The 112838-nt window shown below is 64.9% G+C and carries 109 protein-coding genes and 5 tRNA genes (2 of these 114 running past the window's edge); 88 read left to right on the plus strand and 26 right to left on the minus strand.

Annotated features, from left to right (window positions below; all coding sequences use genetic code 11):
* Nucleotides 1-184 carry the final stretch of an SLC13 family permease gene (locus IM816_RS03445; protein WP_250339810.1) on the plus strand. Its footprint begins 920 nt before the window's first position, so the window shows 184 of its 1104 coding nt (coding positions 921-1104); its start codon lies off the left edge, out of view; its stop codon occupies nucleotides 182-184.
* Nucleotides 185-187: 3 nt separating this feature from the next.
* Here the strand turns inward: IM816_RS03445 and IM816_RS03450 are convergent, their stop codons facing one another.
* The 5 genes from IM816_RS03450 to IM816_RS03470 form a co-directional block, all read right to left on the minus strand.
* Nucleotides 188-1471, minus strand: coding sequence for a polyhydroxyalkanoate depolymerase (locus IM816_RS03450; RefSeq protein WP_072322715.1), 1284 nt, complete (start codon nucleotides 1469-1471; stop codon nucleotides 188-190).
* Nucleotides 1472-1554: 83 nt separating this feature from the next.
* Nucleotides 1555-2316 (minus strand): class I SAM-dependent methyltransferase, encoded by a 762-nt coding sequence (locus IM816_RS03455; protein WP_250339811.1) that lies wholly within the window; start codon nucleotides 2314-2316, stop codon nucleotides 1555-1557.
* Between the two features lie 28 nt (nucleotides 2317-2344).
* Nucleotides 2345-4621, minus strand: a complete 2277-nt coding sequence (locus IM816_RS03460) for a xanthine dehydrogenase family protein molybdopterin-binding subunit (protein WP_250339812.1) — start codon at nucleotides 4619-4621, stop codon at nucleotides 2345-2347.
* Entirely contained in the window at nucleotides 4618-5169 is a 552-nt protein-coding gene (locus IM816_RS03465) for a (2Fe-2S)-binding protein (protein ID WP_072322718.1), read from the minus strand. Before IM816_RS03465 ends, IM816_RS03460 begins: the two co-directional genes overlap by 4 nt.
* A gap of 53 nt (nucleotides 5170-5222) precedes the next feature.
* A complete protein-coding gene (locus IM816_RS03470) occupies nucleotides 5223-6536 on the minus strand; it encodes an APC family permease (RefSeq protein WP_250339813.1) in 1314 nt (437 codons plus the stop codon).
* 325 nt (nucleotides 6537-6861) lie between these two features.
* Here IM816_RS03470 and IM816_RS03475 point away from each other — a divergent pair, with 325 nt between their 5' ends.
* From IM816_RS03475 to murD, 3 genes are read left to right on the plus strand one after another with little or no spacing between them, the layout of a single operon-like run.
* Nucleotides 6862-9423, plus strand: coding sequence for a bifunctional aspartate kinase/diaminopimelate decarboxylase (locus tag IM816_RS03475; RefSeq protein WP_250340691.1), 2562 nt, complete (start codon nucleotides 6862-6864; stop codon nucleotides 9421-9423).
* On the plus strand, nucleotides 9420-10769 hold the full coding sequence (gene murL, locus IM816_RS03480) for a UDP-N-acetyl-alpha-D-muramoyl-L-alanyl-L-glutamate epimerase (RefSeq protein ID WP_250339814.1): 1350 nt from the start codon (nucleotides 9420-9422) through the stop codon (nucleotides 10767-10769). Before IM816_RS03475 ends, murL begins: the two co-directional genes overlap by 4 nt.
* Nucleotides 10756-12108 (plus strand): UDP-N-acetylmuramoyl-L-alanine--D-glutamate ligase, encoded by a 1353-nt coding sequence (murD, locus tag IM816_RS03485; protein WP_250339815.1) that lies wholly within the window; start codon nucleotides 10756-10758, stop codon nucleotides 12106-12108. The genes murL and murD overlap by 14 nt, the downstream gene beginning before the upstream one ends.
* A 165-nt stretch (nucleotides 12109-12273) precedes the next feature.
* Here murD and IM816_RS03490 read toward each other — a convergent pair whose 3' ends face one another.
* Together IM816_RS03490 and fliK are read right to left on the minus strand one after the other, a co-directional pair.
* The gene (locus IM816_RS03490; RefSeq protein WP_250339816.1) at nucleotides 12274-12537 is read right to left on the minus strand and encodes a flagellar biosynthesis protein; all 264 of its coding nucleotides are present in this window, start codon (nucleotides 12535-12537) and stop codon (nucleotides 12274-12276) included.
* On the minus strand, nucleotides 12534-13691 hold the full coding sequence (fliK, locus tag IM816_RS03495) for a flagellar hook-length control protein FliK (RefSeq protein ID WP_250339817.1): 1158 nt from the start codon (nucleotides 13689-13691) through the stop codon (nucleotides 12534-12536). The genes IM816_RS03490 and fliK overlap by 4 nt, the downstream gene beginning before the upstream one ends.
* A gap of 238 nt (nucleotides 13692-13929) precedes the next feature.
* Between fliK and tgt the strand changes: the two genes are divergently transcribed.
* The 4 genes from tgt to secF all read left to right on the plus strand — a co-directional run bounded on the left by tgt (nucleotide 13930) and on the right by secF (nucleotide 18497).
* Complete coding sequence (gene tgt / locus IM816_RS03500; RefSeq protein WP_072322725.1) at nucleotides 13930-15060, plus strand: tRNA guanosine(34) transglycosylase Tgt; 1131 nt, start codon at nucleotides 13930-13932, stop codon at nucleotides 15058-15060.
* Between the two features lie 172 nt (nucleotides 15061-15232).
* Nucleotides 15233-15580 (plus strand): preprotein translocase subunit YajC, encoded by a 348-nt coding sequence (yajC, locus tag IM816_RS03505; protein ID WP_072322726.1) that lies wholly within the window; start codon nucleotides 15233-15235, stop codon nucleotides 15578-15580.
* Nucleotides 15581-15644: 64 nt separating this feature from the next.
* Nucleotides 15645-17519 carry a protein translocase subunit SecD gene (gene secD, locus IM816_RS03510; protein WP_250339818.1) on the plus strand — a complete coding sequence of 625 codons (1875 nt, stop codon included), beginning with the start codon at nucleotides 15645-15647 and terminating at the stop codon, nucleotides 17517-17519.
* Between the two features lie 12 nt (nucleotides 17520-17531).
* Nucleotides 17532-18497 carry a protein translocase subunit SecF gene (gene secF / locus IM816_RS03515; RefSeq protein ID WP_250339819.1) on the plus strand — a complete coding sequence of 322 codons (966 nt, stop codon included), beginning with the start codon at nucleotides 17532-17534 and terminating at the stop codon, nucleotides 18495-18497.
* A gap of 109 nt (nucleotides 18498-18606) precedes the next feature.
* Here secF and IM816_RS03520 read toward each other — a convergent pair whose 3' ends face one another.
* Complete coding sequence (locus IM816_RS03520) at nucleotides 18607-18846, minus strand: hypothetical protein (RefSeq protein WP_072322729.1); 240 nt, start codon at nucleotides 18844-18846, stop codon at nucleotides 18607-18609.
* Nucleotides 18847-19049: 203 nt separating this feature from the next.
* Here IM816_RS03520 and IM816_RS03525 point away from each other — a divergent pair, with 203 nt between their 5' ends.
* The 7 genes from IM816_RS03525 (at nucleotide 19050) to zwf (ending at nucleotide 28199) form a co-directional block, all read left to right on the plus strand.
* Nucleotides 19050-19307: a hypothetical protein gene (locus IM816_RS03525; protein WP_250339820.1), complete on the plus strand. Its 258-nt coding sequence runs from the start codon at nucleotides 19050-19052 to the stop codon at nucleotides 19305-19307.
* 102 nt (nucleotides 19308-19409) lie between these two features.
* Entirely contained in the window at nucleotides 19410-20723 is a 1314-nt protein-coding gene (locus tag IM816_RS03530; RefSeq protein WP_250339821.1) for a two-component system sensor histidine kinase NtrB, read from the plus strand.
* Between the two features lie 77 nt (nucleotides 20724-20800).
* The gene (gene motA / locus IM816_RS03535) at nucleotides 20801-21655 is read left to right on the plus strand and encodes a flagellar motor stator protein MotA (RefSeq protein ID WP_250339822.1); all 855 of its coding nucleotides are present in this window, start codon (nucleotides 20801-20803) and stop codon (nucleotides 21653-21655) included.
* A 6-nt stretch (nucleotides 21656-21661) separates the two neighbouring features.
* Nucleotides 21662-22699 (plus strand): flagellar motor protein MotB, encoded by a 1038-nt coding sequence (motB, locus tag IM816_RS03540; protein ID WP_250339823.1) that lies wholly within the window; start codon nucleotides 21662-21664, stop codon nucleotides 22697-22699.
* A 100-nt stretch (nucleotides 22700-22799) separates the two neighbouring features.
* On the plus strand, nucleotides 22800-24452 hold the full coding sequence (gene ybaL / locus IM816_RS03545; protein ID WP_250339824.1) for a YbaL family putative K(+) efflux transporter: 1653 nt from the start codon (nucleotides 22800-22802) through the stop codon (nucleotides 24450-24452).
* Between the two features lie 115 nt (nucleotides 24453-24567).
* A complete protein-coding gene (locus IM816_RS03550; RefSeq protein ID WP_250339825.1) occupies nucleotides 24568-26394 on the plus strand; it encodes a glycoside hydrolase family 15 protein in 1827 nt (608 codons plus the stop codon).
* Entirely contained in the window at nucleotides 26391-28199 is a 1809-nt protein-coding gene (gene zwf / locus IM816_RS03555; protein ID WP_250339826.1) for a glucose-6-phosphate dehydrogenase, read from the plus strand. The genes IM816_RS03550 and zwf overlap by 4 nt, the downstream gene beginning before the upstream one ends.
* Nucleotides 28200-28262: 63 nt before the next feature.
* On the opposite strand, the gene IM816_RS03560 is transcribed toward zwf, so the two are convergent.
* The gene (locus IM816_RS03560; protein ID WP_250339827.1) at nucleotides 28263-30095 is read right to left on the minus strand and encodes a DUF3300 domain-containing protein; all 1833 of its coding nucleotides are present in this window, start codon (nucleotides 30093-30095) and stop codon (nucleotides 28263-28265) included.
* A 749-nt stretch (nucleotides 30096-30844) separates the two neighbouring features.
* Here IM816_RS03560 and IM816_RS03565 point away from each other — a divergent pair.
* From IM816_RS03565 to IM816_RS03585, 5 genes are all read left to right on the plus strand, one after another.
* Nucleotides 30845-33412 (plus strand): TonB-dependent receptor, encoded by a 2568-nt coding sequence (locus IM816_RS03565; protein WP_425602629.1) that lies wholly within the window; start codon nucleotides 30845-30847, stop codon nucleotides 33410-33412.
* Nucleotides 33412-36087, plus strand: a complete 2676-nt coding sequence (locus tag IM816_RS03570; protein ID WP_425602607.1) for a beta-mannosidase — start codon at nucleotides 33412-33414, stop codon at nucleotides 36085-36087. The genes IM816_RS03565 and IM816_RS03570 overlap by 1 nt, the downstream gene beginning before the upstream one ends.
* Entirely contained in the window at nucleotides 36084-37520 is a 1437-nt protein-coding gene (locus tag IM816_RS03575) for a glycoside hydrolase family 125 protein (RefSeq protein WP_425602608.1), read from the plus strand. Before IM816_RS03570 ends, IM816_RS03575 begins: the two co-directional genes overlap by 4 nt.
* A gap of 36 nt (nucleotides 37521-37556) precedes the next feature.
* Nucleotides 37557-39977, plus strand: coding sequence for a GH92 family glycosyl hydrolase (locus IM816_RS03580; RefSeq protein ID WP_250339830.1), 2421 nt, complete (start codon nucleotides 37557-37559; stop codon nucleotides 39975-39977).
* A gap of 143 nt (nucleotides 39978-40120) precedes the next feature.
* Complete coding sequence (locus IM816_RS03585) at nucleotides 40121-40516, plus strand: hypothetical protein (RefSeq protein WP_250339831.1); 396 nt, start codon at nucleotides 40121-40123, stop codon at nucleotides 40514-40516.
* Here the strand turns inward: IM816_RS03585 and IM816_RS03590 are convergent.
* The 4 genes from IM816_RS03590 to crcB form a co-directional block, all read right to left on the minus strand.
* Nucleotides 40500-40709 (minus strand): hypothetical protein, encoded by a 210-nt coding sequence (locus IM816_RS03590; RefSeq protein ID WP_250339832.1) that lies wholly within the window; start codon nucleotides 40707-40709, stop codon nucleotides 40500-40502. The genes IM816_RS03585 and IM816_RS03590 overlap by 17 nt on opposite strands.
* Before the next feature lie 290 nt (nucleotides 40710-40999).
* Nucleotides 41000-42439: an MFS transporter gene (locus IM816_RS03595; RefSeq protein WP_250339833.1), complete on the minus strand. Its 1440-nt coding sequence runs from the start codon at nucleotides 42437-42439 to the stop codon at nucleotides 41000-41002.
* 44 nt (nucleotides 42440-42483) lie between these two features.
* Nucleotides 42484-43608: a cyclopropane fatty acyl phospholipid synthase gene (gene cfa, locus IM816_RS03600; RefSeq protein WP_250339834.1), complete on the minus strand. Its 1125-nt coding sequence runs from the start codon at nucleotides 43606-43608 to the stop codon at nucleotides 42484-42486.
* Between the two features lie 41 nt (nucleotides 43609-43649).
* Nucleotides 43650-44039: a fluoride efflux transporter CrcB gene (gene crcB / locus IM816_RS03605; protein ID WP_072322745.1), complete on the minus strand. Its 390-nt coding sequence runs from the start codon at nucleotides 44037-44039 to the stop codon at nucleotides 43650-43652.
* A gap of 122 nt (nucleotides 44040-44161) precedes the next feature.
* On the opposite strand from crcB, the gene IM816_RS03610 reads away from it, so the two are divergent.
* Both IM816_RS03610 and IM816_RS03615 read left to right on the plus strand, forming a co-directional pair.
* On the plus strand, nucleotides 44162-45406 hold the full coding sequence (locus IM816_RS03610; protein ID WP_250339835.1) for a multidrug effflux MFS transporter: 1245 nt from the start codon (nucleotides 44162-44164) through the stop codon (nucleotides 45404-45406).
* Nucleotides 45407-45568: 162 nt separating this feature from the next.
* On the plus strand, nucleotides 45569-46507 hold the full coding sequence (locus tag IM816_RS03615; protein ID WP_250339836.1) for a hypothetical protein: 939 nt from the start codon (nucleotides 45569-45571) through the stop codon (nucleotides 46505-46507).
* Between the two features lie 15 nt (nucleotides 46508-46522).
* Here IM816_RS03615 and IM816_RS03620 read toward each other — a convergent pair whose 3' ends face one another.
* The 5 genes from IM816_RS03620 to IM816_RS03640 are packed head-to-tail and all read right to left on the minus strand — an operon-like array spanning nucleotide 46523 to nucleotide 49534.
* Nucleotides 46523-47026, minus strand: coding sequence for a hypothetical protein (locus IM816_RS03620; RefSeq protein ID WP_250339837.1), 504 nt, complete (start codon nucleotides 47024-47026; stop codon nucleotides 46523-46525).
* Between the two features lie 7 nt (nucleotides 47027-47033).
* Entirely contained in the window at nucleotides 47034-47306 is a 273-nt protein-coding gene (gene minE / locus IM816_RS03625) for a cell division topological specificity factor MinE (protein WP_250339838.1), read from the minus strand.
* 2 nt (nucleotides 47307-47308) lie between these two features.
* Nucleotides 47309-48121 carry a septum site-determining protein MinD gene (gene minD / locus IM816_RS03630; protein WP_250339839.1) on the minus strand — a complete coding sequence of 271 codons (813 nt, stop codon included), beginning with the start codon at nucleotides 48119-48121 and terminating at the stop codon, nucleotides 47309-47311.
* Between the two features lie 37 nt (nucleotides 48122-48158).
* Entirely contained in the window at nucleotides 48159-48941 is a 783-nt protein-coding gene (minC, locus tag IM816_RS03635; protein ID WP_072322750.1) for a septum site-determining protein MinC, read from the minus strand.
* Nucleotides 48938-49534: a GNAT family N-acetyltransferase gene (locus IM816_RS03640; protein ID WP_072322751.1), complete on the minus strand. Its 597-nt coding sequence runs from the start codon at nucleotides 49532-49534 to the stop codon at nucleotides 48938-48940. Before IM816_RS03640 ends, minC begins: the two co-directional genes overlap by 4 nt.
* A 189-nt stretch (nucleotides 49535-49723) precedes the next feature.
* Here IM816_RS03640 and IM816_RS03645 point away from each other — a divergent pair, with 189 nt between their 5' ends.
* The 7 genes from IM816_RS03645 (at nucleotide 49724) to IM816_RS03675 (ending at nucleotide 57807) form a co-directional block, all read left to right on the plus strand.
* Nucleotides 49724-50995 carry a sensor histidine kinase gene (locus tag IM816_RS03645; RefSeq protein WP_072322752.1) on the plus strand — a complete coding sequence of 424 codons (1272 nt, stop codon included), beginning with the start codon at nucleotides 49724-49726 and terminating at the stop codon, nucleotides 50993-50995.
* A complete protein-coding gene (locus IM816_RS03650; RefSeq protein ID WP_072322753.1) occupies nucleotides 50992-51633 on the plus strand; it encodes a response regulator in 642 nt (213 codons plus the stop codon). Before IM816_RS03645 ends, IM816_RS03650 begins: the two co-directional genes overlap by 4 nt.
* A 251-nt stretch (nucleotides 51634-51884) precedes the next feature.
* The gene (locus IM816_RS03655; RefSeq protein WP_250339840.1) at nucleotides 51885-53252 is read left to right on the plus strand and encodes an SRPBCC family protein; all 1368 of its coding nucleotides are present in this window, start codon (nucleotides 51885-51887) and stop codon (nucleotides 53250-53252) included.
* A 152-nt stretch (nucleotides 53253-53404) separates the two neighbouring features.
* Complete coding sequence (locus IM816_RS03660) at nucleotides 53405-54340, plus strand: ABC transporter ATP-binding protein (RefSeq protein WP_072323179.1); 936 nt, start codon at nucleotides 53405-53407, stop codon at nucleotides 54338-54340.
* A complete protein-coding gene (locus IM816_RS03665) occupies nucleotides 54337-55071 on the plus strand; it encodes an ABC-2 transporter permease (protein ID WP_250339841.1) in 735 nt (244 codons plus the stop codon). The genes IM816_RS03660 and IM816_RS03665 overlap by 4 nt, the downstream gene beginning before the upstream one ends.
* Before the next feature lie 2 nt (nucleotides 55072-55073).
* Nucleotides 55074-56927, plus strand: a complete 1854-nt coding sequence (locus tag IM816_RS03670) for a GldG family protein (protein WP_250339842.1) — start codon at nucleotides 55074-55076, stop codon at nucleotides 56925-56927.
* Nucleotide 56928: 1 nt separating this feature from the next.
* Entirely contained in the window at nucleotides 56929-57807 is an 879-nt protein-coding gene (locus tag IM816_RS03675) for a cytochrome c oxidase assembly protein (protein WP_250339843.1), read from the plus strand.
* A gap of 30 nt (nucleotides 57808-57837) precedes the next feature.
* Here IM816_RS03675 and ppk2 read toward each other — a convergent pair whose 3' ends face one another.
* The 3 genes from ppk2 to hemA form a co-directional block, all read right to left on the minus strand.
* Nucleotides 57838-58608, minus strand: a complete 771-nt coding sequence (ppk2, locus tag IM816_RS03680; RefSeq protein ID WP_072322756.1) for a polyphosphate kinase 2 — start codon at nucleotides 58606-58608, stop codon at nucleotides 57838-57840.
* A gap of 245 nt (nucleotides 58609-58853) precedes the next feature.
* The gene (gene prfA / locus IM816_RS03685; protein ID WP_072322757.1) at nucleotides 58854-59936 is read right to left on the minus strand and encodes a peptide chain release factor 1; all 1083 of its coding nucleotides are present in this window, start codon (nucleotides 59934-59936) and stop codon (nucleotides 58854-58856) included.
* Between the two features lie 107 nt (nucleotides 59937-60043).
* Nucleotides 60044-61315 carry a glutamyl-tRNA reductase gene (gene hemA / locus IM816_RS03690; RefSeq protein ID WP_250339844.1) on the minus strand — a complete coding sequence of 424 codons (1272 nt, stop codon included), beginning with the start codon at nucleotides 61313-61315 and terminating at the stop codon, nucleotides 60044-60046.
* 101 nt (nucleotides 61316-61416) lie between these two features.
* Between hemA and IM816_RS03695 the strand changes: the two genes are divergently transcribed.
* The 9 genes from IM816_RS03695 (at nucleotide 61417) to IM816_RS03735 (ending at nucleotide 69668) form a co-directional block, all read left to right on the plus strand.
* The gene (locus tag IM816_RS03695) at nucleotides 61417-63156 is read left to right on the plus strand and encodes a tetratricopeptide repeat protein (RefSeq protein WP_250339845.1); all 1740 of its coding nucleotides are present in this window, start codon (nucleotides 61417-61419) and stop codon (nucleotides 63154-63156) included.
* Between the two features lie 71 nt (nucleotides 63157-63227).
* Nucleotides 63228-63845, plus strand: a complete 618-nt coding sequence (gene lolB / locus IM816_RS03700) for a lipoprotein insertase outer membrane protein LolB (RefSeq protein ID WP_250339846.1) — start codon at nucleotides 63228-63230, stop codon at nucleotides 63843-63845.
* A 65-nt stretch (nucleotides 63846-63910) separates the two neighbouring features.
* Nucleotides 63911-65308, plus strand: coding sequence for a 4-(cytidine 5'-diphospho)-2-C-methyl-D-erythritol kinase (gene ispE, locus IM816_RS03705; RefSeq protein WP_250339847.1), 1398 nt, complete (start codon nucleotides 63911-63913; stop codon nucleotides 65306-65308).
* A 55-nt stretch (nucleotides 65309-65363) separates the two neighbouring features.
* A tRNA-Gln gene (locus tag IM816_RS03710) sits at nucleotides 65364-65440 on the plus strand.
* A gap of 53 nt (nucleotides 65441-65493) precedes the next feature.
* Nucleotides 65494-66450, plus strand: coding sequence for a ribose-phosphate diphosphokinase (locus IM816_RS03715; RefSeq protein WP_256470242.1), 957 nt, complete (start codon nucleotides 65494-65496; stop codon nucleotides 66448-66450).
* An 80-nt stretch (nucleotides 66451-66530) separates the two neighbouring features.
* A complete protein-coding gene (locus tag IM816_RS03720; protein ID WP_250339848.1) occupies nucleotides 66531-67169 on the plus strand; it encodes a 50S ribosomal protein L25/general stress protein Ctc in 639 nt (212 codons plus the stop codon).
* Between the two features lie 97 nt (nucleotides 67170-67266).
* Complete coding sequence (pth, locus tag IM816_RS03725; RefSeq protein ID WP_250339849.1) at nucleotides 67267-67845, plus strand: aminoacyl-tRNA hydrolase; 579 nt, start codon at nucleotides 67267-67269, stop codon at nucleotides 67843-67845.
* 122 nt (nucleotides 67846-67967) lie between these two features.
* On the plus strand, nucleotides 67968-69059 hold the full coding sequence (gene ychF / locus IM816_RS03730; protein WP_072322764.1) for a redox-regulated ATPase YchF: 1092 nt from the start codon (nucleotides 67968-67970) through the stop codon (nucleotides 69057-69059).
* A 141-nt stretch (nucleotides 69060-69200) separates the two neighbouring features.
* Complete coding sequence (locus tag IM816_RS03735; protein ID WP_250339850.1) at nucleotides 69201-69668, plus strand: MarR family winged helix-turn-helix transcriptional regulator; 468 nt, start codon at nucleotides 69201-69203, stop codon at nucleotides 69666-69668.
* Between the two features lie 3 nt (nucleotides 69669-69671).
* On the opposite strand, the gene IM816_RS03740 is transcribed toward IM816_RS03735, so the two are convergent.
* From IM816_RS03740 to IM816_RS03750, 3 genes are read right to left on the minus strand one after another with little or no spacing between them, the layout of a single operon-like run.
* The gene (locus tag IM816_RS03740) at nucleotides 69672-70055 is read right to left on the minus strand and encodes an STAS domain-containing protein (RefSeq protein ID WP_072322766.1); all 384 of its coding nucleotides are present in this window, start codon (nucleotides 70053-70055) and stop codon (nucleotides 69672-69674) included.
* Nucleotides 70052-70471: an ATP-binding protein gene (locus IM816_RS03745; protein ID WP_072322767.1), complete on the minus strand. Its 420-nt coding sequence runs from the start codon at nucleotides 70469-70471 to the stop codon at nucleotides 70052-70054. The genes IM816_RS03740 and IM816_RS03745 overlap by 4 nt, the downstream gene beginning before the upstream one ends.
* Nucleotides 70452-72365 carry a SpoIIE family protein phosphatase gene (locus tag IM816_RS03750; RefSeq protein WP_250339851.1) on the minus strand — a complete coding sequence of 638 codons (1914 nt, stop codon included), beginning with the start codon at nucleotides 72363-72365 and terminating at the stop codon, nucleotides 70452-70454. Before IM816_RS03750 ends, IM816_RS03745 begins: the two co-directional genes overlap by 20 nt.
* A 101-nt stretch (nucleotides 72366-72466) precedes the next feature.
* Here IM816_RS03750 and IM816_RS03755 point away from each other — a divergent pair, with 101 nt between their 5' ends.
* The 47 genes from IM816_RS03755 to IM816_RS03985 all read left to right on the plus strand — a co-directional run bounded on the left by IM816_RS03755 (nucleotide 72467) and on the right by IM816_RS03985 (nucleotide 108455).
* Nucleotides 72467-72952: an acyl-CoA thioesterase gene (locus tag IM816_RS03755; RefSeq protein ID WP_250339852.1), complete on the plus strand. Its 486-nt coding sequence runs from the start codon at nucleotides 72467-72469 to the stop codon at nucleotides 72950-72952.
* Nucleotides 72953-73026: 74 nt separating this feature from the next.
* Nucleotides 73027-73112 (plus strand) — tRNA-Tyr (locus IM816_RS03760).
* Nucleotides 73113-73129: 17 nt separating this feature from the next.
* Nucleotides 73130-73203 (plus strand) — tRNA-Gly (locus IM816_RS03765).
* 26 nt (nucleotides 73204-73229) lie between these two features.
* A tRNA-Thr gene (locus tag IM816_RS03770) sits at nucleotides 73230-73305 on the plus strand.
* Between the two features lie 63 nt (nucleotides 73306-73368).
* Entirely contained in the window at nucleotides 73369-74559 is a 1191-nt protein-coding gene (tuf, locus tag IM816_RS03775) for an elongation factor Tu (RefSeq protein WP_250339853.1), read from the plus strand.
* A 91-nt stretch (nucleotides 74560-74650) separates the two neighbouring features.
* A tRNA-Trp gene (locus IM816_RS03780) sits at nucleotides 74651-74726 on the plus strand.
* Nucleotides 74727-74739: 13 nt separating this feature from the next.
* Entirely contained in the window at nucleotides 74740-75135 is a 396-nt protein-coding gene (gene secE / locus IM816_RS03785; protein WP_072324080.1) for a preprotein translocase subunit SecE, read from the plus strand.
* Nucleotides 75136-75143: 8 nt separating this feature from the next.
* Nucleotides 75144-75704: a transcription termination/antitermination protein NusG gene (nusG, locus tag IM816_RS03790; RefSeq protein WP_072324082.1), complete on the plus strand. Its 561-nt coding sequence runs from the start codon at nucleotides 75144-75146 to the stop codon at nucleotides 75702-75704.
* 203 nt (nucleotides 75705-75907) lie between these two features.
* Nucleotides 75908-76336, plus strand: a complete 429-nt coding sequence (gene rplK, locus IM816_RS03795; RefSeq protein ID WP_045829444.1) for a 50S ribosomal protein L11 — start codon at nucleotides 75908-75910, stop codon at nucleotides 76334-76336.
* A gap of 3 nt (nucleotides 76337-76339) precedes the next feature.
* Nucleotides 76340-77047, plus strand: a complete 708-nt coding sequence (gene rplA / locus IM816_RS03800) for a 50S ribosomal protein L1 (protein ID WP_072324084.1) — start codon at nucleotides 76340-76342, stop codon at nucleotides 77045-77047.
* Between the two features lie 341 nt (nucleotides 77048-77388).
* The gene (rplJ, locus tag IM816_RS03805) at nucleotides 77389-77916 is read left to right on the plus strand and encodes a 50S ribosomal protein L10 (protein WP_072324086.1); all 528 of its coding nucleotides are present in this window, start codon (nucleotides 77389-77391) and stop codon (nucleotides 77914-77916) included.
* Nucleotides 77917-77966: 50 nt separating this feature from the next.
* Nucleotides 77967-78341, plus strand: a complete 375-nt coding sequence (rplL, locus tag IM816_RS03810; RefSeq protein ID WP_072324088.1) for a 50S ribosomal protein L7/L12 — start codon at nucleotides 77967-77969, stop codon at nucleotides 78339-78341.
* 246 nt (nucleotides 78342-78587) lie between these two features.
* The gene (gene rpoB / locus IM816_RS03815; RefSeq protein WP_250339854.1) at nucleotides 78588-82757 is read left to right on the plus strand and encodes a DNA-directed RNA polymerase subunit beta; all 4170 of its coding nucleotides are present in this window, start codon (nucleotides 78588-78590) and stop codon (nucleotides 82755-82757) included.
* Nucleotides 82758-82782: 25 nt separating this feature from the next.
* Entirely contained in the window at nucleotides 82783-86994 is a 4212-nt protein-coding gene (gene rpoC, locus IM816_RS03820; protein WP_072324091.1) for a DNA-directed RNA polymerase subunit beta', read from the plus strand.
* A 173-nt stretch (nucleotides 86995-87167) separates the two neighbouring features.
* A complete protein-coding gene (rpsL, locus tag IM816_RS03825; protein ID WP_036115505.1) occupies nucleotides 87168-87542 on the plus strand; it encodes a 30S ribosomal protein S12 in 375 nt (124 codons plus the stop codon).
* 16 nt (nucleotides 87543-87558) lie between these two features.
* Nucleotides 87559-88026 carry a 30S ribosomal protein S7 gene (rpsG, locus tag IM816_RS03830; protein ID WP_036115503.1) on the plus strand — a complete coding sequence of 156 codons (468 nt, stop codon included), beginning with the start codon at nucleotides 87559-87561 and terminating at the stop codon, nucleotides 88024-88026.
* A gap of 26 nt (nucleotides 88027-88052) precedes the next feature.
* Complete coding sequence (gene fusA, locus IM816_RS03835; RefSeq protein WP_250339855.1) at nucleotides 88053-90182, plus strand: elongation factor G; 2130 nt, start codon at nucleotides 88053-88055, stop codon at nucleotides 90180-90182.
* Between the two features lie 51 nt (nucleotides 90183-90233).
* Nucleotides 90234-91424, plus strand: coding sequence for an elongation factor Tu (tuf, locus tag IM816_RS03840; protein WP_250339853.1), 1191 nt, complete (start codon nucleotides 90234-90236; stop codon nucleotides 91422-91424).
* A 447-nt stretch (nucleotides 91425-91871) separates the two neighbouring features.
* Nucleotides 91872-92183 (plus strand): 30S ribosomal protein S10, encoded by a 312-nt coding sequence (gene rpsJ / locus IM816_RS03845; RefSeq protein ID WP_014402136.1) that lies wholly within the window; start codon nucleotides 91872-91874, stop codon nucleotides 92181-92183.
* Between the two features lie 20 nt (nucleotides 92184-92203).
* Entirely contained in the window at nucleotides 92204-92845 is a 642-nt protein-coding gene (gene rplC / locus IM816_RS03850; RefSeq protein ID WP_089978135.1) for a 50S ribosomal protein L3, read from the plus strand.
* Nucleotides 92846-92856: 11 nt separating this feature from the next.
* Nucleotides 92857-93459 carry a 50S ribosomal protein L4 gene (gene rplD / locus IM816_RS03855; protein WP_250339856.1) on the plus strand — a complete coding sequence of 201 codons (603 nt, stop codon included), beginning with the start codon at nucleotides 92857-92859 and terminating at the stop codon, nucleotides 93457-93459.
* Entirely contained in the window at nucleotides 93456-93749 is a 294-nt protein-coding gene (rplW, locus tag IM816_RS03860) for a 50S ribosomal protein L23 (protein WP_046967254.1), read from the plus strand. The genes rplD and rplW overlap by 4 nt, the downstream gene beginning before the upstream one ends.
* 18 nt (nucleotides 93750-93767) lie before the next feature.
* Nucleotides 93768-94589 (plus strand): 50S ribosomal protein L2, encoded by an 822-nt coding sequence (rplB, locus tag IM816_RS03865; protein WP_072322773.1) that lies wholly within the window; start codon nucleotides 93768-93770, stop codon nucleotides 94587-94589.
* A gap of 12 nt (nucleotides 94590-94601) precedes the next feature.
* Nucleotides 94602-94874, plus strand: a complete 273-nt coding sequence (rpsS, locus tag IM816_RS03870) for a 30S ribosomal protein S19 (protein WP_029213892.1) — start codon at nucleotides 94602-94604, stop codon at nucleotides 94872-94874.
* Nucleotides 94874-95209 carry a 50S ribosomal protein L22 gene (rplV, locus tag IM816_RS03875; RefSeq protein WP_029213891.1) on the plus strand — a complete coding sequence of 112 codons (336 nt, stop codon included), beginning with the start codon at nucleotides 94874-94876 and terminating at the stop codon, nucleotides 95207-95209. The genes rpsS and rplV overlap by 1 nt, the downstream gene beginning before the upstream one ends.
* Before the next feature lie 15 nt (nucleotides 95210-95224).
* Nucleotides 95225-95956, plus strand: coding sequence for a 30S ribosomal protein S3 (rpsC, locus tag IM816_RS03880; RefSeq protein WP_029213890.1), 732 nt, complete (start codon nucleotides 95225-95227; stop codon nucleotides 95954-95956).
* An 11-nt stretch (nucleotides 95957-95967) separates the two neighbouring features.
* On the plus strand, nucleotides 95968-96381 hold the full coding sequence (gene rplP, locus IM816_RS03885) for a 50S ribosomal protein L16 (RefSeq protein WP_072322774.1): 414 nt from the start codon (nucleotides 95968-95970) through the stop codon (nucleotides 96379-96381).
* A complete protein-coding gene (rpmC, locus tag IM816_RS03890; RefSeq protein WP_072322775.1) occupies nucleotides 96381-96566 on the plus strand; it encodes a 50S ribosomal protein L29 in 186 nt (61 codons plus the stop codon). Before rplP ends, rpmC begins: the two co-directional genes overlap by 1 nt.
* An 11-nt stretch (nucleotides 96567-96577) precedes the next feature.
* A complete protein-coding gene (rpsQ, locus tag IM816_RS03895; RefSeq protein WP_072322776.1) occupies nucleotides 96578-96838 on the plus strand; it encodes a 30S ribosomal protein S17 in 261 nt (86 codons plus the stop codon).
* 11 nt (nucleotides 96839-96849) lie between these two features.
* Nucleotides 96850-97218 (plus strand): 50S ribosomal protein L14, encoded by a 369-nt coding sequence (gene rplN / locus IM816_RS03900; protein WP_072322777.1) that lies wholly within the window; start codon nucleotides 96850-96852, stop codon nucleotides 97216-97218.
* Between the two features lie 13 nt (nucleotides 97219-97231).
* Nucleotides 97232-97543 carry a 50S ribosomal protein L24 gene (gene rplX, locus IM816_RS03905; protein ID WP_090054986.1) on the plus strand — a complete coding sequence of 104 codons (312 nt, stop codon included), beginning with the start codon at nucleotides 97232-97234 and terminating at the stop codon, nucleotides 97541-97543.
* Between the two features lie 12 nt (nucleotides 97544-97555).
* Entirely contained in the window at nucleotides 97556-98095 is a 540-nt protein-coding gene (rplE, locus tag IM816_RS03910; protein ID WP_072322779.1) for a 50S ribosomal protein L5, read from the plus strand.
* Between the two features lie 13 nt (nucleotides 98096-98108).
* Nucleotides 98109-98414, plus strand: coding sequence for a 30S ribosomal protein S14 (rpsN, locus tag IM816_RS03915; RefSeq protein WP_072322780.1), 306 nt, complete (start codon nucleotides 98109-98111; stop codon nucleotides 98412-98414).
* A 127-nt stretch (nucleotides 98415-98541) separates the two neighbouring features.
* On the plus strand, nucleotides 98542-98937 hold the full coding sequence (gene rpsH, locus IM816_RS03920; protein WP_072322781.1) for a 30S ribosomal protein S8: 396 nt from the start codon (nucleotides 98542-98544) through the stop codon (nucleotides 98935-98937).
* Nucleotides 98938-98948: 11 nt separating this feature from the next.
* Complete coding sequence (gene rplF, locus IM816_RS03925; protein WP_250339857.1) at nucleotides 98949-99476, plus strand: 50S ribosomal protein L6; 528 nt, start codon at nucleotides 98949-98951, stop codon at nucleotides 99474-99476.
* Nucleotides 99477-99506: 30 nt separating this feature from the next.
* Nucleotides 99507-99857, plus strand: a complete 351-nt coding sequence (gene rplR, locus IM816_RS03930; RefSeq protein ID WP_072322783.1) for a 50S ribosomal protein L18 — start codon at nucleotides 99507-99509, stop codon at nucleotides 99855-99857.
* Between the two features lie 120 nt (nucleotides 99858-99977).
* Nucleotides 99978-100487, plus strand: coding sequence for a 30S ribosomal protein S5 (rpsE, locus tag IM816_RS03935; protein WP_072322784.1), 510 nt, complete (start codon nucleotides 99978-99980; stop codon nucleotides 100485-100487).
* The gene (rpmD, locus tag IM816_RS03940) at nucleotides 100480-100677 is read left to right on the plus strand and encodes a 50S ribosomal protein L30 (RefSeq protein WP_045831139.1); all 198 of its coding nucleotides are present in this window, start codon (nucleotides 100480-100482) and stop codon (nucleotides 100675-100677) included. The genes rpsE and rpmD overlap by 8 nt, the downstream gene beginning before the upstream one ends.
* 5 nt (nucleotides 100678-100682) lie before the next feature.
* Nucleotides 100683-101114, plus strand: coding sequence for a 50S ribosomal protein L15 (gene rplO / locus IM816_RS03945; RefSeq protein WP_072322785.1), 432 nt, complete (start codon nucleotides 100683-100685; stop codon nucleotides 101112-101114).
* Nucleotides 101115-101118: 4 nt separating this feature from the next.
* The gene (secY, locus tag IM816_RS03950) at nucleotides 101119-102441 is read left to right on the plus strand and encodes a preprotein translocase subunit SecY (RefSeq protein ID WP_072322786.1); all 1323 of its coding nucleotides are present in this window, start codon (nucleotides 101119-101121) and stop codon (nucleotides 102439-102441) included.
* Between the two features lie 122 nt (nucleotides 102442-102563).
* Entirely contained in the window at nucleotides 102564-102920 is a 357-nt protein-coding gene (gene rpsM / locus IM816_RS03955) for a 30S ribosomal protein S13 (protein WP_072322787.1), read from the plus strand.
* Between the two features lie 12 nt (nucleotides 102921-102932).
* A complete protein-coding gene (gene rpsK, locus IM816_RS03960; RefSeq protein ID WP_007513384.1) occupies nucleotides 102933-103319 on the plus strand; it encodes a 30S ribosomal protein S11 in 387 nt (128 codons plus the stop codon).
* Nucleotides 103320-103330: 11 nt separating this feature from the next.
* Complete coding sequence (rpsD, locus tag IM816_RS03965; RefSeq protein WP_029213873.1) at nucleotides 103331-103957, plus strand: 30S ribosomal protein S4; 627 nt, start codon at nucleotides 103331-103333, stop codon at nucleotides 103955-103957.
* Nucleotides 103958-103973: 16 nt separating this feature from the next.
* The gene (locus IM816_RS03970; RefSeq protein WP_046967234.1) at nucleotides 103974-104972 is read left to right on the plus strand and encodes a DNA-directed RNA polymerase subunit alpha; all 999 of its coding nucleotides are present in this window, start codon (nucleotides 103974-103976) and stop codon (nucleotides 104970-104972) included.
* Nucleotides 104973-105182: 210 nt separating this feature from the next.
* On the plus strand, nucleotides 105183-105569 hold the full coding sequence (rplQ, locus tag IM816_RS03975) for a 50S ribosomal protein L17 (RefSeq protein WP_072322788.1): 387 nt from the start codon (nucleotides 105183-105185) through the stop codon (nucleotides 105567-105569).
* A 969-nt stretch (nucleotides 105570-106538) separates the two neighbouring features.
* Nucleotides 106539-107039 (plus strand): disulfide bond formation protein B, encoded by a 501-nt coding sequence (locus IM816_RS03980; protein ID WP_250339858.1) that lies wholly within the window; start codon nucleotides 106539-106541, stop codon nucleotides 107037-107039.
* A gap of 42 nt (nucleotides 107040-107081) precedes the next feature.
* A complete protein-coding gene (locus tag IM816_RS03985; protein WP_250339859.1) occupies nucleotides 107082-108455 on the plus strand; it encodes a class II 3-deoxy-7-phosphoheptulonate synthase in 1374 nt (457 codons plus the stop codon).
* 92 nt (nucleotides 108456-108547) lie between these two features.
* Here IM816_RS03985 and IM816_RS03990 read toward each other — a convergent pair whose 3' ends face one another.
* Both IM816_RS03990 and queG read right to left on the minus strand, forming a co-directional pair.
* Nucleotides 108548-109120 carry a hypothetical protein gene (locus IM816_RS03990; RefSeq protein WP_250339860.1) on the minus strand — a complete coding sequence of 191 codons (573 nt, stop codon included), beginning with the start codon at nucleotides 109118-109120 and terminating at the stop codon, nucleotides 108548-108550.
* Nucleotides 109121-109338: 218 nt separating this feature from the next.
* Nucleotides 109339-110412 (minus strand): tRNA epoxyqueuosine(34) reductase QueG, encoded by a 1074-nt coding sequence (gene queG / locus IM816_RS03995; protein WP_250339861.1) that lies wholly within the window; start codon nucleotides 110410-110412, stop codon nucleotides 109339-109341.
* A gap of 35 nt (nucleotides 110413-110447) precedes the next feature.
* Here queG and IM816_RS04000 point away from each other — a divergent pair, with 35 nt between their 5' ends.
* From IM816_RS04000 to IM816_RS04010, 3 genes are all read left to right on the plus strand, one after another.
* Nucleotides 110448-111920, plus strand: a complete 1473-nt coding sequence (locus tag IM816_RS04000) for an NAD(P)H-hydrate dehydratase (protein ID WP_250339862.1) — start codon at nucleotides 110448-110450, stop codon at nucleotides 111918-111920.
* Nucleotides 111917-112387 (plus strand): tRNA (adenosine(37)-N6)-threonylcarbamoyltransferase complex ATPase subunit type 1 TsaE, encoded by a 471-nt coding sequence (tsaE, locus tag IM816_RS04005; RefSeq protein WP_250339863.1) that lies wholly within the window; start codon nucleotides 111917-111919, stop codon nucleotides 112385-112387. The genes IM816_RS04000 and tsaE overlap by 4 nt, the downstream gene beginning before the upstream one ends.
* Before the next feature lie 170 nt (nucleotides 112388-112557).
* Nucleotides 112558-112838, plus strand: partial view of an N-acetylmuramoyl-L-alanine amidase gene (locus tag IM816_RS04010; RefSeq protein ID WP_250339864.1) — the 5' end (the start) only. It continues 1345 nt past the right edge of the window; 281 of the gene's 1626 nt are visible here — the first part of the coding sequence; its start codon is at nucleotides 112558-112560; the stop codon falls past the right edge of the window.

Genomic DNA, 112838 nt, shown 5'->3' on the forward strand with positions numbered 1-112838 from the left:
CTCACAAGACTGGCGTACGCTCGCCTATGGCGTGAACGTCGGCGGTTTCGGTTTCGTGCTGGGTTCGCTGGCGAACCTGATCGCGCTGCGATTGCTGGGCGAAAAAAAGGCGTGGGCCACGTTCCATCTGTGGTCCACGCCGTTCTTCGTGGCGGTCGCGTTGTTGGGCTGGCTGTTGCTCTGAGCGTCAGGCCTTGCGCGTGCCTTGCGCGCCGGTGTTGCTGTTGCCCCGGTCGAACGCCTTGATGAAGTCGCGCACATCGGGATAGACCACGTCGCGCCAGCGACGGCCGCTGAAGATGCCGTAATGGCCGGCACCTTCCACGGTGATGTGCTTGCGACGCTTCTTCGCGATGCCCTTGCACAGGCCATGGGCCGCTTCGGTCTGGCCGAGGCCGGAGATGTCGTCGAGTTCGCCTTCGATGGTGAGCAGCGCGGTGTCCTTGATCTTCGCCGGCTGGACGAGTTCGCCATGGACTTCCCACGTGCCCTTGGGCAGGCGGTGTTCCTGGAACACGGTCTCGATGGTGTCGAGGTAATACTCGGCCGGCATGTCGAGCACCGCGTTGTATTCATCGTAGAACTTGCGATGCGCTTCGGCGTCGTCGAGATCGCCCTTGCGCAGGTTCTCGTAGAAATCCCAATGCGACATGACGTGCCGGCTCGGGTTCATGGCGAGGAAACCCGCGTGCTGGAGAAAGCCCGGATAGACGTCGCGGCCGGCGCCCGGATACTGATAGGGCACCTTGTGGATCAGCTGATTGCGGAACCACGACAGCGGCCGCGTGGTGGCGAGGTTGTCCACGCTGGTGGGGCTCTTGCGCGTGTCGATCGGGCCACCCATGAGGGTGAGCGTGGCCGGGGTGGCCTCGCCACGTGCGGCCATCAGCGAGACCGCCGCCAGCACCGGCACGGTGGGCTGGCACACCGACACGACGTGCGCGCGATGCACGCCCACGTGGCGAATGAATTCCTCGATGTACGAGACGTAATCGGCGAGCGAGAACGAGCCCTGGTCGAGCGGCACCATGCGCGCGTCGACCCAGTCGGTGATGTACACCTTGTGATCGCGCAGCAGTGTGCGCACGGTGTCGCGCAGCAGCGTGGAATGGTGGCCGGACAACGGCGCCACGACCAGCACCGCGGGATCGTGCTTCATGCGGTCGACCGTGGCCTGGTCGTCGGAGAAGCGCTTGAACCGCTTCAGTGTGCAGAACGGCTTCGCCATCGACACCTGTTCGACGATGGCGACGTCGTGCCCGTGCGCGTGCACGCTATGGATGTCGAACTCGGGCTTCTCGTACGCCTTGCCCAGGCGGTACATCAGTTCGCACCCGGCGGCGGCGCGTTCCGCGCCCGGCACACGGGCGAAGGGGCTGGCGATGTCGCCAAACATCTTCGCGCCTGCCTCGGCCCAGTAGGAAAGCGGGCTGAGCATCGAGCGTTGCCATTCGTGCATGAGGTAGAGCATGCAGGTCGCGTCCGGGGCTTGGGGAATGGCGCATCATAACCAGTTGCGCCGCGCCATGTGTAAAGCCCCTGTTTTTACTCGATTTAAGCGACCGCCTTGCGGCAGACCAGCAGGACTTCGTCCACGCCGGGGCCGGGCTCGAAGCCCGGCGTGAAGGCCAGCGGCTTCTGGAAACGCACGCCCAGGGGCATGAACACGCGGTTGTACCACCACATGGCGCGGGCACGCTGATGGGTCAGGTACCACTGGCCCAGATCCAGCAACTTCGAGGACTTCGGCTGCATGCCGTACACCGCGCTGCGTTCGATCGCAAAGCCGTGGCGGGCCAGCAGATCCCGGATCGTCTCGGGCTCATAGCGGCGGTAATGCCCCACGAAATCGTCGAAAGCGGTCCAGGCGGACGGGTGCAGGGGGACCGAAAGCAGCAGCCGTGCGCCGGGCTCGGCCACGCGGGCCAGTTCGCCCAGCGCGCCCTCGTCGTCCACAACGTGTTCGAGAATGTCGAAGGCGCAGACGAAATCGAAGCTCGCGTCACGGAACGGCAGCGCGCCGATCATCGCGTTGGCGACGCGTGCGCCATGCCGGCCGAGTTCGCGCAGCGCCGGGCGGCTGAGGTCCACGAACTGCGTGTCGGCCAGAGGCAGGCGAGGCCGCAGGCCCGGCGCCACTTCCAGCCGGCGCGACGTCTCCGCGGCGAGTTCGGCTACCAGCGGCCAAGTGTTGAAGCGCTCGGGCGCGAACAGCTTCGCTTCCGCCCACAAGGCATCGTAAAAGCGCTTGTTGCTGCCGATCAGGTCGGCGTCGGTCCGCGGGGGCGGTCCCGAGGTGAACGATGCGGTGGTCATGCGATACCTCGGGAAAGCGGTAAAGGAACTAGCGCAGTCGCGCCAGTTCGCGCAGCAGCGGCAGGCGACGCACACGGACGGCCGTGGCGCGGAAGACGGCGTTGGCGAGTGCCGGCGCTGCCGAGGGAACGGCAATCACGCTGGCGCCCGACGGATCGGCCGTGGACGGCACGATCACCGTCTCGATCTCGTACGGCATGGGCTGGGTCGCTGCGATCGGGTAGTCGCGGAAGCCGGTCTGCTGGACCCGGCCGTCCTTCACGGTGATCGCAAGATTGAGCGCGGTCGACAGCGCATCCATCGTGGCGCCCTGCAGCTGCGCCTCCAGGCCCATCGGATTGATGACGCGGCCCACGTCCGCCACGCAGACGACGCGGTGGATATCGATGCCGTCTGCGGTCGGGGAGACCTCGATGGCATGCGCGACATAGGCGCCGAACACGTAGGCACAGGCGATGCCCAGGCCGTTCTCGCTGCGCAGCCAGCGGCTCCAGTCGAGCTTGTCGGCCGCGAGCCGGAGCACATTGGCGAGGCGCCCGGTATCGAGCGGGCCGCCGCGTGCGCCATACGGCAGCTGGCGCGGATCGCCCAGCAGCGCGAGGCGGAAGTCGAGCGGATTGGCCTTCACTGCATGCGCCAGCTCGTCGATGAAGCTCTCGCTGGCGAAGGTCGGCGTGACGTGCGGCGAGCCGCGCCATTCACCTCGCGCCAGGGTGGAGTCCAGCGCATACCAGTCGCTGCGGAAGTTGGGCACCAGGCCGGCCGGCAGAGCGTCCGCCACCAGCTCGGACTGCCACAGGCGGTTGTCCGGCGTGCCGCGACCGGCCAGCGCCGATGGGCTTGCCATGCGCTGATGCCAGCCGACGATGGCCTTCCTTCGATCGAGCGACGCGTTGAGCCGGTGGACGGCCAGCGGTCGGTAGTAGTCGCGTGCGAGGTCGTCGTCGCGGGTCCAGAGCACTTTGACCGGACGATTGCGGATCTCGTCGGGCTTCTTGGCCAGCGCGATCGCCATGGCCTCGGCGATGTAGTCCTGCTCCAGCCGTCGACCGAAACCGCCGCCGCCGCGCGGCACCTGGATGTCGATCTGGTCCGGCCGGAAACCGGTCATCCGCTGGACCACGGTGTAGACCTGACGCGGCGATTGCGTGGCGGCGATCACCGTCACGCTGGTGTCGGGATCCAGGCGAACGACGCAGTTGGGCGTCTCGGCGGTGGCGTGCGCCACCCACGGCTGGAAATAGGTGGCTTCCAGCGCCCGTGCGGCTTTCTTGCGGGCGCTGGTGATGTCGCCATCGGCACGCACCGTGATGGGCGTCGCGGTGTCGTCGTCGAACAGTTCGAGCGCTTTCTGTTCCAGGGCGGAGGCGGCGGGCTCCACGGTACTGCCGGCCTTCCAGCGCGCGTCGAGCGCGGTTCGTCCTGCCAGGGCCGACCAGGTGTCGCGTGCGAGCACCACCAGAGCCGGCGCCTGTGCGGCCATGCCGGCCGGTTGACCCTGCTCAGGCGTGAGATCGATGACGGCGTACACGCCGTCGACCTTCATCGCGGCATCGCGCTCGGCGGTATCGAGCGATCCACCCGGATACGGGCAACGTGCAAGCACGGCGATCACCGGGTCGCCGATGGTCTCGTCGAAGGCGTAGCGCAGCGCGCCGGTCACGACCGCGCGTGCATCCACGTCGCCCGCGGGCTGGCCGATGAGGTGATAGCGATCGGGCGATTTGAGCGGGGGCGGAGCCGAAGGCGCATCGATGCTTGCCGCAGCGGACGCGAGATCGGCGTACGAGATGCGCCGCCCATCGGCGGCCACGGCCATGCCGCTTTCGCCACGCAGTTGTTCGGCAGGCACGCCGAGACGTCGTGCGGCGGCCTGCAGGAGCAGCCAGCGGCCCAGGGCGCCTGCCTGGCGCAGATCGGCCCAGGCGGCCGGGATGCTCGTGGCATCGCCGCTGCGCTGGCGGCCATAGGTGAATTTCGGTTCGCCGTTGCCGGCGGTGACGCCAAGACCCAGCGGCTCGACGACGACGCGCGTCCAGTCGGCATCCAGTTCCTCGGCGATGATCCGCGCCAGCGAGGTGGACGTGCCTTCGCCGTTGTCGGGATCGCGCACGCCGATGAAGATGCGGCCATCGGCGTCGATGCGCAGGTACGGGCCGACCTGGGCCCACGCGTCGCCGAGCAGGCCAAGCGGTGGGGGGCGGTCAACCGCGTCGGCCGTGCCGATGCCGATGACCAGGGCGCCCGCCGTACCGGCGGCGTACTTGAGGAAGCGGCGGCGGGAGAGTCGTACCTCGCCGCTCATGCCTTGCCGTCCTTCATGGCGGCGGCCGCGCGCTTGATGGCCTTGCGGATGCGGCCGTAGCTGCCGCAGCGGCAAAGGTTGCCGATCTTGTCGATATCGGCGTCGGACGGGTTCTTCTGCCGGGAGAGCAGGTCCACGGCCGCCATGATCTGACCGGGCTGGCAGAAGCCGCACATGATGGCGTCCTCGTCGATCCATGCCTGCTGCACCGGATGCAGCTTGCCGTCGTCACCCGCGAGCCCTTCCACGGTGGTGACGCGGCGGCCGGACATCTTTTCCATCTTGGTCTTGCACGACGCCACGGCCTTACCGTCGACGATCACCGTGCAGAAACCGCAATCGCCCTGGTCGCAACCGTACTTGGCGCCGGTGAGGCGAAGCACGTCGCGCAGGTACCACAGCAACGGCATCGTTTTATCGCCCGTGTGCCGGTAGCGCTCCCCGTTGACGATGAGGTCGATGCCTTCGCGTACCGGCTTGGGCGCCGGCTGGCTCGCGTCCTGCTTGGCAGGAACGGGTACGGGAGACGTCGGGCCTTGCTGTGCCATCTGGGTTCCACTTCCTGGGCTGAACCGGGCCATTGTGGCATCGGTGCTCCCGTTCAGCGAGCCACTTTACTGAACAGGCGTCGCCACACGGCGTACACAGGAAGCCCGGCAAACACCACCAGACACACGACACCGGCGCTGAGCGGCTTCTCCCATGCGTAGGCGACCACCACCGCGACGATGACTGCCAGGAAGGTCAGCGGCAGCAGCGGGTACGCCGGCGTGACGAAGGCCGGGCGGCCCGGCACGTGGCGGCGATACCAGAACAGCGTGGCGATGGTGACGGCGTACGCCGCCCAGTCGCCGAAGGTGGCGAAGTCCAGCAATTGGCCGTAGTTGGCCGCGAGCACGAGCACGATCGCCCACAGCGCCAACGCCACTAGTGCGATGTTGGGCGTGCGGTAGCGCGGGTGCAGCTTCGCCACGCTGGCGAAGAACAGCCCATCCTGGCCCATCACCTGGAGGACGCGTGCACCGGCCACGAGCGTGATGTTGCAGAAGCCCAGGGTCGAGATCGCGATGCCGATCGCGATGATCTTGGCGCCGGTCTCGCCGAAGACACGGCTCATCACGTCCGCGGCCGGCGCATGGCTGCTGGCGAGCCCGGCATGGCCGAGCACCGCCAGGTAGGCATAGTTGGTGAGGACGTAGGCGGCGATGACCACGAGCATGCCGAGGACCAGCGCTCGTGGCAGGGTGCGCTGCGGGTCGCGCACTTCCCCCGCCAGGTTATTGAGGTAGCTGAAGCCGGAAAAGGCGAACAGCACCGGGAGCAACGCCCCTGCGAGGCTGCCGCTTGTGGCGATCGGGGTCGGCTCCAGTGCTTGGGTCGTGCCCGCACCGGCAAAGGCGAGCCCGGTGACGACGAGGATCGCGATGGCGGCGAGCTTCAGGATCGCGAAGACGTTCTGCACCTGCGCACCGAAGCGGATGCCGAAGAGATTGAGCCCGGTGACGAACACCAGTGCCCCTACTGCCAGCGGCTTTACCAGTGACGGCGACAGGCCGAACACCGACGTGGCGTAGCTTCCAAAGATCGTCGCCACCGCCGCGCTGCTGCCGCTGTAGATCACCAGCAGCATCGTCCAGCCGAACAGAAAGCCCGCGAGCCGCCCGAAGGCCTCGCGCAGGTAGACGTAGCTGCCACCCGCCTCGGGTCGGCGCGCCCCGAGTTCGGCGTAGCAGAGGCAGCCGATGAGGGTCAGCAAGCCACCGCCGACCCAGAGCCCGAGCAGGACCCATCCCGAATCGGTGCGCTGCGCGACGATGCCGGGGTTGAGAAAGATGCCTCCGCCGATGATGCCGCCGATGACGATGAGCGCGGCGTCCATGAGGGTGAGGCGGCGGGCGTAGCCGGGGTTGTCCATGGGGGCGCCGGTGATGAACGAAGTGCGGAGGATCGCTTGGGAGATGAGAGATGGGAAGTGGGGGCGTCAATTCCGTCGATGGCAGATGGAGCGATAGGCCTCACGCGACCGTCGATGCACCCCGGGCCACACGCTTCCGGACCGCGGCGTGCAGGCGCCCCCGCTTCCCATCTCCCGCCTCCCGTCGTTTGCGTTTTCAGCCTTGCAGCGCAACACTTCGACGGATTTGCCGGCATACGTCGGCACCGCCTTCCCCAGCAGCCCAAAGAGTCCCGTGAGCGAATACGCAAACGCGCCGTTGCCCGTCAACGCGCCCTGGATCGTCATGAAGTTCGGCGGCACCTCCGTGGCCACCGCCGCACGTTGGCGCAACATCCTTGAGCTGGCCGCCAGCCGCCGCGCCGAAGGCGCGCGCGTGCTGATCGTGGTCTCGGCCCTGTCCGGTATCACCGACGGCCTGAAACAGCTTTGCACGCACGCGGATTCGAAACGCCGCTCGGACGCGGCCTCCGCACTGGCCGATCGCCATCACGCACTCCTCGCGGAGATGTCGCTGGCCTTGCCGGAGACCCTGGGTGCGCGCCTCGCCGATCTCGCCCAACTGGCCGAGACCGGCGCCGCGGAGCTGGGCGAGCTGGCCTGGCAGGCTCGCGTGCAGGCCCATGGCGAACTGATGTCCAGCGCGCTCGGCGCGGCATTCCTCACCGCCAGCGGTCTCACGACCACATGGCTGGACGCCCGAGAGTGCCTGCATTCGGTGGCCTTGCCGAACCAGAACGAGCGCACGCGCCTGCTCTCGGCGATGGTGGAACCGCATCACGACGCGGCGCTTACCGCCGCACTCGCGGAACGCGGCGAGGTGTTCATCACGCAGGGTTTCATCGCGCAGGACGAGAGCGGTCGCACGGTGCTGCTCGGTCGCGGCGGATCGGATACGTCGGCGGCGTACTTCGGTGCACTGCTCGGCGCGGCGCGGGTGGAGATATGGACCGACGTGGCGGGCATGTTCAGCGCCAACCCTCGTCAGGTGGCCGGTGCGCGACTGCTCCAGCGCCTTGATTACGAAGAAGCTCAGGAAATCGCTTCCACGGGTGCCAAGGTGTTGCATCCGCGTTGCCTGTCGCCGCTGCGCGAGCCGCGCGTCCCGCTGCTCATCAAGGACACCAATCGACCGGAGCTGGACGGCACGTCGATCGGCCCGGAAGTGCGCGAACATGCGCCGAGCATCAAGGCGATCAGCGCGCGCAAGGGCATCACGCTCGTGTCCATGGAATCGGTGGGCATGTGGCAGCAGGTGGGCTTCCTCGCTGACGTGTTCGACGCGTTCAAGCGCCATGGCCTTTCGGTGGACCTCATCGGTTCGGCGGAAACCAACGTGACGGTCTCGCTGGATCCCACGGAGAACCTGCTCGACTCCGACGCGATCGCTGCGCTCGCCGCCGATCTCGCGCGCGTGTGCCGGGTGAAGGTGATTGCGCCGTGTGCGGCGATCACGCTGGTGGGGCGTGGCATGCGTTCCATGCTGCACAAGCTCTCCGGCGTGCTGGCGGAATTCGGCCAGTTGCGCGTGCATCTGATCTCGCAGTCGTCGAACAACCTCAACCTGACCTTCGTGGTCGATGAAGATGTGGTCGACGACATGCTGCCTCGTCTGCATGAGCTGCTGATCGGCGCCGGTGCGTTGCGCACCGACGACAGCATGGTGTTCGGACCGTCGTGGCAATCGCTCTATGGTTCCGGCGAGCAGGCCGCGCACGCTGCCGCATGGTGGCAGGGCGAGCGCGACACGCTGCTGCGTCTGGCGCATGAACGCACGCCGCGCTACGTCTATCACCTGCCCACCGTGCGCGCGCAGGCGCGCCGCGTGAAGTCGTTGAAAGCGGTTGATCGCGTTCACTATGCGGTGAAGGCGAACACGCATCCCGGCATCCTCAAGGTGCTCGCGGAGGAAGGCTTTGCCTTCGAGTGCGTGTCGCCCGGCGAGCTGGCGACCGTTGCGGCGGCAGTGCCGACGGACGTGCCGTTGCTGTTCACGCCGAATTTCGCCTCGCGCCGCGATTTCGAGGCGGCGCTGCAGACGCGTGCCACGATCACCATCGATGCCCTGCATCCGATCGAGCATTGGGGCGACATGTTCACCGGTCGCGACATCGTGCTGCGCGTGGATCTCGGCCGCGGTCTCGGTCACCACGACAAGGTCAAGACCGGCGGCACCGGCAGCAAGTTCGGCGTGCCGGTCGAACACGTGGATCGCTTCCTGCGTCTGGCGGACGCGGCCGGTGCGCGGGTCATTGGACTGCATGCGCATCTGGGCTCCGGCATTCTCGATGCAGCGCATTGGGGCGAGGTGTATGCCCAGCTCGCCGCACTGGCCGAGCGCATCGGCACGATTTCCGTTCTGAACATCGGCGGTGGTCTCGGCGTGCCGTCGCATCCGGGCGAGACCGCGCTGGACATGGCAGCGCTCGATCGCGTACTGACCTCCGTGCGTCAGGCGTACCCGCAATTCCAGCTCTGGATGGAGCCAGGTCGTTATCTCGTCGCCGACGCGGGCGTGCTGCTCGCGAAGGTCACGCAGGAAAAGGAGAAGGGTGCGAACGTGCGCTACCTCGGTCTCGACACGGGCATGAACAGCCTCATCCGTCCTGCGCTGTACGACGCCTGGCATGAAATTGCCAACCTCACTCGTCTCGATGAGCCGGCCACCACGATGTACCAGGTGGTGGGGCCCATCTGCGAGTCGGGGGACATCCTCGGTTCCGACAGGCGCCTGCCCGAATCGAAAGAAGATGACGTGGTGCTGGTCGCCCAGGGTGGCGCCTATGGCGCCGTGATGGCGTCGCATTACAACCTGCGCGACGCCGCCGACGAGGTACTGCTGCCGTGACATCCGTTTCGATCGATCCGCGCCAGGGTCGCGCGTTCCGTTTCGTGCGCCACACCTACGCCGATGGCGTGGCTTCGCTGGTCTACGCCTTCGACGACGGCGAAGCGCTTGTCGAGCGCGTGACCTTCCCCGGTGCACCTGCTGTGCCGGCGGGACGCGAGGCCGCGTTTGCGGCGGCCCTGCGTCTGCTGCACCTGGTCGCCGGCGTCAGCTACTACAAGGCAGGCATCCCGCCGTCGATCGTGGTGGAAGGCGAGCCGCTGGATGAGGAAAGTGCATCGCTCGCCGATGCGCTGTATCTGCACGGTCTGGCCGAGTTCGCGTATCGCAACGGTCTCGATCTGCGCGGTCGCATTCGCTTTCCGTTCTCGGCCAAGCGACCGTCCCCCGCGCCCGCGATCGGACTGCCGCCGCGCTCGTTGCTGCCGATCGGCGGCGGCAAGGATTCCGTGGTGGCGGTCGAAGCGATCAAGTCGATCGGTGCGGATGCGACGGCCACCTGGGTGGGCAACTCGCCGTTGATCGCGGAGTGCGCCTCGCGTACCGGGCTGTCGACACTCAACATTTCCCGCGAACTGGCGCCCGGCCTGTTCGAACTGAATCGGCTCGGCGCATGGAACGGGCATATCCCCGTCACCGCGATCAACTCGGCGATTCTTGCCGTCGCGGCGATCCTCTACGGATACGACTCCATCGTGTTCGCCAATGAGCGATCGGCGTCGGTCGCCACGCTGGAATACGAAGGGCAGCAGGTGAATCACCAGTGGAGCAAGGGCTTCGGTTTCGAAAAGACCTTGCACGATTACCTGCACTCGCACGTCGCGGCCGATCTCGATTACTGCTCGCTGCTGCGGCCGTGGTCCGAACTTGCCGTGACCAGCGCGTTCGCGCGTCTCGGCGGCGATTACTTCACGGTGTTCTCGAGCTGCAACCGCAACTTCCGCATCCTTGGGCCCAAGCCCGCGGACCGCTGGTGCGGCCAATGCCCGAAGTGCCATTTCGTGTTCCTGGCGCTGGCGCCGTTCATGGCGAAGCCGCGTCTGCTGTCGATCTTCGGGCGCAATCTGCTCGACGACGATGCGCTGGCCGGCGCCTTCGATGCGCTGCTGGAATACAAGGATCACAAACCCTTCGAATGCGTGGGTGAGGGTGCCGAAGCACGTGCCGCCATGGCAGCGCTTGCCGAGCGCCCCGAGTGGCGCGAAGACGCGCTCGTGGCGCGTTTCCGTCGCGAGATCCGGCCGCAACTGGATGACGCTGATCTCGCGCTGGAGCCCTGGCTCATGCCGGGGGCGTCGCACCTCGTGCCGGAGCGGCTGCGCGGAGCGTTGGATGCACTGGGCTGAGCTCGACGGGCGACGCGTCGCCGTCTGGGGCTTCGGCCGGGAAGGGCGCGCAGCGCTCGATGCGCTCGCTCGTCATCTTCCCGGTCAGCCCGTCGCGCTGTATTGCGCGGCGGGCGAAGCCGAGGCCGCGACGGCTGCCTATCCCTCGATCAGTGTGCATGGTGTCGCACCCGACGCGGACACGCTGGCGAGCTACGACGTCGTCATCAAGTCGCCGGGCATTTCCGCGTACAAGCCCGAGTTAATGGCTGCTGCGGAACGCGGTACGCGATCCACCTCGGGCACCGCCTTGTGGTTCGCTGCGCATGCGGGCGCACGCACGATCGCCGTCACCGGCACGAAGGGCAAAAGCACAACGTCTGCGCTCATCGCGCACCTGGCACGGTCGCTGGGGGTACGCACGGCGCTCGCGGGCAACATCGGTCTGCCGCTGTTGGAACTCGACGGCACCGTCGCCGACCTGTGGGTGATCGAGCTGTCGAGCTTCCAGACGGGGGAGGCGTCCGGCGTGGATCTCGGCGTGGTCACCAGCCTCTACGAGGAGCACCTCGACTGGCATGGTTCGCGCGAGCGCTACGTCGACGACAAGCTGAAGCTGCTGTCGGCATCGAGCAAGGTTCTGGTGAATGCGATGCAGCCTGCCTTGCTGGCGCGCGCCGTCGATCATCCGGGGCTGCACACCTTCGGCGACATCGCAGGCTGGCACGTCGCCGGCGGGTGGATCGTCCGTGGCGCACAACGTGTGATCGAGGCGTCACGCGTCTCTGCGCCCGGCCTGCACAACGCGATCAACGCCTGCGCCGCGCTTGCCGCGCTGGAGATCATGGGCTACGACGCCATCGCCGCCGCGCCTGCCGTCGCCACCTTTGCGCCGCTACCGCATCGCCTGCAGCCGCTGGGCGAACGCGACGGTCTCGCTTGGATCAACGACTCCATCAGCACGACGCCGTTGGCGAGCCTTGCGGCACTGGAAAGCGTTGGCACAAAGCGCACGGCGTTGATCGTCGGCGGGCATGACCGCGGTCTCGACTGGTCGCCCTTTGTCGATGCGATGCGCGTGCATGCGCCCGACGCGATCATTTGCCAGGGGGCCAACGGACCGCGCATCGCCGACGCACTGGAAAACGCTGGCATCGAGGGCGTGTACCGCGCCATCGATATGCCGGCCGCCGTCGCGGCCGCGCGCGTCGCACTGAACGGCAACGGCTGCGTGTTGCTCTCCCCAGGTGCCCCCAGCTTCGACCAATTCCACGACTACGCCGACCGCGGCAGACGCTTCGCGGAACTCGCGGGATTCGAAGCGAGCACGGCAAGCATCCAGGGATTGGGTGTCGGTTGATTTTCTTCGGCTCCCACAGGTGTTCTGCGCTCTCGTAGGAGCCGCCATGGCGGCGAGGGGAAGCTTGCCTTGAGGTTGGTCGATGCTGGGGCTGGGCGATGTGTGTTTCGGCTTCCCCGCTTCGTTGGCTTCTCGCCGCTATAGCGGCTCCCACATGACGGGGAGTCAGCTCTCGACTGCGGCCAGCAGCGTGCCCACGACGGCGGCGAGCGCGGCATACAGTTCCGGCGGCACGTCGTCGCGTAGGCGAACGGCGGCGAGCAGGGCGGCGATCTGCGGATCGAGTTGCGGTGCCAGCCCGAGGGCCTGGGCGCGTTCCAGCATGGCCTTCACGCCGTCCGCATCGATGCGTTGACTGTTGCCGTTGCTGCTGGGCGACGCGAGCCGCAGCGTGACGCTGCGCCGGGGCGACGGGAGTGACGGGTTCATGCGCGGGCTTCCAGCAGGACCGCGCTGTAGGCGCTGGTGGGTACCGGCAGGCCGTGCATGCAGGCAAAGTTGTCGAGGATCAGGCCACTCTTCTCAAGAAGGCGACGCAGCGAGACGAATTCGTTTTCCAGCCGACCCACGGTTTCCCCGTGTTGCGCCCACAGGCGTACCGATACGCGAGGCACGCGCAGTTGGATTTCGCCTTGCACGGCGCCGAGGGCCGGCGGATCGATGGCGAAGCCCACGGTCCACGGGCCTTCGGCCTCGCCGGGCGCGGCTTTGCCTTCTTCGATGCGAAGCTGGAGCACGTCGTAGCCACGAACGCCCGCCAGCGGGATTTCGATCATCCACAGACCGGCCTGCGGTTGGGATTCGAGCTGCCCAATTTCGACGCGTGCAAGTGCGGCACGCGTGTCGGTACGAAGCTGGCCGACGAGGCCGTCTACGTCTTCTTCCGTCACGGCCATTTCCGCCGCCCGCGATTGGGCGACCAGGGGACGCTGTGCGAGCGGTGGCGGCGTGTCACTGGTGGGGCGCGGCATGGTGTTGTTGCCAGGCCGTGCTGCGGGAAGTTCGGCCAGCGTGCGGCGCAGGGCGAGCAGGGCGGCCTTGAAGTCGTCGGAGGCCGGCGCCTCCTGCTTGCGCTCGGCGAGATGCGCTTCGAGGAAGGCGCCGCTCTTGGCGATGGCTTCCTTCATGCCGGATGGCGAACTCACGTCTGCAGGCTTGTTGATCGCGGCTTCCAGCGTCGCCAGCGCCGCGCGCAACGGCGCCGGAAGCACCCGGGCGATCGGCCGGCGACCGAGAGCGGCGAGCACGCCGAGCAAAGGCGCGTAGCCGTTCTGCTGCGGCAGGCGTTCGCGCAGGCCCTGCATCGCCACCCGTTCGTCGGCATTGCCGAGGACGACCTCGAGTTGCGGCTGCGGCCCCTGGGTAAGCACCCGAACCTGGAACTGCGGGGGCAACTGGGTGCCGGCCGCGTCGGCTTCCACCGTCATGCCGCCGATTTCCAGCAGCAGCTTGCCGATATCGTTCTGGCCCATCACCCGCGCCGACAACAGGGCGCCGACCCGCCAGCTGTCCACCGCGGCTGTGGTACCCGCGGCCGCGCCGGCCCACAACTGGGCAGCGAGACTGGTCGGCTGGATGATCAAGGAGATGTCCTCCGAGGCCCTGCGGGCCCCGAATGGGCACGCTCCTGTAACACAGGGAATCGGCGGGAACTTGCGAAACTTTAGGGGGTGAGTCGGCCCTTTGGGGCTGTCAGTCGCCGCCTGCGGCGGCTGCGAACCGTAAGCTGCGCGCCCGCGGATGACCAACTTACGGTTCACAGGCCGCGTAGCGGCCGACTTACAGGCCCAAAGGGCCGACTCACGCCGCTAGAATAGCGGCATGACCCAGCTTCCCTTCGAACTCCTCGCCACCGATGGCGCGGCCCGGCGCGGCCGTCTCCGTTTCGGCCGTGGCACGGTAGAAACCCCCGCTTTCATGCCCGTGGGCACCTATGGCTCCGTGAAGGCGATGACTCCGCGCGACGTCCTTGAGACCGGCGCGGAGATCATCCTCGGCAATACCTTCCACCTGTTCCTTCGCCCCGGCCTCGACATCGTCGGCGAGTTCGGTGGCCTGCACCGCTTTATCGGCTGGGACAAGCCGATCCTTACCGATTCGGGCGGGTTCCAGGTGTTCTCGCTGGCGCACAAGCGGAAGATCACCGAGGAAGGGGTGACCTTCGCCTCGCCCGTGGACGGATCAAAGGTGTTCCTGTCCCCGGAGGAGTCGATGCGGATCCAGAAGGTGCTGGATTCCGACATCGCCATGATCTTCGACGAGTGCACGCCGTATCCGGCGACGGACAAGGTCGCTTCGGATTCCATGGAGCTCAGCCTGCGCTGGGCCGAGCGTTCGCGCCGCGCGTTCGACGACCTGCGCAACCCCAATGCGCTGTTCGGCATCGTCCAGGGCAGCACCTTCGAGCACCTGCGCCGACGCTCCGCCGAGCGCCTGATCGATATCGGCTTCGACGGCTACGCCGTGGGCGGACTGGCGGTGGGCGAGCCGGAAGCCGAGCGCAACCATACGCTGGACTTCACCCTGCCGATGCTGCCGAAGGACCGTCCGCGCTACCTGATGGGCGTGGGGCGGCCGGAGGACATCGTGGAAGCGGTGCGCCGCGGCATCGACATGTTCGACTGCGTCATGCCCACCCGCAACGCCCGCAACGGCTTCCTGTTCACGGCCGAGGGCACCCTGCGCATCCGCAACGCGAAGTTCGCGGCGGATACCCGGGTGATCGAGGAGGGCTGCGACTGCTACGCCTGTGCCAACGGCTTCTCCCGCGCCTACCTGCGCCACCTGGACCGCTGCAACGAGATTCTCGGCAGCCAGCTCGCCACGATGCACAACCTGCGTCACTACCAGCGGCTGATGGCGGGTCTGCGCGGGGCGATCGAGGCGGGCGGCCTCGAGGATTTCGTCGCCGCTTTCTATGCGGCACGGCGCAAGGCCGAGGTCGACGGCTGAGACCCTCTTGCGGGCGTCGGTCGGCGCCCCAACGCCTTGTCGGGCCCGGGAGGGCTGCGGCCTGCGCCGTCGGCGCGCGGTACATAAGCAGCGGGGTGCGTGGCATAATCCACGATCTTTTTCCGTGAATGGCCGCTTTTCCCAGGCTGTTCCATGACTTGCGAGAAATCCGATGAGCCTTCCGACGTTCGCCGCCATTGCCCAGGCCACCGCTCCCGCCGCTGGCGCCGCTCCGCAGGGAGCCCTCGGCCTTTCGCCGCTGATCATGATGGCGGTGCTTTTCGGCATCTTCTATTTCATGATGATCCGCCCGCAGATGAAGCGGCAGAAGGAGCATCGCGCCCTGCTGTCCGCGCTCGCCAAGGGCGACGAGGTGGTCATGGGTGGCGGCCTGGCCGGTCGCATCGAGGACGTGGGCGAAGCCTTCGTCCGCGTGGAAATCGCCCCGGGCACGGTCGTGCAGGTGCAGAAGGGTTCGATCACCCAGGTGCTGCCCAAGGGCAGCCTGAAGAAGTCCTGAGACTTCTTCTTTCAACAGGCGTCAGCCGCGGCCGGCGCACGGCCGCTTTCATGGAATGCAAGGCATGAGTGATTTTCCACGCTGGAAGTACGCGCTGGTCGTGATCGTGTTGCTGTTCGGCATCGTGTACGCGTTGCCGAATGTCTTCCCGCCGCAGCCCGCGGTGCAGATCTCGGGTAACCGTGGCGCCCTGGTCGACGCGTCGCTGAAGAGCAAGGTCGAAGGTATGCTGGTCACCGCGAAGGTGCCGGCGTCGTCGATCGAGATCGATCCGAAGGGCACCCGCCTGCTGGCGCGCTTCGGCAGCGTCGATGCGCAGGCGAAGGCGTCCGACGTCCTCCGGTCGGGCCTCGGCGACACCTATACGGTGGCGCTGAACCTGGCCTCGACGGTGCCGTCGTGGCTGCGTGCGATCAACGCCAACTCGATGCCGCTGGGCCTCGATCTTCAGGGCGGCGTGCATTTCCTCATGGAAGTGGACCAGAACGCGGTGATCGACGCCCAGGAGACACGCTACGCCGACGACATCCGTGCGCTGCTGCGCGACAAGAACGTGTCGTACGACGCGGTCAATCGCAATGCCCGCGGGCAGGGCGTGAGCGTGGTGCTCCGTTCGGAGGCCGACCGCCAGCAGGCGGCTACGCTCATCGGTACGGACTATCCGGATCTGGCCGTGACCGACGGCGCGAACACCGGCAATCGTTTCATCCTCAATGCCACGGTCAAGCCGGCCAAGCTGCGCGAACTGGCGCAGAGCACGATCAGCCAGAACGTGACCACGCTGCGCCAGCGCGTGAACGCGCTGGGCGTGTCCGAGCCGCTGATCCAGCAGCAGGGCGCCAACCAGATCATCGTCGAGCTGGCCGGCGTGCAGGACACGGCGGAAGCGAAGAAGATCATCGGCGCTACCGCCACGCTGGAATACCGTGCAGGCCTGTACACGCCGCAGCAGGCGGTGGATGCCGCCCGCTCGGGCAGCGTGCCACCCGATGCCAAGCTCTACTACGGTCGCGACGGTCGTCCGTACCTGCTGAGCAAGAAGGTGATCGCCAAGGGTGATGAGCTGACCAGCGCCGTCTCGGGTCGCGACCAGCAGAACGGCACGCCCAACGTCAGCGTCACGCTCAACAGCGCCGGCGCGCGCAAGATGCAGGAGTTCACCAACGACAACGTCGGCAAGCCGATGGCGGTGCTCTACATCACTCGCACCATCGAAACCAAGATGGTCGACGGCAAGGAAGTGAAGACGCCGAAGATCACCGAAGAGGTGATCAACTACGCCAACATCAGCTCGCCGTTCGGCAAGCAGTTCTCGACCAACGGCCTGCCCAGCGATGCGGAAGCGTCGGAACTGGCGCTGCTGCTGCGTGGTGGCTCCCTCGCCGCCCCCGTCGACATCGTCGGCGAGAGCGTGATCGGTCCCAGCCTCGGCGCCGACAACATCGACAAGGGCTTCAAGGCAGTGATGCTCGGCCTCGGGCTGGTGCTGCTGGCTGCCGCGATCTACTACAAGCTGTTCGGCCTCGTGGCGGACGTTGCGCTGTTCTTCAACCTCGTGCTGCTGGTGGCGGTGATGTCGATGATCGGCGTGACCCTCACCATGCCGGGCATCGCCGGTATCGTGCTGACGCTGGGTATGGCGATCGACGCCAACGTGCTGATCTGCGAACGCATCCGCGAGGAGCTGCGCAACGGCTCGTCGCCGCTGGCCGCCATCCGCACGGGTTACGACAAGGCGTGGGCGACCATTCTCGACGCGAACGTGACCCACCTGCTCGCCGCGCTCGGTCTCATGACCATGGGCTCGGGCCCGATCAAGGGCTTCGGCGTCACGCTGTTCATCGGTATCCTCACCTCGATGTTCACCTCGGTGACGGTGACCCATGCCATCACGGCGCTGATCCACGGCGGCCGCAAGCTCAAGACCCTGTCGGTCTGACGGGAGGACGCCATGGAAATCTTCAACCACAATTCGAACTTCAACTTCCTCGGCCTGCGCAAGTTCAGCATCGGCCTGGCGATCCTCCTCATGATCGGTTCGATCGCGCTGATCATGACGCGCGGTTTCAACTACGGGCAGGACTTCCTCGGCGGCGTGGCCGTGCAGGTGGAGTATCAGACCCCGGTCGATCCGAGTGACGTTCGTGCCGCGCTGGACAAGGGGCATCTGGAGAACCCACTCGTGCAGGCCGTGGGCGGCACGCGTGAGTTCACCATCCGCCTGCAGCCCAAGGGCGACGTGGCGGCGGCAGGCAACCTCAGCAACGACGAGGCGGCCACGAAAGTCGCCAACGACATCATGGCGGCACTCAAGGCGTCCCGCCCCGACGTCGCCATGAAGAGCAAGTCCTTCGTCGGCCCGCAGGTCGGCGAGGAGCTGCGCAGCGACGGTATCGTCGCGGTCGTCTTCGTCATCGTCGGCATCATGGGTTACCTGTGGATTCGCTTCGAGAAGCGCTTCGCCATCGCGGCGCTGGCCACGGAAATCCACGACGTGCTGGTGACCCTCGGCATCTTCGCGATCACGCAGCGCGAGTTCGATCTGACCGTGCTGGCCTCGGTGCTGGCGGTGGTCGGTTACTCGATCAACGACAAGGTCGTGGTGTTCGACCGCGTCCGCGAGCTGTTCCGCTCCAGCCGCAATGCCACGCCGGAGGAAGTGCTGAACCGCTCGATCAACAGCACGCTCTCGCGAACGATCATCACCTCGCTGTTCACCGGCATCACCATGGCCGCGCTGTACTTCATCGGCGGCCCGGTCGTGCACGGCTTCTCGATCACCATGCTCATCGGCATCCTCGTCGGCACGCTGTCGTCCATCTTCGTGGCCAGCCCGATCCTGCTGTGGCTCGGCGTCTCGAAGAAGGACCTCATGCCGGTTGCCAAGGAAGACCCGGAGTTGGCTCGCCGCCCTTAACGAGCGCATCGGCCGCGCGCCTGGCGGGGCGGTCCGAGCGGCATGACCCAGAAGCAAAGAGCCCGCCGTTGTCGGCGGGCTCTTTCGTTGTCACACCCCATCCCTGAGATCAGAAATCGTCGTCGTCCTCGGTGGCGCCCTCGGCATCGTTGGCCAAGGTGACCACGACGTAGGCAGAGCCGACGAGTGACGCACAGAGCCAGGCGTAGACCATCTGGATCGCCGTCCGGGGGACGGCGAGTGCCACGCGCGGCGCGAGCGCCAGGCCGACGATGCCTGCGAGCGCGAGTACGGTGGCGACGGTCCACGCGAGGCGCCGTGACGGCGACGCGGTGGTGATGACGTTCATGCTGCGATAACCCCTGTTTTCCCCTGTCTCGCGGCCTTCGTGAAAAGCGTGTGAGGCCGCTTGATGTAGGAAATACCCTACAAATTTTGCGACGGCAAGTGCCGATGTGCAGAACACGTCCTTGACTCGTAAGGCCTTTCCTGCAAGACATCGAGCAAGTCCCCGAGTCCGCTAGACTTTCGCTTCTTCACGAGAACCGACCCATGCTTGAGCGCGAATTCCCCGGCTTTACCCTGCGCAGCGGCGCCACCCGCGAAGGCTCGCGGTACACGGCGCTGGTGTCCGTGCACCCCGCCGATGGCAGCTACCCAAGCTATTACGCGGTGTATGAAAACCGCAGCTTCCGCGACGAGGCAAGCGCACAGGCCGCTGCCGAGAAGGCATTGGGATTGGTGATGGGGGTGGAAGAGGACGGCGCGCCCGTGTTCGCCGAAGGCGAGACCGGTTTCGATGACGCGTAGGGCACGCCAGCGATGACCCGATACGCGATCCGGCTTGACAGCCGCTCTGTCGCGGCGCGTCATACGAGGCATTGAGACGACAGGGGGGCGGGCGGCGTTGCCATGAACGAGCGGGATGGCCGGTACCGGCAGTTCGTCGAGGCTTCCTCCGACTGCATGAAGGAGCTCGACCGTGACGGCACCATCCGTTTCGTCGCGGGGCTCGGATGTGCGGCCCTCGCGCCCGACGGCGTGGAGCGCCTCATAGGCACGCGCTGGCTCGATCTGTGGCCGTTGGAAGCGCGCGACATGGTGGCACGTGTGCTCGACCGCGCGGCATCCGGCGAGTGCGTGGATTTCGTTGGCGCCCGCCGTATAGGTGAGGGGCCCACGCGCTGGTGGGAGGTCACGGTCACCCCTGTGATCGCCGACGATGCGCTCGACCATTTCGTCGTCATCAGCCGCGATGTGACGGAACGCGTGGAGCTCCAGGCCTCGCTGGAAGCGATCATCGAACTGCTTCAGGACCGGCTCAACGAGACGGTGGCGCGCACGGCCAACGCCACCACGCGCTACGGCACGCTCATGGAGCGCCTCGAATCGGAACACGGGGCGAGGCAGGCACTGGAAAGCCGGCTCACCAGCGTGCGTGAGCAACTCGACATGGCCAACCAGGCGCGCGATCTCGCCGAGGCCAGCGCCAGACAAGCGCAGAAGCAGCAGGCGATCGGTCAGCTCGTCAGCGGCATTGCCCATGATTTCAACAACATGCTGCAGACGGTGATCGTGAGCTTGTCGGGCCTGCAGGATGAGGCAGAGGCGCTCACTCCGAGGCACCGTCGCATGGTCACCTACGCGGTGGAAGGGGCGCGGCACGCGACCGCGCTGACCCGACGTCTGCTGGCCTTCGCGCGCAACCAGTACGCGCAGCCCGAGGCTGTCGATCTTGGCGACCTCGTAGCGGCGTTCGCCGATTTTGCCCGGCATGCTCTCGGTGGCCGGGTGGGCATAGACGTGCTGCGTCAACCGGGCCCGCTGCCGGTATGGGTGGATCGAAGCGGGGTCGAGCAGGCGCTGATGAACGTTTGCCTCAACGCGCGCGACGCCATGAACGGCTTCGGTCAGATCGTGATGGAAGTGGGTGAGCGTATCGACAGCCAGCGGCTGTCGGGGCATCCCGGCGAGGTCGAGGGCGCACGCCAGGTCTTCGTCAGTGTCGCCGATGGCGGCGGTGGCATTCCGGAGGAGGTCCGACAGCGCCTCTTCGAGCCCTATTTCACGACCAAGGAAGGCGGTTCGGGCCTTGGGCTGGCTCAGGTCTACGGTATGGTCGCGCAAGCCGGCGGCGGCATCGAAATCGAGAGCGAAGCGGGTGTCGGCACGCGGATCCGGCTGGTCTTTCCGCGCTACGCCGGACCCTGTGCCTTTGGTGAATAGCGTTCACAAAACGTGACGAAGTTCCTCAATTGTTCGGCGGGTCGGCCGATAAGGCTAGAGCCTGGAGGAAGCAAGTCATGTTGGTCATCATTGGTTCGATCGTCGTCCTGGTTTCCGTACTAGGCGGATACGTCCTGTCGCACGGCGAGATCGGTGCGCTGTGGCAGCCGTACGAGTTGCTCATCATCTTTGGCGCGGCCATCGGTGCGTTCCTCAGCAGCAATTCGCTGGAGGTCGTGAAGAACGCTGGCCGCGACATGGTCGCGCTGTTCAAAGGCCCGAAGTATCGCCGCCAGGACTACGTCGACCTGCTGTCGCTGCTCTACGACATCTTCGTGAAGATGCGCAAGGAAGGGCAGCTCGGCATGGAAGCGCACATCGAGGACCCGGCCAACAGCTCGCTGTTTTCCGCCTATCCGCGCCTGGTGGCTGAGCATCATCTCATCGACTTCACCACGGACTGCCTGCGTCTGATCGTCGGCGGCGCCATGGATCCGCACGAACTCGAGCAGCTGCTCGACGTGGAACTGGAAACGCACCATCACGAAGCGCTCGTCCCCGCGCTGGCCGTGCAGAAGATGGCCGACGCGCTTCCCGGCTTCGGCATCGTCGCCGCGGTGCTCGGCATCGTCATCACCATGAAGTCCATCGACGGCGACGCCGCGGTCATCGGCGAGCACATCGCTGGCGCGCTGGTGGGTACCTTCCTGGGTATTCTGCTTTCCTATGGATTCGTCGGGCCGCTCTCCGCCGCGATGGAAGCGCGCGTGAACACCGACGGCAAGGCATTCGAGTGCGTCAAGGTCGCGCTGCTCGCCAACCTGCGCGGCTACAACCCGATGGTGGCCGTGGAATTCGCGCGCAAGTCGCTGCAGTCCAGTTCGCGTCCGACGTTCCAGGATCTCGAATCGCACCTGAAGGCGGCTCGGTAAGCAACGATGAGCGACCTGAAGCAGATCATCATCGTCCGCAAGAAGCGCGGCGGTGGTCACGGCCACCACGGAGGCGCCTGGAAGGTCGCGTACGCCGACTTCGTCACGGCGATGATGGCCTTCTTCCTGGTCATGTGGCTTGTCGGCGCAGGTACGAAGCAGCAGCGCGCCGCCATCTCCGAATACTTCAAGAACCCCAGCATGACCCAGGGGCAGTCCACGATGGCGCCGTCGGGCAAGATGGGTCCGGGCGGCGCCAGTACCAGCATGATCAAGCTCGGCGGGGCGATGGACCTGCCGAAGGGCCCCGGCGACAACCAGGCGTTTGCCCGGCCCAATGGCGCGGAGCTCGACAAGTTGGCGAAGGAGCAGGAAAAACGCCGGCTCGAACAGCTCATGAAGGATCTCAAGGAAGCGGTCGCCAAGAGCCAGGCCATGGCGCCCTACAAGGATCAGCTCCTGCTCGACATCACCTCCGAGGGCCTGCGCATCCAGATCGTGGATAAGCAGAACCGGCCGATGTTCGACACCGGCAGCGGTGTGATGAAGCCTTACACGGTGGAAATCCTGCACGAGCTGGCGGGCTTCGTGAACCAGGTGCCCAACGCGATCAGCATCTCCGGGCATACCGACAGCGCGCCCTACGTCGGTTCAAGCAAGTCGTATGGCAACTGGGAGCTTTCCGCCGACCGCGCCAACGCCGCGCGTCGCACGCTCGTGGAAGGCGGCATGCAGCCAGACAAGGTGGCCCGCGTGGTGGGGCTCGCGGCATCGGTGCCGTTCGACAAGGCCAATCCCGCCGCAGCCATCAATCGCCGCATCAGCATCGTCGTAATGACGGCCGAGGCGGCGCGCGCGGCGCTCTCGCCGGACCTCGCGGACGGCGCTGTGGCGCCGACGGCCGGATCGCATGCCGCAGGCAACAACCACGTCGAAACGGCAGTCACCGGTGGCGCGCGAGCGCCTGCCGACACGCCCAGGGCGACGACCGCGTCGGTCGCATGCGGCGATGCAACTTGCGCACAAGGCTCGTCGCCCCCATAGGTTTCTAGACCCCGTCGAACGTTCGCTGCGCCCGACGTGACGAGACGAGGGTGCATGCCGCGGCGCGCGCCGCGGCCGACGACGACTCAAGGAGCCGCCTATGCACGACGCCACCCCGCTCATCGCCACCATCGTCGGGGGTCTCGTCCTCGCCTTCATTTTCGGAGCCATTGCCCATCGGCTGCGTCTGCCGGTGCTGGCCGGCTATCTCGTCGCGGGTGTCGTCGCCGGACCGTTCACGCCGGGCTACGTCGCCGATGCCCATCTGGCACAGGAACTGGCCGACCTCGGTGTGATCCTGCTCATGTTCGGCGTGGGGCTGCACTTTTCGTTGAAGGACCTGCTCTCGGTCAAGGCGATTTCCATCCCGGGCGCCGCGGTCCAGATGGCTGTCGCGACCGGCCTCGGCATGGCGCTCGGTGCGTTCCTCGGCTGGCCGCTGGCGCAGGGTTTCGTGTTCGGGCTCGCGTTGTCGGTCGCGAGCACGGTCGTACTGCTTCGTGCGATGGAGGAACGTCGCCTGCTCGACAGCGATCGCGGCCGCATCGCCGTGGGCTGGTTGATCGTCGAGGATCTGGCGATGGTGCTGGCGCTGGTGCTGCTTCCGGCCATCGGCGGATTCCTCGGCGGCGAGCAGGCAGGTGCATCGGCGAGCATCGGTGCGCTGCTGGAAACCGTGGCCTGGACCATCGGCAAGGTGACGTTGTTCGTCGCCCTGATGCTGATCGTCGGCAAGCGGGCCATTCCCTGGGTGCTGCAGGCCGTGTCGGCCAGCGGTTCGCGAGAGCTGTTCCGTCTCGCCGTGCTCGCCATGGCGCTCGGCATCGCGTTCGGCGCAGCCCATCTCTTCGATGTGTCGTTCGAGCTGGGTGCCTTCTTCGCCGGCATGATGATGGGCGAGTCCAAACTGTCGCAGCGCGCCGCGGAGGAAACGCTGCCGCTGCGCGACGCCTTCGCGGTGCTCTTCTTCGTTTCCATCGGCATGTTGTTCAATCCGCACGTCCTCGTCGAACAGCCGTGGGTCGTGCTGGCCGCGTGCCTGATCATCATCGTCGGTAAGTCGGTGGCGGCCTTCGCCATCGTCCGCGCCTTCGGTCGCCCGCCGAAGACGGCACTGACCATCGCCACCAGCCTCGCGCAGATCGGCGAATTCTCTTTCATCCTTGCCGGGCTCGGCGTATCGCTTGGCTTGTTGAGCGAGCAGGCGCGCGACATCCTCCTCGCAGCAGCCATCGTCTCCATCCTGATCAATCCCCTGTTGTTCGCGGTGCTCGACCGATGGATCGCGCGACATGAGGCGGACGTACCGGACGATGGGCCCAGCATTGCCGGCCACACCGTGCTGGTGGGCTACGGACGCGTGGGCCGTCGCGTGCTGGCCGAACTGCAGGCCGAGGGCACCCGCACCCTGGTGATCGAATCCGATGAGGACGCGGTTCGCGAACTGCGCGGAACGTCCGAGGTGGAGTTCGTGGTGGGCAACGCCGCGGTGGCGGCCGTGCTCGACGAGGCCAACCTCGCCGGGGCTCGGGCCCTGATCGTTGCCGTGTCCGATCCGTTCGAAGGAGGGCAGGTCGTGCGTGCCGCGAGGGCCTTGCGGCCCGACCTGCCGATCGTCGCCCGTGCCCACTCCCAGGAGTGCGTGGCGCATCTGGATGGCCTCGGTGCCAGCAACGTGATCTATGGCGAGCAGGAACTTGCGCACAGCATGTTCGCTGCGGTGCGTGCGCCCGTCGATCGTGCCGGCCATTGAGTCGGCGGAGCCCTTTATGAGTGGGCTCCCGCTCGGTTCGTGCGGCAGCGAACATACGTCGAGCTAACGTCACCATCGCTACCTTGTGACGAATCACGGTAGACGAGAGATCCGCATGGCTTCCCGCATCGAGGACTACGCGATGCTCGGCAATTGCCGAAGCGCAGCGCTGGTGGCAAGAGACGGTTCCGTCGATTGGCTGTGCCTTCCCCGCTTCGATTCCGCTGCGTGTTTCGCGGCCCTGATCGGGCAGGAAGAGAACGGACGCTGGCGCATCGCGCCCTCCGATCCCGATGCGATCTGCACACGCCGTTATCTGGACGGTAGCCTCGTGCTGGAGACCGAGTGGCAGACGGCGACGGGACGTGCGCGCGTCATCGACCTCATGCCGATCGATGGTGAGCAGGTGGGCGTCACCCGGATCGTCGAAGGCATCGAAGGTCGCGTGGACTTCGAGGTCGTGCTGACCCTCCGTTTCGACTACGGCAATGCCGTGCCCTGGGTCAGCCGCGTGGACGACGCGACGATGACCGCGATCGCCGGCCCCGATCTCATCGTGGTGCGCAGCCCGGTCACCTTCGACGGCGAGGGCTTGCACAGCGTGGCGCGCTTCAAAGTGCGCAAGGGCGATTCGGTGCCGTTCTCCCTGGCCTGGGGACCGTCGCACCTAGCGCCGCCCGATACGCCGGAACCTTACGGCGCCCTGCGCGACACCCTGGCCTTCTGGGATGGGTGGTCCGATCGCTGCAATGGAACGGGCGAATGGTCGGACATCGTGCGCCGCTCGCTGGTGGTGCTTAAGGGGCTGAGCTACCTGCCCACCGGCGGCATCGTCGCGGCGCCGACCACCTCGCTGCCCGAGCAGATCGGCGGCCCGCGCAACTGGGATTACCGCTACTGCTGGGCGCGCGATGCCACCTTCGTGCTGTCCGCGTTCGTCAACGCCGGCTACCACGACGAAGCAAGCGCGTGGCGCGACTGGGTCCGACGTGCGGTCGCCGGATCCCCGGGCCAGTTGCAGGTGCTCTACGGGCTGGCGGGCGAGCGTCGTCTCGAAGAGTTCGAAGTGCCCTGGCTCGCCGGCTACGAAGGTTCGACGCCGGTACGCATCGGCAACGCTGCCTCCGCGCAGTTCCAGTTGGATATCTTCGGCGAACTGGTCGGCGCCTTCGCCCACGCCGTGCGGCATGGCGTTGCCTTGCAGCCGGAAGCCGACGAGGTGCAGACGGTGTTTCTCGAACATCTCGCGAGCATCTGGCGGCATCCCGACGAAGGCATCTGGGAAATCCGGGGCGAGCCGCGCCATTTCGTCCATTCCAAGGTCATGGCGTGGCTGGCGTTCCAGCGCGCGAGCGAACAGGAGCGCCACGATTCCGATCCTCGGCTCACGCTGCGCTGGCGTGCGATGGCCGACGAGATCAAGGCCGACATCCTCGCCAAAGGCGTCGATCCCGAGCGCGGTTGCTTCACGCAGTCGTATGGCTCCAAGGAAATCGACGCAAGCCTGCTGCTGGTGACGCTTACCGATTTCCTTCCGCCCGACGATCCACGCGTCGCGGCGACCGTGCGGGCCGTCGAAGAAGACCTACTGGTGGATGGCTTCGTCCGCCGCTACGACACGCGAAGCGGCGTGGACGGCTTGCCGCCGGGTGAAGGCCAGTTCCTTCCGTGCAGCTTCTGGCTCGTCGAGAACTACGTGCTGCTCGGGCGCCTCGACGAGGCTCGCACCCTGTTCATGCGACTGATCGGCCTGGCAAACGATCTCGGCCTGCTCGCGGAGGAGTACGATCCCCGTGCGAAACGGCTGCTGGGTAATTTCCCCCAAGCTTTTTCTCACGTCGCGTTGGTAAATGCCGCCTTCAGTCTCGCGCACGGTTACAGCGCGACGGCAGATATCCACGCTACCCCCGAATCCCAAGATCCCCAAGGAGTCCGTGCATGAGCCCAGCCCAACCGAAGCGTGTCACCTCGCGCGCTCATCCGGCCGACCCGTGTACCGTCGTGATTTTCGGCGCTGCCGGCGACCTCACCAGTCGGTTGGTCGTCCCCGCGCTCTACAACATGCGCCGCACCGGCCTGCTGGCTGACAATTTTTCGGTCATTGGTTTCAACCACGGCAAGATGACCGACAACGCATGGCGCAAGAGCCTGCGTACCGCGCTCGAACGTTTCGTAGGCAACAGCGGCAGTCGCCTGGACGAGGATGCCTGGGGCTGGCTAAGCAGCCAGATGACCTACCACGCGGGCGATTTCGACGATCTGTCCGCGTTCCAGAACCTGGCGGTGAAGCTGCGCGATGCGGAGCGCCGCCGCGGTACGAAGGGCAACGTGCTGTTCTATCTCGCCACGCCGGAGCGTTTCTTCGGCGACGTGATCGAGAAGCTGCGCGATGCCGACCTCGTCGACGATGGCGGTCCCGATGGCGAGTTCTGGCGTCGCGTCATCATCGAAAAGCCCTTCGGTCATGACCTCGCTTCCGCGCACGCGTTGAACGAGCGCATTCTCAAGGTGCTGCGCGAGGACCAGATCTTCCGCATCGACCACTTCCTCGGGAAGGAGACGGTGCAGAACATCATGGCGTTCCGCTTCGCCAATGGCCTGTTCGAGCCGATCTGGAACCGCGACCGTATCGACCACGTGCAGATCACCGTGGCCGAGACCGTGGGCGTGGAACGCCGCGGCTCGTTCTACGAACAGACCGGCGCGTTGCGCGATATGGTGCCCAATCATCTGTTCCAGCTGCTGGCCATGGTCGCCATGGAGCCGCCGAGTTCCTTCGACGCCGAAGCCGTGCGTACGCGCAAGGCGGAAGCCATCGAAGCCATCCGTCCGATCCAGCCCGAGGACGCGGTGCGCGGCCAGTACGGCCCGGGTGCAGTCAACGGCGAACTGGCGATCTCCTACCGCGACGAACCCAACGTCGCGCCGGATTCGGTCACCGAGACCTTCGTGGCAATGAAGCTCTCCATCGATACGTGGCGCTGGTCCGGTGTGCCGTTCTATCTGCGCACCGGCAAGCATATGGGCCGGCGCACTACGGAAATCGCGATCCGCTTCAAGTCGGCGCCGTTCGCCCCGTTCCGCGGCACCGGCATGGATGCGTTCGGTCCCGATTGGCTGGTGTTGCAGATCCAGCCCGACGAGGGCATTTCGTTGCAGTTCGACGTGAAGCGCCCGGGTCCGCGCGTGGAACTGGCGCCAGTGCGGATGGATTTCAAATACGCCGACTGGTTCCGCGCCGAGCCCAACGTGGGCTACGAAACGCTGCTCTACGATTGCATGACCGGTGACGCCACGCTGTTCCAGCGTGCGGACATGGTCGAAGCCTGCTGGCGTGCCGTGCAGCCGATCCTTGACGATTGGGCGCAGCGAACCCCGGCGGACTTCCCGAACTACGCCTCGGGCAGTGCAGGCCCCGCCTCGGCGGACACGCTCCTGGCCTTGGGTGGGCGTTCGTGGCGTCCGCTGAATTCGTCGAGCGAGCCACTGGCGCGCAAGTCGTCGCGCAGCAAGGCCGAGGTCGCACCGGCGTCCGTCGGCACCGCGCCCAAGAAGCGTGCATCTGCGAAGAAGGCCGCGGCATCGAAGAAGGCGACTGCGCCGCGCAAGACGGCATCGCGTCGCGCCACGGGAGCGAAGACCGCCGCGGCGAAAACCGCCTCGGCCCGTAAGGTGGCACCCGCGAAAGCCACGACGAAGAAGACGGCTGCCCGTCGCAAGCCCGTCGGTCGTCCGCGTTCCAAGTAATCACGCCTCGGGTCAAACGAAAAGGCCGCGCTGAAAAGCGCGGCCTTTTCGTTGTTCGCACGATCAGTGATCGTGCTTGTCGTCCTTGTGCTCGGGCGGCCGGTGGTCGTCATGCCGCGGAGCGGGCCTGGATTCGGGACGCGCTTCGGGACGCGGCGCCGGACGGGCTTCCATCCGCGGCTCGGGACGCGGTTCCGGACGGGCCTGCATGCGCGGCTCCTCGCGGGGCGGCATGCGTTGATCCATGCGCTGCGACTCCATTCGCGGCTCGGCGGCCGGCGCACGTTGGGCAAAACGTGCCGCATCGTTCGATGGCATGTGCGGTTCCGCCACCGGGGCATGCGGCGCGAAACGCGCTGCATCGTTCGGCGGCATGCGGGGCGCGGCAGGCTCCTGCCGCGGCTGCGTCGGCGGCGGAGCCGGTGCGTGCCGGGCATCCATGGTCTGCGGAGGGCGCGCCTCCATGGGCTGAGGCGCGTGGGCGGCCAAGGCCTGGCGATCGCGGGCGAACGCCTCGGCGTTGACCGGACGCTCCGGCGCATGCGGCGCGCCGGGAGCCGTGGTGGTCGCGTGCTCATTGCGCTGCATCGTCGCCGGATCGACTCCATGCGGCGCATTGGGCATGGGACGACCTGCGGCGGAAGCGCGAGGGTCCACCGGACGCCCTGGCTCACCGGCGGGACGCGGCATCATCGCAGCACGCTCGGCACCCGGCGGCGGCAACGCAGGGCGAGCGTTCGGCGCCGTGGCGCGCATCATCGCGGGGTTGAAGTTCGGGCGCTGCATGTGCGCGAAATCCACCGGGTGCGGCGCCATGGCGGCCGGTGCCGGATGACCCATCGGGCCGGCGGGCGGTGCGCCGTTATAGGTGGTGTTGTGCACTGACACGTTGCCGAAGTTGTGTCGGTTGTCGATGTGCACCGAACGATCGATGCTGGTGTAACGGTTGATCACCGTGTTGCGGTTCACGACATACGGATGGTTGTCGTAGACCACGGCCGGCGGGCCATAGCCGCCACCGCGCGGGCCGCCCCACGACGTGTTCCAGGCGTTCCAGCCCCAGGGATGGTCGTGGTGGTGCGCGAACAGTTCGCCAACTACCACGCCGACGCCGAACGACACGAGGCCGGTCGCGACGAGGTCGCCGCGGTCGGGAGCGGGTTCGTACCAGCGTTCGGTCGTGTAGACGCGCGAGTACACCGGCTCGCCGTAGACGACGTCGGGATCGTACCGCGGCACGTAGACGACATCCGGCTCCGCCGGCTCGATCTCAATGGTCTGTGCGGGCGGCTCGACGACACGGCGCTCTTCGACCACGGTGGTCGTCGTGGGCTGAGGCGTCTCTACCACGCGGATCTTCTGCTGCGGCGTATCGGCCAGCGATCCGTGTGCACGGGCACGCTGGCGCATCACCTGGATCGCGTTGAGCACGTCGGTGGGTTCGGCCGCGTAGGCGGCACCCAAGGCGGCAGTCCAGTCGTTATGGCCGTCCAGTTGATCGACGACGGCGGGGAAGGCGACCAGCGCCTTGACGCTCGGATCCCATGGCTGGTTGCTTGCGGCATCGATCAGCGCCGAGCCGCTCAGGTTGCGGTTGTCTTCGAGGAAGCCGCGCGCGGCATGCACATCGTCCGGGTGCGTGGACGCGGCCAGGGTGAGTGCGACGAGCTTGTCGGGAAACAACGCGATCGGCGAGACCAGCGCATAAAGCTGTTCCGCCGTCGGCGGCTGGTAGGCGGGGGCCGGCGGGGGTGCGTTGTCGACCGTTCCTGCGGCGGCCGGCGGCGCGGAAGCGGTGTCATCCGCGGGCGCCTGACGCTGGCAACCGGCAAGCATGCCGACAATGGCGACCGACAGCGCGGTCATCAGAACGACGTCCTTCGTAGTGTGTCTCATGGTGCCCTCTCGTCACGGATCGCCTGTCGATCCGGCGTGGCGCCAATGTCGTTTTCGGCGCGTGACTCGGCGCTGTCTGGCGCCGCAAGGGCTTGCGGTTTCGCGGAGGTATTTAGCGGCGGTTTGGGTGGGTGAGGGTGATCGCGAACGCAGTTTCGAGGGCAGGATGCACGTGTTTTTTTTCGTTGCGTTGCAGCAAGCAACCCCGTCCAACCGCCTTTCATGGCGCTCTGCGAAAACGGCGATTCCGTTTCCGCGAAAAAACAGTCACTTGCTCAAGTAGCTACGGGTTACGTCGCCAAGATGGATCGATCCAAATTTTGCGAAACCGTTCTGCACTGCACTATTTTGGTATTCCCAATATATCGATAAAAATCAAAGCGATGAGTCAAGTTGATCATCCTTAGATCGAGTTAAAAATTCAGTTGACTTCGATGACAGGGGACTTAAGAATCCGGCGATAACACGGGATTGCTACAGCAAGACCGGGGCTTTCGCGCCAGAACCCGCAGACCGGCGGCGCGGAAGAAGAAAAGGGCGGCGAAACAAGACCCTCACGCAGCGCGCGTTCCCGACGTCGGTTTTCAGCCGGCGCGGTGCCGTTCGCTCGGAAAAAAGCAACGCGGGAGCGGGGCCCCGACAGCGAGCGGGACCGGCTTCCTTCCCCTTTCCAGGAGATCGATGTGAACCACCGTATCAGCGCACTTTCCATGGCCATCCTGGCCGGTCTGTTCGCGACGGGTAGTGCGATGGCGCAGGACGCCACCACCACCCCGTCCGCGAACGACGCCGGGACGACCGCCCCCGCCGGTCAGTCCAATCCCCAGAACGCGGCCAATCTCAGCGGCATCACCGTCACCGGTATCCGCGCGAGCCTGCAGAAATCGCTCGACCTCAAGCGGAATGCCGACTCCATCGTCGACGCGATCTCCGCGGAAGACGTGGGCAAGTTCCCGGACACGAACGTCGCCGAATCGCTTTCGCATCTGCCGGGTCTCAGCGTCGACCGCAACTTCGGCGAAGGCGACAAGGTCAGCATCCTGGGCACCGATCCTGCGCTGAACCGCCTGCTGCTCAACGGCCAGACCGTCGCATCGACCAACTGGACGTCGGATCCGAACAACCCGGACAGCCGCTCGTTCAACTACAGCCTGCTCGCCTCGGAAATCATCGGTAACGCCCAGGTCTACAAGACCCCGCAGGCGAACATCGACGAAGGCAGCATCGGTGGCACGGTCATCGTCAACACGCGTCGTCCGCTCGACCTGCCGGCGAACACGCTGACGGGCAGCGTCAGCTACGGTTACAACGACCGCGCCGACAAGGGCAAGCCGAACGCATCGCTGCTGTACAGCTGGAAGAACAAGGAAAGCACCTTCGGCGTCATCGGCTCGCTGATGCATTCCGATCGCATCATCGATCGCCAGGGCACCGAGATCTTCGGCTACCAGCGCGTCAACGATCCGACCGACACGAACCCCGACCACCAGTTCAACCCGGCCGTCGTGCCGCCGGACGCGAAGGGCGTGTACCCGACCGCGATCAACACGGCGTGGTTCCAGCAGCGCCGCACGCGCGACGGCGTGTCGACCGGCCTGCAGTGGAAGCCGAACGACGCGTTCGAGCTGAACTTCACCGGCCTGTACGTGACCGAGAAGTTCAACAACTTCAACCAGAGCCACTACGGCGAATGGTCCGGATCGGCCGCCAACGCCACGGCGCTGGGCTTCAACAACGGCGTTGCGACCAGCGGCAGCTACAACGCGAACACGTCGACCTACCTCGACGGTTACGAGCGCGATTCGACCGTGAACACGGGCGTCGCCAATCTGCGCGCCGACTGGTTCGGTGACGGCTGGACGGCATCGAGCCAGATCGGCTACACCGGTTCCACCGGCGGTTCGGACGGCATCTGGAATACGCAGTTCCAGGGCTTTGGCGGCTTCGACTGGAACCTCAAGGGCCAGCATCCGCAGATCAACTACAACAACGCCGACAATCCCGCGGCGATGCTCCTGCACGGTGCCGGCTACAGCTACGCGCCGAGCTACGATCGCGAGCGTTACTTCCAGGCCGACTTCTCGCACGACGTCAGCTGGGGTCCGCTGAACCAGATCGAGGTCGGCATCAAGGCGACCAACCACATCGACGGCCAGGACGCCTACGCGGCACGCCTGCCGTCGCAGGACGGCAGCGGTCTGTCGCTCGGCGATTTCTCGCACGGCGGAACGCCCAGCGGTTACCTCGACGGCCTCAGCGCGGCCGGCAACATGGGTGACTGGACGACGATCGATCCGGGCCTCATGAAGGCGTACATCCAGCAGCTGAAGAACGGCACGGTATCGCTCGATCCGAAGGCCACCTACAGCGTCGTCGAGCAGAACCGCGCGTTCTACATCCAGGGCGACTTTGCCGGCGACGACTACCGTGGCAACCTCGGCGTGCGTTATTTCCGCACCCGCGACACGGTGGACGGTTACAACGCCATCGGCGGCGACAACTACGGTCCCGTCAACAAGCGCAGCGCGTATCACGACTGGCTGCCGTCGTTCAACATTGCCTACGACGCAACCGACAGCCTGACGCTCCGCTTCGCCGCCGCCAAGGCCGTCGCTCGCCCGCGCTACCAGCAGATGACGCCGTACGTCGCGCTCGACGACCGTACCCTGACCGGTTCGCGTGGCAACACCGACCTCGGTCCGTACAAGTCGACCAACTACGACGCCTCGGCCGAGTGGTACTTCTCGGAAAACAGCGTGCTCGCCGCGGAAGTGTTCTTCCGTCGCATCTCGGGCTACATCCTCAACACCAACGTTGCCGAGACGCACTACAACCTGACGAATCTGCGTGACGACGTGTACCAGATGCAGGTGCCGATCAACGCCGGTGTCGCCAAGGTCAAGGGCGCGTCGATCAGCTACCAGCAGAACTTCCGTTACGGCTTCGGCTTGCTGGCGAACTACACGTACTCCGACGCGGACACCAGCAACGACTTCCCGCTGCCGTACAACTCGAAGAACTCGTTCAATCTGTCGCCGTTCTACGAGCAGGGTCCGTGGAGTGCGCGTCTGACCTACAGCTGGCGTTCGTCGTACTTCACCTCGATCGCGCAGCTGCAGTCGCAGCAGATCACGGGCATCTTCCGTCAGCTCGATGCCTCGGTCGGCTACCAGATCAACGATCACATCCGTGTGTCGCTGGATGCCACCAACCTGCTGGACGAAACCTACTTCGTCTACAACAACACCCCGGCGCAGCCGCTCAACGCCTATAAGAACGGTCGCACCTACACCGTGACCATGGGCTTCAAGCTGTGATGCGGCGCGCGTCGCTGGCAATGGTGGCCTGGCTTCTCGCCGGTGCCGCCAGTGCGGCCACGCCGGTGGAGAAAGACCTTTCCACCGGCTGGCAGTTTCGCCTGGTGACGGAACGGGGGGCGGACAGTGTCCGCGATCCCGCCGCCCAGGCGTCGCCAGCGACGCGCTGCCGTGAGTCGTGCAAACGATTCGCGGACTGGCAGCCGGCCACCGTGCCGGGTGCCGTCCAGACGGACCTGCTCGCCTTGGGACGGATCGGCGATCCGTTCTGGCGCGACAACGAGGCCGACCTGCAATGGATTGGCCTCTCCGATTGGGATTACCGTCTGGACTTCGACGTCGACGCGGCCATGCTCAAGCGTGGTCACGTCGAACTCGTTTTCGATGGCCTCGACACCTTTGCGGACGTCGAGGTCAATGGCCGGATGCTGCTCTCGGCGGACAACATGTTCCGTCGCTGGCGTGTGCCGGTGAGAGATGCCTTGCACAAGGGCACGAACACGCTGGTCGTGCATCTCCATTCCCCGATCACCCGGCTGTTGCCGTGGCTGATGAAGCAACCGTATTCGCTGCCCGGCGAATTCGATTCCTCTTTCGGCGACGAGCCGAAGGGCAAGCAGACGTCCAACTACGTCCGCAAGGCCAACTACCAGTACGGCTGGGACTGGGGCCCGCGCTATGTCACGCTCGGCATCTGGCAGCCGGTACGGCTGGAGAGCTGGGACGCGACGCGTCTTGCCGACTTCCACGTCGCGCAGAAGCACGTCGACGCCGATAGCGCCCAGCTCGACGCGCAGTTCGACCTGCGCGCGGATCGCAGCGGTCCGGTCATCCTCAAGGTGGACTGGGCCGCCCCGGATGGCACGCGCGGCCACGACGAGCGCAGCGTGGCCCTGTCGCGTGGCGAAAACCATGTGTCGTTGCCGGTCTCGATCGCTCATCCGCAGCGCTGGTGGCCGGTCGGTTACGGCGAGCCGAACCTCTATCGCTTCCACGCGGAGGTCGCTGCCGATGGCGACACCATCGCCAGTGCCGACCGCGACACCGGCCTGCGCACGGTGGAGCTGCGGCGCGACAAGGACACCTGGGGCAGGGGCTTCGCCTTCGTGGTGAACGGCGTGCCGATCTTCGCCAAGGGCGCGAACCTGATTCCGTTCGACAGCTTCCCATCGCGCGTGACCACCGCGCGCATGGAGGCGATCCTTCGTTCCGCGAAGGACGCCAACATGAACATGCTGCGCATGTGGGGCGGCGGTACCTATCAGGACGACGCCTTCTACGCCGCGGCCGATCGCATGGGCCTGATGATCTGGCAGGACTTCATGTTCGGCGGTGCGATCACGCCCTACGACGATGCCTTCCGCGAGAACGTGCGCATCGAGGCGACCGAGCAGGTCACGCGGCTGCGCGATCATCCGTCGATCGTGCTGTGGTCCGGCAACAACGAGGTGCAGACCGGCTGGGACGACTGGCCGGATCGCCAGGACTTCCGCAAGTTCGTCAACGCCGATGAGGTGCGTCGCATCGACGATGGCATGCGCGAACTGTTCGGCACGACCTTGCGCAAGGTCGTCCAGGATCTCTCGCCTCAGGTGCCTTACTGGGCCAGTTCGCCCAGCACCGACTACGACGGCCCCGCGAACGTAGAGAACGACGGCGACTTCCACTACTGGAAGGTCTGGTCGGGTTCGGAGCCCATTGCGCGTTACCTGGACGTCACCCCGCGCTTCCAGTCCGAATACGGCCTGCAATCCTTCCCGGTGATGGCTACGATCAAGGCGTTCGCAAGTCCCGAGGACATGCAGCCGGAATCGAAGGTCATGCGCGCGCACCAGAAGTTCGCCAACGGCGATGGCAACCAGCGCCTGCTGCTGTACATTCGCCAGGAATACGGCGAGCCGAAGGATTTCCCCTCGTTCGTTTACCTGAGTCAGGTGATGCAGGCGGAAGGCATCGAGCTGGCGGCGGAGCACCTGCGCAGCGCGCGTCCACGCAACATGGGCACGCTGTACTGGCAGTTGAACGATGTCTGGCCCGGTGCGTCGTGGGCGAGCGTCGACTACTTCAATCGCTGGAAGGCCTTGCAGTTCCATGCGAAGCGCTTCTATGCGCCGGTAGACGTCGTGCCGCTTCGGCGCGATGGCAAGACCGAGGTTTTTGCGGTGTCCGATCGCACGACCGACTTCGCCGCCACGCTGCGCACGCGTGTCTATGACATGGGTGGGAAGCTGCTACGTGAGACGAGTCAGCCCGTTCACTCGGCCGCGCTTGCGAGCACCAAGGCGGTCACGTGGGACGATGCGGCGCTGTTGAAGGGCGCAGATCCACGCCGCACGGTGGCGGCGTTCGATCTGATCGAGGCCGGTAAGCCGGTCGCGCATCATCTGCTGTATTTCGGCGCCGCGCGTACGCTCGCGTTGCCGCAGCCCGGCATGAGTACGTCGTTGCGCAAGGACGGTGGCGCCGTGGTGCTCACCGTCAAGGCGAAGCGCCTGGCGCGCGCCGTGTGGATCGATACGGGCGACCTGGACGTGCGCCTCGCAGACAACGCGTTCGACCTGCTCCCGGGCGAGAGCCGGGACATCCGCATCGACGGCGTGGCCGATGTCGATGCGCTCCGCCGCGTGTTGAAGGTACGCTCGCTTGTCGACGCTCTGAAGGAGACCGCTCCGTGAATCCCAGCCGACGCCATCTCGTGAAATGGCTTTCCCTGGTGCCCAGTGCCGCCTTGCTCGGTGGCATGAGCCTCAGCGCCGCCGCGGGGCCGCGCTTCGTCACCCAGCGGCCGCCCGTCGGCAAGCGCAAGTTCACCAGCGACGCCGTGGAGAAGCTCATTGCGTCGACGAAGAAAAAGATCGCAGACCCCGAGCTCGCGTGGTTGTTCGAGAACTGCTTCCCGAACACCTTGGATACCACGGTAGAGATCGGTCGGCTCGATGGCTACGAGGACACCTTCGTGGTCACGGGCGACATCGACGCCATGTGGCTGCGCGACTCGTCCGCGCAGGTGTGGCCGTATCTTCCGCTCACGCCGAAGGACGAAGCGCTGCGCAAGCTGTTTCGCGGCCTCATCCGTCGCCAGGCGCGCTGCATCAGCATCGATCCGTACGCCAATGCGTTTCTTCCCGATCCGCGCGGCAAGAGCAAGCTCGAATGGGCGCAGTCCGATATGACCGACATGCGCCCCGGCGTCGCGGAGCGCAAATGGGAGATCGACTCGCTCTGTTACCCCGTGCGTCTCGCGCATGGGTATTGGCAGACGACCGGCGATCGCGAGCCGTTCGACGAAAACTGGCGCGCCGCGACGCGACTCATCGTGACCACCTTCCGTGAACAGCAGCGCAAGGACGGCACCGGCCCGTACCATTTCCAGCGGCCGTCGCCCAATCCGACCGAGAGCCAGTTCCTGCACGGCTATGGGCAGCCCACGCGCCCGGTCGGCATGATCCATGCGATGTTCCGTCCGTCCGACGACGCCACGCTGTATCCGTTCAACATCCCGGGCAACCTGTTTGCCGTCGTGACCTTGCGTCGCCTTGCGCAGATGCATGGCACGTTCTACGGCGACCAGGGCTTCGCGAGCGAATGTAACGCGCTGGCCGACGAGATCGCTGCGGCGATCGAACAGCATGGCGTGATCGGCGACCATGGCGAGGACTACTGGGCCTACGAGGTCGATGGTTATGGCAACCATCTCTTCATGGACGATGCCAACGTGCCGAGTCTGCTGGCCCTGCCTTACCTGGAATGCGGGCCGCGCGACGCGCGCTATGCGCGCACCCGGGCCAAGGTCTGGAGTGCCGACAACCCGTACTTCTTCAAAGGCAGCGCAGGCGAAGGTATCGGCGGACCGCATGAGGGCCTGCGCATGATCTGGCCCATGTCGATCATGATGAAGGCGTTCACCACTGACGACACGGCGGAGATCCGTCAGTGCCTGCACGGGTTGAAGACCACCCATGCGGGCACCGGGTTCATGCACGAGGCATTCGATCAGGACGACCCGAAGCAATTCACGCGGTCGTGGTTCGCCTGGGCCAATACGCTGTTCGGCGAGCTGGTGGTCCACCTCGCCGATAAACATCCCGATACCTTGCGGCGCGTCTGACGCGCCGATCCCTGTATCCCATCGCTGGAGCGATTCATGGTTACCCGTCGACGTTTTCTGCAAGGGATGGCTGCCTTCACGGCGCTCGGTCAATTCGGTTCCCTCACCGCGATGGCCGAGGGCGTGCAAGAAGGCTTGAAAGCACCCTCATCCGGCGGCGGCACCGCCGGTGAGGGTGTGTTGCGTTACGTCGACGTCTTTGTCGGCACCGGCGGCCACGGTCACACCTACCCGGGTGCGACGCGGCCGTTCGGTATGGTCCAGTTGAGCCCGGACACGTACAACGCACAGTGGGATGGCTCGTCGGGCTATCACCAGGGCGACGGCTCGATCATGGGCTTCTCCCATACGCATCTCTCCGGAACGGGCGCGAGCGACATGCTCGACGTGCTCGTGATGCCCTCCATGGGGCCCGTGCTCCTGCAACCGGGCGATCGCGACTTCGACGGCGTCAACTACGTGTCGCGCTTCGACGCGAAGAAGGAGAGCGGCGACTCGAAGGAAAAGGGGTGGCGCAGCGGCGTCAAGGGCTATCGCTCGCACTACACGGGTGAGCAGGCGCATCCCGGTTATTACCGCGCGAAGCTCACCCGTTTCGACATCCTCGCGGAACTGACCGCTACGTTGCGCGCGGGCATGCATCGCTACACTTTCGGCAAGGACGGCGATGCCCATCTGCTGGTCGATCTCGCCCACGGTTATGCAGACGCGATGGACAAGGCCGCGAACGTCACGGACGCGGAGCTGACCCTGGTCGGAAACGACACCCTCGTGGGGGGGCGGCGCGTGTGGCAGTGGGCCGCGGGTCGCGTGATCTATTTCGCCATGAAGCTGTCGCGTCCGGTGTCGAGCCTCACGTTGTATAGCGACGACAAGCCGCTGCCGAAGGGCAGCACCACCGCCAAGGGCGATCATCTGAAAGCGGCCCTGCATTTCGACCAGGCGTCGCGCGAGCCGCTGCTGGTCAAGGTGGGTATTTCGGGCGTGGACATCGACGGCGCCATGCGCAATCTCGACGGCGAAATGCCGGGCTGGGATTTCGATGGCATCCGTGCCGCGGCCGAAGCCGAGTGGGAGCGCGAGCTGTCGAAGATCCGTATCGACGCCTCGTCGGACAAGATCAAGCGCACCTTCTACAGCTCGCTGTATCACACGATGCTCGCGCCGACGGTGTTCAGCGATATCGACGGTCGATACCGCGGCATGGACAAGGCGGTACACGCGCTTCCCGAAGGTCGGCACAACTACAGCACTTATTCGCTGTGGGACACCTACCGCGCCGAGCATCCGCTGTTGACGCTGTATCAGTCCGAGCGCGTGCCGGACCTGGTGGACGGCATCGTTCGCCTTGCCGTGGAAAGCCCGAGCGGCGCGCCGGTGTGGCCACTGCAGGGCATCGAGACCGTCTGCATGATCGGTTATCACTCCGCTGTGGTCGTCGCCGAGGCGCAGGCCAAGGGATTCACCGGCATCGATTACGCAAAGGCATGGCCGGTGTTCCGTCGTCGCGCAATGCAGGACGATTATTTTGGTCTGACCTACTACCGCAAGCTTGGTTTCATCCCCAGCGACAAGGAAGGCGAGGCGGTCAGCAAGACGCTCGAATACGCCTACGACGACTGGGCCGTGGCACACATGGCCGATGCGCTGGGCCACGCCGAAGACGCCGCGCTATTGCGCAAGCGCTCGCAGAACTACCGCAACGTGTTCGACAAGGACACGCACTTCATGCGCCCGCGCGGGGAAGACGGCACCTGGCTGCAGCCGTTCGATCCCATCGCGATCGGGCACTCCAAGCGCTGGCGCGACTTCACCGAGTCGAATGCGTGGCAGGCCACGTTCCTCAACCAGCACGACGTGTACAACTACATGACGCTGTTCGGCGGCGAGCAGGCGTTCGAGCAGAAACTCGACGCGCTGTTCAATGCCGATCCCACGTTGCCCGACGATGCACCGCCTGACATCGCGGGCATGGTCGGCCAGTACGCGTTCGGCAACGAGCCCGGCCATCACATGCCTTATCTGTATGCGTACACGGGCGCGCATCACAAGACGCAGGCGCGCGTACGCATGCTGCTGGAAACGATGTACCTGCCGGAACCCGACGGCCTCCCCGGCAACGAGGACTGTGGCCAGATGAGCGCGTGGTATGTGATGAGCGCCATGGGCCTGTATGCCGTCGACCCGGTCAGCACGAACTACGTTTTCGGCAGCCCCTTGCTCGATCGGGCCGAGGTACGCGTCGGCGAAGGTCGCACCCTGGTCATCGAGACGAAGGACAACGGGCCGGGCCGGCCGTACATCCAATCGGTGACCTGGAACGGCAAGCCGTGGACGAAAAGCTGGATACCGCACGCCGAGCTGGCCGCAGGTGGCACGCTCGCCTTCGTCATGGGCGACACGCCCAACGAGGCGTTCGGCAAGGCGGTGGCCGACCGGCCCCCATCGTTCGGGTAATCCGAGCGCGGTAGGCGCCATGCCGGCTGCTGCCGAGCTCGTTCACGAGCGGTAGACCGTCATATCGACACTCTGCCCGGGCCGGAAGGGCCGGCCTCGGTCAGGGGATCGTCATGTCGTATGCAGGGCGCATGGTTTTTCGCATGTACCTACCCAGTGTGGTCGCGCTGGCTGGAGGCGCGCTCGCGGCCGCCGCATTGAAGGCGTCCCAGCAGTGGCCCGGGGATCTCGGCATCCTGTCGCTCTATTCCAATCTGCCGTCCTGGACCTTCGCCCTGGCCCTCGCACTGGCGTTGACCATGGCGACGGTACAGACCGTTCGCCTGCGTTTGTGGGATCGCGGCGCCATCGCCGGCTGCTACGTGTGCGGAAGCCTGCTCGCTGCACCGCGCGCGTCGCGTCGCGGTCTCGGCATGACCCGTCGCTGTCTCGGCTGCGGCAAGGTCCACGGCGTCAACCACCATCGGCTCTCGCCGAAGGTCCTGCCGCTGGTGCCGGTCGAGCAAGCCCGACCGGCCACGATCAGGAGCGCACGTTAGTCACCGTGATGCGGTGACCGATGCGTTCGAGTAGCGCGCGCAGCGCTTCGGCATCCTCCACGCTGGCGGCATCGTCGAGCGACAGCCAGAGGGTGTCCCCGGACAGGCCGTGGACCTTTTCGTTGAACTCGATCTCGATGGCTACCTTGCCACCGGGCTGGACCACCGATACGGTGAAATTTCGCTGATGCACGCCCTGGATTCCCTGATGAACTGTCGAATGGACGGTTCATTTTAGCGGGGTACGAGGGAAAGTGCGTGTGGAGGCAGCGAATGGCGAGGGGAACCGGCGTGTGGGAGCCCCCACCCTGGGGCCGAGAAGAACCTAACTGTTGTGGGAGCCGCCATGGCGGCGAGGGGAGTCTGCGGGTGGGAGCCAGCCTGCTGGCGATGGGAGCTTGCCTCACCGCTAAACCGCTTCGTCGGCTTTTCGCCACCAGGGTGGCTCCCACCGGCGCTTTTGGTGGCTCCCCGCCACGGCGCTCAGTCGCCGACGCTGCCCAGTGGCGCCGCCACGTCCTCCAGCGAACGGCGCTCGGCCGCCACGCCCAGCCAGAGCGCCGCTGCGGCGCCCACCAGCATCAACGATGCCCCGAATACGTAGCCCCAACCGATCGCCGCACGCTCGCCTGTACCGATCAGCGTGCCGAACAACCAGGGTCCGGCCACCCCGCCGAGCGCGGTGCCGAAGGCGTAGAACAGGGCGATCGCCAGGGCGCGCAGTTCGAGCGGGAAGCTCTCGCTCACCGTGAGATAGGCGGAGCTGGCCGCCGCGGAAGCGAAGAAGAACACGACGCTCCACGCCACGGTCTGGCTCCGCGCATCGAGATGCCCATGGACGAACAGCCACGCCGTCACGAACAACAACAGGCCCGACGCGGCATACGTGAGGGCGATCATCGGGCGGCGGCCGAGGCTGTCGAAGCGCCTGCCGAGCAGCAGCGGCCCGAGGAAATTGCCCGCGGCGAAGGGCAGCAGGTAGAGCCCCACCTCGGCATCTGCCACGCCGTAGAAACGCCCGAGTACGAGCGCATAGGTAAAGAAGATCGCGTTGTAGAAGAACGCCTGGGTGGCCATGAGCACCAGTCCCAGCAGTGTCCGCCGCGGGTAGGTACGGAGCAGCGTGGTCGCGACGTCCGTCAAGGTGATTCCGCGCGGCCTGAGGCGCAGCCGTTGCAATGGCGTGGCGGGTGGCGCGGCACCGACGCGGCGCTCGATCTCGGCGACCACGGCCTCGGCTTCCCCGACGCGCCCGTGCAGCATCAGCCAGCGAGGGCTCTCGGGAATCCAGCGTCGCAGCACCAGAATGCCCAGGCCAAGCGCGGCGCCGAGCCCAAAGGTGAGCCGCCAGCCCAGTTCCGGCGCCACCCAGCCCGAATCCAGCAAGACGACGGAGCCCAGGGCACCGGCCGCGGCGCCGAGCCAGAAGCTGCCGTTGATGACGAGGTCCGTGTGCCCGCGGTAGCGGGCGGGGATCAACTCCTGGATCGCCGAATTGATCGCGGCATATTCGCCGCCGATGCCGGCTCCGGTAAGCAGACGGAAGATCGCGAAGGTGATGAAGTCGGGCGAGAACGCCGTGGCGGCCGTCGCGGTGAGGTACAGACCCAGGGTGACGGTGAAGAGCTTCTTGCGCCCGAGCCGATCCGTGAGCCAGCCGAAGAACAGCGCACCGACCACCGCCCCGACGAGATAGAGGCTGCCTGCGAGGCCCACCTGCATGTCGCTGAGCCGGAGCACCGGGCTGGACTTGAGTGCGCCAGCGATCGAGCCGGTGATGGTGACTTCCAGCCCGTCGAGCACCCAGGTGATGCCCAGGGCCGTCGCCACCAAGGTATGGAATCGCCCCCAATGCAAGCGGTCGAGGCGCGCGGGGACGTCGGTTTCGACGATGTCGTGGGTGATGCCGGCGGGGGAGTCCATGGGCCGAACGTAGGGGACCTGCCGCTTACGTGCCGTCAACGGGCTCAGCGTGGTGCGCGATAGCCTCCGGCGACGCCCTGCGGGGAAAGCGTGAGCTGCCAGAGCTGGTCTCGGCGGCTGCGGAACACGCCCGCCGAGCAGCCGAGATAGAAGTGCCACATGCGGCGGAATCGCTCGTCGTAGCGCGCCGAGAGACGCGGCCACGCGGCGTCGAAGTTTTCCCGCCAAGCCATCAGCGTGCGGTCGTAGTCCGCGCCGAAGTTGTGCCAGTCCTCCACCACGAACAGGCCCTCGAGCGCACTCGCCACCTGGCTCATCGCAGGGATGACCGAATTGGGAAAGATGTACTTCTCGATCCACGGGTCTGGCCTCCCCGGCGTGCCGTTACTGCCGATGCTGTGCAGTACCGCTAGCCCATCGTCGCGCAGGCAGCGGCGCGCCACCTCGAACCAGGTGCGGTAGTTTTTGCCGCCGACGTGCTCGAACATCCCCACGGAAAGAACGGCATCGAAGGTCTCGTCGAGTTCGCGATAGTCCTGCAACCGGATCTCGATCGGCAGGCCCTCGCACAGCGACCGCGCGTACTCCGCCTGCTCCCGGGAAATGGTGACACCGACGCCGCTCACGCCGTAGCGTTCGGCGGCGAACTTCAACGCCTCGCCCCAGCCACAGCCGATGTCGAGCACGCGCTGACCAGGTTGCAGGCGAAGCTTGCGGCATATGAGGTCGAGCTTGGCCTCCTGCGCAGCGTCGAGCGTGTCTGCCTCAGCCCAATAACCGCACGAGTAAACGAGGCGCTTGCCGAGCATGGCCTCGAACAGGTCGTTGCCGAGGTCGTAGTGCTGGCGGCCCACGTCCCACGCGTGGTCGCCACGCTGCCGGTTGAGGAAGCGTGCCTTCAAGTGTGCGATCAGCGTGTCGAGCGTGCGTAGCGATTCGTCCAGGTGTGACGACAGCACGCGCGTGAAGAAGCCGGGCATGTCGCCCACGTCCCACCAGCCGTCCATATAGGCTTCGCCAAGGCCAAGCGAGCCGTGGGCGAACACGCGTGCGTAGGTGCGGTCATCATGGATGGCGATATCGGTGGGACGACTGCCGCCAAGGGTGACGCCGGCCTGCTCGAGCAGCTCGGCCGCACGTGCCTTGAGAGAAGACGCATCGTGACTCATGAAACGCTCCTTGATCCCCCGGCGCCGCCACAGCGGCGTGCCTAGAAATGCTTGAGGACGCCCCGCGTGATCGTCAAGCCCGCGATCGTCATGAAGATCGAACCGACCAGGTTGAGCGCGACGTGCCCGGCAAACCATGCGTACTGCTGGCGCAACAGCAACGCCGACGCCTCGGCCGAAAACGTGGAGAAGGTGGTCAGGCCGCCGAGAAACCCCGTCGCCACGAATAGGCGCGCTTCCACCGGCAACGCCTGGTAATGGTCGAACACCCCGAGCACCACGCCCATCAGCAGCCCACCTGTGAGGTTGGCGGCCAGCGTGCCGAGCGGGACGGTCGGGAACAGCGGGTTGAAGGCGAGCGCGAGCCACCAGCGCAACCAGCAGCCGAGCATGCCGCCGACGCCGACGGCCAGGAATCCGGTATAGCTCACGTCAACCCCGCGGAGTATCGATGGCGCGATTATGAGCCCTGGTCCGCTCCACGCATACTGCACACGGGGCGGATAGCCGGTTCGTTATACTTTGCGACGCCTCCTTGCGGCTTGTCCGATCCATGCCTTCCGCGACCCGCGACCCGCGTCGCCATCTCCCGCTCCTGCTCGCGGCCCTGACGATGATCGGGCCGTTTTCGATCGACGCCATTTTCCCGGGCTTTCCGGACATCGGGCGCGAGTTCGCCGTGAGCGACGTGGCCTTGCAGCAGCTCTTGAGCGTGTATCTGCTCGCTTACGCGGGCATGAGCCTGTTTCACGGGGCGCTGGCGGATGCCTATGGACGCAAGCCGGTGATCATCATTGCCATGGCCGTCTATACGGTTGCCTCGGTGGGTGCGGCCATGGCGCCAGACTTTGCCTTCCTGCTCGGTTGCCGCGTGCTGCAGGGCATGTCGGGCGGTGCCGGCATCGTGGTGGGCCGCGCCGTGGTGCGCGACACGATGCATGGCGAGGAAGCCCAGCGCATGATGTCCAAGGTGATGATGATCTTTGGCATCGCCCCGGCCATCGCCCCGATCGTGGGTGCCTGGTTGCTCGGTATCGATGGATGGCGCGGCATCTTCTGGGCGCTCTCGGGGTTCACGCTATCCCTCACATTCGCGGTGGCGTGGTTCCTCGTGGAGTCCCACCCGGTAGACCGGCGCAGCGTGTTCCGCCCGCGTCCGCTGTTGGCGGGCTACCTGCGTATCGGGCGAGATCTGCCGTTCTGGCCTCTGGCCCTGGCAAGCTCGATCAATTTCGCTGGGCTGTTTCTCTATATTGCTTCGGCCCCGCACCTCATTCGTGACCTGCTGCACCTCGGTCCGGATGGCTTCCCCTGGCTGTTCGTGCCGGTGGTGACCGGCATGGTCTCGGGTGCGTTCATCTCCGGTCGCCTTGCGGGGCGGGTGAGTGCGTCGAAGACGGTCGCCTGGGGCTATGCGGCGATGCTGTCGTCGTGCGTGCTGAATCTGATTCTCGCCGTATCGATGGATACACCGCGCGTGCCCTGGTCGACGCTGCCGCTGATCCTCTACGGCTGCGGCGTGCAGTTGGCGTTTCCCACGCTCACGCTGCTGTTGCTCGACCGCTTTCCGGACCAGCGCGGTGGTGTGTCGTCGGTGCAGGCGTTCGGCAGTCTGCTCGTCACCGCTATGGTCGCTGGCGTACTTTCGCCAGCCTTGTCCGAGAGCATGCTCACACTTGCCTTCGGCGCGACGGGGATGTGTTCGATCGGTCTCGTCGGCTGGATCTGGTATGCCCAACTCCAACGACAGCGGCTGGCCGTTGCGTCACCGGGGGACGCCGCGCGCACTGACGCATAGCCGCATCGAAGGCAAGCGCCACGCATATCCTGCGTGTAAACCGTATGCCACTGATTCGCAGGCAATAACTGCATTTGCTTTGCGCGGCAGAATTGGCCAGCATCGAATCCGCGCCCTGTCGACGGGCACCGTGGACATTCAATCTCGGAAAGGATTCCGATCATGAAAGCTCTCGTTCTCCGCGTTGTTTCGCTCGTTTCGTTGGTCGTGGCCAGTTGCGCCGCGATTCCGGCGCCATACCATGCGACGGTTTCTTCCGTCGCCGTCGAGCCAGAGCGGAGCCCGGTTGCCTACTCACCTGACGCCGCCCTCGCCGAGTTGAACAAGTGGTATTCCAACACGACTGCCAATTGCGGCAGTGCGACCAGGCCAGCCTTCCTTTGCAGTGGCGTGCTGATGCGACAGGTCGAAACCAGCGACGCCTACCTTTCCTGGGATCCGAGCTCCAACGCCATCGCCAAAGGGGGGATCTCGTTCTCTTGGATTCGGGCGGACAGCAACTTTCCGACATTCTGGAAGCCAAACGGGTTCATTTTTTACCCGGACTTCGAGATTCCCAGCGGAAAGTTTCACCCAGCGATTCTTTGCGCATTTCCATTCGACGGTAACTCCTGGGAGCGCACGGAAAACGGATGCGGCCAGCATCGGGCAGACTCGCGGAGCCGCCCCTGCGACGTATTGGGCATCACCACAGCCACCGCATGGATCGACAATTACTACATGCCGGGCGCGGGCGGCAACATCCATGCGCATCAATGCGGATGGAACGTTCGCGAGGGGCAACCGACAACGGCCGATCGGTTCCAACAGAATATCCTGGCGCGCGCGAATCTGAAGGTGAGCGAGTGGAATTACTGGAACGAGTTGGTGTTGGGCACGTGGCGTGCGGGCACGGGCGGAACCCTTCCCATTCACTCGTTTTTCTACAAGAACGGCGACGCTCAGGCGCTGACAAAAGCACGTAGCGATCAAACACGGTATTTCAACCTCTACGGGCTGGGGCTGCCGATTTTCCGAGTCACCTTGCCGACGGAGAGCACGGGCAGGGCACAATTCTCGTATGTGGCGGCCGATCAGGCTGTCACGCCAACACGCCAGTGAAGCGTACCGAGTGGACTATGCGAGGCCCCTGGCTTGAAGAAAAGCACGCGCTTCGGCGGCGTCCTGCTCGAACCACGCCCGCGTTGAGCCAAGACGGTAGGTGTAACCCCAGCGGTCCATGTCTTCCATGACGCGCGCCGAGCCGACGCCGGGCAACTGTTCGGCCAGCACGATCTGCAGATAGCAGGTGGCGTCCTCTTCCTCGATGGAATCGGTGGCGTCGGTATGCACGAGGGCGCGCTTGTCGTCGGGAAGCACGATGAGGTGGCAAGCTTCGTGGAGCAGGGAATGCACGGGTGTGTCTGCGCGCGCATAGACCGTGCTGCCAATGATGCCGGCTTCGCTTTCGCCCCAGAAACTGCCCGGTATGTCGCGGCCGTCGGCAACGGCTACCAGGGTCAGGCCGTAACGGGCGAGCAGGGCACGCGGTTCGTCGAAACCGATCTCGCCGACGCGGAGGACGCCGTCGGCGGGATCGTTGCCCGGAGCCATGTCGGCGCCGGTGATTACGTTGACCATGACCGTGTCAGGGGGTCTGCGTGATGGCCTTGCCCTCGGGCAGGGCGACGGAAAGCTCCAGCACCTCGTGGCCGCTGTCGCGTTCGAGGTTGATGTTCACCGCCTCGACGTCGACGTTCACGTATTTGCGGATGACTTCCAGCAGCTCGTTGCGCAGCAGCGGCAGGTAGTCCGGGCCGCCACGCGTCGAACGCTCCTGGGCCACGATGATGCGCAGGCGTTCCTTGGCTACGCCGGCGCTTGGCTCCGGCTTGCGCTTCAGGAAATCGAGGATACCCATGCTCAACCTCCGAACACGCGCTTGAGGAAGCCCTTCTTGACCGGCTCAAGGAAGCGAAGCGGACGCTCTTCGCCAAGAATGCGGGCGACGGTGTCCTTGTAGGCGGCACCGGCGTTGGAGTTGTCGTCGAGGATCACCGGCACGCCCGCGTTGGACGCGGCGAGCACGTTTTCCGATTCCGGGATCACGCCAACGACCGAGATGCCGAGGATGTCCTCGACGTCCTTTACGCTGAGCATCTCGCCGGCTTCGACGCGATTGGGGTTGTAGCGCGTAAGCAGGAGGTGCTGCTTGATCGGCGTTTCGCCCTTCTCCGCGCGGCGGGTCTTGCTGGCGAGCAGGCCGAGGATGCGATCCGAGTCGCGGACGGACGAAACCTCGGGGTTGACCACGACAACGGCATGGTCGGCGAAATACATCGCCAGGTGCGCGCCCTTTTCGATACCGGCAGGGGAGTCGCATACCACGAAGTCGAAGTTCTCCTTCGCCAGTTCGTCGAGCACCTTCTCGACGCCTTCCTGGGTCAGGGCATCCTTGTCGCGGGTCTGCGACGCGGCCAGGACGTAGAGCGTGTCGTAGCGCTTGTCCTTGATCAGTGCCTGCTTGAGCGTGGCCTCGCCGTGCACGACGTTGACGAAGTCGTAAACCACGCGGCGCTCGCAGCCCATGATGAGGTCGAGGTTGCGCAGGCCGACGTCGAAGTCGATGACGGCGACTTTCTTGCCCTGCATGGCGAGACCGGTAGCGAGCGAGGCGCTGGTGGTGGTCTTGCCGACTCCGCCTTTGCCGGAGGTGACGACGATAATTTCTGTCAAGGGATGTCTCCGAGTATTTCTAGCGGTGCGGCTGCGATTACAGCCGCGCGATCATGAGTTTTCCACTGTCGAGCCAGCATTGCACCGACTGGCCCTCGAATTCCTTGGGGATATCTTCGAACACGCGATAGTGCCCCGCGATGGCGACCAGCTCGGCGCGGAAGTCCGAACAGAAGATGCGTGCCGTCTCGTCGCCCTGCGCGCCCGCCATGGCACGGCCGCGCAGGCTGCCGTAGATGTGGATGGAGCCGTCCGCGATCACTTCGGCGCCGTTGGCGACACCGGCGGTGACGACGAGGTCGCGATCGCGCGCATAGACCTGCTGGCCCGAGCGCACGGTGCTGCCGCTGTGATGCTGCGCGGTGGACGACGCGGCGGCATCGGTGTCGTGGGTCGGAGCGGCGGCGCGCGCCGGCTCGGGCGTGCGTGCCGCCGCCGGTACCGCCGGCGTAGCCGCTGCCGCCTCGCCCTGTGCCGGCTCGTACTGCGCGCGGAACTTCGCGATCAGCGGCAGACCCATGCGCTCGGCGAGCGCCTCGGTCTCGCTGGTGCCGTAGGCGAGGCCGACCGGCAGCATGCCTGCACTGCGGATGGCTTCGAGCAGGGCGTCGACCATGCCATCGTCGGGAAGCTTCGGCAGGTGCGACAGGTCGAGCACCACGGCGGCGCGCGCGAACATCTGCGGCGCCGAGCGCACGCGGCGCTCCAGTTCCTCGACCAGTGCCGCTGCATCCACGCGACGAAGGCGCACGCAGGCGATACCGACCTGGCCAAAGCGGAGGTCGCAGGCGGCTTCGAGGGATTCGGCGCGGGCGTTCATGCGGCGACTCCGTGGTCATCGATAGGGCGGCGGCGCTCGGCGAGCCAATCCACCTTGGGCAGGCCATCACCTTCCAGATAGCGTTCGCGCACGAAAGGGAAGCTCGGCAACTCGCGGGCGAGCAGGCTCACCTGCGGGCCCGCGGCCCCCATCCTCTGCTGGCCCACTTCCTGGAAGCCCATGGTGCCGTGGAACAGCACCGTCTGGTCGTTGCGGGGTTCGAGGAACACCTCGCAGGTCAAAAGCGGCACGCGTACCTCTGCATAGCTCTGTACATCGCAATAGAAGATTCGACCCAGGCCGTGGCCGCGCGATTCCGACGCGATCACGATGCGGTCGATATACACGAAGCTTTCGTAATGCGCCTGGAACCAGCGGAAATTGGGGCTGGCGTAATCCGCGTCGGGACGCATTGCGATAAGAAACCCGAGGATGCGACCGTCCTGCTCGGCGACACGGAAATAATGGGCGATCTCGTAAAGATGGCGCAGCCGGTCGATGTCCGTGGCGAGGATGCCGGTGCCTGCCTCGTTATTGAGTGCCAGCACGGCATCCAGGTCGTGCTCGCGCACGTCGCGGATGGCAAGGGCCATTCGTTGCTCCGCATGTGTGTTCGTGGATGGCGACCCCCGGGTCGCCGAATACGCGGCATTATGGCACGCCCGGGCCCTGCCGGGGGAGCGCGGACGGTTGTAAAACCGTTGTAAAGCGAAGGTTTGCCGCGTTGGCGCACGTGACTTCAGTCAGGTGGTGCGCGACGCCCGAAGCCCTATGATGCGGACATGTCCAAGGTCCAGTTCAATCACGTTCGCCTGCTTCGCTACGCGACGTACTTCGTGTTCCTGTGCGCGGGCCTGCCGCTGTCGATGCAGCGCGCCGGCAGCGGGCCGGGCGCGATCGGCGACATGGCCCTGCTGGCCTGGACCGCCTGCTACCTCGTGTTCGGCCTGGTGCACTGGCTGCTGACCAACCAGCTCGGTGCCCGCCTGAACGGCGCTACCCGCGTGGCAGTGCTGGTGATCCTCACCGGCACCGCGCTCGCCATCGGTGTGCTGAGCAAGAGCGGCGTGGGCGCGCTGCTGCTCATCATCGTCGCCACCGTCGTTCCCTGGCTGGTGAGCCTGCCGCTGGGCATCGCCTGGATGGTGGTGGCACACGTGGCGCTGGTACCGGTCTTTGCGGAGGTGCCGGGCTGGGGCGTGATCAGTGCGCTGATGCAGGCTTGCCTTTACTTCGGCTTCTCGGCGCTGGTCTTCATCGCTTCCATGGTAGCGAGCCAGCAGGCGGAGGAGCGCGAGGAACTTCGCCGGCTCAATTCCGAGCTGCGTGCGACCCGCGCGCTCCTGGCCGAGTCCACCCGCATTGCCGAGCGGATGCGCATCGCGCGCGACCTGCACGATCTCGTCGGCCACCATCTGACGGCGCTCAGCCTGAACCTGGAAGTCGCCAGCCACCTGACCAACGATACGGCCCGCGAACACGTGCTCAAGGCACAGAGCACCGCCAAGCAGTTGCTGGCGGACGTGCGCGAGGTGGTGAGCGAGTTGCGCCAGGACGATGCGATCGACCTCACCCAAGCCCTGCGCAGCCTGACCGAGGGCGTGCCCGGGCTGGACGTACGGCTCACCATTCCGCCGCGTTTCGGCGTGGAAGACCCGCGTCGCGCGCAGATGCTGCTGCGCTGCGTGCAGGAAATCCTGACCAATACCGTGCGCCATGCCAATGCCCGCCATCTGTGGCTGACCTTCCGCCACACCGGGCCCGACGAACTCTGCCTCGACGCGCGCGACGACGGCCGTGGCAGTGGCAACGGCGAGTTCCGCCCGGGCAACGGCCTCAACGGCATGCGTGAGCGTCTCGCTGAATTCGGAGGCACCGTGGCGTTCCGCACCGATGCCTCCGGCGGCTTCGCGCTCACGGCGCGATTGCCGCTGGGCGAAGAGCCCTCGCTCGCCCACGCGCCCCCGCGGCAGGTGCTCGATCCCGGCCTCGGCGACGAGCCCGAAACGCTGCCGCGTGCCAAACTCTCCGTTCCTTCCGAGGATCTTCCATGATCTCCGTCTGCCTCGTTGACGATCAGAACCTGGTTCGCCAGGGCATCCGCTCCCTGCTCGACCTCGCCGGCGACATCCGTGTCGTCGCGGAATGCGCCGATGGCGCGCAAGCGGTGCAGACGATTCCCCAGATACGGCCTGACGTGGTCCTGCTGGACCTGCGCATGCCCAACATGAGCGGCCTGGAGGTGCTCCAGGCTCTCGGTGGCCGCAACGAGCTTCCGCCGACGATCATCCTGACCACGTTCGACGACGACCAACTGGTGCTCTCGGGCCTCAAGGCCGGCGCACGGGGCTACCTGCTGAAGGACGTCTCGCTCGATCAACTGGTCGAAGCGGTACGTACCGTGGCCGCGGGCGGTTCGCTGGTTGCGCCGATGGTGACCCAGCGCCTGCTGGCGGGGGTGGGGCGTATCCAGAACCAGTTCTCCAGCCTCGAGCAGCCCGATCCCCTCACGGAGCGTGAGACGGAGATTCTGCGTCTGCTCTCCGGCGGTTACAGCAACAAGGAGATCGCCAATTCCCTTCGCGTTGCCGAGGGCACGGTGAAGAACCACGTCTCCAACATCCTTTCCAAGCTCGGGGTTCGCGATCGCACCCGCGCCGTCTTGAAGGCCCTGGAACTGGGCATCGTCTAGCTGAGGAACGTGGGGGAAGGGTGACCCGAACCTGACCAGGGGTGTGGGCGGGGCTACTCCGGCCGAAAATCCGCTTGTGCGAGCTAGAAAAAAAGGGCAGGCGACCCAATGGCGTTCCCCGCCGCGAGCAAGTACCATCGGCTCTTTCGGCGCGGGCGAACCCCTGCCACGGGCCGATCCATCAGGGGTGACCGCTGGGCGTCCATGGCCTTGCGTGGAGCCTGTTCGTAAGACGTTCGGAGATCCGTGGAATGACGCGTCTGTTAGAATTTATCGTCGCCCTAGTCATCGTCGCCGTGCTCGGTGTCGTGGTCGGCGTGGCCATGCCCTCGACCGGACATGTCGAGCGCGAAATGCTGATCAGCAAGGATCTGCGTCAGGTTTACGACGTTTTCAGCAACTTCCGCCGCTTCCCTGACTACACCGTGTTGCGGTCGTTCGACCCGAAGGTGCAGTTCGAGCTGTCCGGCAAGGCCTATGGCCCGGGCGCCAAGATTTCCTGGAAGGCCTCCGACCCGAAGGTGGGCGATGGCTCGCTGGAAATCGCCTCGATCGATCCGGGCTTCGCCCAGATCTCCGATGCCGGCAAGGGCACCATCGTCTGGAACCTCGACAACGGCTGGCGTGGCGAGGACAAGAAGTTCACGATCAAGCTCGAGCGCACTGGCCGTAGCCAGAAGCTCGTCAAGGTCAACTGGGCCTACGACGTGTCGTACGGCTTCAACCTGATCAACCGCTTCTCGAACCTCTACATCCATGGCGATCCTGACGCGCTGATCCAGTTCAGCCTGTCCAATCTCCAGAACCTGATGGCGTCGATTCCCAACATCGACTACAGCAAGATGGTTCCGGAAATCGTCGATCAGCCGGCCAAGCCGATCCTGTTCGTCTCGACCACGGCCCCGCGCACGCTGGACGACGTCGACACCGCCTCGGACAAGGCCATGGCCGAGATCCAGGCCGCGGCGAAGAAGCTGGGCGTGAACATCGTCAGCCCGCGCATCACGTTCACCACGAACTGGGGTGACCAGAATTACACCTTCGACGTGGCCGCCGAGATCGATTCGACCACGCTGAAGATCAATGGTCAGGACGTCGAAGTCACGGCCGCCCAGCGTCCGGCACTCGATACCGCGGCACCTGCCGAGGCCTCGACTGCCGCCGCGCCTGGCGCCCCTGCCGATGCCGCCACTCCGGGCAGCAAGGACAAGCTCGGTCGCGTGATCGTCGATGGCAACGTCAAGGCCGTGCTCGCGTTCGGTGGCAAGGCGCTCAAGACGGAGTGGAACGGCACCGGTGCCGGCCTCCCGCAGACCCGCCAGATGCTCGCTGCCTACTCGCAGACCCACGGCTACAAGTACGACGACGTGACCTACCGCGCCTACGACATCCAGGTGAAGGCGCCGGTGAACAACAAGGGCACGATCGAGGGCTACGACGAACAGAAGTTCGAGATCTACCTGCCGCTGCAGGGCGACAACCTGCCGTCGCAGACGCCCGAGCAGGAAGCCGGCATGAAGCAGCCGGGCCTCGAAGACGCGGCTCCGGCCGGTGCGTCCTCGGCTCCGGCCCCGGCGGGTACCGCCCCGGCTCCGGCCAGCACCGCCGCAGCGCAGTAACTCGCGCCCTGAGGCATCGAAAACCCCGCCGTGAAAACGGCGGGGTTTTTTGTTGCCTGATGAAACGCGCCCGCAAAAACCTTCGCAGCACCATCGCACGTCAGCGCGCGCAACCCATTCCCCAGCCACGCGCAACCGCTACACTGGCGGCGATGATCGAAGCCGACCGACTTACTCGCTGCTATGGGCCGCTCACCGCGGTCGATTCGCTCAGCCTTCGTGCCGAACCCGGGCAGGTGCTCGGACTGCTCGGTCCCAATGGCGCGGGCAAGTCCACCGCCATGCGTATGATCGCGGGATTCCTCACGCCCACGTCCGGTACCGCGCGCGTCTGCGGTCACGACGTGCGCAAGGAGCCGCTCGCCGCGAAGCGCGCGCTCGGGTACCTGCCCGAAGGGGCCCCCAGCTACGGCGAAATGACGATCCGCGAGTTTCTCGTCTTCATGATCCGCGTACGTGGTCTGGAGCGCGACATCGCCTATCGCCGCTTCGACGAGGTGGTCACGCGGCTGGAACTGGACGATATGCTGGATCAGACGATCGGCACGCTGTCCAAGGGCCTTCGTCGCCGCGTCGGCCTTGCTCAGGCGATCCTGCACGATCCGCCGGTGCTCATGCTCGACGAACCGACCGACGGCCTCGATCCGAACCAGAAGCATTCGGTACGCATGCTCATCGATGCGATGGCGCGCGAGCGCACTATCCTTATTTCGACGCATCTGCTCGAAGAGGTCCACGCCCTGTGCAACCGCGTCGCCATCATCGCCAAGGGGCAATTGCTCGCCGATGCGACGCCCGCGGAACTGGAAGCGCGTTCGCGTTACCACGGCGCGGTCTCGTTCAGTGCACCCGGTAGTGGCGTGTCGCGCGAGATGCTGGCACGCATACCCAATGTGTCGATGGTCGAGGTCGATCCGCTGGACGGCCGGGTGACGGTGTTCCCGCGCGCAGGCCAACCGATTCTCGACGAGGTGCAGGCACTTTTGCGCACGCAGAACCTCGAAGTCTCTGAGATCCAACTGGAACGCGGTCGCCTCGACGAAGTGTTCCGGCAGATCACCACACAGCCGCGCGAGGTGCGCGCATGAACGCCGCACTCGCCATCGCACGCCGCGAGCTGTGGAGCTACTTCGTCACACCGGTGGCGTACGTGTTCATGGTGATCTTCCTGGTTCTTGCCGGGCTGCTCACTTTCTACACAGGCGACTTCTACGATCGCGGTCTGGCCGACCTGCAACCGTTCTTCGACATGCACCCCTGGCTCTACCTCGTGCTGGTGCCGGCGGTCACGATGTCGACCTGGGCGGAAGAGCGCGCCTCGGGCAGCCTCGAATTGCTCTTCTCGCTGCCGGTGACGATCTCGCAGGCCGTGCTAGGCAAGTTCCTCGCCGCATGGGGCTTCATCGGCATCTGCCTCCTGCTCACCTTTCCGATCTGGATCACCGTCAACTACCTCGGCGATCCCGACAACGGCGTGGTACTCGCGGGCTACGTGGGTAGCTGGCTCATGGCGGGTGCGTTCATCGCGATCGGTACCTGCATGTCCACGAGTACGCGCAGCCAGATCATCGCCTTCATCCTCACGGCGGCGGTGTGCTTTCTGTTGCTGCTCATCGGCCAGCCGCAGGTCATCGACTTCTTCCAGGATTCGCTTCCGCCGAAGTTGCTCGGCGCCATGGGGCAGTTGAGCATCGCGCGACATGCCAACGCCATCGCGCGCGGGGTGCTCGACCTGCGCGACCTCGTCTACTTCTTCGCCACGATCGTCGCCTGGCTGGCGGCGAGTGTGGTCATGCTCGACCTGAAGCGGACGCGTTGACGATGCGCCACATGCATCTCTCCCGCTCGTTCCGGCTGCGCCTGGCGCTGTTCGGCATCGCCGTGCTGTTCCTCGTGGTGGTCGCGACCAGTTCGATGTCCTTGCGCACCGCGCGCGTCGATCTCACCGCCGACCGCATCTATACGCTGACGCCGGGTACCCAGGAGATCGTCGACAGCCTGCGCAAGCCGCTGAACCTTACCTTGTACTTCTCCGAACATGCGACGCGGGATCTGCCGCAGCTTCGCAGTTACGAGCAGCGCGTGCACGAAATGCTGCGCGAGATCGCGGTGCGCGCGCATGGGCGTATCCGCCTCAGGGTGATCGATCCCGTGCCGTACTCCGACGACGAGGACGCCGCGGAAAGCTACGGACTCTCCCCTGCGAGTGGTGGCAGCAACGGCGAGCGTGTGTTCTTCGGCCTGGTGGGTGCGGACGGCAGCGGCGATGTGCCGCCGCAGGCGATCCCGTTCTTCGACCCCGCGCGCGAGGCCTTCGTCGAGTACGACATCGCCAAGCTGCTTTACGAACTCGGTATGCCGACGAAACCACGGCTCGGCGTCATCAGCTCGCTGCCGGTGGAGGGCAACCTGGTGATCGGCGAGCCGGCATGGGCGGTCGTGCGGCAGCTCGACCAACTGGCCGACGTGACCACGCTGGATCCCAGCGACCTGACGCATATCGACGACGCGCTCAAGGTCGTGCTCCTGGTCCATCCGAAGCACCTGTCCGACGATGCGCTCTATGCGATCGACCAATACGTTCTGCGCGGCGGACACCTTGTGGTCTTCGTCGATCCCGATGCGGAAATGGACAATGCGCCACTGATCGATTCGCATGGCATCGTGGACGACCACGATTCGGATCTGCGCCGTCTGTTCGAAGCGTGGGGCGTGGTCTACGACCCCACCAAGGTTGTCCTCGACCGCTCGCAGGCGCTCACCATTGAACTCAACGGCAACAGCGTGGCGCATCCCGCCATGCTCGGCCTTGGCCCTCAGGATCTCAACCACGACGACGTGATGACGGCCAGCCTGCAGCGGGTGAACTTCTCCACCGCGGGGTTCTTCGAGCTGGCGCCCGACACGAAGGCGCGCATGGTGCCGCTCGTGCAGACGTCCGACGAAGCGGCGGTGGTACCCGCCCAGCGCGCGCGCGACGCCGCGAGTGATCCAGCCAGCCTTCTCGAGAACTACGAGCCGACGCACGAGCGCTATGTGCTGGCAGCGCGCCTGCGCGATACGTTCCGCACGGCCTTTCCGGAACGCCAGGAGAAGGGGCATCTTGCGAACGCCGCGGCGCCCGGCGAAGTGGTGCTCGTGGCGGATACGGACCTGCTTTCCGATCGTCTCTGGATCGACGTGCAGCCGCTGCTGGGACAGCAGCAGCTCACGCCGTTCGCCAACAACGGCGACTTCGTCGCCAACATCGTGGACAACCTCGGTGGCTCGACGGCACTGCTGTCGATCCGCGGTCGGGTGAATTCCCAGCGCCCGTTCACTAAGGTGCGCGCGCTACAGGCCGCAGCGGATCGCAAGTTCCTGGTCAAGAAGCGTGAGCTGGAGAACGAGCTGTACGAGACCCAGCGTCGCCTCGCCGAACTGCAGCCGGTGAAGAACGCCGCCACGCCCACCACGCCCACAGCCGAACAGCGCCGCGAGGTGGAGCAATATCTCCAGCGCAAGCTCGCCATCGGCAAGGAACTGCGCGACGTGCAGCATCAGCTCAATGCAGAGATCGATGCGCTGGGCCTGCGCCTGAAGTTCATCAATATCGTACTGGTGCCCGGCATCGTGGCCTTGATCGGCCTGATCTACGGCTGGCGGCGTACGCGTCGCAGCCGACGCGTGGTCTGACGTGCTCGACAGCGCATTGAAATGGATCGTGCCCTGGGAGTTTTCCTGGGTCTTCCTGATTGTCTTTCTTGGCGCGAGCTGGCTGTATCTGCGCGGGGTTCGGCAATTGCGCGTGTCACCGTCGCGGCAGTTGGCGTTCTGGGCCGGCATGGCGATGATCTACATCGCCCTGCATACCTATTTCGATTATTTCGCCGAGCATGAATTCTTCATGCATCGCATCCAGCAGGTGCTGCTGCATCATCTGGCGCCGTTGCTTCTGATCGCGTCGTATCCGGGTACCGTGCTGCGCGCCGGGTTGCCGTTGAGTTGGCGCATGCGTGTGCGCAAGGCAGGGCAGTCGCTGGCGTGGCGAATCGTCGCATCGGTGGCCTTCAACCCCGCCTTCGTCACGCTGTTTTTCGTGGTGCTGATCCTCGTTTGGCTGATACCGGGCATGCAGACGCTGGCGATGCTGGACTGGCGTATATACCGGGCGATGAACTGGTCGATGGTGCTTTCCGGCCTGTCCTACTGGTGGCTGGTGCTGGATCACCGCCCGAAGCCGCCCGGTCGCATGTCGCCCGGCTGGCGCGTGCTGTCACCGGCGATCACGATGACGCCGCAGATTGTGGCTGGCGCCATCGTCACCTTCTCCAAGACCGATCTGTATCCCATCTTCGAGATCTGCGGGCGCGCCTTCACCATGAACGTGCTCACCGGCCAATTGATCGGTGGCGTGATCATGTGGGTGCCCGCCGCGATGATCGAATCGATCGGCGGGCTGCTGGCGCTGCGCCAGTGGCTTCGGCTCTCGCGCCGTCGCCATGTGGGAGCCGCCATGGCAGCGAGAAGCCGGCAGCGCCGTGAAGCCGTGAGGCGCGTTTCCTCGCCGCTGTAGCGGCTCCTGCAGTCAGCCGTGTGCGTCGCTTCAATAGACCTCGGGCACGCGCTCCGCCTTGGCGGTGACCTTGTCCTTCTTGAGCTTGCCCTTCAGCGGGGGCAGGTCGAATTCCTTGTCGGGGCAGAGCTTGTCAGGAATCTGATCGAGCAGGTGACGGATGAGGTTGAGGCGCCCACGCTTCTGATTGTTGAAATCCACGACGAACCAGGGCGCGTCATGCGAATCCGTGTGCTGGATCATGGCGTCGCGCAGATCGCCGATCTCGACGTACTTCTCGCGCGCCTTCAGATCCACGGGCGACAGTTTCCAGCGCTTGAGCGGGTCTGCCGCGCGTTCGGCAAAGCGCTCCTCCTGCTCGTCCTGATCCACCGACAGCCAGTACTTGAACAGCAGGATGCCGTCGTCGGTGAGCAATTTTTCGAAGGTGGGGCAGGCCTTCATGAAGGCGTCGTATTGTTTGTCGGTACAGAAGCCCATCGCCGGTTCCACCACGGCGCGGTTGTACCAGCTGCGATCGAACAGCACGAGTTCGCCCGCTTGTGGCAGATGTTCCACGTAACGCTGGAAATACCACTGGGTGTCTTCGTCCGGGGAGGGCTTGCCAAGCGCCACGACACGCGCAGCGCGGGTATCGAGCTTGTCGGTGATGGCCTTGATGGTGCCACCCTTGCCAGCCGCATCGCGGCCCTCGAAGATCACCACCATGCGCTTGCCGGACATGCGCAACCAGCGGGTCAAGCCGACCAATTCGATCTGCAGCTCTTCGAGCGCTTTCTCGTATTCTTTTTTCTTGCCCATGCGACGGCTCCACTTCGGACGTAACCCCGAGTGTGCCTCAAATGGGGGGCGCTATAGCGGGGCGAAGCCAACGAAGCACATGTGAGCCCCCACCGTGGTGGCAAAAAAGCCAACGAAGCAGCGGTGGGAGCCACCCTGGTGGCGATAAGCCAACGAAGCGGTGTAGCGGTGAGGCAAGGGTGCCTCCCGCCGGCAAGCTCCCATCGCCAGCAGGCTGGCTCCCACCAGTAAGTTCGAGGCAGGCCTCAGGCGCTTGCAGTAAGCGTCTGCAGCTCGTCTGCCTGGTGCTCGCGGGTGAGGGTGTCGATCAATTCGTCCAGATCGCCCTGCATGACCTCGGTGAGGCGGTAGAGGGTGAGATTGATGCGGTGGTCGGTGATGCGGCCCTGCGGGAAATTGTAGGTGCGGATGCGCTGGCTGCGATCGCCCGAGCCGACCTGCAGTCGCCGCGATTCGGCTTGCGCCGCGCTCTGCTTGCTGCGCTCCGCGTCGAGCAGGCGCGCCTTGAGCAGGCTCATCGCGCGGGCGCGGTTCTTGTGCTGGCTGCGCTCGTCCTGGCATTCCACCACCGTGCCCGTGGGCAGGTGCGTGATGCGGATGGCCGAGTCGGTCTTGTTCACGTGCTGTCCGCCCGCGCCCGATGCGCGAAACGTATCGACCTTGAGGTCGGCGTCGCGCAACTCGATGTCGTCGACCTCATCCTGCTCGGGCAGGATCGCGACGGTAGCGGCGGAGGTATGGATGCGCCCCTGCGATTCGGTTTCGGGCACGCGCTGCACGCGATGCGTGCCGGACTCGAACTTCAGCTTCGAGTACGCACCGCGACCTTCGATGCGCGCGACGACTTCCTTGTAGCCGCCATGTTCGCCTTCGTTGGCGTTGAGAATCTCGACGTGCCAGCGCTGGCGTTCGGCGTAACGTGCATACATGCGGAACAGATCGCCTGCGAAGATCGCCGCCTCGTCGCCACCCGTGCCGGCGCGCACTTCGAGGAACAGGTTGCCCTCGTCGCGTGGGTCTTTCGGCAGGAGGAGGATCTGCAATTCGCTGTCGAGTCGGGCGAGATGCGCCTCGATGCGCGCGACGTCGTCGGCTGCCATCTCGCGCATTTCCGGGTCGTCGAGCATCGCTCGCGTCTCGGCCAGTTCGCGTTCCGCCTGGTCGTGGTCCTTCAAAGAGGCGGTCACGGCTTCGAGCTGGGCGTACTCGCGCGACAGCTCGCGGAAGCGCTGCCCGTCGGCGAGCACGTCAGGCTGTGCGAGCAGCAGGCCGATTTCCTCATGGCGTTCGGCGAGGGCTTCGAGTTTGCGGCGGATCGAGGGGGTCATTCGGGTCAACAGATGTGGGAGCCGCCATGGCGGCGAGAAGCCAACGGAGCTATGAAGCCGGGAGGAGGGTGCCCCTCGCGGCGATAGCGGCTCCTGCTATCCGCACATCATGCGGAATGATCGTCGTCCGGGTCCAGCCCGTACAGGCGACCGGCGGCGTGGAGGAGGTCGAGGTCGCCCGCCATGGCGGCATCGCGCAAGCGCGCGCTGGGCGTGTGCAGCAGCTTGTTGGTCAGGGTGTTGGCGAGGAAGGCGAGGGCTTCCTCCGCGGTCCGGCCCTTGGCGAGCATCGCCTGCGCCTTCGCCAGCACCTCGTCGCGCTGGGCCTCGGCGGCCACGCGCATGTCCACGGCCGGATTGCGCAGGTTCAACGCCCGGCGCCAGGCCATGTAGCGCTCGACCTGGAGATCGATGATCGCATCGGCCTCGCGAGCCGCCAGCTCGCGCGAGCGCCGGTTTTCGTCGATGACCTGTTTCAGGTCATCGATGCCGTAGAGGTATACGTCGTCCAACGACGCCACCTCGGGCTCGACGTCGCGCGGCACGGCGATGTCCACCATGAACATGGGGCGACGGCGGCGCGCGGCGATCGCGTCGGCCACCATCTGGCGGGTCACGACCGGCTGCCGTGATGCGGTGGACGTGATCACGATGTCCGCCTCTGCCAGATGGCGCGGCAGATCGGCCAGGGCGATGGCGTAGCCGGCGTACCGCCCGGCCAGCTCCTGGGCGTTCTCCAGGGTGCGATTGGCGACGATCAGCCGGCGCACCTGCTTGTCCGCCAGATGGCGAGCCGCCAGTTCGATCGTCTCGCCGGCACCGATCAGCAGCACGCACGCCTGGCGCAGGTCGGTGAAGACCTGCTCGGCAAGGCGCACGGCGGTATAGGCCACCGACACGGTATGGGCGCCGATGCGGGTATCGGTGCGCACGCGCTTCGCCACCGCGAACGTGTGCTGCAGCAGCCGCTCCATCGGCGCGCGCAGGGTCTGCGCGGAGCGCGCCTGCTGGTAGGCGTCCTTCACCTGTCCGAGGATCTGCGGCTCGCCCAGCACCATGGAATCGAGGCCGGTCGCCACGCGAAACATGTGGCGGACGGCGTCCTGTTCGTCGTGGCGGTAAAGGAACTCGTCGAGGCGTTGCGGGGTCAACCGGTGCTGACGTGAAAGCCACTGGCTCGGCACCGCCTCGAAACCTTCGGCCACGCTGCAATACAACTCGGTGCGGTTGCAGGTGGAGAGAATCATCGCCTCCTCGACGCCCGGCTGCCGGGTCAGGTCGCCAAGTGCCTCGGGCGCCACGGCGGCGTCGAAAGCCACCTGCTCGCGCAGGCTGACCGGCGCGGTGAGGTGATTGAGCCCGAGGGCGATGAGAGGCATGACGGGTCGGCTTGAGTGGCGTCGGCTAAGCTAGGGGCGCATTGTGCGCTCACAAGGCAGCCGGCGCTTGCAGGTGCCTATCGGGAATAACGGAGACTAGTGTGCTGAGCGGTCGGTCCAAGTTCAAGCAAGTGCGGCATCTTGTGGCTCCTCTCGCGCTCGCCGCGGCGCTCGCTGGCTGCGCCGTGGCGCCCGTGGGGGCGCCCAAGGCCGTCCGCACGGGCGTCCAGCCGCTCGATCGCATGCAGGTGGCGATCGTGCCGCCGGAGCGCGATCTCCAGGCGCAACTGATGGCCGGCGACTTTGCCCTGGCCGCCAACAACCTCAAAGGCGCTGCCGATGCCTACGGGCGCGCCGCTGAGCTGAGCGACGATCCGAAAGTGGCCGGCCGGGCTCTGGAACTGGCCTTGGCCGTGCACGACCAGGCGGCGGCGGACAAGGCTCTCGCCCGTTGGTCGGCCTTGGGCGGCAAGCCGGCGGAGCTGGCCAGCGCCCGCGCCCGCATGGCGCTGGATCGGGGCGACACGGCAGAGGCCCAGCGTCAGCTCGACGCCCTGGTGTCGTCCGGCGATCCCGATGCGTGGCGGGAGTTCGGCAGGATTCTCGCCACCGCGCGGGACGCCGCGCAGGCCGGCATGCTGCTCGAACGTATCGCCACGCCGCAGCGCCTGCCGAACGATTCCGCCGCCTGGCTCGCCATGAGCGAATTGGGCGAGAGCCTGGGGCGGCACGATTACGCGAAAACGCTGGGCGATGCCGCCGTGGCGCGTTTCCATGACGGCACGACCTACGCCTGGGCCGGCCAGCAGAAGTTTAAGGCGGGCGACAAGGATGCGGCCCGGAAGCTGTTCGCCAAGGCGGTGGCCAAGGAGCCGAAGAATCCGCGTCTCCGTCTCGCTTACGCCTCGCTGCTCGTCCAGGACGGCCAGGAGCAGGCGGCTGCGAAGCTGCTCGCCAGTGGCGCCCAGGACGCTGATACCTACACGCTGCGCATGACCCTCGCCGCCCGTTCGTCCGACAAGGCGGCGCTCCGCCGTCTCTACGAGGAGATCCGCCGGCAATCGGACGACGTGCAGTCGGACAACGCCTTTACGCTGGGCCAACTCGCCGAGCTGCTGGGCAAGCAGGACGATGCGCTCGACTGGTACGCCGCGGTGGCCGACGACGATCCGCGCATCTTCGACGCGTCGGTGCGCAGCGCGGTGATCCTGCACCTGCAAGGCAAGGACGACGATGCCCATGAAATCGTCGCGGAACTGCAGACCACCTATGCCGATCGGCCGGAGCAACTGCGCAAGGCCTTCGCGGTGGACGGCGAGCTGTACATGGACGCACGCCAGTTCGACGCCGCCGTCGCGGCCTACGACAAGGCGCTTCGCGTGAAGGCCGACGACACGGAGATGCTCTACGGCCGCGGGCTCGCCTATGCCGAAGCGGGACACGTAGACCAAGCCGTGGCGGACTTCCGCAAGGTGCTCGAACTGAAACCGGGCGACATCGAGGCCAGCAACGCGCTGGGCTACACGCTGGCGGACAACGATCGCGATCTGGCCGAGGCGCAGACGCTGCTGCAGGCAGCCCGTGCGGCGCGTCCCGACGATCCGTCGGTGGCGGATTCGTGGGGTTGGCTGAAATTCCGCCAGGGCCAGCTCGATCAGGCGGAAAGCACGCTGCGCAGTGCGTGGGCACAGCGCAAGGACGGCGACATCGGCGTGCATCTCGCCGAAGTGCTATGGGCCCGCGGGCATCGCGACGAGGCACGCAAGCTGCTCAACGAGGTGCGCCGGCTCGATCCGAAGAATGCGGCACTGGAAAAGACCGAGCGGAAGCTGACGCCTTGAGCGGAGCGCGTCCGCGGCCATCGCTGCCGTTAGCCTCTCCTCTTCCCACCGACGTCGCCATGGTCTTGATCGTGTCCCTTCTCCGTAAAACGCTAGTCCTCGCGTTACCCGTGCTTCTCCTGGCCGCCTGCGCCACGACGCGTCCACCGGTTCGGCAGCCTGGCGACGCGGTCACGCTCGGCCTGCAGGAGCAGCGCGAACGCGCACTCGCCGACACGGATCACTGGACCCTCGAAGGTCGCCTCGCCGTCTCCGACGGCAAGGACTCCGGGTCCGGTGGGCTCACCTGGAAGCAGGACGGCGACCGTTACGAATTCACCGTGCGAGCGCCCGTCACAGGGCGCAGCTTTCGCCTCACGGGTGGTCCCGAGGGGGCGCAGCTCGAAGGTCTGGACGGCGGCACGCGCCGCGGCCCCGACGCCGAATCGCTGATGGCGAGCACGGTCGGCTGGCAGATCCCGATGACGGAGCTGAAACGCTGGGTGCTCGGTCTGCGCGCCGACACCGGCCCGGCCGACATCGCGTTCGGCAGCGATCGCCTGCCGTCGCGTCTGGTGCAGGACGGCTGGACCGTGGATTACAAGCAGTGGGACACCACACGCCAACCGGCGATGCCGACGCGCGTGTTTGCCGAGAAACCGCCGTTCAAGGTCCGCTTGTCGATCGAGGACTGGTCCTTTACCCGCTGACGTCGGCAGGGAGGGGTAAACAGCCCGGCTATACTCCGCGCCACGTTTCCCCCGGCTCCGCGCTCATGCATTTCACCATCACCCGCGCTCGCGACGACGATGCCGAGCGCCTGTGCGCCATCGAGCGCGCCGCCGTCGAACTGTTCCGCGGCCATGCAGCCTGGGCGGCGTATTCGCGCCTGTCGCTGCCGGTGGATACGGTTCGCGAGCTGATCGTGCGCGGGCTCGTCTGGGTCGCGTGTATCGACGACGAGGTGGTGGGATTCGTCTGTCTCGACACGTTCGGCGGTCCGCATACGGCCGGTATCGCCGAGATCGACGTCTTGCCCGCGTTCGGCGGTCAGGGCATTGGCGCTGCCTTGCTCGAGCGCGCCTGCGAGTGGGCGCGCGAGGCCGGCTACGAGCGTGTGGATCTGGGTACGCTCGCCGATGTGCCCTGGAACGCGCCCTTCTACGCCAAGCATGGTTTTGTCGTGGTGGACAAGCACGCGCCCGAGTTCGCCGACGCCCTGGTGCGCGATCGCGAGAACGGGTTTCCCGATCACCTGCGCGTGTTCATGAGCCGCCCACTGGCGCCGCTCCGGGGTGGCGATTGGACCGCATGGCCCGCCCCGGCGAAGCTCAACCTGTTCCTCCGCATCGTGGGGCGGCGCGACGACGGCTACCACGAACTGCAGACCGTGTTCCGACTGCTCGATTGGGGCGACGAAGTGCGGCTGCGCGTCCGTCCCGATGGCGTCGTCGCACGCGTGGCCGGGCCGCAGGACGTGCCGGAGGATGCCGACCTCACGGTTCGCGCCGCCCGGCTTCTGGCCTCGGCGACGGGAACGACGCTCGGCGCCGATATCGCGGTGGCAAAGCGCATTCCCATGGGCGGTGGGCTGGGCGGTGGCAGCTCCGACGCCGCCAGCGTGCTGGTCGGCCTCAACACGTTGTGGGGCACGGGGCTCGACGAGGACCAACTCGCGGCCCTCGGCCTGTCCCTGGGCGCCGATGTGCCGGTGTTCGTCCGCGGCCGCTCGGCCTGGGCCGAAGGAGTGGGCGAGCGGCTCTCGCCGATGCGCCTCCCGCGCCGTTGGTACGTCGTGGTCGATCCCCGCGAGCACGTGCCCACGGCGGCCCTGTTCGCCGCTCCCGAATTGACACGTACGGCCCCGCGAGCGACAATTTCGTCCTTTGTTTCCGGGGATTCGGCGGAAAACGCCTTCGAACCGGTGGTCCGTGCGCGCCACCCGCGGGTGGCCGCGGCGCTGGACTGGCTGGGTGGCTTCGGTCACGCGCGGCTGTCCGGCAGCGGTGGCTGCGTCTTCCTGGAAACGAGAACCCACGAGGCGGCGCTTGGCGTCGCTTCGCGCTGCCCCGGAGGCTTCACGGCCCACGTGGCGGCGGGCGTCGACCCCTCTCCGTTGCACGCGGCGCGGGAGCGGATCGAGGCGAGGGGCATCGTGTCGTTTGACGGGTAGGGCCGCGGGCTGCGGCAAGCCATGGCGGATCACAGGGTTCGCCGGAACGAATTGTTGGGGCGTCGCCAAGCTGGTTAAGGCACGGGATTTTGATTCCCGCATGCGCAGGTTCGAATCCTGCCGCCCCAGCCACCGTTCGCGGTGGCAAAGACGAACCAACCCACTCTCACGCCAGGAGTTCCTTCGTGGATACGTCCACCCCGATGCTGTTCAGCGGCAATGCGCATCGCGCGCTTGCCGACGATGTCGCTTCACGTCTCGGTATCCCGCTCGGCAAGGCCCTTGTTGGCCGATTCAGCGATGGCGAGGCGCAGATCGAGATCGAGGAGAACGTACGCAAACAGGAAGTGTTCGTCATCCAGCCGACGGGTGCGCCCAGCGCTGAAAACCTGTTCGACCTGCTGGTGCTGGTGGATGCGCTCAAGCGCGCCTCGGCCGGCAGCGTCACCGCAGTCATGCCGTACTTCGGCTATGCCCGCCAGGATCGTCGCCCGCGCTCAGCGCGCGTGCCGATCACGGCGAAGCTGGCAGCCAAGATGATCGCTACCGCCGGTGCCGACCGCGTGCTGACGATCGACCTGCATGCGGACCAGATCCAAGGATTCTTCGACATTCCGGTCGACAACGTGTACGCCTCGCCGGTGCTTCTGGCCGACATCTGGCGTCACCACAGCATGGAAGACCTGATCGTCGTCAGTCCGGACGTCGGCGGCGTGGTGCGTGCGCGTGCGCTCGCCAAGCGTCTCGACGACGCCGACCTTGCGATCATCGACAAGCGCCGCCCGAAGGCGAACGTGGCCACGGTCATGAACATCATCGGCGACGTCGAAGGCAAGACCTGCGTGCTCGTGGACGACATCGTCGACACCGCCGGCACGCTCTGCGCCGCGGCGGCGGCGCTGAAGGAAAAAGGTGCCCGCAAGGTCGTCGCGTACTGCGTGCACCCGGTGCTTTCGGGCGCCGCGATCGACAACGTCGAGCACTCCCAGCTCGACCAGTTGGTGGTCACCAATACCCTGCCGTTGCGCGACAACGCCCGTAACTGTGCGAAAATCCGCCAGTTGTCGGTCGCGGAACTGCTCGCAGAGACGATCCGCCGCATCGCCTTCGGCGAATCGGTGAGCTCGCTCTACATCGACTGATCCCTATTTTTTCGGGCTCCCCTGGTCGCGGGGGAGTCCTTTACCCACCGCCGCGAGGCGGTTTACTTGAGGCAACACCAATGGCTACCAATCATCAGCTCACGGCTACGAGCCGCAGTGTGGAAGGGAAGGGTGCGAGCCGCCGCCTTCGCATTGCTGGCTATGTGCCGGCGATCGTGTACGGCGCGGGCGAAGCCCCGCAGGCGATCCAGGTCCTCCACAACGACGTGCTGCTCGGCTCGCGCTACGAGTCGTTCTACTCGTCGGTGATCGACCTGACCATCGACGGCAAGACCCAGAAGGTCCTGATCAAGGACTGGCAGAAGCACCCGTTCAAGCAGCTCATGCTGCACATGGACTTCCAGCGCGTTAACGAGAACGAAGCCGTCCGCGTCGCCGTTCCGGTGCACTTCCTGAACCAGGAAAAGTCCCCGGCCGGCAAGACCGCGGGTCTGGTGATCTCGCACAACCTGACGGAAGTGACCGTCTCGTGCCTGCCGAAGAACCTTCCGGAGTTCATCGAACTCGATTTGGCCGATCTGAAGGCCGGCGACATCATCCACCTGTCCGACCTCAAGCTGCCGGCCGGTGTGGAAATCCCGGAACTCGGCCTGGGCAAGGAGCACGACGTGGCCGTGGTCACCGTGGCTGCGATCCAGGAAGAAGTCGACCCGGCAGCCGCCGAGGGCGGCGACGCCCCGACCGAAGAAAAGAAGTAAGGATCCTTGTAGGAGCCGCCATGGCGGCGAGGGAGCCCACCTCACGGCTTCATTGCTCCGTGGGCTTCTCGCCGCTATAGCGGCTCCCACATGACCTATGGCGACACTTCGTCTTATCGTCGGCCTCGGTAATCCCGGGGCCGAATACGTCAGAACCCGGCACAACGCCGGGTTCTGGTGTGTCGATGCCCTGGCGATGGATCAGGGTGAGCGTTGGACCTTCGACGGCAAGCTGCACGGCGAGACCTGCAAGCTGCGCATCGGTGGCGAAACGGTCTGGCTGTTGAAGCCCGCGACGTTCATGAACAAGAGCGGCATCGCCGTTGCTTCGGCGCTGCGCTACTACAAGATTGCGCCGGAGGAGTGCCTCGTCGCCCACGACGAGCTGGATCTCCCGCCCGGTACCGTTCGCATGAAGTTCGACGGCGGCCACGGCGGCCAGAACGGATTGCGCGACATCATGGCCCATTTGGGTCATGGCAAATTTCATCGCCTGCGGGTCGGTATCGGCCATCCGGGGCACAAGGACCAGGTCACCTCCTGGGTGCTCGGCCGCCCCAGCGCTGTCGACGAGGATGCCATCATGCACGGCATCGGGCGCGCGTTCGATGTGCTGCCGCTGGCGCTGGATGGCAAGTTCGAGGAAGCCATGAAGCGCTTGCATACCGCCGCGTGAAGCGTGAACCGTAAGGGAGTGGCGCAGAGGTACCTCGCGACGCTTACGGTTCACAGGCCGCGTAGCGGCCGACTTACAGGGCCGAAGGCCCGACTTACTGACATCTAGAGAGCATCGCCCCCATGGGTATCAAATGCGGCATCGTCGGCCTGCCTAACGTCGGCAAGTCCACCCTCTTCAATGCCTTGACCAAGGCGGGCATCGCCGCCGCCAACTTCCCGTTCTGCACCATCGAGCCGAACACCGGCATCGTGCCGGTGCCCGATCCGCGGCTGGACGAACTGGCGGCCATCGTGAAGCCGCAGCGCGTGATTCCCACGACCATGGAATTCGTGGACATCGCCGGCCTGGTTGCCGGTGCCTCGAAGGGCGAAGGGCTCGGCAACAAGTTCCTCGCGCACATCCGCGAAACGGACGCCATCGCGCACGTGGTGCGCTGCTTCGAAGACGGCAACGTCATCCATGTTGCGAACAAGGTCGACCCGATCGCCGACATCGAAACGATCGACACCGAGTTGGCGCTGGCCGATCTGGAGTCCGTGCTGAAGGCGCTCGACCGCGCCACGCGCTCGGCAAAGGCGAACGACAAGGACGCGCTGGCACGCAAGCCGGTGCTCGAGAAGCTCGCCAAGGCGCTCGATCAGGGCAAGTCGGCACGTTCCGCTGGCCTGGATGCCGAGGAAAAGGCACTGGTCCGCGACATGTTCCTGATCACGATGAAGCCGCTCATGTACATCGCGAACGTCGCGGAAGATGGCTTCGAGAACAATCCGCACCTCGACGCCGTGCGCGCTCGCGCGCTGGAAGAGGGTGCCGAGGTGGTGCCGGTGTGCGCCGCCATCGAGGAAGAACTGTCCCAGCTGGAAGACGCCGACCGCGACGAGTTCCTGAAGGATCTCGGTCTCGAAGAGCCGGGCCTCAACCGCGTGATTCGCGCGGGTTACCGTCTGCTGGGCCTGCAGACCTACTTCACGGCTGGCGTGCAGGAAGTCCGCGCGTGGCAGGTTCGCGCCGGCTCGACGGCACCGCAGGCCGCAGGCGTCATCCACACCGATTTCGAGCGCGGCTTCATTCGCGCCGAAACGATGGCCTACGACGACTTCATCAAATACAAGGGCGAGCAGGGCGCGAAGGAAGCCGGCCGCCTGCGCCTGGAGGGCAAGGAATACCTCGTCAAGGAAGGCGATATCCTGCATTTCCGCTTCAACGTCTGAGGCACCCGACCGGCTTTCGCTGGAAGCCGGTCGTTCCAGATAGTTTCTGCGGCACAGGCAGGGCACGGCCTAGCGTCCCTGGTGCCTCAGGGCACAATTGAATCGCTTGCAATCGAATAGTCCGGCCCCTACATTGGCCCTATGAGCAAGCCGTCGCTACCCCAGGGTCTCGAGCCGCCGCGTACCGTCGACGGGCAGCTCTGCTTCGCCCTCTATTCGGCGAATCTGGCGATGGGCAAGCTCTACCGCCAGTTGCTCGCCAAGCTCGACCTCACCTACCCGCAGTACCTGGTGATGCTGGTGCTTTGGGAGGGCGACGGCATCACGGTGTCCGAGCTGGGCGACCGGTTGTTTCTCGATTCGGCCACGCTGACCCCCCTGCTGAAGCGTCTGCAGGCCGCCGGTCTGGTGGCGCGCACGCGCAGTACGCAGGACGAGCGCCAGGTCATCGTGACCCTCACCGAACAGGGCAGGGGCCTGCGCGAGCAGGCAGCGCAGGTGCCGGTGGATGTGTTCTGTGCGACGGGCTGTGAGATCGACGAGCTGCGCAGTCTGAAACATCAGCTGGAAGTGCTTCGCAGCAATCTCGTTGGCGACATGCGCGACTGAGGCTCAGCCCTGCGGCGAAGTCATCTGCCGCTGCATGTGATCGAGATACTGATCGAGTTCGCCCACATTGGCGAAAACCTCTGCCACCGGCACCGCCTTCACGATCTCGAAGACCTTTTTCACCTGCGGCTGCGGGTTGAGCAGCAAGGTGCGGCCGTCGCGGTCGTGCAGTTGGCGGCGCAACTGGGCCAGGCTGCGCAGGCCCGCGCTGCTGATGTATTCCAGCGCCGAAAGATCGATGACCAGCGTGCCGCCGTTGTCCACCAGTGGCGTGATGTCGCGCATGGCTTCATCGAACGCGGCGAACGTCGCGGCATCCAGGCGCCCTTCGAGCCATACGGTGCTGCGGTCGGTCGCGGGGCTTTCGCTGCGGACGATCAGGGTCATGGCGCGGACTCGTCGGAAGGATCGAAGCGGATGACGACACGATTGCCGTGTTCGTCGCGTGCATAGTGAAAATCGCTGGCGATGCTGCGGGCAAGGTGCAGGCCCAGTCCGCCGATATCGCGCTGGGCGATGTCGCCAGGCAGGTAAGGCGGTTCGTGTTGCAACGGGTCGAAGGGCATGGCGTCGTCGCGCAGTTCGAGGTGGACCACATCGGCATTCACTTCAAGAACAATGTCGATGCAGCCGTCGCGCCCGTCAGGATAGCCATGGCGTACGGTGTTCACCAGCAACTCCTCGAGCACGAGGCGCACGTCGGCGCGGCACGAAGGCTCTACGTCCGCGCGGTCCAGTGTGCCTTCCGCCCGGTCCAGTGCGAGGAACACGTCCTCGAGGCGGTTAGGAATGCGCAACCGCATCGAGCGGAACTCCCGTAGCGTCGCTGTCGTGCCAGGTCAGGGCGAGCACGGCGATGTCGTCATAGGCCGGTGCACCGTCGATATACGCGTCCACGTCGCCAAGTACCTGCGCGACGTACGCCGCTGGCGCGGCACCGCTCTCGACGCGCGCAACGCTGTCGAGGATCGCAGGGGTGCCGTAAAGGCGCTGGTTTCCCGCATGCGCCTCGCTGACGCCGTCGGTATACATGAGCACGGTATCGCCCCCTAGCAGGCTGAGTACGCGCACAGGGTAGCGCGCATCGCGGTCGAGGCCGAGCGCCGGGCCCGTCTCCATGTCCACGAGCGTGGCCGTACCGGCGGCATGAAGCACCGGCTGCTCGTGGCCGGCGCTGGCGAGGGATAGCAAGCCGGTTTCCGTTTCGATCACGCCGCAGAGCAGGGTGACGAACATGCAGGTGTCGTTGCCCTTGCAAAGCTCCCGATTCAGCGCGCCCAGTACATCGCTTGGCGAGCGCGCCTGGGTGGCGAGCGTGCGGGCGAGGGTAATCGTGCGCGCCATGAACAACGCGGCGGGAATGCCCTTGTCGGACACGTCTCCGACCATGACACAGACATGGCGGGCGCCCAGGGTGAAATAGGTATAGAGGTCGCCACCGACCGCACTGGCAGGGCGTAGCGCCGCGTTCACTTCAACGCGGCCGCCGGCCGCCAGCCAGTGTGGCTCCGGGATCAGGGCGAGCTGGATCTGCCGGGCGATTTCCAGTTCGCTTGCCATGCGCTCCTGCTCACGGGCGACCCGTTTGGCGCTGTCGATATGTCCGGCCAACTGGTGGCGCATCTGGTCGAACGCTCGTGTCAGTCGGCCCACTTCGTCATTGCGGCGTACCTGCGGCAGCGCGAAATCGAGCTTGCCGCGGGCGACGTCCTCGACGCGTTCGGAAAGCACGACCAGCGGGGCCATGAGGCGCCGGGTCATCACAAGGGCGATCAATGACACGCCTGCAAGCGCGAACAGCCCAAGGAGGATGTCAACGGAGTAGGTGCGGCGCAGGTCGGCGAGCAGCTCGCGCTCGGGCATGGTGAGGCCGAAGGTCCAGGTCGTGCCGGGGATCGGTACGAAGTACACCCATACCGGTTCGCTGACGCGCCCGCCCATCTCGGGCGTGATCCGCACCGGGTTGTGCCGTTCGCGAATGGCCGTGAGCAGGGGCTTGCTGCCGCGCGTGCCGATGTAGGACGTCCAGTCGTGGGCGAGAAATTCCCCACTGGCGTCGATGACGAACGCCACCGCATGGTCCGGCTTGCTCAGTGCGCCCAGCAGCTGCTGCAGCCAGCCGAGGCTGATCGTGGCATCGGCGACGCCAATCACGGGGACGGTCTTGCCGGGGATGGCGACCGAGTAACCGACGAGCGTGTCCTGCCGACCGACCGTGTGAAAAGGCGGCTGCCAGCAGCCCCTGTCGCAGTTGAGGCCGCGAACGAACCAGGATGAGGTCCAGTACATCTCCGGATCGTCAAGGCGGCTGCCCATGCGCACGGTGCCATTGGCCGCGCGCCGCGCCACGGGGGCATCGGCGGCGCGAGGGGCGGAGGTATCGCGCGGTACGAAGGCGGCGCTGATGTCCACCAGTTCCGGGTTCACGACCAGGGCGTCGTGGATCAGGGCCGGCGCCTCGTCGCGCCGCGTCGCCAAGACCCCGGCGAGCACCTGCGACACCTTCGCCACCCCCTCGATGCGACCCTGGATGCGCGTCGCGGCCCACCCTGAGACGGCGGCGGCATGCCGTTCGGTCTGCTTGAGAACCTGTTCGCGCGTATGGGTGAGCAGCAGCCCGCCTGTGACGATCAGAACGATCGCCGACCCCAGGAGCACACCCAGGGCGAGCCGCGTGGCGACGCTGCGAAAGACCATCGGGCGACTCCGGGGGGTATGCAGCGCAATCTAAGCCGCGCCGGGCGACCCGACAAGCCGCCGGGACGCCATAATGTGACTTTTCCCAGCAAGGTAGGGCCATGTCCGGCATCCAGCGCGAAGTCGAATTCCGTTTCCTCGCCCAGCCCACCGACGTGAACTTCGGCGGCAAGGTTCACGGCGGTATGGCCATGAAGTGGCTCGACCAGGCGGGATACGCCTGCGCGGTCGGCTGGAGCGGCGCATATTGCGTCACGGCTTCGGTGAGCGGCATCCAATTTCTCGCGCCTATCTTGATCGGCGACCTCGTCACAGTGCGCGCTCGCTTGATCCACACCGGTACGTCGAGCATGCATCTGGCCGTAGACGTGCTGGCGCGTGACCTGCGTAGTGGTGAGGAGCGACTGGCGACCAGTTGCGTGATGGTCTTCGTGGCCCTCGACAAGCCCGATGGCGGCAAGCCCACGCCCGTGCCGCCTTGGAAGCCCGTCGAAGAGAAGGACATTCGCCTGCAGGAATACGCCATGAAGCTCATGGAAATGTCCCGCGCGATGGAGCCACTGGTTCTGGCGACACGCCAGGCCTGATCGAGCCCACCTTTTAAGTGTGCAGAAGTTGTTGACAGCTTCGAGGGCGGTCGCGACAATAGGCGTTCTTTGTTGGAGGAATACCCAAGCGGCCAACGGGGGCAGACTGTAAATCTGCTGGCTTACGCCTTCGGTGGTTCGAATCCACCTTCCTCCACCAGACGAGTTCCGCGCAGTGCGGGAGTAGTTCAATGGTAGAACTTCAGCCTTCCAAGCTGATTGTGCGGGTTCGATTCCCGTCTCCCGCTCCATTGTTTCTACGCGCGTTGCGTCACGTGCTCATGTAGCTCAGTCGGTAGAGCACTTCCTTGGTAAGGAAGAGGTCGCTGGTTCGATTCCAGTCATGAGCACCATCTTCGTCGTCCGCGGCGGTTCCTTTTTTTATATCTCATTGGCTCCAGCGGAGTTTAGCGCTCATGGCAAAGGGTAAGTTCGAACGTAAGAAGCCGCACGTCAACGTCGGCACCATCGGTCACGTCGACCACGGCAAGACCACGCTCACGGCTGCCCTGACGAAGATCGGCGCCGAGCGTTTTGGTGGCGAGTTCAAGGACTACGGTTCGATCGATGCGGCGCCGGAAGAGAAGGCGCGCGGCATCACGATCTCGACCGCACACGTGGAATACGAATCGCCGAAGCGCCACTACGGCCACGTCGATTGCCCGGGCCACGCTGACTACGTCAAGAACATGATCACGGGTGCGGCGCAGATGGACGGCGCGATCCTGGTGTGCTCGGCCGCTGACGGCCCGATGCCGCAGACTCGCGAGCACATCCTGCTCTCGCGTCAGGTCGGCGTGCCGTACATCGTGGTGTTCCTGAACAAGGCCGACATGGTCGACGACGCCGAGCTCCTTGAGCTGGTCGAGATGGAAGTCCGCGAGCTGCTGTCGAAGTACGAGTTCCCGGGCGACGATACCCCGATCGTGCACGGCTCGGCGCGTCTGGCGCTGGACGGCGACCAGTCGGAGATCGGCGTGCCGTCGATCATCAAGCTCGTCGACGCCCTCGACAGCTGGATCCCGGAGCCGGAGCGTGACATCGACAAGCCGTTCCTGCTGCCGGTCGAAGACGTGTTCTCGATCTCCGGTCGCGGTACGGTGCTGACCGGTCGTGTCGAGCGCGGCATCGTGAAGGTGGGTGACCCGGCCGAAGTGGTTGGCCTGAAGGACACCCAGCAGACGACGGTCACGGGCGTGGAAATGTTCCGCAAGCTGCTGGATCAGGGTCAGGCCGGTGACAACGTCGGCGTGCTGGTTCGCGGCCTGAAGCGTGAAGACGTCGAGCGCGGTCAGGTGCTGGCCAAGCCGGGTTCGGTTACGCCGCACACCGAGTTCGAGGGTGAGGTGTACATCCTCTCCAAGGACGAGGGCGGTCGCCACACCCCGTTCTTCAGCAACTATCGTCCGCAGTTCTACTTCCGTACCACGGACGTGACCGGTTCCATCAAGCTGCCGGAAGGCACCGAGATGGTGATGCCGGGTGACAACGTGAAGATCAGCGTCACGCTGGGCTTCCCGATCGCCATGGACGAAGGTCTGCGCTTCGCCATCCGCGAAGGTGGCCGCACCGTCGGCGCCGGCGTGGTCGCTAAGATCATCAAGTAAGAACGACGCCGGATCTTCGGATCCGGCTGCCGGTCGCGAGGCGGGTGGGTCATCGACCGCCCGCCTTCGCGGTTCCACTGTTTCACCTTGTACGCCAGTAGCTCAATTGGCAGAGCAGCGGTCTCCAAAACCGCAGGTTGGGGGTTCGAGTCCCTCCTGGCGTGCCACTCCCGAGTGCGCATGAATACGAAGGCACAAGAAGCCAAGGGTCTGGGCCCGGCCGATATCGGCAAGCTGGCGCTTGCGCTGGTCGTGCTCGTTGCCGGCATCGTCGGTTTCTACTATTTCAGCGATAACCCGAGCGTGCCGTCGTTCGCGCGCGTCGTCGGCGTCATCGTCGCCGTCGTTGCCGCCATGGCGATCGGCGCTTTCACCGTTCCGGGTCGCAAGCTGCGCGGCTTCGTCGCCGAATCGCAGTTCGAGTTGCGCAAGGTCGTCTGGCCGTCGCGCGACGAAACTCTCAAGACGACCGGCATCATCATGGTTGTCGTCGTCATTCTTTCGCTGCTGATGGGCTTGATCGACTGGTTGTTGAAGTCGCTCGTGCTCGATTGGCTGCTTAAGCTCGGACATTGAGGTAAGGCATGAGCAAGCGCTGGTACGTGGTTCACGCCTATTCGGGGTTCGAGCAGCAGGTTCGCAAGGCTCTGGACGAGCGCGTCAAGCGCGAAGGCATGGAAGAGAAGTTCGGTGAAATCCTGGTTCCGACCGAGGAAGTCATCGAAATGCGCGGCGGCCAAAAGCGTCGTAGCGAGCGCAAGTTCTTCCCTGGTTATGTGCTGGTCCAGATCGAAACCGATACGAGCGGCAAGACCCCGCGTATCGATGACGAGTGCTGGCACTTGGTCAAGGAAACCCCGAAGGTCATGGGTTTCATTGGCGGCACCGCCGATCGTCCGCATCCGATTCGCGATACCGAGGCTGATGCCATTCTCAGCCGCGTGCGCGAAGGCGTCGAAAAGCCCCGCCCGAAGGTTCTCTTCGAGCCAGGCGAGATGGTTCGCGTCACCGATGGTCCGTTCAACGACTTCAACGGCGTCGTCGAGGAAGTCAACTACGAGAAGAGCCGCCTGCGCGTCGCGGTGCTCATTTTCGGTCGCTCCACGCCGGTCGAGCTCGAGTTCGGCCAGGTGGAAAAAGCTTGAGGTAACGTCCTGGCTGGCTCTGCCAGCCCTCCGGCACAGGGTTTGCATAGCCCGCGTGAGGAGCCTATAATGCCCGGTTCACGCTGGAGCTTTCGCTCTGGCGTGTCCGTGTTTCAGGGGTTCGCAGGTGCGTACCTACCAACGTCCAGGGATGGTTCTACAGCGAGGAGCCGCAAGGCGCTTGCACTCGCGAGGAAAGTTAAATGGCAAAGAAAGTCATTGGTTACATCAAGTTGCAGGTGAAGGCCGGTCAGGCTAACCCCTCGCCGCCGGTCGGTCCGGCGCTCGGTCAGCGCGGCCTGAACATCATGGAGTTCTGCAAGGCCTTCAATGCCGCCACGCAGAAGCTCGAGCCGGGTCTCCCGATCCCGGTCGTGATCACGGCCTACTCGGACCGTACCTTCACCTTCATCACGAAGACCCCGCCGGCCTCGATCCTCCTCAAGAAGATCACGGGCGTGGCCAAGGGCTCGCAGAAGCCGAACACCGACAAGGTGGGCAAGGTCACCCGCGCCCAGCTCGAGGAAATCGCGAAGCAGAAGGAGCCGGATCTCACGGCTGCCGATCTGGATGCCGCCGTGCGTACGATCGCCGGCAGCGCGCGTTCCATGGGTCTGGTAGTGGAGGGTTAAGACATGGCAAAGCTCACCAAGCGTATGAAGGCCGCTACGACGGCCGTGCAGCCCGGCAAGACCTACGGTCTCGACGAGGCGCTGAAGATCGTCAAGGACAACGCCAAGGCGAAGTTCGCCGAGTCGGTGGACGTTGCTGTCCGCCTCGGTATCGACGCGAAGAAGTCGGATCAGGGCGTGCGCGGCTCGTCGCTGCTGCCGCATGGCACCGGCAAGACCGTTCGCGTCGCCGTGTTCGTTCCGCCGGGCGAGAAGGCTGAGGCCGCACTGGCCGCTGGCGCCGATGCCGTGGGTATGGACGACCTCGCCGAGAAGATGCAAGCGGGCGATCTGAACTACGGTCGCGTCATTGCCACGCCGGACGCGATGCGCGTCGTCGGTAAGCTCGGTCAGGTGCTCGGTCCCCGTGGCCTGATGCCGAACCCGAAGGACGGCTCGGTTACCGCCGACGTCGCCACGGCCGTGAAGAACGCCAAGGCTGGCCAGGTCAAGTTCCGCAACGACAAGGGCGGCATCATTCACGCCACCATCGGCAAGGCGAGCTTCGAAGCCGCCCAGCTGGCTGACAACCTCAATGCGCTGATCGCCGATCTGCTGAAGGCCAAGCCGGCCGCAGCGAAGGGTCAGTACATCCAGAAGGTGTCGCTGTCGAGCACCATGGGCGTGGGCGTGCCGGTCGATACCTCGACCGTGAATACCTCGGCCAAGTAAGTGTTACGACCCTCGCCGGCATGGCCGGCGGGGGCACGTTTTTGAGGGCGCCCCCGGTCGCAGGATCGGGGTAGCCGTCAAAGACCGTAGGCGCGAACAGCGCGCGACGACGACGAGCAGGGAGCTCGTGTTGGCAAGGAAACGCCGTCGTCGGTAGCGGGTTTGCTTAATCGGAGGCCTTCGTGGCTCCGGCCTGCGTAGATGGTGCAGCCCCTTCTGGTATTCGTTTCGAATCTGGAAAGGCCACCACCCGGGATGCTCGCATCCCCGACGTCAGGACGATGTCGCCCAGGACCGCAAGCGGCAGGAGCCGTGAGCGGAGTTCATACGAGGAGTGCAATGTGGCCCTTAATCTCTCCCAGAAGCAAGAAGTAGTCGCCGAGCTGGCAGAAGTCGCCGCGAAGGCTCACTCCTTGGTCGCCGCCGAATACGCGGGCACCACGGTCTCTCAGATGACCGCGATGCGCAAGAAGGCCCGTGAGTCGGGTGTGTTCCTGAAAGTTGTCAAGAACACGCTCGCCGCCCGCGCCGTGGCCGGTACCGAATTCGAGGTCGTCAAGGACGCCCTGGTCGGTCCGCTGCTCTATGCGTTCTCGACCGAGGAACCGGGCGCCGCTGGCCGCCTGATCAAGGAATTCGCGAAGACCAACGACAAGCTCAAGCCGAAGGTCGTCTCCATCGAGGGCAAGCTGTTCGATGCCGCGCACGTTGAAGTGCTCGCATCGCTGCCGACCCGTGAAGAGGCCCTGGCCATGCTGGCCCGCGTGCTGGCCGAGCCGGTCACGATGTTCGCTCGCGCCATCAAGGCCGTTGCGGACAAGCAGGGTGGTGGCGAAGTTGCCGCCGAAGAAGCCCCGGCCGAAGCCTGATCTGTCTCGACTTTTCTCATTCGAAACCCCATTTCAGAAGGTAAGAAACAATGTCCACCCTGACCACCGAACAGATCGTTGAAGCCATCAAGGCCAAGTCCCTGACGGAAATCATGGAACTGGTGAAGTCGATCGAAGACACCTTCGGCGTCTCCGCTGCTGCTCCGGTTGCCGTTGCTGGCCCGGCTGCTGCCGCTGGCCCGGCTGCCGAAGCGCAGACCGAGTTCGACGTGATCCTGAAGTCCGCCGGCGACAAGAAGGTCGACGTGATCAAGGCCGTCCGCGCCATCACCGGCCTGGGCCTGAAGGAAGCCAAGGACCTCACCGAAGCCGGTGGCGTCGTGAAGGAAGCTGCGTCGAAGGAAGACGCCGAGAAGTTCAAGAAGGATCTCGAAGCTGCCGGCGCCACGGTCGAACTCAAGTAATCGGCGCCTTGCGCGCCAGTTGTTCGACATAGCGTCAAGCGAGCCTGGGGGCGTAAGCCCCCGGGCTTTGCCCGTTTCACCGTTCCATCGTTTTACTGCTCCACGTGTCCCGTCGGAAATGGGACATCGCGATTCGAGAGCGCCGGCACGGGCTCCGCGGTTCGAATCCCGATCTCCGATTTTCGATTCATTAACTGTTAGCCGGCGCCCCCTGGCCGGCATCATGAAACCGAGGCGGTACCCAACATGACCTACTCGTTTACCGAGAAGAAGCGCATCCGTAAGGACTTCGGCAAGCGGCCCCCCGTGCTGGGCGTGCCCAATCTGCTGACGATCCAGACCGACTCGTACAAGGAATTCCTGCAGGAGCAGGTCAACCCCAAGCAGCGTGAGGACAAGGGTCTCCACGCCGCCCTGAAGTCGGTGTTCCCGATTTCCAGCTACTCGGGCAACGCCGCCCTCGAATACGTGGACTACCGACTCGGTGAGCCGGCGTTCGACGAGCGCGAGTGCCGCAACCGCGGCATGACCTTCGGTGCGCCGCTGCGCACCACCGTGCGCCTGGTCATCTATGACAAGGACAGCCCGGCCTCGAAGAAGGCCGTGAAGTATGTGAAGGAGCAGGAGGTCTACATGGGCGAGATTCCGCTCATGACCGAGACCGGTACCTTCATCATCAACGGCACCGAGCGCGTCATCGTCTCGCAGCTGCACCGTTCCCCGGGCGTGTTCTTCGACCACGACCGCGGCAAGACGCACAGCTCGGGCAAGCTCCTGTTCTCGGCCCGCGTCATTCCTTACCGTGGCTCGTGGCTCGATTTCGAGTTCGATCCGAAGGACGCGCTGTTCACCCGTATCGACCGTCGCCGCAAGCTGCCGGTGACGGTGCTGCTGCGCGCGCTCGGCTATACCAATGAAGAGATGCTGAGCATCTTCTTCGAGCACAACGTGTTCCACCTCGGCAAGAAGGGTGGCGTCACGCTCGATCTCGTCGCCGAGCGCCTGCGCGGTGAAACCCTCTCCTTCGATCTCGTGATCGACGGCAAGGTGCTGGTCGAGGCCGGCAAGCGCATTACTGCGCGTCACGTGCGTCAGCTCGCCAACGAGAAGATCACCACGCTCGAAGTGCCGGACGACTACCCGGTCGGCCGCATTGTGGCGATCGACATGGTCGACAAGGACACCGGCGAGATCATCGCTGCGGCCAACGACGAGTTGACCGCCGAGCACCTCGAGCGCTTCCGCAAGGCGGGCATCGAGACGGTGCCGACGCTCTACGTGAACGACCTCGATCGCGGTGCGTACATCTCGAACACGCTGCGCATCGACAACACGCGCACGCAGCTCGAAGCGCTGGTCGAAATCTACCGGATGATGCGTCCGGGCGAGCCGCCGACCAAGGACGCCGCGCAGAACCTGTTCTTCAACCTGTTCTTCACCTTCGACCGCTACGACCTGTCGGCCGTGGGTCGCATGAAGTTCAACCGTCGCGTCGGTCGCAAGGACGTGATCGGCCCAGGCGTGCTCTACGACCACCGCTACTTCTCGGAGCGCAAGGAAGAAGAATCCCAGCGCCTGGTGGCGGAGCAGGGCGAGACGTCGGACATCCTCGACGTGCTGCGCGTGCTCATCGACATCCGCAACGGTACCGGCACGGTCGACGACATCGATCACCTGGGTAACCGTCGCGTGCGTTCGGTCGGCGAAATGGCGGAGAACACCTTCCGCATCGGTCTCGTCCGCGTGGAACGCGCGGTTCGCGAGCGCCTGTCGCTGGCCGAATCCGAAGGCCTGACCCCGCAGGAGCTGATCAACGCCAAGCCCGTCGCGGCAGCGGTGAAGGAGTTCTTCGGTTCGTCGCAGCTCTCGCAGTTCATGGACCAGAACAACCCGCTCTCGGAAGTCACCCACAAGCGTCGCGTGTCGGCACTTGGTCCAGGCGGCCTGACCCGCGAGCGCGCCGGCTTCGAAGTGCGCGACGTGCATCCGACCCATTACGGCCGCGTCTGCACCATCGAAACGCCGGAAGGCCCGAACATCGGCCTGATCAACTCGCTGGCTGTGTACGCCCGCACCAACGCCTACGGCTTCCTCGAGACGCCGTATCGCAAGGTCGAGAACGGCAAGGTCACCGACAAGGTCGATTACCTCTCCGCGATCGAAGAAGGCGACCACGTCATCGCGCAGGCGAACTCGCCGCTGACGAAGGAAGGCAAGTTCATCGAAGACTTCGTGTCGTGCCGCTTCCGTGGTGAATCGGAGCTGCGTCCGTCGGCCGAGATCAACTACATGGACGTCTCGCCGATGCAGACCGTGTCGGTCGCGGCGGCACTCGTGCCGTTCCTCGAGCACGATGACGCGAACCGCGCACTCATGGGCGCGAACATGCAGCGCCAGGCCGTTCCGACCCTGCGCAGCCAGAAGCCGCTCGTTGGCACGGGCATCGAGCGCGCCGTGGCGCGTGACTCGGGCGTGACCGTGTCCGCGCGTCGTGGTGGCGTGATCGACCAGGTCGACGCGGCACGTATCGTCGTGCGCGTGAACGAGAACGAGGTCGGCGACGATGACGCCGGCGTCGATATCTACACGCTGACCAAGTACACCCGCTCCAACCAGAACACCAACCTCAACCAGCGCCCGCTGGTGAACGTCGGTGACGTGGTGGCGGTGGGCGACACGCTGGCGGACGGTTCCTCGACCGACCTCGGCGAACTCGCGCTCGGTCAGAACATGCTCGTCGCGTTCATGCCGTGGAACGGCTACAACTTCGAAGACTCGATCCTGATCTCCGAGCGCGTGGTCCAGGAAGACCGCTACACCTCGATCCACATCGAGGAACTGACCTGCATCGCTCGCGACACCAAGCTGGGCGCCGAGGAAATCACCGCGGACATCCCGAACGTCGGTGAGCAGGCGCTCGCGCGTCTGGACGAGTCCGGCATCGTGTACATCGGTGCGGAAGTGAAGGCGGGCGACATCCTGGTCGGTAAGGTCACGCCGAAGGGCGAGAGCCAGCTGACGCCGGAAGAAAAGCTGCTCCGCGCGATCTTCGGCGAGAAGGCTTCGGACGTGAAGGACAGCTCGCTGCGCGTGCCCCCGGGCATGGACGGCAATGTCATCGACGTGCAGGTCTTCACCCGCGACGGCATCGAGAAGGACAAGCGCGCCAAGCAGATCGAAGAAACCGAACTGAAGCGGATTCGCAAGGATCTCGACGACCAGTTCCGCATCCTCGAAGGCGCGATCTACGCTCGTATGCGCTCGCAGCTCGTCGGCAAGTCCGCGATGAGCGGCCCGGGTGGCCTGAAGCGTGGCACTGTCATCGACGACGCCTACCTCGACAGCCTCAAGAAGGACGACTGGTTCAAGATCAACGTCAAGGAAGAGGAAGTCTCCGAGTTCCTCGAGCGCGCGGCCGAACAGGTCAAGCGCCATCGGGAGAACTTCGATAAGCGCTTCAAGGAGAAGCAGGGCAAGATCACCCAGGGCGACGACCTCGCGCCGGGCGTGCTCAAGATGGTCAAGGTCTACCTGGCCGTTAAGCGCCGCATCCAGCCGGGCGACAAGATGGCCGGCCGTCACGGTAACAAGGGTGTCGTGTCGATGATCGTTCCGGTCGAGGACATGCCGTTCTCCGCCGACGGTCGTCCGGTCGACATCGTGCTGAACCCGCTGGGCGTGCCTTCGCGTATGAACATCGGCCAGATCCTCGAGGTTCACCTCGGCTGGGCGGCAAAGGGTCTTGGTCACAAGATCGCAGCCATGATCGAGGCCAACGAGAAGCCCGCGAAGCTGCGCGACTTCCTGGACGAGGTCTACAACCACGGCAACGCCGGTGCCGAAGGCGCCGTTCGCCACGTCGATCTCAAGTCGATGTCCGACCACGAGATCATCGCGCTGGCGAACAACCTCCGCGACGGCGTGCCGATGGCTACGCCGGTGTTCGACGGTGCCGAGGAGTCCGAGATCAAGCACATGCTGAAGCTCGCCGATCTTCCGGAGTCGGGCCAGACCACGCTCTATGACGGCCGCACCGGCGAGGCATTCGATCGCCCGGTCACCGTCGGCTACATGCACATGCTGAAGCTGAACCACCTCGTCGACGACAAGATGCACGCGCGTTCGACGGGTCCGTACTCGCTCGTTACCCAGCAGCCGCTGGGCGGCAAGGCGCAGTTCGGTGGCCAGCGCTTCGGCGAAATGGAAGTCTGGGCGCTCGAGGCATACGGCGCGGCGTACACCCTGCAGGAAATGCTGACCGTCAAGTCGGACGACGTCCAGGGCCGCAACCAGATGTACAAGAACATTGTGGACGGCAACCACGAAATGGCCGCGGGCATGCCGGAATCCTTCAACGTACTCGTGAAGGAAATCCGCTCGCTCGGCATCGACATCGAACTCGAAGAGATCAAGTGATCGTCGCGGCTACCGGAGATTACGCATGAAAGACCTGCTCAATCTGTTCAACCAGCAGCGACAGACGCTGGATTTCGACGCGATCAAGATCGCTCTGGCTTCGCCGGAGCTGATCCGTTCGTGGTCGTACGGCGAAGTGAAGAAGCCGGAAACGATCAACTACCGCACGTTCAAGCCTGAGCGTGACGGCCTGTTCTGCGCAGCCATTTTCGGTCCGATCAAGGACTACGAGTGCCTGTGCGGCAAGTACAAGCGCATGAAGCATCGCGGCGTCGTCTGCGAGAAGTGCGGCACCGAGGTCACCCTGGCCAAGGTCCGTCGCGAGCGCATGGGCCATATCGAACTGGCGAGCCCGACCGCACATATCTGGTTCCTGAAGTCGCTGCCCTCGCGCATCGGCCTCATGCTGGACATGACCCTGCGTGACATCGAGCGCATCCTGTACTTCGAGGCCTTCGTGGTGATCGATCCGGGCCTGACCGCGCTCGAGCGCGGCCAGCTGCTCAGCGAAGACCAGTACCTGGAAGCCACCGAAGAGCACGGTGACGAGTTCGACGCCCGCATGGGTGCCGAGGCCGTCTACGAACTGCTGAAGAGCCTCGACCTCCCGGGCGAAGTCATTCGCCTGAAGGAAGAGATCTCGTCGACGAACTCCGAGACCAAGCTCAAGCGCCTCACCAAGCGCGTGAAGCTGATCGAGGCGTTCCTCGAGTCGGGCAACAAGCCGGAATGGATGGTCCTGACCGTCCTGCCGGTGCTGCCGCCCGATCTGCGCCCGCTCGTCCCGCTGGACGGCGGCCGCTTCGCGACCTCCGATCTCAACGATCTGTATCGCCGCGTCATCAACCGCAACAACCGCCTGAAGCGTCTGCTCGAACTCGCCGCGCCCGACATCATCGTGCGCAACGAGAAGCGCATGCTGCAGGAGTCGGTCGATGCGCTGCTCGACAACGGCCGTCGCGGTCGTGCCATCACCGGTACGAACAAGCGCGCGCTGAAGTCGCTCGCGGACATGATCAAGGGCAAGCAGGGTCGCTTCCGTCAGAACCTGCTCGGCAAGCGCGTCGACTACTCGGGCCGTTCGGTCATCGTGGTCGGCCCGACGCTGCGCCTGCACCAGTGCGGTCTGCCGAAGAAGATGGCGCTCGAGCTGTTCAAGCCCTTCATCTTCGCGAAGCTGCAGGCTCGTGGCGAAGCCACGACCATCAAGGCTGCCAAAAAGCTCGTCGAACGCGAGGAAGCCCAGGTCTGGGACATCCTGGAAGACGTGATCCGCGAACATCCGGTCATGCTCAACCGTGCGCCGACGCTGCATCGTCTGGGTATCCAGGCGTTCGAGCCGGTGCTCATCGAAGGCAAGGCGATCCAGCTGCATCCGCTCGTCTGTACGGCGTTCAACGCCGACTTCGACGGTGACCAGATGGCCGTGCACGTGCCGCTGTCGATCGAGGCGCAGCTCGAAGCCCGCGCCCTGATGATGTCGTCGAACAACATCCTGTCGCCCGCGAACGGCGAGCCGATCATCGTGCCGTCGCAGGACGTCGTGCTCGGTCTGTACTACATGACCCGCGAGCTGATCAACGCGAAGGGCGCCGGCATGGTGTTCGCGAACGTCGGCGAAGTGCGTCGTGCGTACGACAACCGCGCCGTCGAACTGCACGCCAAGGTCAAGGTGCGCGTGCGCAGCGTGGAAACGGTGGACGGCGAGCGCGTTGAGCGCCAGTCGCTCGTCGATACCACGGTGGGTCGTGCGCTGCTGGCCGAGATCATTCCGGAAGGCCTCCCGTTCGCCCTGGTGAACACGGAGCTGACCAAGAAGAACATCTCGCGCCTGATCAACCAGAGCTACCGTTTGCTCGGCCTGAAGGAATCGGTCGTGTTCGCCGACAAGCTGATGTACACCGGCTTCCGTTTCGCGACGCGTGCCGGTATCTCCATCGGCATCGACGACATGAAGATCCCGGCCGAGAAGCGCGGCATCCTCGAGGAAGCCGAGAAGGAAGTCGTCGAGATCCAGGAGCAGTACCAGTCGGGTCTCGTGACCGCCGGCGAGCGTTACAACAAGGTGGTCGACATCTGGTCGCGCACCAACGAGCTCGTGGCCAAGGCGATGATCGACGGTATCGGTACCGAGAAGGTCACCGATGCCGACGGCAACGTGGTCAACCAGAAGTCGATGAACTCGCTGTACATCATGGCGGACTCCGGCGCCCGCGGTAGCGCGGCCCAGATTCGTCAGCTGGCGGGTATGCGCGGCCTGATGGCGCGTCCGGACGGCTCGATCATCGAGACGCCCATCAAGGCGAACTTCCGCGAAGGCCTGAACGTTCTGCAGTACTTCAACTCCACCCACGGTGCCCGTAAGGGTCTCGCGGATACGGCGCTGAAGACGGCGAACTCCGGTTACCTGACCCGTCGTCTCGTCGACGTGGCGCAGGACGTCGTCATCACCGAGCACGATTGCGGCACGGAAGACGGTGTGCTGATGTCCCCGATCGTGGAAGGCGGCGACGTGGTCGAGCCGCTGCGCGAGCGCGTGCTTGGCCGTGTGGTGGTGGAAGACGTCTACGCCCCTGGCGACGACGACGAACCCATCGTCACCCGCGACACGCTGCTCGACGAGTACCTGGTCGACAAGCTCGACAAGGGTGGCGTGCAGTTGATCAAGGTCCGTTCACCGATCACCTGCCGTGCCAGCCATGGCGTGTGCGCCCTGTGCTACGGCCGCGACCTTGCTCGCGGTCATCTGGTCAACATGGGTGAGGCCGTGGGTGTGGTCGCCGCTCAGTCGATCGGTGAGCCGGGTACCCAGCTGACGATGCGTACGTTCCACATCGGTGGTGCGGCGTCCCGTGCGGCTGCGGTGGACAACGTCACGGTCCGCACGACCGGCGCGCTGAAGTTCAACAACCTGAAGTCGGTCGAGCACGCCCAGGGTCACCTGGTCGCGGTCTCGCGTTCGGGCGAAGTGAGCGTCATCGACGCCAACGGCCGCGAGCGCGAGCGCTACAAGGTGCCGTACGGTGCGACGATTGCGGTGAAGGACGGCGATCCGGTCAAGGCTGGTCAGACCGTTGCCAACTGGGATCCGCATACCCATCCGATCGTCACGGAAGTGGCCGGTGTGGTCCGCTTCATCGACTTCATCGATGGCGTGACCGTGCAGTCGCAGACCGACGAACTGACCGGCCTCGAGTCGGCGGTGGTGACCGATCCGAAGCGTCGCGGTACGCAGGCCAAGGATCTGCGCCCGATCGTCCGCCTGGAAGACAGCAAGGGCCGCGAGCTCAAGCTGCCGGGTACGGATATCGCGGCACAGTACTTCCTGCCGGCCGGCGCGATCGTCTCGATCCAGAACGGTGCCGAAGTGGGCGTGGGCGACGTGGTTGCCCGTATCCCGCAGGAAACCTCGAAGACCCGCGACATCACGGGTGGTCTGCCGCGCGTGGCCGACTTGTTCGAAGCCCGCAAGCCGAAGGAGCCGGCGATCCTCGCGGAACGCTCGGGTATCGTCAGCTTCGGCAAGGACACCAAGGGCAAGCAGCGTCTGATCATCAAGGACGCGGACGGCAACGAGCACGAAGAGCTGATTCCGAAGTGGCGTCAGGTCATCGTGTTCGAAGGCGAGCACGTGGAGAAGGGCGAAACCGTCGTGGACGGCGAGCCGAATCCGCATGACATCCTGCGCCTGCTGGGTGTCGAGCCGCTGGCCTCGTACCTGGTCAAGGAAATCCAGGACGTCTATCGCCTGCAGGGTGTGAAGATCAACGACAAGCACATCGAAGCGATCATTCGCCAGATGCTCCGCAAGGTCGAGATCACCGAGTCGGGCGACAGCACGTATCTCCGCGGCGAGCAGGTCGAGCGCGTCCGGATCAACGAGGAGAACGAGCGTGCCGAGGCTCGGGGCGAGCGTCGGGCCGAGTTCGAGTCGGTCCTGCTGGGTATCACCAAGGCGTCGCTGGCTACCGAGTCGTTCATCTCGGCGGCTTCGTTCCAGGAGACCACCCGCGTCCTCACCGAGGCGGCGGTCCGTGGCACCCGCGACACGTTGCGTGGCCTTAAGGAAAATGTTATTGTTGGACGGCTAATCCCTGCGGGCACGGGTCTGGCTTACCACGCTTCGCGTCGTAACCAGGGCGGCCTGACGGCCTCGGAGCTCGAAACCCTCTCGGGTTCGGCGCCGGCCGTTACGTTCGAAGAGGCACCTGCCGGGTCCACCGATAGCGCCGAGTAAGGCCCGTAGACGGGTTTTGCTCGTACATACGAAATGAGGCGCAAGGATGCGCCTCGTGTTCGGAGTCAAGGACGATGGGCGTCGGTTCGCTTCGCGGGCGGCGCACGTCAACAACGCTTATCTGGCGGGCCGATCTATCGGTCTGCCTTTATGTTTCTCAGGAATAGCTTCGCATGACGACAGTCAACCAGTTGGTGCGCAAATCCCGCAGCCCGAAGGCGTACAAGAGCGCCTCCCCGGCCCTGCAGAGCAGCCCGCAGCGCCGCGGGGTCTGCACGCGCGTTTATACGACCACCCCGAAGAAGCCGAACTCGGCCCTGCGTAAGGTTGCCAAGGTGCGCCTGACCAACGGTTTCGAAGTCATCAGCTACATCGGTGGCGAAGGTCACAACCTGCAGGAGCACTCGGTGGTCCTGATCCGCGGCGGTCGCGTCAAGGATCTCCCCGGTGTGCGTTACCACACGGTTCGCGGCAGTCTCGACTGCGCCGGCGTGACCAAGCGTCGCAAGTCGCGCTCGAAGTACGGCGCCAAGCGTCCGAAGAGCTGAGTAAAGGACAAGAATTATGTCGCGTAAAGGTTCCCATCCCGCCCGTGTCGTCCTCCCGGACCCGAAGCACGGAAGCCAGCTGATTGCCCGTTTCATCAATATGGTGATGAAGTCCGGCAAGAAGTCCGTCGCCGAGTCGATCGTCTACGGCGCCCTGCAGCACATCGGTGAAAAGCACGCCGAGCCGGTGCAACTCGTCGAGAAGGCTCTGGGCAACATCGCCCCGGCCGTCGAGGTGAAGTCCCGCCGCGTTGGTGGTGCGACGTACCAGGTGCCGGTCGAAGTTCGTCCGGGTCGCCGTATGGCGCTCGCGATGCGCTGGGTGATCGACGCAGCGCGCAAGCGCGGCGAGACGTCCATGCCGCGCAAGCTGGCCGCCGAACTGCTCGAAGCCTCGGAATCCCGTGGCGGCGCCGTGAAGAAGCGCGAAGAGACGCACCGCATGGCAGAGGCCAACAAGGCCTTCTCGCATTACCGCTGGTAATTACAGCTTCAGATTGAGGAAAGACCGTGGCACGCACCACTCCCATCGAGCGCTACCGCAACTTCGGCATCATGGCTCACATCGATGCCGGCAAGACCACGACCACGGAGCGCATCCTGTTCTACACCGGTGTCAGTCATAAGATTGGCGAGGTGCATGACGGTGCGGCGACGATGGACTGGATGGAGCAGGAGCAGGAGCGCGGCATCACCATCACTTCCGCCGCCACCACGGCGTTCTGGAAGGGTATGGATCGTTCGCTGCCCGAGCACCGCTTCAACATCATCGACACCCCGGGACACGTCGACTTCACCATCGAAGTGGAGCGTTCGCTTCGCGTGCTCGACGGTGCGGTGTTCGTGCTCTGCGCCGTGGGTGGCGTGCAGCCGCAGTCGGAAACCGTGTGGCGTCAGGCCAACCGGTACAAGGTTCCGCGCCTTGCGTTCGTCAACAAGATGGACCGCACGGGTGCGAACTTCTACAAGGTCGTCGAGCAGCTGAAGTCGCGTCTGGCCGCCAACCCGGTGCCGATGCAGGTGCCGATCGGCGCCGAAGACAACTTCGAAGGCGTCGTCGATCTCCTCAAGATGAAGGCCATCAAGTGGGACATGGAGTCCCAGGGCATGAAGTTCGAATACGTCGACATCCCGGCGGAACTCCAGGCCAAGGCCGAAGAAGATCGTACGGCCATGATCGAAGCCGCGGCGGAAGCCACGGAAGAGATGATGGACAAGTACCTCGGCGGCGAAGAGCTGACCGAAGCCGAGATCATCGAAGGTCTGCGTCTGCGTACGCTGAAGAGCGAGATCATCCCGGTCTTCTGCGGTACGGCGTTCAAGAACAAGGGCGTCCAGGCGATGCTCGACGCGGTCGTCAACCTGCTTCCGTCGCCGGTCGATCGTCCGCCCGTCGAGGGCATCAACGAAGACGAGCAGCCGGATACGCGTCCCGCCAAGGACGACGCGCCGTTCTCTGCGCTCGCGTTCAAGATCATGACCGACCCGTTCGTCGGCGCGCTGACGTTCTTCCGTGTCTACTCGGGCACGCTGAACGCCGGTGACCAGGTGTACAACCCGGTCAAGTCGAAGAAGGAGCGCATCGGTCGCATCCTGCAGATGCACGCGAACGAGCGTCACGAACTGAAGGAAGTCCGCGCTGGCGATATCGCCGCGGCGGTCGGCCTGAAGGACGTCACGACCGGTGACACGCTGTGCGCGCAGGATCACATCATCACGCTCGAGCGCATGTCGTTCCCCGAGCCGGTGATCTCGATGGCGGTCGAGCCGAAGACCAAGTCGGACCAGGAAAAGATGGGTATCGCCCTCGGCCGTCTGGCTGCGGAAGATCCGTCCTTCCGCGTCCGTACGGACGAAGAGTCTGGCCAGACGATCATCTCGGGCATGGGCGAGCTTCACCTGGACATCCTGGTGGATCGCATGAAGCGCGAGTTCAACGTCGAAGCCAACGTCGGCAAGCCGCAGGTGGCTTACCGCGAGACCATTCAGGCGTCGGACGTCAAGTCGGACTACAAGCACGCCAAGCAGTCGGGTGGTAAGGGTCAGTACGGTCACGTTGTGATCGAGCTCTCCCCGATCACCGACGCCGATCGTGCCGACGAAAAGCTCGCCGCTCAGATCAAGGACGATTTCCTCTTCATCAACGACATCACCGGTGGCGTGATTCCGAAGGAATTCATCCCGTCGGTTGAGAAGGGTCTGCGCGAGACGATCACCTCCGGTCCGCTGGCTGGCTTCCCGGTCGTGAACACGAAGGTCAAGCTCGTGTTCGGTTCGTACCACGACGTCGACTCGTCCGAAATGGCGTTCAAGCTCGCCGCTTCCATGGCGTTCAAGCAGGGCTTCGCGAAGGCGCAGCCGGTGCTGCTCGAGCCGATCATGAAGGTCGAGGTCGTGACGCCGGAAGACTACGTCGGCGACGTCATGGGCGACATCAGCCGTCGTCGCGGCATGCTGACCGGTCAGGAAGAAACGCCGTCGGGCAAGACCGTCAACGCGATGATTCCGCTGGGCGAGATGTTCGGCTACGCGACCTCTCTGCGTTCGCAGACCCAGGGTCGTGCCACGTTCACGATGGAATTCGACCATTACGAGCCGGCGCCGAAGAACATCGCGGACGAGGTCATGAAGAAGTCCTGATAAGGGCTTCTTCTTCAAAAACACATAACGTTCTTTTAGAGGTTTCGAGTCATGGCAAAGGGTAAGTTCGAACGTAAGAAGCCGCACGTCAACGTCGGCACCATCGGTCACGTCGACCACGGCAAGACCACGCTCACGGCTGCCCTGACGAAGATCGGCGCCGAGCGTTTTGGTGGCGAGTTCAAGGACTACGGTTCGATCGATGCGGCGCCGGAAGAGAAGGCGCGCGGCATCACGATCTCGACCGCACACGTGGAATACGAATCGCCGAAGCGCCACTACGGCCACGTCGATTGCCCGGGCCACGCTGACTACGTCAAGAACATGATCACGGGTGCGGCGCAGATGGACGGCGCGATCCTGGTGTGCTCGGCCGCTGACGGCCCGATGCCGCAGACTCGCGAGCACATCCTGCTCTCGCGTCAGGTCGGCGTGCCGTACATCGTGGTGTTCCTGAACAAGGCCGACATGGTCGACGACGCCGAGCTCCTTGAGCTGGTCGAGATGGAAGTCCGCGAGCTGCTGTCGAAGTACGAGTTCCCGGGCGACGATACCCCGATCGTGCACGGCTCGGCGCGTCTGGCGCTGGACGGCGACCAGTCGGAGATCGGCGTGCCGTCGATCATCAAGCTCGTCGACGCCCTCGACAGCTGGATCCCGGAGCCGGAGCGTGACATCGACAAGCCGTTCCTGCTGCCGGTCGAAGACGTGTTCTCGATCTCCGGTCGCGGTACGGTGCTGACCGGTCGTGTCGAGCGCGGCATCGTGAAGGTGGGTGACCCGGCCGAAGTGGTTGGCCTGAAGGACACCCAGCAGACGACGGTCACGGGCGTGGAAATGTTCCGCAAGCTGCTGGATCAGGGTCAGGCCGGTGACAACGTCGGCGTGCTGGTTCGCGGCCTGAAGCGTGAAGACGTCGAGCGCGGTCAGGTGCTGGCCAAGCCGGGTTCGGTTACGCCGCACACCGAGTTCGAGGGTGAGGTGTACATCCTCTCCAAGGACGAGGGCGGTCGCCACACCCCGTTCTTCAGCAACTATCGTCCGCAGTTCTACTTCCGTACCACGGACGTGACCGGTTCCATCAAGCTGCCGGAAGGCACCGAGATGGTGATGCCGGGTGACAACGTGAAGATCAGCGTCACGCTGGGCTTCCCGATCGCCATGGACGAAGGTCTGCGCTTCGCCATCCGCGAAGGTGGCCGCACCGTCGGCGCCGGCGTGGTCGCTAAGATCATCAAGTAAGCAATATCTCCCTTCGGGGAATGGAAAGGCGGGGGCGAAAGCCCCCGCCTTTTTTTATGTTCCGCTCTCTTGGGGCTTCCGTTCCGTGGAATCTCCCGCTATACTCCGCTGGCTAACATTCCCGAGCGTCTATAAAACGACCTCGGACCACGCGAAATGAGGCGCACGGAATGTGCTTCGAGTTCGCAGGCAAGGATGCCGAATAGGGTAGCAACGGGCCACGGGGCGCAAGCTCTGTTGACCCATACTGTTGCTTATTCTATACTTTTCTGTCTGGGCAGGCCGTTATTGCGGTCTGCCCGACTTTTTCGGGTCGTTTTGGACGGTTTTGTGCCGTTCCTGGCGGCCCGTTGCGGCACCTGCAGTACCAGCAACAAGGGTTGTGCGGAGTGGCGAGAAGCCCCTCCGAATCACAAGAACGTTCTTTCGATAACAGGACACGGTTTTATGGCGAACCAAAAGATTCGCATTCGGCTCAAGGCGTTCGATCATCGTCTGATCGACCGTTCGGCCAGCGAAATCGTCGAGACGGCCAAGCGCACTGGCGCGACGGTGCTCGGCCCGATCCCGCTGCCGACCAAGATTGAGCGCTACACCATTCTGGTGTCGCCGCACGTCGACAAAGATGCCCGCGACCAGTACGAGACTCGTACCCACAAGCGCGTTCTGGACATCGTCGACCCCAACGACAAGACCGTGGACGCGCTCATGAAGCTCGATCTCGCCGCCGGCGTCGACGTGCAGATCAAGCTCGGTTGAGCGGACTAAAGGATACGAAGATGAGTATCGGACTGGTTGGCCGCAAGTGCGGCATGAGCCGGCTCTTCACCGAAGACGGCCGCTCGATTCCGGTGACGCTGATTGAAGCGACCCCGAATCGTGTGACGCAGGTGAAGACCGAAGAAAACGACGGCTACAGCGCCGTGCAGGTCACGACGGGCGCGAAGCGCGCCTCGCTCCTGACGGCTCCGCTGAAGGGTCATTACGCCAACGCCAAGGTTGAGCCGGGTCGTGGTCTGTGGGAATTCCGCGTGTCCGCGGAAGACGCAGGCAAGTACGCGATCGGCACTGAAATCAAGGCGGACGACGTGTTCACCGTCGGTCAGACGGTCGACGTCGCCGGTGTGTCGAAGGGTAAGGGTTTCCAGGGCACCATCAAGCGTCACCACTTCAAGATGGGCGACGCCACGCACGGTAACTCGCTGTCGCATCGCGCCCCGGGCTCGATCGGTCAGCGCCAGACGCCGGGCCGCGTGTTCCCGGGTAAGAAGATGTCGGGCCACATGGGTGCGGTCAATCGCACGCAGCAGGGTCTCGAAGTTGTCAAGGTCGATGCCGAGCGCCACCTGATCGCAGTCAAGGGCGCAGTCCCGGGTGCGCCGGGCGGTGACGTCGTGATTCGTCCGACGACCAAGGGCTGAGGAGAGACGCCATGGAACTCAACGTTATTGGCGCCAAGGCGCTCACCGTGTCGGACGAAGTGTTCGGCGGCGAGTACAAGAAGGCCCTCGTGCACCAGGTCGTCACTGCCTATCAGGCAGGTGGCCGTGCCGGTACGAAGGCTCAGCTGTCTCGCGGTCAGATGTCCGGTACGACCAAGAAGTTCAAGAAGCAGAAGGGCGGCGGCGCTCGTCACGGCGACTACCGCGCTCCGATCTTCGTCGGTGGTGGTGTGACGTTCGCAGCGAAGCCGCGCAGCTTCGAGCAGAAGGTCAACCGTAAGGCTTACCGGGTCGCGATCCGTTCGATCGTCGCCGAGCTGAACCGTCAGGATCGCCTGAAGATCGTCTCCGAACTGTCGATGGATGCCCCGAGCACCAAGGGCATGATCGCTAAGCTCGCCGAGCTCGAAGTCAAGGGTCGCGTACTGCTGGTGTCGGAAGACGCCACCGAGGCGCTGTACCTGTCCGCTCGCAACATTCCGTACATCCACGTCGTCGACGTGCTGGCCCTGAATCCGGTCAGCCTGGTCGGCAGCGACTACGTCGTCATGACGGTGGACGCGGTCAAGAAGGTCGAGGAGTGGCTCGCATGAGCACCGAACGCACGCTCAACACGCTTCGCGCGCCGCACATCTCCGAGAAGTCGGCTCGCCTTGCTGAGAACAACCAGTACGTTTTCGTCGTGGCGCCCGAGGCGACCAAGGCCGATGTCCGTGCAGCGGTGGAACACCTCTTCGACGTCAAGGTCGTGGACGTGAACCTCGTGAATACCAAGGGCAAGGTCAAGTCGTTCCGCTTCCGCACTGGCAACCGCCAGGGCAAGCGTAAGGCCTACGTGCGCCTCGCCGACGGTCACACGATCGACGTGTCGGCCAAGGCCTGAGCCAGGAGTTGAATTGAGATGGCACTGATCACTCACAAGCCGACCTCCCCGGGCCGCCGCGACGCAGTCAGCGTGCGGACCGAAGGTCTGCACAAGGGCGCACCTTACGCGCCCCTGACCGAATCGCAGTCGAAGACCGGCGGTCGCAACCATTACGGTCGCATCACCACGCGTCATCGCGGCGGCGGTCACAAGCAGGCTTACCGCATCATCGATTTCAAGCGTGACAAGGAAGGCATCGCCGCCGTTGTCGAGCGTCTGGAATACGATCCGAACCGCACTGCGCACATCGCGCTGCTGTGCTACGCCGACGGCGAGCGCCGCTACATCATCGCGCCGAAGGGCGTGGCGGTGGGCGACCGTCTCGTGTCGGGTTCCGACTCGCCGATCAAGCCGGGCAACTGCCTGCCGCTTCGTTCGATCCCCGTCGGTTCGACGATCCACTGCATCGAGATGAAGCCGGGCAAGGGTGCGCAGATCGCGCGTTCCGCCGGTGCTTCCGTCCAGCTGGTGGCTCGCGAGCAGGGTTACGCCACGCTGCGTCTTCGCTCCGGCGAAATGCGTCGCGTGCCGGTCGAGTGCCGCGCCACCATCGGTGAAGTCGGTAACTCGGAGCACAGCCTGCGCAAGCTCGGCAAGGCCGGCGCCAAGCGTTGGAAGGGCATTCGTCCGACCGTCCGCGGCGTGGTCATGAACCCTGTCGACCATCCGCACGGCGGTGGTGAAGGCCGTACCTCCGGTGGCCGTCATCCGGTCAGCCCGTGGGGCACGCCGACCAAGGGTTACAAGACGCGCAACAACAAGCGCACCCAGCAGTTCATCGTGCGTCGTCGCAAGTAATAGGAAACGATCATGCCGCGCTCTCTAAAGAAAGGTCCGTTCGTTGACCTGCACCTCGTAAAGAAGGTGGAAGCCGCCGTTTCCGCCAACAACAAGCGTCCGATCAAGACCTGGTCGCGTCGCTCGATGATCCTGCCGGAGATGGTCGGTCTGACCATCGCCATCCACAACGGCCGCCAGCACGTGCCTGTGTTGATCAACGAGAACATGGTCGGGCACAAGCTCGGCGAGTTCGCGGTGACCCGCACGTACAAGGGCCACGCCGGCGACAAGAAGGGCAAGTGATGAGCACCGAAGCCAAAGCGATCCTGCGCAGCGCCCGCATCTCGGCGCAGAAGGCACGCCTGGTGGCCGACCTGGTCCGCGGCATGCCCGTGGGCCGGGCGAGCGACGTGCTTGCCTTTACCAACAAGAAGGCCGCACACCTTGTTCGCAAGGTGCTGCTCTCCGCCGTCGCCAACGCCGAGAACAATCTCGGTGCCGACGTGGACGAGCTGAAGGTGGCCCGCATCTTCGTGGACGAAGGTCCGGCGATGAAGCGTATGTACGCCCGCGCCAAAGGCCGCGGCTCGCGCATCCTGAAGCGCACCAGCCACATCACTGTGGTTGTCGGCAACTGACTGGGGTAAGAAACGATGGGTCATAAAGTTCATCCCACCGGTATCCGCCTCGGCATTGCCAAGGACTGGAACTCGAAGTGGTACGCCAACAAGGGTGAGTACGCTCAGTACCTCGCTGCCGACCTCAAGGTCCGCGAGATGCTGCGCAAGAAGCTCGCCGCCGCCGGTATCTCGAAGATTCAGATCGAGCGCCCGGCCAAGACCGCCCGCGTGACGATCCACACCGCCCGTCCGGGCGTGGTGATCGGCAAGAAGGGTGAGGACATCGAGAAGCTGCGCAAGGAAGTCACCGACATGATGGGCGTCCCGACGCACATCAACGTCAGTGAAGTCCGCAAGCCGGAACTCGACGCCCAACTCGTCGCCGAGTCGATCGCTCAGCAGCTCGAGCGTCGCATCATGTTCCGCCGCGCCATGAAGCGCTCGGTCGGTAACGCGATGCGCCTCGGTGCCCTCGGCATCAAGATCAACGTCTCCGGCCGTCTGAACGGTGCCGAGATCGCGCGCTCCGAGTGGGCTCGCGAAGGTCGCGTTCCGCTGCACACGCTGCGTGCGGATATCGACTACGGCACCGCCGAAGCCAAGACCCAGTACGGCATCATCGGTGTCAAGGTATGGGTCTACAAGGGCGAGATCTTCGATCTGGCGGCCGCTACGGCCGAGTCGAAGGAAGAACAGCAGCCTCAGCAGTCGTCGCGCCGCGAGGGTGGTGAAAACCGCCGCGAGCGTGAGCGCGCTGCCAAGTAAGGAGCGTTGCCATGTTGCAACCGAAGCGTACCAAGTACCGCAAGATGCATAAGGGCCGTAACGACGGCCTGGCATTCAACTCCAACCTCGTGAGCTTTGGCGAGTACGGCCTCAAGGCGACGACGCACGGTCAGTTGACCGCGCGTCAGATCGAAGCGGCCCGTCGTTGCATCACGCGCTACGTAAAGCGTGGCGGCAAGCTTTGGATCCGCGTGTTCCCGGACAAGCCGATCACCCGTAAGCCCATCGAAGTTCGAATGGGTGCCGGTAAGGGTGGCGTCGAGTTCTGGGTCGCTCTGATCCAGCCCGGCCGCATGCTTTATGAAATCGAAGGTGTCGACGAGGCGACGGCACGCGAAGCGTTCCGTCTGGCGGCAGCCAAGCTCTCCGTGCAGACCCAGTTCGTCTCCAGGGCGGTGATGTAATGGCCAGCAAAGAAATCAAAGAGAAGTCGGCGGAAGAGCTGAAGCAGCATCTGCTGGACCTTCGCAAGGAGCAGTTCAATCTGCGCATGCAGAAGGGCTCCGGACAGCTCACTCAGCCGCACCAGCTGCGCCGCGTTCGGCGTGACATCGCCCGCACGAAGTTCGTGCTCGGCGGCAAGAAGTAAGGACGGCGGACATGAGCGATAACACGAAGACGGCGCGCACCCTCGAGGGCCGCGTCATCAGCAACAAGATGGCCAACACGGTAACGGTGTTGATCGAGCGTCAGGTGCAGCATCCGCTGCTCGGCAAGATCATCCGCCGTTCCACGAAGCTCCACGCGCACGACGAAACCGGTGCGAACGAGGGCGACGTGGTCCGTATTGCGGAATGCCGCCCGCTGTCGAAGACGAAACACCACCGCGTGGTCGAAATCGTCACGCGCGCTGAAGTTTAAGGAGAGCTGCGATGATTCAGATGCAAAGCACGCTTTCCGCGGCGGACAACAGCGGCGCGAAGGAACTGATGTGCATCAAGGTGCTGGGCGGCTCGAAGCGCCGTTATGCCAGCGTCGGTGATGTCATCAAGGTGACGGTCAAGGACGCCATTCCCCGCGGTAAGGTCAAGAAGGGTGAGGTGTACAACGCCGTGGTGGTTCGTACCGCCAAGGGTGTGCGCCGCGCTGACGGTTCGCTGATCCGTTTCGACGGTAACGCGGCCGTGCTCCTCAACAACAAGCTCGAGCCGATCGGTACCCGTATTTTCGGGCCGGTTACCCGCGAGCTGCGCAGCGAGAAGTTCATGAAGATCGTCTCGCTCGCGCCCGAAGTGCTCTGAGCGGAGGCCAGACATGAACCGTATCCGCAAGGGTGATAACGTCGTCGTCATCACCGGCAAGAACAAGGGCCAGCGCGGCGACGTGCTGCGCGTCGATGGCGACCGCGTGGTCGTCTCGAACGTGAACCTGGTCAAGCGTCACACGAAGCCGAATCCGCAGGCCAACCAGCCGGGTGGAATCGTCGAGCGTGAGGCCTCGATCCATATCTCCAATGTCCAGCTCTTCAACTCCGCCACGAACAAGGGCGAGCGCGTGGGCACCAAGACGCTCGAGGACGGGCGCAAGGTGCGCGTGTTCCGTTCGGGCGAAGTGGTCGACGCGTAAGGAACCGAAGTCATGACCCGCCTTGAAACGTTTTACAAAGAGTCGGTAATGCAGAAGCTCACTGAGCGCTTCGGTTACCAGAACGTCATGGAAGTCCCGCGCATCACGAAGATCACGCTCAACATGGGCGTCGGCGAAGCCGCCGGTAACAAGAAGATCCTCGACAACGCGGTCGCCGACATGACCAAGATCGCCGGCCAGAAGCCGATCACGACGAAGGCCCGCGTGTCGGTCGCTTCGTTCAAGATCCGCGACGGTTGGCCGATCGGCTGCAAGGTCACGCTTCGTCGTGCCCAGATGTGGGAATTCCTGGACCGCCTGATCAACATCTCGCTGCCGCGTACGCGCGACTTCCGTGGTGTCTCGGGCCGTGCCTTCGATGGCCGTGGTAACTACAACTTCGGCATCAAGGAACAGATCATTTTCCCGGAAATCGACTTCGATCAGGTTGACGCGCTGCGTGGCATGGATATCTCCATCACCACCACCGCCAAGACCGACGAAGAAGCCAAGGCGCTGCTGGAAGCCTTCAGCTTCCCGTTCCGCAACTGATCACAGGTAGAACATGGCCAAGACCTCGATGGTCGAGCGCGACCTCAAGCGCACCAAGCTCGTCAAGAAGTTCGCCGCTAAGCGCGCCGAACTGAAGGCGATCGTCCTGAGCGCTTCTGCGTCGTACGACGAGAAGATGGAAGCCCAGACCAAGCTGCAGAAGCTCCCGCGCGATGCCAGCCCGGTGCGTCAGCGTAATCGCTGCGCCCTGACCGGCCGCCCGCGTGGCGTCTACAGCAAGTTCGGCCTGGGCCGCAACAAGCTCCGCGAAGCCACCATGCGTGGCGACGTGCCGGGCCTGCGCAAGGCTAGCTGGTAAAAAACTCGCCAAGGGCGGGGCAAGCTGTTATAGTCGTCGGTCTGCGCAATGCAGACCGACGATTGTCGGCTTTACAATTCAAGATTTCCGGTAATTCGGATATCGGTGCACTCTCAAGGATTTTCTTATGAGCATGACTGATCCTATCGCCGATCTGTTTACGCGCATCCGTAATGGCCAGGCCTCTGGCAAGTCGGTTGTCCGTATGCCGTCGTCGAAGATGAAGCTGGCCCTGGCTAAGCTTCTGCAGAACGAAGGCTACATTCTCGACGCCCGTGCCGCTGACGAAGCGGGTAAGCCGGTGCTCGAAATCAAGCTGAAGTATTTCGAAGGCCGTCCGGCTATCGAGACCATCTCCCGTGTCAGCCGTTCCGGTCTCCGCGTCTATCGCGGCAAGGACGAGCTGCCGAAGGTTCTCGGCGGTCTGGGTATCTCGATCATCTCGACTTCCGCCGGTCTCCTGACCGACGCGCAGGCCCGTGCCAAGGGTCTGGGCGGCGAAGTCATCGGCCAGGTGGCGTAAGGAGTACCGACATGTCACGTGTAGCCAAGAAGCCCATCACCCTGCCGAAGGGCGTCGAACTCTCGATCGCCAATGGCACCGTCACCGTCAAGGGCCCGAAGGGCACCCTGACCACCCATGAGCTGCCGGGCATTTCGTTCCAGCAGGAAAATGGCGTGGCCAACGTCGTCGTCGCCGAAGGCGCGGATGACAAGTTCGGCGGTACCGCCCGCGCCATCGTCGCGAACATGATCCACGGCGTCGCCAACGGCTTCGAGAAGAAGCTGGAGCTGGTCGGCGTGGGTTACCGCGCGCAGCTCACCGGCAAGTCGGTGAACCTGTCGCTGGGTTATTCGCACCCGGTTGTCTTCGAGGCGCCGGAAGGCATCACCATCGAAGTCCCGACGCAGACGGAAGTGCTCATCAAGGGCGCCGACAAGCAGCTCGTCGGCCAGGTGGCAGCGAAGATCCGCGCGTTCCGTGCGCCCGAGCCCTACAAGGGCAAGGGTGTCCGTTACGCCGGCGAGACGATCATCCTGAAGGAAGCCAAGAAGGCCTAATCGGCCTATCCGCTTCCTGGAGACGAGACGATGAACAAGAACGAATCCCGCCTGCGCCGCGCCAAGTCGACCCGCGCTCACATCCGTGAGCTCGGCGCCGCCCGCCTGAGCGTGCATCGCACCGGTCAGCACATCTACGCCCAGGTCTTTGCACCGAACGGCACCGTCGTGGCTTCCGCCTCGACCGTGCAAAAGTCGGTGGCCGAAGGCCTCAAGAGCAAGAAGAACGTCGAAGCCGCCACCACGGTCGGTCGCGTCATTGCCGAGCGCGCCAAGGCCGCCGGCATCGAAGCCGTCGCGTTTGATCGCTCGGGTTTCCGTTATCACGGTCGCATCAAGGCTCTTGCCGATGCGGCGCGTGAGGCCGGCCTCAAGTTCTAAGAGGCGTCAGGCCACGGCATCGGCCCTTCGGGGCCGGTGCCGCCCGATGTAACTACAACTCCAAGCGGCGACCGAGCCGTAAACAGAAGTCCCGGTTCTTCCGGGCTATCAGGAAAAGAGATGTCCTCGACAGATCGCGAAAATTCGGACGGCATGCTTGAAAAGCTGATCGCCGTCAACCGCGTGGCCAAGACCGTCAAGGGTGGCCGCCAGATGAGCTTCACCGCGCTGACGGTTGTCGGCGATGGCGAAGGTCGCGTCGGTTTTGGTTATGGCAAGGCCCGTGAAGTGCCGGTCGCCATTTCCAAGGCCATGGAGCGCGCCCGCCGCAACATGGTGAGCATTGAACTGAACAACGGCACGCTCTGGTACGCCATCAAGGCCAACCACGGCGCCGCTCGCGTCTTCATGCAGCCCGCTTCCGAAGGTACCGGCGTGATCGCCGGCGGTGCCATGCGCGCCGTGCTCGAAGTGGTCGGCGTGAAGAACGTCCTCGCGAAGGCCGTCGGCTCGCGCAACCCGATCAACCTCGTCCGCGCGACGATCAAGGGTCTGCAGGCCGTCGCCTCGCCGAAGCGCATCGCCGCCAAGCGTGGCAAGACGATCGAAGAGGTGCTGGGCAATGGCTAAGAACAACGAAACCGCTGGCACCGTCCGCGTTCGCCTGGTCAAAGGCCTTCGCGGTGTGCAGGGGCGTCATCGTCTGAGCGTCAAGGCCCTGGGCCTTAACAAGCTCAACGACGTGCGCGAACTGAAGGATAGCCCCCAGGTCCGTGGCCTCATCAACACGGTCTACTACCTGGTTCGGGTCGAGGAGTAAGCATCATGCGTCTTAACGACATCAAGCCCGGCAAGGGCGCTCGCAAGACCCGCACCCGCGTTGCTCGCGGTATCGGTTCCGGCCTCGGCAAGACCGCCGGCCGCGGCCACAAGGGTCAGCACGCTCGTGCCGGTAACACGCACCGCGTCGGTTTCGAAGGCGGCCAGATGCCGCTGCAGCGTCGCCTGCCGAAGGTCGGCTTCCGCTCGCTGAAGAAGGCCGATACGGAGCAGGTCATGCTCTACAAGCTGGCCGCGATCCAGGGCGACACGATCGACCTCATCGCACTGCACGCTGCCGGTCTCGTGACCAGCCGCGCCAAGAAGGTCAAGGTGGTGCTTAAGGGCGAGATCAATCGCGCCATCAAGCTCCAGGGCGTGCTTGCGACGGCCGGCGCCAAGGCGGCTATCGAAGCCGCCGGCGGCAGCGTGGAGTAATCAGGTGGCTGCAGCGCAGGGCACAACGCTCGGCTCGCTGGGCAAACTGACGGAACTGCGTCAGCGCATCTTTTTCCTTATTGGTGCGCTGATCGTCTTCCGCCTCGGTTCGTTCATTCCCGTTCCGGGCGTGAACCCCGAGGCGATGACGAGCCTGGTCGAGGGCGGCGGCGGCCTCCTGAACATGGTCAACATGTTCTCGGGTGGTTCGCTTTCCCGCTTCTCGGTGTTCGCTCTCGGTGTGGTGCCGTACATTTCGGCATCGATCGTGGTGCAGATGATGGGCTCGGTCGTTCCGGCGCTCATGGCGCTGCGCAAGGAAGGCGAGGCGGGTCGTCGCAAGATGACCACGTACACGCGTTTCGGCACGGTGGGTCTGGCGGCTTTCCAGGCGTTCGGTATCGCTGTTGCGCTGCAGAAGCAGGTTGCAGCGGGCGGTGCGCCGGTGGTCTACATGCCGGGCGCCGGCTTCGTCCTGGCATCGGTCGTCGGCCTCACCGCCGGCACGATGTTCCTGATGTGGCTGGGCGAGCAGATCACGGAGCGTGGTATCGGCAACGGTATCTCGATGCTGATCTTCGCCGGTATCGTCGCGGGTCTGCCGGGTGCCATCGCGCACACGCTGACCATGGCGAACAACGGCGAGCTGTCGGTCCTGAAGCTGCTGATGGTTACCGTGGTGATCCTCGCGGTCACCGCCTTCGTGGTGTTCATGGAGCGCGCCCAGCGGCGCATCACCGTGAACTATGCGAAGCAGGGTAGCCAGCGTCAGTTCCAGCGCCAGACCTCGCACCTGCCGCTGAAGATCAACATGGCGGGCGTCATTCCGCCGATCTTCGCGACCAGCCTGCTGCTCTTCCCCGCAACCGCGGCGACCTGGTTCGGCTCTGCCCACCAGTCCCGTTGGCTGCAGTGGTTGACCACGGCGCTGAGCCCGGGTGAGCCGGTCCACGACATCGTGTTCGCCGTGCTGGTGATCGGTTTCGCCTTCTTCTATACCGCGATCGTGTTCAATTCGCAGGAAACGGCCGATAACCTCAAGCGTTCGGGGGCGTTGATCCCGGGTATTCGTCCGGGTCGTGCCACGGCCGACTATATCGATGGCGTCATGACCCGGCTTACCGGTGTCGGCGCGCTCTACATCGTGCTGGTCTGCCTGGTGCCGACGTTCATGCAGAACGCCTGGCACGTACCGTTCTATTTCGGCGGCACGTCGCTGCTGATCGTGGTGGTGGTGGTGATGGACTTTACGGCTCAGGTCCAGGCCCATCTTGTGAGCCACCAGTACGAGAGTCTGCTTAAGAAGTCGAATCTCCGTCGTAGCTGAGACGCGATAGAGACCCCCACAGGGAGGTCTCGGGGTGCTAGACCCCGGGACTTCCGGTTTAGGTTAATTCAGGTTAGAATTGCGCGTTTACCGCGCACGAAACGCATCGGAGACAGTACATCATGGCGCGCATCGCGGGTGTCAATTTGCCGGTCCAGAAGCATGTCTGGGTTGGTTTGCAGAGCATTTACGGAATCGGCCGTTCGCGGGCGAAGCAGGTTTGTGTCGACGCGGGCGTGGTTGCGACCACCCCGATCAAGTCGCTGAGTGAGGGCGAGGTCGAGAAGATCCGTGCCGAAGTCGCGAAGTACACGGTCGAAGGCGACCTTCGCCGCGAAATCGGCATGGCCGTCAAGCGTCTGATGGACCTTGGTTGCTACCGTGGCCTGCGCCATCGTCGCGGCCTGCCGGTGCGCGGCCAGCGCACGCGTACCAACGCCCGTACCCGTAAGGGTCCGCGTCGTCCGATCAAGAAGTAACGGATACCGAATATGGCTAAGCCGGTTAAGACCAAGAAGAAGATCAAGCGCGTCGTCACGGATGCCGTGGCCCACGTGCAGGCTTCTTTCAACAACACCATCGTCACGATCACCGACCGCCAGGGCAATGCTCTGTCGTGGGCGACGGCGGGCGGCGCGGGTTTCCGCGGCTCCCGTAAGTCGACCCCGTTCGCAGCGCAGGTTGCCGCCGAAAAGGCTGGCCGCGCCGCGGGCGACTACGGTGTCAAGACTGTAGAAGTGCGCATCAAGGGCCCCGGCCCGGGCCGCGAGTCGGCAGTGCGCTCTTTGAACGCGTTGGGCTACAAGGTGCTCAACATTATTGACGTCACGCCGATTCCGCATAACGGCTGCCGTCCCCCCAAGAAGCGTCGCGTCTAAGGAGCATAACCATGGCCCGTTATCGTGGAGCTACCTGCAAGCTGGCGCGTCGTGAGGGTGCTGACCTCGGTCTGAAGAGCCCTGCTCGCGCGCTTGATTCCAAGTGCAAGCTCGAAAACAAGCCCGGCCAGCATGGCGCCAACAAGCGCGCCCGTCTGTCCGACTACGCTGTTCAGCTTCGTGAGAAGCAGAAGGTCAAGCGCATCTACGGCGTGCTTGAGCGTCAGTTCAGCAATTACTACACCAAGGCTTCGACCCAGAAGGGCAACACGGGTGAAAACCTGCTTCGCCTCCTGGAAAGCCGTCTCGACAATGTCGTCTACCGCATGGGTTTCGCGGTCACCCGCGCCCAGGCTCGCCAGCTGGTGGCTCATAAGTCCGTCACGGTCAACGGTAAGAAGGTCAACGTGCCTTCGTACCACGTCCGTCCGGGCGATGAGGTCTCGCTGACCGAGAAGGCCCGTACGCAGTTGCGCGTGCAGGAAGCGGCGACGATCTACGACACGATGGATCTTCGTCCGTCGTGGGTCGAGGTCGACAGCAAGAAGTTCGCAGGCACGTTCAAGGCCGTTCCGGATCGTGGCGATCTGCCGGCCGATATCAACGAAGCCCTGATCGTCGAGCTTTACTCGAAGTAATCCACCGGAGCCTTGCATGGCAGTTTCGTCAACTAGTGTGCTGCGGCCTCGTGGCCTCAGCGTCGAGCAGCTTGGAGCGAACCGCGCGAAGGTGGTGGTCGAGCCGCTCGAGCGTGGCTTCGGTCACACCCTGGGCAACGCGCTGCGTCGCGTGCTGCTCTCTTCGATTCCGGGCAGCGCGATCGTCGAGGTCGAAATCGACGGCGTGCTGCACGAGTACACCACCTTGGAAGGCCTGCAGGAGGACGTGATCGAAGTCCTGCTGAACCTCAAGGACGTCGCCATCCGTCAGCACAGCGGTGATGAAGTCACCCTGACGCTGTCGAAGAAGGGCAAGGGCGTGGTCACGGCCGGCGATATCGCCGTCGATCACTCCGTCGAAATCGTGAACCCCGAGCACGTGATCTGCCACCTCACCAAGGATGTGGCGCTCAACATGCGTTTGAAGGTGCGTCGTGGCGTCGGCTACCAGCCGGCCAGCGCGCGCCAGCATCCGGATGACGAGACGCGTCCGATCGGTCGTCTGCAGCTCGACGCGTCGTTCGCGCCGGTTCTGCGCGTGGCTTACGAAGTGGACGCCGCTCGTGTCGAGCAGCGCACCAACCTCGACAAGCTCGTGCTCGACATCGAGACGAACGGCACGATCGGTGCTGAAGACGCCGTCCGCAAGGCGGCTGAGATCATCAACGATCAGCTCTCGGTGTTCGGCGATTTCTCGCGTCGCGAAAGCGATTCGACCAAGGCGGAGAAGGGCGGTTTCGATCCGCTCCTGCTGCGCCCGATCGACGACCTCGAACTCACGGTCCGTTCCGCCAACTGCCTCAAGGCCGAAAGCATCTACTACATCGGCGACCTGGTCCAGAAGACCGAAGTCGAGCTGTTGAAGACGCCGAACCTGGGCAAGAAGTCGCTGACCGAAATCAAGGACGTGCTGGGCGGACGTGGTCTCGCTCTCGGCATGAAATTGGAAAATTGGCCGCCGCCGGGCCTCTCGCACGGCATGCAGCTGGGCTGATGTAAACGGGGCGATCGACATTCGATCGCCCCGATCCTTTGCGCCATCCGTGGGATGCCTCAGGCACTTCCTTCGGAATTCGAAAGCGGTCCAAAGAGGCCGTGCTCCCATAACGAGGCGTTCTGACAGCCTCGCATCAGCGGGTAACCGCGGGAAGTCGGCTCATCCTGACCGGCTTTTCATAACAACAGACATTGAGAGTAAACCGCCATGCGCCACCAGAAATCCGGTCGCAAGCTCAACCGCACGAGCAGCCACCGCGAAGCCATGTTCAAGAACATGGCCGCGTCGCTGATCAAGCATGAGCTGATCCGCACCACCCTTCCCAAGGCGAAGGAACTCCGTCGCGTTGCCGAGCCGCTCATCACGCTCGCCAAGACCGACGGCGTCGCCAACCGCCGCCTCGCTTTCTCGCGCCTGCGCGACAAGCAGGCCGTCGGCAAGCTGTTCGTCGAACTCGGTCCTCGCTACCGCGAGCGTCCCGGCGGCTACCTGCGCATCCTCAAGTGCGGCTTCCGTCCGGGCGACAACGCGCCGATGGCGTATGTCGAGCTGGTCGATCGTCCGACCCAGGGCGAAGCCGTCGACGCCGAGTAAGCCTCCAGGCTGATCGCGTATCGAGACCCCGGCAGGGTGACCTGCCGGGGTCTTTTTTTTGGTTCATTGCGGAAGTGCCGGGTGCTGTTTGGACACTTCGGTTCGTTCGCCGCGTGACTGCATATGTCCGGCGGCTGGAGCTACCGCTAGTTCGTGCGGTGAGGCCAGAGCCTTCGGTGTCCCCCCTCGCTGCTTCAGACAGGTCCTCCGTGTTCGAAAAGGAAGGCCGCTGGCGCGGCCTGTGTACCTAGTGGCCTTCGGCCGCTCTCTTGTGCGGAACTCGCCTCGAGGGGAGGCACCGAAGACTCCCGCGATGACTGATGTCGCGTGTTGGGAGAGCCGCACAGTCGCAGGCCACAGCGCTACAAGCGCCTCAGCGTCGTGCTTGCGAAAGCAGGAGCATCCAGCGACTCCACGCGAACGATCTCACTACCGCGCGCCGCTTTCCGATACGAACGTTAGCGTTGCAGAGCCGTTGGCCGCCGTGCTCGGCGCGACCTGGCGTAACCGAGCGGCACGGGCGGATAAGGCCCGCAGGGGGCCGGCCAGGACGGCCGGCCGTTTCCGATAAGGCAGGAAGCCGCATCGGAAACCCCCGTTCGTGACGCGGGCGCGCAGGGGCGCAGCCATAAGACACCGCCGCGCAGCGGCCTCTCTACCTAAGCGACGGTGCAGCCGAAGCGCCGAGCACGGCGGCCAACGGCGGTCCCTCAGATCCCGCGCTGTCGCTCTCTGCGGCTGCGATGTCGGTCACTGGCTGCCCGCCCCGCCCCGCTGCGCATCGCACATACGCACGCCGCGCCACCGAAATCCAACGAAGGGCACAGCCGAGTACCCCCTACATCCAAGCGATAACCGCAAGACCCAACGCAACCCATTGACTTGGTTACAAAGGAAACTTCGTGCGAGTGCTGACAAGCGCATGCACAAAGAGTTAACGTGGGTGTCCCGCAACGCACCATCCCCGGTATGAACCCTCGTCTTTGGTCTTTCCGTACGCGCTATCTCGCCGGCTTCGTCGTGTGCGTTGCGCTCATGGCTTTCGCGTTGTACGCGCAATACGTCATGCATCTGGATCCATGCCCGCTGTGCATTTTCCAGCGCATCGCCGTGTGCTTCATGGGTCTGTTCTTTCTGGTGGGTGGCTTGCACGCGCCCGCACGCATCGGCATGCGCGCGACGTATGCCGGGCTTGTCACGCTGGGTGGCCTTTGGGGCATCGCCACGGCAGGCCGCCATCTCTGGCTGCAGTCGTTGCCTGCCTCCGAAGTTCCTGCGTGTGGCCCCGGGCTCGGCTACCTGTTCGACGCGTTTCCGTTCGCGAAGATGCTCAAGCTCGCATTCACCGGCTCCGGTGAATGCGCAAAGATCGAGCCCATTCTTGGTATTCCGATGCCCGGTTGGACCCTGTTGTGGTTCGTTGTCCTCATCGTCTGGGCCCTCCCGGCCGTTCGTCGTTCCGTCCGTTGACCTCCCGCGCCACGCAAGGCGCACTTTAAATAGAGCACCGTCATGCAGCACTCCCTCAAAACCGTAACGCCTCCGTCCCTCGACTGGACGCCGAGTTCGTGGCGGTCGAGGACCGCCCTCCAGCAGCCGACCTATGAAGACGCCGACGAACTGGCGCGCGCGCTTGCGCAGCTGGGCGATCTGCCGCCGCTGGTGACCTCCTGGGAGATCCTCGCGCTGAAGCAGCGCATTGCGGAGGCTCAGGAGGGCGAGCGTTTTCTGCTCCAGGGCGGTGACTGCGCGGAGAGCTTCGCCGACTGCAACAGCTCGATCATCTCCAATCGCCTCAAGGTGCTGCTGCAGATGAGCCTCGTGCTCGTGCATGGGCTGAAGAAGCCTGTGCTGCGTGTGGGTCGGTTCGCCGGTCAATACGCCAAGCCGCGTTCCGCCGATAACGAGACACGCGACGGCGTGACGCTGCCGGCGTTTCGCGGCGACCTGGTCAACAGTCCTGAATTCACCGCCGAGGCGCGGCGTGCCGATCCGCAGCGTCTCATCAAGGCGCATGCGCGTTCGGCCATGACGATGAACTTCGTTCGTGCGCTCATCGATGGCGGTTTCGCCGACCTGCATCACCCGGAGTACTGGGATCTCGCGTGGGTGGAGCATTCTCCGCTCGCGGCCGAGTACAAGCGCATGGTCGCCAGCATCGGCGATTCGCTGCGCTTCATGGAGACCCTCGCCGGGCAGTCCATTTCCAGCTATTCGCGCGTGGATTTCTACACCTCGCACGAAGCGTTGCTACTTCATTACGAAGAAGCACTGACGCGCCGCGTGCCGCGACAGCATGGCTGGTTCAACCTGTCGACGCACTTCCCGTGGATCGGCATGCGTACGGCGGCGCTCGATGGCGCGCATACGGAATACTTCCGCGGCATACGTAACCCGATCGCCGTCAAGGTGGGGCCGACCGTGCAGCCGGACGATCTGCTGCGCCTCATCGACGTGCTCAACCCGAACGAGGAAGCGGGTCGCCTGACGTTGATCCATCGCATGGGCAACGACAAGATCGCCACGCAGTTGCAGCCGTTGCTCGAAGCGGTGAAGCGCGAAGGGCGCCGGGTGCTCTGGGTGGCCGATCCGATGCACGGCAATACCGAAAGCACCAGCAACGGCTACAAGACCCGCCGTTTCGCGAATATCGCAGGCGAACTCGATCAGGCGTTCGACATCCATGCCGCGGCCGGCACGCGACTGGGTGGCGTGCATCTGGAACTGACGGGTGAGAACGTCACGGAATGTCTCGGCGGTGCGCGCGGTCTCGTGGAGCAGGATCTCGACCGTGCCTACAAGTCGATGGTCGATCCACGCCTCAACTACGAGCAGTCGCTCGAACTCGCGATGCTCATCGTGAGGAAGTCGGGCGGCATGGTCTGAAGTGGAGAGCCCGCCTTCGAGGCGGGCTCAAGGTCGGGGGCTCCCACACCCACCAGTGGCGCGAAGCCGGCTGCTGACCGGCGCCACGCCGCTCAAAGAATCAAGAGCGTCGATGGTCCGCTGGCGTTGGTCACACCGGTCGGCGAACTGCATTGCGCAGCCAACGTGGCGCCGAGGTTGAGCAAGGTGAAGGTAGCGGTGGCGCTTCGGCCTGCATAGCGGCCGGCCGTGATCGTGCCCGGCGCCGTTATCACCAGGTTGCCGCTGATGGGCAAGGCTGTCGCAGTGAAGGTGAAAGCGCTGGTCGCTGCGCCGCCATTGTCACTCCAGTGAATGGTCCACGTGATGGGTGTGGTCGAGAACAGGTTGTTGCAGTTGAACGGCGCATCGAAACTTTCCTGCGACGATGCGCTGGTGAGGAGGGGGGCTGCAATCAGCTGTGTGCAACTCCAACTCGTTTGGGTGTCCACGGTATGGACCGCTGTGGTGTTGGTGACACCGGGGGACCAGGTTGCCGCGTGGCTGCCCGTGCAAGTGACGATGGGGAGGATGCTCTGTGCCGCCGTTGGCGATGGCGCCACGGCGGCGACCAGAACCAGCATCGCCGCGAGAACGAGCGGGGCATACGATGTGAACATGGCTTGTAGGACGCGTGCTGCGGTCATGACGGCCTCCAGGACGGGTGATCGCTCGAACGATGCGCCATCCGTGCGCGTCTGCGCCTTCCTAGGTCTTTTCTAGGCCAGGCGCCGTTGCAGCCTGAGAAGTGCCGAACCGTTTTGCTGTCGGGCCTGCGGTGTCGACCTGAGTTTAGGCCGTTGATCGGCCGCGTTGGTACGTATTCGGCAGAAGCGTGGCGCAACCCTGCAACGGACGTTAGCTTTCAGCGCGTCCGACGCAGTTGCTTTTCCTGCGCCCACGCGACATGTTCACGGACCATCGGTGACGGATGATCTGCCCGCGCATTGAGCGCCGATAGGATTTCATCGCTGGCCGGCGCATTGCCGAGTCCGACCGCGAGATTGCGCAACCACCCTTCATAGCCTGTGCGCCGGATCGCCATACCCTCCGTGCGCGAGAGAAATTCCTCTTCGCTCCATGCGAAAAGTTCGACGAGTTTGGGTCCGTCGAGGCTGTGGCGCGGTGCGAAATCGGGTTCTGTCGCTTCCTGGGCGAACTTGTTCCACGGGCAGATGAGTTGGCAGTCGTCACAACCGAAGACGCGGTTGCCCATGGGTTCGCGCAGCTCGACGGGAATGCTGCCTTTCAGCTCGATGGTGAGATACGAGATGCAGCGGCGCGCATCGAGGCGATAAGGCGCCACGATCGCCTGGGTAGGACAGATATCGATGCAGCGTCGGCAACTGCCGCAGTGCGCGCTGGCCGGCGCGTCGAGCGGCAACGGCAGGTCGGTGTACAGCTCGCCGAGGAAAAAGTACGAACCCGCGCGCTTGTTGATCAGCACCGTGTGCTTACCGATCCAGCCAAGGCCCGCGTTGCGTGCAATCGCCTTCTCGAGCACCGGTGCCGAGTCGACGTACGCGCGGTACTTGAACTCGCCGATGCGCTCTTCGATACGCGACGCGAGCTTCTGCAAACGGTTGCGCATCAGCTTGTGATAATCGCGGCCGAGCGCATAGCGAGCGACATAGGCTTTCTCGCCGTCGCGGATCACGTCCCACGCGTTCGGCACGCCCGGTGGCGTGTAGTCCATGCGCAGGGAGATAATTCGCAGCGTACCGGGTTCGAGTTCGGCCGGGCGGCTGCGCCGCGTGCCATGCCGTGCCATGTAGTCCATCTCGCCGTGGTGCCCATCGGCGAGCCAGCGTTCCAGATAGGCTTCGTCGTTTCCGAGATCCGTACCTGCGATGCCGATGTCGGCGAAGCCGAGTTCGCGCGCCCATTGTTTGATGTCGGCGGCGAGGGTGGCGTAGTCGATGGAAGGTGGGGCAGGCATGCGCCCATTCTACCGGGGGCTCCTATAATCGGCCGATGACCGCTCACGATCTCGCCGTCGACCTCTTCACGTCCGCGCAATCGCGCGCCATCGACCAGCGCGCCATGCGCGAACTGGGCATTCCCGGCTTCGAATTGATGACACGTGCGGCATCCGCCGCGTACGCCATGCTGCGCCGACGCTGGCCGGCGTCTCGCCGCGTGCGCGTCGTCTGCGGCGGCGGAAACAACGGTGGCGACGGTTACCTCGTCGCGCGCGATGCGCTTGCCGATGGCCTCGCCGTGGATCTCATTGCGCTGGACCCGCCGAAAGGCGACGACGCGCGCCGCGCGCGGCAGGCATTCGAGGCGCTCGGGGGTGTCGCCAAACCTCTTTCTGCCTGGGGCGGTCTCGCGCCTGCCGACATGATGGTCGACGCCATCTACGGCACCGGCCTCAATCGAGCGCCCGAAGGTGAGGCGCGGGAGGCCATCGAGGCGATCAATGCCGCGCGAGCCCCGGTATTGGCCCTGGATGTCCCGTCCGGCCTTTCGGCCGACACGGGTGCCTGTCCGGGCGTGGTCGTGCGCGCCACGGCCACGGCGACCTTCATCGTCCGCAAGCGCGGGCTGTACACGCACCAAGCCGAAGTGGCCGGCGACGTCGAATTGCATACGCTCGATCTGCCGGCCTCGGTCCTGGAGGCGCCCGACGCCCGCCTGCTGGTGGCCGAGAGCCTTCCGCCGCGGGCGCTGGACTCGCACAAGGGCAGCAACGGCCACGTCCTCGCGATCGGCGGCGACCACGGTACGGGCGGCGCGATCCGCATGGCGGCCGAAGCGGCACTGCGCACGGGGGCGGGTCTCGTCAGCGTCGCAACGCGCGACCAGAACGTCCTGGCGATGAATGCGGCGCGGCCCGAACTCATGCCCCACGGCGTGGACGGCCCGCAGACGCTGCAGCCGATGCTCGACAAGGCGTCCGTGCTGGCGCTCGGCCCCGGCCTGGGGCAAGCCGCATGGGGTCATGCCCTGTGGACGACCGCGCTGGACGCTGACAAGCCGACGGTACTCGATGCCGACGGCCTCAACCTCCTGCATAGCGAACCGCGTGCGCTGCCCACCAAGACGGTGCTCACCCCGCATCCGGGGGAGGCGGCCCGTCTGCTCGGTATGTCCACGGCCGACGTGCAAGCCGATCGCTTTGCCGCGGCGCGCGCGCTGGCTGCGCGCTTCCACGCCACGGTCGTGCTCAAGGGCAACGGCAGCCTGATCGCTTCCGCAGAAGGCGAGGTGTCGGTCTGTCCGTGGGGCAACCCCGGTATGGCCAGTGGCGGCATGGGCGACACGCTCACGGGAATCATCGCGGGCCTGCTCGCACAGGGATGCGAGCCCTACCACGCGGCTTGCCTCGGCGTGGGGCTCCACGCACGCGCGGCAGACGTCGCCGCGCAGGACGGGCAGCGCGGCTTGCTGGCGGGCGATCTGCTGATCCCGTTGCGCCATCTCGTCAACGGAGTAGACGCATGAGCGGGGGGGACGACCGTTACCTGGCGGACGAGGAAGCCACGCTCGCGCTTGGCCAGCAGTTCGCTGCTGCGCTGGATGGCGGGCTGGTCATGCACCTGCACGGCGACCTCGGTGCGGGCAAGACCACCTTTGCACGCGCCTTCCTGCGCGCGCTTGGCGTCGGCGAGCGGGTGAAAAGCCCGACATACAGCCTGATCGAGGGCTACGACATCGGTGGGCGCCGCGCTTTCCATCTGGATCTCTACCGCATTGCGGACCCCGGCGAACTCGAGTGGTTGGGCTTGGACAGCCTGGCCGAACCCGGCGCCATCGTGCTGGTGGAGTGGCCCGAGCGCGGTGCAGGAGCGTTGCCGCCAGTGGACCTCGCCCTGCATTTCCGCCACGAAGGCACCGCTCGTGCCGTGCGGGTGGAGCCTGTGTCGGAGGCTGGGCAGCGGTTTAGCGAACGCCTGCAAGGCAACCGATAACGACAGTGGGTCGCGCGGGCCCGCCCTCGGGGAGCGGTCATCCGGTTGCCCCGTTTCTGCTCATTTGCGGATCTTTCCTGTACGCGCGTTGACGAAGTGTTCGCAGGTCATGGATTAACAAGGGAAAACGTCTTGCATTCAGCGGGCGCATGGAGTTCAATCCGGGCCATATGAGGGGAATCACTAACAAACTTGGACTTATTGCGTGCGTGACGGCTGTCGCGGCGCTGGCGGCTGTGTCCGTATCTGCGGCTGACATCAAGGCCGCGCGCGTCTGGGCCGGGCCCGAATACACGCGCGTGGTTTTCGACCTGTCCGGTCCCGCGACGTACAAGATGTCCCAGGGCGATACGCCCGGGAGCGTCGTGCTCGATGTGGCCGGTAGCTCGGTGGCCGGCGACTTCTCGACGCCGTCGGGGCAGGGCCTGTTCAAGTCCATGAAGGCCGTCAA

Source organism: Luteibacter flocculans (genome assembly GCF_023612255.1).
Classification (GTDB): Bacteria; Pseudomonadota; Gammaproteobacteria; order Xanthomonadales; family Rhodanobacteraceae; genus Luteibacter; species Luteibacter flocculans.

Excerpts from the sequence above, each read along its gene's own strand:
- IM816_RS03450 (WP_072322715.1), bottom strand. The coding sequence starts at position 1,471 with ATGCTCTACCTCATGCACGAATGGCAACGCTCGATGCTCAGCCCGCTT.
- IM816_RS03455 (WP_250339811.1), bottom strand. The coding sequence starts at position 2,316 with ATGACCACCGCATCGTTCACCTCGGGACCGCCCCCGCGGACCGACGCC.
- IM816_RS03460 (WP_250339812.1), bottom strand. The coding sequence starts at position 4,621 with ATGAGCGGCGAGGTACGACTCTCCCGCCGCCGCTTCCTCAAGTACGCC.
- IM816_RS03465 (WP_072322718.1), bottom strand. The coding sequence starts at position 5,169 with ATGGCACAGCAAGGCCCGACGTCTCCCGTACCCGTTCCTGCCAAGCAG.
- IM816_RS03470 (WP_250339813.1), bottom strand. The coding sequence starts at position 6,536 with ATGGACAACCCCGGCTACGCCCGCCGCCTCACCCTCATGGACGCCGCG.
- IM816_RS03475 (WP_250340691.1), top strand. The coding sequence starts at position 6,862 with ATGAAGTTCGGCGGCACCTCCGTGGCCACCGCCGCACGTTGGCGCAAC.
- murD (WP_250339815.1), top strand. The coding sequence starts at position 10,756 with ATGCACTGGGCTGAGCTCGACGGGCGACGCGTCGCCGTCTGGGGCTTC.
- IM816_RS03490 (WP_250339816.1), bottom strand. The coding sequence starts at position 12,537 with ATGAACCCGTCACTCCCGTCGCCCCGGCGCAGCGTCACGCTGCGGCTC.
- tgt (WP_072322725.1), top strand. The coding sequence starts at position 13,930 with ATGACCCAGCTTCCCTTCGAACTCCTCGCCACCGATGGCGCGGCCCGG.
- yajC (WP_072322726.1), top strand. The coding sequence starts at position 15,233 with ATGAGCCTTCCGACGTTCGCCGCCATTGCCCAGGCCACCGCTCCCGCC.
- secD (WP_250339818.1), top strand. The coding sequence starts at position 15,645 with ATGAGTGATTTTCCACGCTGGAAGTACGCGCTGGTCGTGATCGTGTTG.
- secF (WP_250339819.1), top strand. The coding sequence starts at position 17,532 with ATGGAAATCTTCAACCACAATTCGAACTTCAACTTCCTCGGCCTGCGC.
- IM816_RS03520 (WP_072322729.1), bottom strand. The coding sequence starts at position 18,846 with ATGAACGTCATCACCACCGCGTCGCCGTCACGGCGCCTCGCGTGGACC.
- IM816_RS03525 (WP_250339820.1), top strand. The coding sequence starts at position 19,050 with ATGCTTGAGCGCGAATTCCCCGGCTTTACCCTGCGCAGCGGCGCCACC.
- IM816_RS03530 (WP_250339821.1), top strand. The coding sequence starts at position 19,410 with ATGAACGAGCGGGATGGCCGGTACCGGCAGTTCGTCGAGGCTTCCTCC.
- motA (WP_250339822.1), top strand. The coding sequence starts at position 20,801 with ATGTTGGTCATCATTGGTTCGATCGTCGTCCTGGTTTCCGTACTAGGC.
- motB (WP_250339823.1), top strand. The coding sequence starts at position 21,662 with ATGAGCGACCTGAAGCAGATCATCATCGTCCGCAAGAAGCGCGGCGGT.
- ybaL (WP_250339824.1), top strand. The coding sequence starts at position 22,800 with ATGCACGACGCCACCCCGCTCATCGCCACCATCGTCGGGGGTCTCGTC.
- IM816_RS03550 (WP_250339825.1), top strand. The coding sequence starts at position 24,568 with ATGGCTTCCCGCATCGAGGACTACGCGATGCTCGGCAATTGCCGAAGC.
- zwf (WP_250339826.1), top strand. The coding sequence starts at position 26,391 with ATGAGCCCAGCCCAACCGAAGCGTGTCACCTCGCGCGCTCATCCGGCC.
- IM816_RS03560 (WP_250339827.1), bottom strand. The coding sequence starts at position 30,095 with ATGAGACACACTACGAAGGACGTCGTTCTGATGACCGCGCTGTCGGTC.
- IM816_RS03565 (WP_425602629.1), top strand. The coding sequence starts at position 30,845 with ATGGCGCAGGACGCCACCACCACCCCGTCCGCGAACGACGCCGGGACG.
- IM816_RS03570 (WP_425602607.1), top strand. The coding sequence starts at position 33,412 with ATGCGGCGCGCGTCGCTGGCAATGGTGGCCTGGCTTCTCGCCGGTGCC.
- IM816_RS03580 (WP_250339830.1), top strand. The coding sequence starts at position 37,557 with ATGGTTACCCGTCGACGTTTTCTGCAAGGGATGGCTGCCTTCACGGCG.
- IM816_RS03585 (WP_250339831.1), top strand. The coding sequence starts at position 40,121 with ATGTACCTACCCAGTGTGGTCGCGCTGGCTGGAGGCGCGCTCGCGGCC.
- IM816_RS03595 (WP_250339833.1), bottom strand. The coding sequence starts at position 42,439 with ATGGACTCCCCCGCCGGCATCACCCACGACATCGTCGAAACCGACGTC.
- cfa (WP_250339834.1), bottom strand. The coding sequence starts at position 43,608 with ATGAGTCACGATGCGTCTTCTCTCAAGGCACGTGCGGCCGAGCTGCTC.
- IM816_RS03610 (WP_250339835.1), top strand. The coding sequence starts at position 44,162 with ATGCCTTCCGCGACCCGCGACCCGCGTCGCCATCTCCCGCTCCTGCTC.
- IM816_RS03615 (WP_250339836.1), top strand. The coding sequence starts at position 45,569 with ATGAAAGCTCTCGTTCTCCGCGTTGTTTCGCTCGTTTCGTTGGTCGTG.
- IM816_RS03620 (WP_250339837.1), bottom strand. The coding sequence starts at position 47,026 with ATGGTCAACGTAATCACCGGCGCCGACATGGCTCCGGGCAACGATCCC.
- minE (WP_250339838.1), bottom strand. The coding sequence starts at position 47,306 with ATGGGTATCCTCGATTTCCTGAAGCGCAAGCCGGAGCCAAGCGCCGGC.
- minC (WP_072322750.1), bottom strand. The coding sequence starts at position 48,941 with ATGAACGCCCGCGCCGAATCCCTCGAAGCCGCCTGCGACCTCCGCTTT.
- IM816_RS03640 (WP_072322751.1), bottom strand. The coding sequence starts at position 49,534 with ATGGCCCTTGCCATCCGCGACGTGCGCGAGCACGACCTGGATGCCGTG.
- IM816_RS03645 (WP_072322752.1), top strand. The coding sequence starts at position 49,724 with ATGTCCAAGGTCCAGTTCAATCACGTTCGCCTGCTTCGCTACGCGACG.
- IM816_RS03650 (WP_072322753.1), top strand. The coding sequence starts at position 50,992 with ATGATCTCCGTCTGCCTCGTTGACGATCAGAACCTGGTTCGCCAGGGC.
- IM816_RS03655 (WP_250339840.1), top strand. The coding sequence starts at position 51,885 with ATGACGCGTCTGTTAGAATTTATCGTCGCCCTAGTCATCGTCGCCGTG.
- IM816_RS03660 (WP_072323179.1), top strand. The coding sequence starts at position 53,405 with ATGATCGAAGCCGACCGACTTACTCGCTGCTATGGGCCGCTCACCGCG.
- IM816_RS03665 (WP_250339841.1), top strand. The coding sequence starts at position 54,337 with ATGAACGCCGCACTCGCCATCGCACGCCGCGAGCTGTGGAGCTACTTC.
- IM816_RS03670 (WP_250339842.1), top strand. The coding sequence starts at position 55,074 with ATGCGCCACATGCATCTCTCCCGCTCGTTCCGGCTGCGCCTGGCGCTG.
- ppk2 (WP_072322756.1), bottom strand. The coding sequence starts at position 58,608 with ATGGGCAAGAAAAAAGAATACGAGAAAGCGCTCGAAGAGCTGCAGATC.
- prfA (WP_072322757.1), bottom strand. The coding sequence starts at position 59,936 with ATGACCCCCTCGATCCGCCGCAAACTCGAAGCCCTCGCCGAACGCCAT.
- hemA (WP_250339844.1), bottom strand. The coding sequence starts at position 61,315 with ATGCCTCTCATCGCCCTCGGGCTCAATCACCTCACCGCGCCGGTCAGC.
- ispE (WP_250339847.1), top strand. The coding sequence starts at position 63,911 with ATGCATTTCACCATCACCCGCGCTCGCGACGACGATGCCGAGCGCCTG.
- IM816_RS03720 (WP_250339848.1), top strand. The coding sequence starts at position 66,531 with ATGGCTACCAATCATCAGCTCACGGCTACGAGCCGCAGTGTGGAAGGG.
- pth (WP_250339849.1), top strand. The coding sequence starts at position 67,267 with ATGGCGACACTTCGTCTTATCGTCGGCCTCGGTAATCCCGGGGCCGAA.
- ychF (WP_072322764.1), top strand. The coding sequence starts at position 67,968 with ATGGGTATCAAATGCGGCATCGTCGGCCTGCCTAACGTCGGCAAGTCC.
- IM816_RS03735 (WP_250339850.1), top strand. The coding sequence starts at position 69,201 with ATGAGCAAGCCGTCGCTACCCCAGGGTCTCGAGCCGCCGCGTACCGTC.
- IM816_RS03740 (WP_072322766.1), bottom strand. The coding sequence starts at position 70,055 with ATGACCCTGATCGTCCGCAGCGAAAGCCCCGCGACCGACCGCAGCACC.
- IM816_RS03745 (WP_072322767.1), bottom strand. The coding sequence starts at position 70,471 with ATGCGGTTGCGCATTCCTAACCGCCTCGAGGACGTGTTCCTCGCACTG.
- IM816_RS03750 (WP_250339851.1), bottom strand. The coding sequence starts at position 72,365 with ATGGTCTTTCGCAGCGTCGCCACGCGGCTCGCCCTGGGTGTGCTCCTG.
- IM816_RS03755 (WP_250339852.1), top strand. The coding sequence starts at position 72,467 with ATGTCCGGCATCCAGCGCGAAGTCGAATTCCGTTTCCTCGCCCAGCCC.
- tuf (WP_250339853.1), top strand. The coding sequence starts at position 73,369 with ATGGCAAAGGGTAAGTTCGAACGTAAGAAGCCGCACGTCAACGTCGGC.
- secE (WP_072324080.1), top strand. The coding sequence starts at position 74,740 with ATGAATACGAAGGCACAAGAAGCCAAGGGTCTGGGCCCGGCCGATATC.
- nusG (WP_072324082.1), top strand. The coding sequence starts at position 75,144 with ATGAGCAAGCGCTGGTACGTGGTTCACGCCTATTCGGGGTTCGAGCAG.
- rplK (WP_045829444.1), top strand. The coding sequence starts at position 75,908 with ATGGCAAAGAAAGTCATTGGTTACATCAAGTTGCAGGTGAAGGCCGGT.
- rplA (WP_072324084.1), top strand. The coding sequence starts at position 76,340 with ATGGCAAAGCTCACCAAGCGTATGAAGGCCGCTACGACGGCCGTGCAG.
- rplL (WP_072324088.1), top strand. The coding sequence starts at position 77,967 with ATGTCCACCCTGACCACCGAACAGATCGTTGAAGCCATCAAGGCCAAG.
- rpoB (WP_250339854.1), top strand. The coding sequence starts at position 78,588 with ATGACCTACTCGTTTACCGAGAAGAAGCGCATCCGTAAGGACTTCGGC.
- rpoC (WP_072324091.1), top strand. The coding sequence starts at position 82,783 with ATGAAAGACCTGCTCAATCTGTTCAACCAGCAGCGACAGACGCTGGAT.
- rpsL (WP_036115505.1), top strand. The coding sequence starts at position 87,168 with ATGACGACAGTCAACCAGTTGGTGCGCAAATCCCGCAGCCCGAAGGCG.
- rpsG (WP_036115503.1), top strand. The coding sequence starts at position 87,559 with ATGTCGCGTAAAGGTTCCCATCCCGCCCGTGTCGTCCTCCCGGACCCG.
- tuf (WP_250339853.1), top strand. The coding sequence starts at position 90,234 with ATGGCAAAGGGTAAGTTCGAACGTAAGAAGCCGCACGTCAACGTCGGC.
- rpsJ (WP_014402136.1), top strand. The coding sequence starts at position 91,872 with ATGGCGAACCAAAAGATTCGCATTCGGCTCAAGGCGTTCGATCATCGT.
- rplC (WP_089978135.1), top strand. The coding sequence starts at position 92,204 with ATGAGTATCGGACTGGTTGGCCGCAAGTGCGGCATGAGCCGGCTCTTC.
- rplD (WP_250339856.1), top strand. The coding sequence starts at position 92,857 with ATGGAACTCAACGTTATTGGCGCCAAGGCGCTCACCGTGTCGGACGAA.
- rplW (WP_046967254.1), top strand. The coding sequence starts at position 93,456 with ATGAGCACCGAACGCACGCTCAACACGCTTCGCGCGCCGCACATCTCC.
- rplB (WP_072322773.1), top strand. The coding sequence starts at position 93,768 with ATGGCACTGATCACTCACAAGCCGACCTCCCCGGGCCGCCGCGACGCA.
- rpsS (WP_029213892.1), top strand. The coding sequence starts at position 94,602 with ATGCCGCGCTCTCTAAAGAAAGGTCCGTTCGTTGACCTGCACCTCGTA.
- rplV (WP_029213891.1), top strand. The coding sequence starts at position 94,874 with ATGAGCACCGAAGCCAAAGCGATCCTGCGCAGCGCCCGCATCTCGGCG.
- rpsC (WP_029213890.1), top strand. The coding sequence starts at position 95,225 with ATGGGTCATAAAGTTCATCCCACCGGTATCCGCCTCGGCATTGCCAAG.
- rplP (WP_072322774.1), top strand. The coding sequence starts at position 95,968 with ATGTTGCAACCGAAGCGTACCAAGTACCGCAAGATGCATAAGGGCCGT.
- rpmC (WP_072322775.1), top strand. The coding sequence starts at position 96,381 with ATGGCCAGCAAAGAAATCAAAGAGAAGTCGGCGGAAGAGCTGAAGCAG.
- rpsQ (WP_072322776.1), top strand. The coding sequence starts at position 96,578 with ATGAGCGATAACACGAAGACGGCGCGCACCCTCGAGGGCCGCGTCATC.
- rplN (WP_072322777.1), top strand. The coding sequence starts at position 96,850 with ATGATTCAGATGCAAAGCACGCTTTCCGCGGCGGACAACAGCGGCGCG.
- rplX (WP_090054986.1), top strand. The coding sequence starts at position 97,232 with ATGAACCGTATCCGCAAGGGTGATAACGTCGTCGTCATCACCGGCAAG.
- rplE (WP_072322779.1), top strand. The coding sequence starts at position 97,556 with ATGACCCGCCTTGAAACGTTTTACAAAGAGTCGGTAATGCAGAAGCTC.
- rpsN (WP_072322780.1), top strand. The coding sequence starts at position 98,109 with ATGGCCAAGACCTCGATGGTCGAGCGCGACCTCAAGCGCACCAAGCTC.
- rpsH (WP_072322781.1), top strand. The coding sequence starts at position 98,542 with ATGAGCATGACTGATCCTATCGCCGATCTGTTTACGCGCATCCGTAAT.
- rplF (WP_250339857.1), top strand. The coding sequence starts at position 98,949 with ATGTCACGTGTAGCCAAGAAGCCCATCACCCTGCCGAAGGGCGTCGAA.
- rplR (WP_072322783.1), top strand. The coding sequence starts at position 99,507 with ATGAACAAGAACGAATCCCGCCTGCGCCGCGCCAAGTCGACCCGCGCT.
- rpsE (WP_072322784.1), top strand. The coding sequence starts at position 99,978 with ATGTCCTCGACAGATCGCGAAAATTCGGACGGCATGCTTGAAAAGCTG.
- rpmD (WP_045831139.1), top strand. The coding sequence starts at position 100,480 with ATGGCTAAGAACAACGAAACCGCTGGCACCGTCCGCGTTCGCCTGGTC.
- rplO (WP_072322785.1), top strand. The coding sequence starts at position 100,683 with ATGCGTCTTAACGACATCAAGCCCGGCAAGGGCGCTCGCAAGACCCGC.
- rpsM (WP_072322787.1), top strand. The coding sequence starts at position 102,564 with ATGGCGCGCATCGCGGGTGTCAATTTGCCGGTCCAGAAGCATGTCTGG.
- rpsK (WP_007513384.1), top strand. The coding sequence starts at position 102,933 with ATGGCTAAGCCGGTTAAGACCAAGAAGAAGATCAAGCGCGTCGTCACG.
- rpsD (WP_029213873.1), top strand. The coding sequence starts at position 103,331 with ATGGCCCGTTATCGTGGAGCTACCTGCAAGCTGGCGCGTCGTGAGGGT.
- IM816_RS03970 (WP_046967234.1), top strand. The coding sequence starts at position 103,974 with ATGGCAGTTTCGTCAACTAGTGTGCTGCGGCCTCGTGGCCTCAGCGTC.
- rplQ (WP_072322788.1), top strand. The coding sequence starts at position 105,183 with ATGCGCCACCAGAAATCCGGTCGCAAGCTCAACCGCACGAGCAGCCAC.
- IM816_RS03980 (WP_250339858.1), top strand. The coding sequence starts at position 106,539 with ATGAACCCTCGTCTTTGGTCTTTCCGTACGCGCTATCTCGCCGGCTTC.
- IM816_RS03985 (WP_250339859.1), top strand. The coding sequence starts at position 107,082 with ATGCAGCACTCCCTCAAAACCGTAACGCCTCCGTCCCTCGACTGGACG.
- IM816_RS03990 (WP_250339860.1), bottom strand. The coding sequence starts at position 109,120 with ATGACCGCAGCACGCGTCCTACAAGCCATGTTCACATCGTATGCCCCG.
- queG (WP_250339861.1), bottom strand. The coding sequence starts at position 110,412 with ATGCCTGCCCCACCTTCCATCGACTACGCCACCCTCGCCGCCGACATC.
- IM816_RS04000 (WP_250339862.1), top strand. The coding sequence starts at position 110,448 with ATGACCGCTCACGATCTCGCCGTCGACCTCTTCACGTCCGCGCAATCG.
- tsaE (WP_250339863.1), top strand. The coding sequence starts at position 111,917 with ATGAGCGGGGGGGACGACCGTTACCTGGCGGACGAGGAAGCCACGCTC.